Below are 114143 nucleotides of genomic sequence, written 5' to 3'. Positions count from 1 at the left end.
AAAGAGCACCGGGAAAAGATTGAACGCGAAGCAGTAGACATCGTCAGTGCAGTTTTGGCTAAAGCTGAATAATATGATTTAGCCTGACAAGCCAATGAAGAAAGAGCGTGGTAAGCGATTACCGCGCTTTTTTATTATCTGACGATTGGGAATACCTATCCTAAAGCGACCAGCAGAGCACCGACAGATATTAAGCCAATACCAACACCGGTAAGTAATGTCACCTTTTCACCAAACAGGATCACCGCCAGAATAACGGCAAATACCACGCTGAGTTTATCTATCGGGGCCACCTGAGAGACGGTACCATTCTTAATAGCCATAAAATAGAACAGCCAGGATAAGGCACCCGCAACACCGCTAAGAACAATAAAGAATAGCGCTTTACGGTCGGCCATAATCTCGCCAATCATGTCGAGTTTTCCCTGAACGACGACTACGCCAACCAGAAACAGTGCCATAACGATAGAACGAATGGCGGTTGCCGTATTGGCATCCAGATGTTGTAAACCGATTTTGCCAAAAATCGCCACCAGTGAAGCGGTGATAGCCGAGAGCAATGCGTAGATTAGCCAGGTACTCATTGTTAATCCTTCAATGTCAGATGAGATAGACAGAAATAGTTAACTGATATTACGACTAATTCTCAATAACACACAAGCTTCTGAATAATAAAACCAATGCTGATTAGCATTATCTGAATGCATTGCGCAATTTTGTTGGTTGTCGCTGGTGAAGCTGAAATTAGCTGATTATGTTATTTGCACAAGTCATTTACATCAGGAGATTGTTGTGGAAAAGGGACAGGACGTTAGCCATCAAATACGGTTTATTCAGAGTCATTTTTACCAGAATTTGCATAATTCGGCATTGCAGGCAGCTCTGAAAGGGATGGATGACATTAGCGCTTCCAGAGTTGTGCTACAGAAAAAATTAAAAGGGCGGCTTATTAAGCGATAGCCGGGGGAGTCATTATGTCTCAATGGTACCAATTACATTTCACCCACCAGTTTATTGACATGTTGACCGAGGCTGTTAATCAATCAATCGTCAGCGTTCACTGGATACAGAAGTCAGTATTGCCTGATATTGCACGATACCCATGCCAGGGACGGCTATTTCTTAATCGTGTGGCAACTAACAGTGATAATCAGCGGCTGAGGTGGCAGTTAGCCAGGCGTTTTAATTGCAATGAGCTAAGAGAATGGAGTGAAAATGGCTGGTTGATTATCTATTTGAACAAGCTGCCACACGTTTATTTTCTGGCGCTAATTCCATTACCCACGACGGAAAGTAATAAGATGGAAGAAGTCTGGCGGATAGCCAATTAATTGCTTATTAAACTGATCGGACCAGTTGAAAGTGTAGTTATTATGGCGTAATATAAAACACAATTAATCGGTGATTCTTCACCACGGGTAAGTTGCTGTCATTAAATAAGGGGAGGGGCAAGTAATGATGTATCGGAGGTATCCACTCTACCGTATTTTATTACGTCGTACAGGCGTAGTGTTGCTAACCATTATCATACTGCCGTTTATGGCATTTCGCAGTGATAAGAGTCGTTACTACAGCTATTTACATCGGGTGTGGAGTAAAACCAGTACTAAACCGGTCTGGTTATCTTTGGCTGAAAAAGCACCTAAAGACTTTTATTAAGTCAATGTCGTGATTTCTTTATAGCAAAAATAATGCCCTGATATTTTATCAGGGCATTATTTTTTTGTGTCTGTGGTTTAATTATTTACTGCGGTTACTGATTCGATACTTCTCTGGCGAAAGAAATATTTACCGATGTTAATAAAATAAAAAATTATCGGGCATTTGGTTAACAAAAAATCTAAACAAAACACATTCAAATCAGGTGACTCGTTTCATCATTGGATAAAGCGCGGGGACAACCATAAAATTATTCACCATCTTAACACTTTTGATTTTCAGCGTTTGCTATCGTGGAGAATAATGAACATTATCTCCCTATTTCACACTGACCATGCAGATATGATTAATATTGCTCTGATTGATGACCATATTGTGGTGCGCTCCGGATTTGCGCAGTTACTCTCACTGGAAGAGGACATCCGCATCGTCGGGGAATACAATTCCGCCGCACAGGCATGGCCCCATTTGTTGAAAGAGGGGTGTGATATTGCCATTCTGGATATTTCCATGCCGGATGAAAGCGGTTTGAGTTTATTACGACGGATTCGTCAGGTTCGTCCTGGTTTTCGCGCTATTTTTCTCAGTATTTATGATACCAACGCTTTTGTGAAAAATGCGGTAGATGCTGGTGCGTCTGGCTATCTGACCAAACGCTGTGGGCCAGAAGAGCTGGTGAGAGCGATACGTGCTGTGCATGGTGGTGGTTTTTATCTTTGTGCTGATGCACTACAGGCATTACGTCAGACGGCTACCATTCCCAAAGAGCTGCAAATGTTGACGCCGCGGGAAAAAGAGATTTTTGATCTGCTGATTGTTGGCTTAAGTGCAAAAGAGATCGGGGAGAAATTATCCCTGAGCCATAAAACAGTCCACGTACACCGGGCTAACGTGCTGGCAAAGCTGGAGTGCGATAGCATTATTGAGCTGGTTCACTTTGCTCTTGAACATCAGCTACTGGCAGAAAAATAGATGGTATCGCGACTGGAAGCGCTTCACTCCACAGGGCTAAACCTGTTTGTGATGCTCAGCTTTACGCTGGGATGGGTTGCGCTGTGGGGGATCAGCTTCTATTTGAATGCGGATGCTCAACTGGCGGTATTGATGTTTCCTCAGGCATGGACATTAACGCTGCTGATTTTGATCTCCAGACGATATTTTCCGGTGGTCATGCTGTCGGCCTGTCTGATTATTGGCTGGTTACAGTATGAAAAATTGCTGGATACTTATGTTCTGCTGGCTTCTCCCTGTTTGTCGCTTATCGTTGCTCTGGTTGCCCGCCGTTTCTGGCGCTATTTCACCCTTTACTGGCAAAAATTACTTATGTTGCTGGCAGCGGTAATGGGGAGCACTATTCTGAATACCGTGTGTCTGGTTCACTGGCTGGATGTTTCACTGTCTGAAATGTTACTGACCACCTTTACCGGTGGGGTATTACTGACGCCGTTTATCTATTTGTTATATGAATATCTGAAACAGCAGAATTTACAAACTCTGCTGCCCACAGAACATATTACACCGCCGTTGCGTACGTCTTTACTGATTTGGTGTTCGTTATTTTTTGCCATTGGAATCAGTATTCAGCTAATGCTAACGCCAGAAATAGAGCGATTACTGCTGATCTTTATCTTTTTACCTAACGTATTTATGGCCTATCGCTTTGGCTGGCAAGGTGGTGTTCTGGCTACGTTGCTGGGTAGCGTATTGCTAATCGCCACTCGCCACGCCAGCGGTTCTGAATACAACCCAATGGAGCTGAAATTGTTTCTATCTATTCAGGCATTACTCAGCCTGGGGTTAGGTATTGCGGTTAGCCGTCAGCAGCAATTGGTGGAACGTCTGGAGCGTTACCGTAACCAGCTGGAACGAGAGCTGGATACCCGTCGGCAATTGACTGAACGATTGGTGCACACAGAAGAACAAGTTCGTAAAGACATTGCCCGGGAACTCCATGATGAAATAGGGCAGAACATTACGGCGATTCAGATTCAGGCGGCGATTGTTAACAAAACTACCGATTCACCGATTTCCCTACAGTCGGTGCAAAAGATAACTCACCTGTCTCAGCGCATTCATCAGGCTACCCGACAGCTATTGCATCAGCTTCGGCCCCCAGTCCTGGATGAGATGTCTCTGAAAGATGCGTTGATCCATTTGGCTCAGGAATTTTCGTTTGCTGAGCGGGGTATTGAGTTTGAACTGAATTATCAGTTGAACGATCGGCTGCTCAGCGACACCGCGATATTTACTTTCTACCGTCTGGTGCAGGAACTGTTGAATAACATTAATAAACATGCTCAGGCTAAAACTATTCGGGTATCACTCCATCAGGGAGATAATCAAATGATGACCCTGATAGTTAAAGATGATGGTATTGGTATGCCTGAACAAACCGGCGGAGGCTTTGGTTTACGTGGTATAGAAGAGCGAGTAAGGGCTTTGGGCGGTTACTGGGTGCTCTCCCGTCAGGAAGGAACTTGCATAACTGTTAACCTCCCCCACAAATTCGATAAATAAAGACCTCTAATTAGGAATTTTTCCTAGTTGCTTAAACCCTTGTCTCATTCATTTTCTGCTGCGTTTATCTACACTTCAAATTAATCGAGGGGCACCGAGGCTCACTATGTCATTGACGGATGCACAGATAGAACAGCGTTACCGCTACTGGCGGCCCCGACTGATGATGTCGATGATTATCGGTTATGCCGCGTTTTATATGACGCGCAAAAGTGCCAACTTCGCGATGCCTGTGATGCAGCTGGAACTAGGTTTGACCAAAGATGATATTGGCCTGATGGGAACCCTGTTTTATCTGGCCTACGGTATCTCTAAATTTGCCTGCGGAATGTTAAACGATAGTCGCAATATGCGCTGGTTTATGGGAGCAGGACTGGTTATCACCGGGCTGCTAAATATCCTGTTTGCCTTCAGTTATTCATTATCGGCGCTGTTGTTAATCTGGATGCTTAATGGTTTTTTTCAGGCCTGGGGATGGCCACCCTGTGCGAAATTGTTGACCCGCTGGTATTCCCGTAAAGAACGAGGATTCTGGTGGGGGTGCTGGAATATGTCGATCAATTTGGGTGGCGCCGCAGTACCGCTACTTTGTGGTTGGTTAGCGATGGAATATGGCTGGCAGGCTGCACTGCTGGTGCCGGGATGTATTGGTATTGCGTTGGGCCTTTGGCTCTGCCAACAGCTATATGAAAGCCCCGAACAACAAGGATTACCTTCCGTGGGGCAGTGGTTTCATGATCCACTGGAGATTCGGCAGGAGCAGTCCAGCCCACCGGCACCTATTTTAGTGATTTTTCGGCGGGCTATTTTGTTTAACCCGACCATCTGGCTGTTAGGTGTTTCATACATATTGGTTTATCTGGTACGGATCGCGTTAAACGACTGGGGCAATATCTGGCTGGCGGAGAGTCATGGTATTGGCTTACTGAATGCCAATATGACGCTCTCGCTGTTTGAACTGGGGGGGCTTGCCGGAGCGTTGTTTGCCGGATGGGGATCGGACTTACTGTTCAGGGGACAGAGAGCGCCAATGATCTTACTGTTTAGTATTGGTCTGTTTACCACCATGACGTGCCTGTGGCTGTCACCGATTCACCATTACGGACTGCTGGCGATTGGTTTTTTCGGTGTGGGATTCTTTGTTTTTGGACCACAAATGTTAATTGGTCTGGCAGCGACGGAATACACCCATAAAGATGCTGCCGGAACCGTCACCGGTTTTTTAGGCATTTTTGCCTATGTGGGGGCAGCACTGGCTGGGTGGCCGTTGGCTCAGGTATTACATTTTTATAGCTGGTCGGGATTTTTTACCCTGTTGACGCTGGCCACCGCGTTAATAGGTATGTTGCTGATGCCTTTGCTGATGCTGGGTGTGGCGAAGAATGATTTTAATGTTTCGGCATCTCGTACCACCGAAACACCTTAGTAAACCAAAAATGACAAGTTGTATGGCTCATTCGTCATCTGAAAACAACACAAGGATCTGGATAATGAAAAAAAGTACCCTGTCTGTTCTTATTGCAACTGGTCTGGCCGTCGCGACTCTGGCTACCGGCGCTATGGCTAAAGGTCGTCTGGTAATTTATTGCAGCGCTATGAACTCGATGTGTGAAGAAGAGGCCAAGGCGTTTGGTGAAAAATATGATGTGAAAACCTCTTTTATCCGTAACGGTTCTGGCAGTACGCTGGCAAAAATTGAAGCGGAAAAGAAAAACCCGCAGGCAGATGTTTGGTATGGCGGTACGTTGGATCCACATTCACAAGCGGGTGAAATGGATCTGCTGCAGCCGTACAAATCTCCAAATCTGGCCCAACTGATGCCACAGTTCCAGGACCCAGCTACCCGTAAAGGCAACTACTCATCGGCGATTTATATCGGTATTCTTGGTTATGGCGTCAATACCGATCGTCTGAAAGAGAAAAACCTGCCGGAGCCGAAGTGCTGGAGCGATCTGACCAATCCTGCTTATAAAGGCGAAATTCAAATTGCCGATCCACAAAGCTCAGGTACCGCTTATACCGCACTGGCAACCTTCACTCAGCTATGGGGTGAGGACAAAGCGTTTGATTACCTGAAACAGCTGAATACTAATATTTCACAATACACCAAGTCTGGTATCGCTCCGGCGCGTAACGCCGCACGCGGTGAAGCCACTATTGGTATTGGTTTCCTCCATGACTATGCGCTGGAAATTGAGAAGGGTGCGCCAATTAAACTGGTAGCTCCTTGTGAAGGTACCGGCTATGAAATTGGCGGTGTCAGTATTCTCAAAAATGCCCGTAATCTGGAAAACGCCAAACTGTTCGTTGACTGGTCGCTGTCTAAAGAGGCTCAGGAACTGTCATGGAAGAAAGGGCAGTCTTACCAAATCCTGACCAACCTGACGGCGGATCCGGCACCAAATTCACTAAAATTAAGCGAACTGAACCTAATCAAGTACGACATGGATAAGTATGGTGCTTCAGATATGCGTAAAACGCTGATCTCGAAGTGGCTGAATGAAGTGAAAATGGGGCAATAAACCTCATCACGTCTTAATGGCTGTAGCAGTGGCTACAGCCTTTTCACCGCTACTGAGGTCGCGTTATGTCACAATCGCTAACTCTGCACGCTCGTCGTGTATGGGATCCTGTATTCTATTGGTTACTGCTGATAGTTGCTTCTTTCGCACTATTACCGGCTTACACTCTGGATTATGGCCTGTTTGAGTCAACTTCTGATGAGTTATTAACCAGCTATGCCTGGCACAGCGGCGGGATTGGCTGGCTGTGGTTTTTACCACCACTGCTGCTGTTTATTCGTCCTGTTTCACCCCTGTCTCAGGAACATCGCGGTCGTCATCTGTTTGATGCTGGTTATGCGCTGTTTTGTGTTCTGTTAACTATCGCTACGTCCTGGTGGACACAGCAAGGTTTAGGTTGGGCTACGGTGCCGCTGTTTTTTGCACTGGGTGCCATCATTACTTTAGCCTGTGTGCGTATGGAGTGGATGGGCGGCGATCGCTTTGTGATGGGCTCGCTGGTGGCCATCGTCGCGCTGATTACCGTATTTATTCTGTTTCCAAGCATCGCTATTTTTGTACCGATGTTCAAAGACGACAGTGGTGCTTTTGCGCCGCTAAACTTTATTCAATTACTGACCCAGTCCCATACGGTAGAAGTCATTATCAACTCTATCGGGCTAGCTGCCGCCGTTGGTGCGGGTTGTACCTTCTTTGGTCTGGTGTGTGCCATTTACACTACGCGTATCGCTAAACGCTCTGCATTTGTTAGCCGTATCTTCTCTATTCTGCCTATTGTTACCCCTCCATTTGTGGTCGGGCTGGGGGTTACCCTGATGATGGGGCGCTCCGGCTATGTTACCAACTGGATGGTGACTTATATGGGGCTGGAAAACACTAACTGGCTGTATGGTTTTACCGGGATCTGGATTGCTCAGGTGCTGGCGTTTACTCCAATGTCATTTATGATTCTTGATGGTGCCATCAAGACGATTCATCCATCGTTAGAAGAAGCGTCTTATACTCTGCGTGCTAATCGCTATCAAACTTTCTATCGGGTATTTTTACCACTGTTGAAACCGGCGTTGGCAAACTCATTCCTGATTGTCATCGTGCAGTCACTGGCGGATTTTAGTAACCCATTAGTTTTGGGTGGTAACTTCGACGTCCTGGCAACACAGATCTACTTCTATATTACCGGTGCTCAGTTGGATTATCCGGCAGCCAGTACGCTTGGTGCTATCTTGCTGCTGTTCTCCCTGTTTGTTTTCTGCATCCAGTACATGTGGATTGGTAAGCGTTCTTACGTCACCATTTCCGGTAAGTTCTCACGCGGTGATGTACAGCCGCTGCCGCCAACGCTGCAGTGGGGGATCTCTCTGACGCTATACCTGTGGATTGCCTTTAACGTTCTGCTGTACGGCAGCATCTTCTACGGTAGCTTTACGGTTAATTGGGGTGTGGACTATACATTAACGCTGGAAAACTTCGTTAAACTGTTTGGACAAGGCTTTAGTGACGGAGCATGGCCATCATTGATTGATACCCTGATTTTCGCTGGTATTGCCGCGCCAATTACTGCCTTCTTTGGCTTGCTGATTGCCTATATTGTGGTACGCCAGCAGTTTCACGGTAAGAAAACTATCGAGTTTATTACCATGCTGTGCTTTGCCGTACCGGGAACCGTTGCAGGTGTTTCCTATATTCTGGCCTTCAACAGCGCTCCGGTTTATCTGACAGGAACAGCCGTCATTGTGGTTATCTCGATGGTGATGCGTAACGTTCCGGTGGGTATCCGTGCCGGTATTGCAGGATTAGGGCAGTTGGATAAATCACTGGATGAAGCCTCCCTCAGCCTGCGGGCCGGATCGTTGCGTACCATTATCTATATTCTGTTGCCGCTGTTGCGTCCGGCGATTCTGTCAGCACTGATTTATAGCTTTGTGCGTGCCATGACGACCGTCAGCGCCATTATTTTCCTGGTTACGCCGGATACCCGGGTAGCAACCTCCTACATTCTTAACCGTGTAGAGGATGGTGAATATGGGATTGCTATTGCCTACGGTTCTATTTTGATTGTGGTTATGTTGGCTATCATCCTGATATTTGACTATCTGGTTGGTGAAGCCCGTATTGCCCGTTCAAAAGCCAAGAACGCCGATTAATCACGGAATGGATACATTGAATATGACCAATCAACTGTCTAAAACCAACTTTGTAGAACTGAAGAACATCAATAAGAGCTTCGGTAAGAACACCGTGATTGATGAGCTGAATCTGTCAATACCTCAGGGAAATCTGGTGACGCTACTCGGACCTTCTGGCTGTGGTAAAACCACCATTCTTCGTCTGGTGGCCGGATTAGAAAAACCAACCTCAGGGCAGATTTTTATTGATGGTGAAGATGTCACTGACCGAGCCATTCAGCAGCGGGATATCTGTATGGTGTTCCAGTCCTATGCGTTGTTTCCTCACTTATCGCTGGGGGATAATATTGGCTATGGTCTGAAAATGCTGCGTTTGCCTGCGGATGAAATTCGTCAGCGGGTGAAAGAAGCCCTGACGTTGGTCGATCTGGAAGGGTTTGAAGATCGCTTTGTTGACCAGATTTCTGGTGGTCAGCAGCAGCGTGTTGCTTTAGCCCGGGCACTGATTCTGAAACCAAAAGTACTGCTGTTTGATGAACCATTGAGTAACCTTGATGCTAACTTGCGTCGCAGTATGCGGGATAAAATTCGCGAGCTTCAGCAACAGTTCAATATTACCTCTTTGTATGTAACCCACGACCAGAGCGAAGCTTTTGCCGTATCGGATACGGTACTGGTTATGAACAAAGGTAAGATCATGCAGCTTGGTGAGCCAAAGCAACTTTATCGCCAACCGGCTTCACGCTTTATGGCTAACTTTATGGGGGATGCCAACATCTTCCCGGCAACCCTGATGGCAGATAGTGTCGACGTATTCGGTTATGTGGTGCCAAAGCCCAAAGAGTTTGGGCAAGCCACTGGTCATTACACTGTCGGTGTCAGGCCGGAAGCCGTTGCGTTAGTACGTGATGGGCTGGATAGTCAAAAGTGTCAGGTGGTAAGCGTTGCCTATATGGGACCGCAGTATGAGGTGACAGTTAACTGGCACGGGCAAACGTTATTGTTGCAGGTAAATGCGACACAGCTTGAACCCTCTGCCGGAGACCATTACTATCTGCATATTCATCCTCACGGTATGTTTATTTTACCGGAGGAGTGATTTATCAATGCTATCTGTTCAGGCCCTTCGGGGCCTGAGTAATTTTCAGCGCATTAAATTCGTTTAAAAACGGATATACTTTGGAAAATCATGCAGGGCTGCTATTACCTGCATAATTATTTTTGATTTAAAGAGGTCATCATGCTGAACAGAGAATTAGAACGCTTGCTGAACGATGAGCTGAAAATCAGACAGTTTCGCGATTACGCTCCGAATGGATTGCAGGTAGAAGGGCGCACTCAGGTTAAACGCATAGTGACCGGAGTGACCGCCTGTCAGGCATTGTTGGATGCAGCGGTTGAACTTAACGCGGATACCGTATTGGTTCACCATGGTTATTTCTGGAAGAACGATGAGCCAGTTATTACCGGTATGATGCATAAACGTATAAAGACTCTGTTGAAGCATGATATTAACCTGTTTGGTTATCATCTCCCGCTGGACGGGCATCCGACACTGGGTAATAACGCACTGCTGGGTGAAGTATTGGGTTTTCATCACACCAGTTCGTTAGATCCGCTTAGTCCTGATTGTTTAATCTGGCAGTGTCAATTGGATAGCCCAATGACCAGCAGTGAGCTGACTGAACGAATCACTCATCGTTTAGGCCGCACGCCTCTTCACTGTGGCGATAATGCCCCGGCTGAAATTCGTCGCATAGCCTGGTGTACTGGTGGCGCACAGGACTATATTAAACAGGCAACAGATCATGGATATGATGCCTATATTACCGGCGAAGTTTCTGAGCGTACTATTCATATAGCCAGAGAAATGGGTATACATTTCTATTCAGCGGGTCATCATGCAACTGAACGATATGGTATTAAAGCCCTTGGTGAGTGGCTGGCAGAGCATCACCAGTTTGATGTGACCTTTATTGATATTGATAATCCGGTTTAATCAATAACAAATATGACTTAACGATGCTCTGCGCTATTTATGCAGGGCATCTTTGTTTTAAGGAGTTGATATGCCGGAAGGACCTGAAATTCGCCGGGCAGCGGATAAATTAGTGGATGCCGTGGAAGGAAAAGTACTGACTTCCGCCTGGTTTGCCTTCCCCGAACTGAAAGTATTTGAAGCGCTGCTGGTTGGGCAAACCGTGACTTTCATCGAAACCAGAGGCAAAGCGTTATTAACCCATTTTTCCTCTGGCTTGTGTATGTACAGCCATAATCAACTGTATGGCCTCTGGAAAGTCGCAGAAGCGGGTAAACGGCCTGACACTAAACGAGATTTACGAGTAGCGTTGGAAACGGCGGATAAAGCCATTTTGCTTTACAGCGCCTCAGATATTGAACTGGGGCCACTTGAGGCTATTCTTCAACATCCATTTTTACAGCGTATTGGTCCTGATGTATTGGATATGACGCTAACGAAAGCAGATATTCGCGCTCGCCTGTTGGACAAAGGATTCCGTCGCAGACAACTGGGTGGCATGTTACTGGATCAGGCTTTTCTCGCCGGGTTAGGTAACTATTTACGTGCAGAAATCCTGTGGGCGGCGGAGTTGCTTCCTCATCATAAGCCCGAATCACTCACTGAGTTGCAACTGGATAAGTTAGCTCACGCTTTGATTTCTATTCCACGGCTTTCTTATCAGACGCGGGGAGAAGTGAATCCTGACCATCATCACGGCGCGTTGTTTGAGTTTCATGTGTTTGCCAGAGAAGGTCTGGCATGCGAAAGATGTGGGGCAGTGATTCAGAAGACGGCGCTGTCATCGAGGCCGTTTTATTATTGTGGTGGGTGTCAGGAGTGATAGGGTTATACCCGTAGGGAGATTTAGGCTCTCAGGTATAACCAATTTTGTGGAATGGTGAAACCTGATGGGGTATTGAGAAGGTTTCGTCCGCAAATAGTGTTGTGTTTTGCGCGGCTATCGTGCGGCGGCCGAGCAGAGGGCATTAGGGCGAATGCCCTCTGCACTCCCGCGCCTTCGCACACGAATCCAGGTCGCCTGGCGGCGACTTCCCTCCGCCTTCACTCGGGCTTACGCACCGGCGCAGAGCCGCTCCCTACGTCGCTGCGCCTCGCCGAACATCCATGTTCGGCGTGCTACCCTCATTCAGTTGTCGGCTGAATTCCAGTGCTCTTAAAGGTCAAAAGATTAAGGTCAAAAGATTAAGGTCAAAAGATTGTTTAGTATTCAGGGCGTTGCCCTGAGTCTTTTTTGTCTTTGTCTTTGTCTTTGTCTTTGTCTTTAGACCTTTTAATTGAAGCTAATTGGAGGGAGAGGGTGCCGTGGGGGTCGACTTGGCGTAAGCCAACGAAGTGCCCGTAGGCAGCCTAGGCCCGACGCACTCTGTAGCTGAGTACAGATGGTCTTCCGGCCGAGCACAAAGATAATATGGGCACCATAGCTATTACGGCCGGAATATTCTCAGAACCAGATTATGCAAACGTGCCCACTAATCCTGAGCCAGTGGTCTTTCGATCAAAAACAACATAATCCCAAACAAAAACCCCAAGGGATGACCTCGGGGTTTTCAATCCAACTAAAAAGATTTTAAAAAACGTTACGACTTATCCTGACGCTTAGGAATCTGAGAGTGGAACTCTCTCTCAGTGTAACCGTTATACAGCTGACGTGGACGGGCAATACGGATGCCGTCGGTGTACATCTCATTCCAGTGGGCAATCCAACCGATAGTACGAGCGATAGCAAAGATCACCGTAAACATGCTGGTCGGGATACCAATGGCTTTCAGAATAATACCGGAGTAGAAATCGACGTTTGGATAAAGTTTCTTCTCAATAAAGTACGGATCGTTCAGAGCGATATGCTCCAGCTCCATGGCGATATCTAATAGCTCATCGCTAAGGTTCAGCTCTTTCAGTACTTCATGGCAGCTTTCACGCATTACGGTAGCGCGTGGATCGTGGTTTTTATACACGCGGTGTCCAAAGCCCATCAGACGGAAAGGATCGTCTTTATTTTTTGCTTTCTCAATAAACTCAGGGATACGGTCAACGCTGCCGATCTCTTCTAACATCTTCAGACAGGCTTCGTTAGCACCGCCGTGAGCAGGGCCCCACAGGGAAGCAATACCCGCCGCAATACAGGCAAATGGGTTAGCGCCGGATGAACCTGCAGTTCTCACCGTTGAAGTTGATGCGTTTTGCTCATGGTCCGCGTGCAGAATCAGAATACGATCCATAGCACGTTCAATAACCGGGTTAACAACATACTCTTCACACGGAGTCGCAAACATCATATGCAGGAAGTTACCGGCATAAGAAAGATCGTTACGTGGATAAATAAATGGCTGACCGACGGAGTACTTGTAACACATGGCTGCGACGGTTGGCATTTTAGATAGCAGACGGAACGCCGTGATTTCACGGTGACGCTCATTATGTACATCTAATGAGTCATGATAGAACGCTGCTAAAGCACCCGTTACCCCACAAAGTACAGCCATTGGGTGAGAGTCACGGCGGAAACCCTGGAACAGACGGGTGATTTGCTCGTGAATCATGGTATGGCGTGTAACAATCTCCTTAAAGGTGGCAAACTGTTCTGGTGTTGGCGTTTCACCATACATCAGAATGTAGCAAACCTCTAAGTAGGTTGAGTTTTTTGCCAACTGGGCAATAGGATAACCACGGTGTAAAAGCACGCCTTCATTACCATCAATAAAGGTGATTTGTGATTCACAGGACGCGGTGGATAGGTAACCCGGATCATAGGTAAACAGTCCTTTTGAACCCAATGTTCTTACGTCTAAAACGTCTTCGCCCAGGGTACCTGATAATATGGGTAGCTCAATACTTCTGCCATCATCAAAGACTAACGTCGCTTTTTTTTCTACAGCCATGATTGTCTCCATAATTAATTCAGGTTAAGGGATTCTGGCAATTTGTTAGCGGTGAAACCGCCGATTGCCTTTCCTATAAACAACTTGCTAATACAGTTGCATAAATTTAGACCATCGTGAAGAGTAATTTTACTTTTTTTTTACAATTTAATGCTCTGTTAGCATTTATTTAACATATTAGATGATGCCTTTCACATAAACTTATTGTTTTTAATGGTTTTTTTATGATTGTGATCGTTGTCACTATTTGGGTAAATTGTTATCAATCTGTTTTTATTTGAATTGTATTTGTAAAATGAGGCTTCTATACTCATGGACACTTCCTGGGCGGGGTGTGCAACCTTTAGTCAGAAAAAGTGGGTTGTACCTCGTTAGTTGGATATCTGGCAAAGAGTGATTTTTTGAACATAACAATTGATATCACAAAGGGTTATGTTCAGAGAGATAATCTGTTTTAATAGAGGAACGTGATTGTAATGAGGTGCCAAATTTCGTTGCAATGCGTGCCAATTGTAAGCAGCAACAATCGTTTTACCAGTGCTGGATAAAAGCGGATCGAACAACTCTCTTTTAACAGTTCATTAAAATAAGCTTGTCGACTTTTAGTAACAACGTGTTAGAGAAGAGAGTAGCGGGTTCATGTCGCAACACATACTGAAGCATGAAGCTTAAGAGGTCATAATGCAGAACGGCGCAATAAAGACTTGGTTAGACTCATCCTACCTTGCTGGTGCAAACCAGTCTTATATAGAGCAGCTCTACGAGGATTATCTGACGGATCCTGATTCTATCGATGAGAGCTGGAGAAAAATTTTCGATAAACTGCCTACTGATGTATTAAGCCCGGATCAATTCCATTCAACCACCCGTGATTATTTCCGTCGGTTAGCGAAAGATGCCAAACGTTACACCTCTAACGTTAGCGACCCGGAGAACGACGCTAAACAAGTTAAAGTTCTACAGCTTATTAACGCCTTCCGTTTCCGCGGCCATCAAAATGCCAATCTTGACCCTATTAAATTACGTTATAAAGAGCCGGTGCTCGAGCTTGACCCTGCCTACCATAATTTAACCGAAGAAGATATGCAGGAAACCTTTAACGTTGGCTCTTTTGCCATCGGTAAAGAGACCATGAAGCTCAGCGACCTTTATCAGGCTCTGAAACAAACCTATTGTGATTCTATTGGTGCGGAGTACATGCACATTACCAATACAGAAGAAAAACGCTGGATCCAACAGCGTCTTGAATCGGTAGTGGGCCGCGGCACTTATAGTAAAGAAGAAAAGAAATGCTTCCTGCAGGAACTGACGGCAGCAGAAGGGTTAGAACGTTATCTTGGCGCTAAATACCCGGGAGCGAAGCGTTTCTCGCTGGAAGGTGGTGATGCGCTGATTCCAATGCTGAAAGAGATGGTGCGCCACGCCGCCAGAAATGATGCCAAAGAAGTGGTACTGGGCATGGCCCACCGCGGTCGTCTTAACGTGTTGATTAATCTGCTGGGTAAACGCCCGGGGGATCTGTTTGATGAGTTTGCCGGTATCCATAAAGAGCATCTTGGCACCGGTGACGTTAAGTACCATCAGGGTTTCTCATCTGATTTTGAAACTGACGGCAATCGTGTTCACCTGACGCTGGCATTTAACCCATCGCATCTGGAAATCGTAAGCCCGGTAGTTATTGGCTCTGTTCGCGCTCGTCGCGACCGACTGAATGCCACTGGCAGTAGTAATCAGGTTCTACCTATTACTATCCACGGCGATGCAGCCGTTATTGGACAAGGCATCGTTCAGGAAACGCTGAATATGTCTCAGGTTCGCGCCTATGAAGTCGGTGGAACCGTACGTATCGTCATTAACAACCAAATCGGCTTTACTACCTCATTCCCTCAGGATGTCCGTTCAACAGAATACTGTACTGATATCGCTAAAATGATTCAGGCTCCGATTTTCCACGTTAATGCTGACGATCCAGAAGCGGTGGCGTTTGTGACTCGCCTGGCGCTGGATTACCGCAATACCTTTAAGCGTGATGTGATGATCGATTTGCTGTGTTATCGCCGTCATGGTCATAACGAAGCGGATGAGCCAAGTGCAACCCAGCCAATGATGTACACCAAAATCAGAAAGCAGCCTACGCCACGTAAGGTGTATGCCGACCGTCTGATTGAAAATAATGTGGTTACTGCTGAAGAAGTCACTGAAATGGTGAACCTGTATCGTGATGCGCTGGATCGTGGTGAGTGTGTGGTTGAGGAATGGCGCCCACTGAGCACCCATTCAATGACCTGGACACCTTACCTGAATCACGAGTGGGATGAAGAGTATGCCAATACCGTTGAAGTGAAACGTTTGCAGGATCTGGCCCGCCGTATCAGTCAGGTTCCTGAAAGTGTTGAGCTGCATCCCCGGGTTGCCAAAATTTATGAAGATCGCGCCCTGATGGCAGAAGGCGAGAAGCCATTTGACTGGGGTGCTGCAGAAAATCTGGCGTATGCAACATTGGTTGATGAGAGTACACCGGTGCGTATTTCTGGTGAAGACTCTGGTCGTGGCACCTTCTTCCATCGCCATGCGGTGGTGCATAACCAAAAAGATGGCTCCTACTATATTCCGTTAGCTAATATCCATAACGGTCAGAGCGAATTCCAGGTATGGGACTCAGTTCTGAGTGAAGCGGGTGTTCTGGCGTTCGAATATGGTTATGCCAGTGCAGATCCTCGCACCCTGACCATATGGGAAGCGCAGTTTGGTGACTTTGCGAACGGTGCTCAAGTGGTTATCGACCAGTTCATCAGTTCCGGTGAGCAGAAATGGGGCCGCATGTGCGGTCTGGTGATGCTGTTGCCGCACGGTTATGAAGGTCAGGGACCAGAGCACTCCTCTGCTCGTCTGGAACGTTACCTGCAACTCTGTGCTGAACAGAATATTCAGGTTTGTATACCTTCCACACCGGCTCAGGTTTATCACATGTTACGCCGTCAGGCACTGCGCGGTATGCGTCGTCCGCTGGTGGTCATGTCACCGAAGTCATTACTGCGTCATCCACTGGCGATCTCTTCGCTGGATGAGCTGGCAAATGGTTCATTCCAACCGGCTATTGGTGAAATAGATAATCTGAATCCGAAGCAGGTAAAACGCGTGGTAATGTGTTCCGGTAAGGTTTATTTCGACCTGTTGGAGCAGCGCCGGGCGAGTGGAAAAAGCGATGTGGCGATTATCCGTATCGAGCAGCTGTATCCGTTCCCTCATCAGGCCATGCAAAATGCTTTACAGGATTACGCCCACGTCAAAGATTTTATCTGGTGTCAAGAAGAGCCTTTAAATCAGGGAGCTTGGTACTGTAGCCAGCATAATATCCGTGAGGTGATCCCTGAAGGTGCAACGCTGAAGTATGCCGGACGCCCTGCATCCGCTTCTCCGGCAGTAGGTTATATGTCCGTGCACCAGGAACAGCAAAAGAAACTGGTTGAAGACGCGCTTAACGTAAAATGAATAAGGATAAATAATGAGTAACATAGACATTCTCGTTCCAGACCTTCCTGAATCCGTTGCGGATGCCACTGTTGCGACGTGGCACAAAAAACCAGGCGACAGCGTTGAGCGTGATGAAGTACTGGTTGAGATTGAAACAGATAAAGTGGTACTGGAAGTTCCTGCTCTGGAATCCGGTGTGCTTGATGCCATCGTAGAAGAAGAGGGGGCAACCGTCACCTCTCGTCAATTGCTGGGACGTTTACGTCCGGGTGATATTACCGGTCAACAAGTTACCGCTACGCCTCAGGCAACAGAAGCGACGCCAGCTCAACGCCAGACTGCCAGTCTGGAAGAGGGCAGCAACGATGCTCTGAGCCCGGCAGTTCGCCGTTTGATTGCTGAACATGGTCTGGATGCTAACGCTATTAAAGGTTCTGGTGTTGGTGGTCGTATCAGCCGTGAAGATGTCACTCAGCATATTGCTCAACAGAAAGCCGGTGCGGCTAAACCTGCGGCCAGTGCTGAAGCTAAAAAAGCGGACAGCAGTGCTTTATCGCATCGCAGTGAAAAACGCGTACCAATGACCCGTTTACGTAAACGTATCGCGGAACGTCTGCTGGAAGCGAAAAACAATACCGCGATGTTGACTACCTTCAACGAAGTGAACATGAAACCCATCATGGATCTGCGTAAGCAGTACGGTGATGATTTTGAAAAACGCCACGGTGTGCGTTTAGGTTTTATGTCCTTCTATCTGAAAGCGGTGGTTGAAGCACTGAAGCGTTTCCCTGAAGTTAACGCCTCTATTGACGGTGAAGATGTGGTGTATCACAACTACTTCGACGTCAGTATTGCGGTATCAACCCCGCGTGGTTTGGTGACTCCGGTATTACGTGACGTTGATTCGCTCAGCATGGCTGATATTGAGAAAAGTATTAAGGATCTCGCGGTTAAAGGCCGTGATGGTAAGTTGACCGTAGAGGACTTAACCGGAGGTAATTTCACTATTACTAACGGTGGTGTTTTCGGGTCATTAATGTCTACACCAATTATTAACCCACCTCAGAGTGCTATTTTAGGTATGCACGCTATCAAAGATCGCCCAATGGCGGTTAATGGTCAGGTTGTGATTTTACCAATGATGTATTTAGCCCTCTCTTATGACCACCGTCTGATTGATGGTCGTGAGTCGGTGAGTTTCCTGGTGGCAATCAAAGATATGCTGGAAGATCCTACTCGTCTGCTGTTAGACGTTTAGGTCTTATACCGGTTTAAGCGTTAAGTCGACACATATGTAGCCACGGGATTTGTGGCTACATAGCTACACTAATTAAGGACGATAGGTACCTATTCTCTGAAGTGTAATGAGAGTACATATCAGAATGAGTGTGTTTTCGAACTTAGTATTCGCTCAGCAAGCGGTATCTTTAGTGTCGAGAGGCGCAGTTCTTTAATCCCTACAATAATGGATAGAACATCATGAACCTACATGAGTATCAGGCAAAACAGCTTTTTGCTCGGTATCGCTTACCGGTACCAACAGGCTATGCCTGTAGCACGGCACAGGAAACGGTCGAAGCAGCAGAAAAGATCGGTCAGGGTCCTTGGGTAGTTAAGTGTCAGGTACATACCGGCGGTCGCGGCAAGTCCGGTGGTGTAAAGCTGGCTAAGACTAAAGAAGAAGTTCGTGAGTTTGCCGATCGTTGGTTAGGTCAACGTCTGGCAACGTATCAGACTGATGCAGCGGGTTTACCGGTTAACCAAATTCTGGTTGAAACGGCTACTGATATCGATCGCGAGCTTTATTTAGGTGCGGTTATTGATCGCAGCTCTCGTCGCGTAGTTTTCATGGCTTCAACAGAAGGTGGTGTTGAAATCGAGAAAGTTGCGGAAGAGACACCACATCTGATTCACAAAATGGTGCTGGACCCATTAACGGGCCCAATGCCTTATCAGGGCAGAGAACTGGCGTTTAAACTGGGATTAACCGGTAAACAGGTTAATCAATTTACCAATATATTTGTTGGTTTAGGCAATCTGTTCCTGCAGTGCGACCTGTCTCTGGTGGAAATTAACCCACTGGTGGTTACCGGTTCCGGCGAGCTAATCTGTCTGGATGGTAAGCTGGATGTGGATAGCAACGCGCTATACCGCCAGCAAGAACTGCGCGATATGCGCGACCCGAGCCAGGAAGATGAGCGCGAAGCGCATGCAGCGGAGTGGGAGCTAAACTACGTTGCTCTGGACGGTAATATTGGTTGTATGGTCAATGGTGCCGGTCTGGCGATGGGTACCATGGATATCGTTAAGCTTCACGGTGGCGAACCGGCTAACTTCCTTGATGTAGGCGGCGGTGCAACTAAAGAGCGCGTTAGCGAAGCATTTAAAATCATTCTGTCAGACGAAAAGGTAAAAGCGGTCTTCGTTAATATCTTTGGCGGCATTGTTCGCTGCGATCTGATTGCTGACGGTATTATCAGTGCCGTTGAAGACGTTGGCGTTAACGTACCGGTAGTTGTTCGTCTGGAAGGTAATAATGCTGAACTGGGTGTTAAAAAACTCAGCGCCAGTGGTCTGAATATTATTGGTGCAGCCAGTCTGACCGATGCTGCTCAGCGTGTGGTCAGTGTAGCAGCCGGGGAGGTTCGATAATGTCCATTCTGATAGATAAAGATACTAAAGTCATTTGTCAGGGTTTTACCGGCAGTCAGGGTACATTCCATTCTGAACAAGCGTTGGAGTATGGTACTAAACTGGTTGGCGGCGTGACCCCGGGTAAGGGCGGCACCACCCATTTAGGTTTACCGGTATTTAATACAGTTCGTGAAGCAGTTGAAGCCACAGGCGCTACTGCATCGGTTATCTATGTCCCTGCGCCATTCTGTAAAGACTCGATCCTTGAAGCGGCTGAAGCAGGTATTAAACTGATCATCTGTATTACCGAAGGTATTCCGGTTCTGGATATGCTGACGGTAAAAGTAAAAGTCGACCAGTTGGGCGTACGTATGATTGGCCCTAACTGTCCGGGTGTAATTACCCCGGGAGCATGCAAGATTGGTATCATGCCGGGCCATATTCATAAACCAGGTAATGTGGGTATCGTATCCCGCTCTGGTACCTTGACCTATGAAGCAGTGAAACAGACGACCGATGCTGGATTTGGTCAGTCAAGCTGTGTTGGTATTGGTGGCGACCCAATTCCAGGCTCTAACTTTATTGATATTCTGAAGCTGTTTGAGCAAGACCCACAAACTGAAGCCATTGTAATGATTGGTGAGATTGGTGGTTCTGCAGAAGAAGAAGCGGCTCATTATATCAAGCATCATGTTACCAAACCGGTCATCGGCTATATTGCGGGTGTAACGGCGCCTAAAGGTAAACGCATGGGGCATGCTGGCGCCATTATTGCTGGTGGTAAAGGTACCGCTGACGAGAAGTTTGCTGCGTTGGAGGCTGCGGGCGTGCGTACTGTACGTAGTCTGGCAGACATTGGTGAAGCGGTTAAAGCTTCGCTGGGAGCCCATGCAGCAAAAAAGATCTCCGCTGAAGTGAATTGATAATAAAAGTCACTTCATGACAGTTTGTAAAAAGCCGCTTATGCGGCTTTTTTTATTGTCTGTGATTAATTATTTTTTAGGTAATCATGTTGTTTTTATTATAAAAATCAATGAATATTTCTCAAATTATATTATTTATAATAATTATTTTTTGAAGTTATATAATTGTTTATAATAATATTTGTATCTAAATGTCCATGATTTGAGAGGTAAGGCTCATTTTTATAGACAACATAATCGGTTGCAACTTTTATCAGAGTCCATGGTAAGGATTGTTATGAGTAAGTTATTAAAGCAGAAGTTAGCCGCTCTTTTTATTACTGCTTATCGGCTCACTGGCTTTCGGGTTAAAAAATATCAACAACCTTCTGATATCTCTGATTTAAAGAATATCGCTATTTTTTCAACTACCGCATTAGGGGATTTTCTTCTCAATACGCCAGCAATTGCTGCTATTCGAAAAAGATATCCTGATGCCAATATCACAATGGTTGTTCACCAACGAAATGCTTTGCTGGTTGAAGGCAGTGATATGTTCAGAGATGTCCTCTATTGGGATGGTAAGCTGAATGGGTTACTGAAATTAGTTAAAGCATTAAGACGTCGTCATCTTGATGCGGTATTTCTGCGGCACTCCAGAGCGCCTTATGACATTGTGTCAGCAACGATGGCAAATTCAGAAATTATCATTAAAGACGTGTATTACAACGATTATTTGGATAGACCAACCTTTTATCTTAATCCATTTTTATCAGTGCCAGGTCATAAACGGTTTAATGATGTGCATCTGATCCACAAAAAAGCAGAGCTACTGGAGAGTATTGGAATCAGTTTTCCTTCAGTAGAAATGATGATCCCCGTTAAATATACGCCTGAGAAAAAAAATAGAAAAACAGTTGGGATTCATCCGGGAGCCTCTTCTGCAGAACGATGCTGGCCGATTGAGTCATTCGCTATTGTCGCCACACAGATCCTGGATAAGTTTCCTGATGTTGATATCGAACTTCTCGGTGGGCTAGGGGAGATTGAACGTAATAATCAGCTAATACAATTATTACTTCCCTTTAGCGAACGAGTGATAAATTCAGCCGGAAAAACAAATTTGAAGCAACTGGTTGAAAAAATAGCTTCTCTTCAATGCCTGGTTGTTGGTGATACCGGACCTTTACACATAGCGATTGCGGTTAAGACACCAACGGTTGTGATGTTTCGGGGCATGAAGCATGCTGCGGGTACCAGACCATTGCAGGATTTAGCATTACATAAAGTATTGATTGCTGAAGAGGGCTCAGGATTATCATCAATTAAGCCAGATGATATTCTGAAAGGAGTTTATGAAATAATATCAGCTGATTAGTTTTTTATTTCAGTATTACAGGATGTAAAATCACGATATCAATTTTACTGCTGCTATCTTGCTATAACAGTGTTGGATTGCAGCAGTTTCCTCGTACTCTACTATTCTTTTTCTATTGGTATTTTATTTTTTATCCAATAGGGTCGCTTATTAATTTGAACACCAATTTTTAATGAAAAGCACCAAATGTTGCTTTAATGTTTATGATTGTGTGTTTATGTTAATTTATTATAGCATTTTAATCTTTTTATTTAGTATAAATCGCCAAAATAGTAATTAAATGGAATTGAATAATATTAAATCTATGGTGTAATTAGCGAAAATTGTTCTACATCAATTTTTATGCATGTGTGTTACATATCGATTTTGATTTGAGTTCACAATTCTGATTTTATTGTGAAATACCTATTTATTGTAAGGGATTAGAAGCGTAGTATTTAACGTGTGTTATAGGGTTGTTTAAGTTAATAGGTGTTTATGTTCAACAGGACTCAGCGTGGATAGATAGTTAAACGCTGTATGACTATTAGAATAGTTGATGAAACAAATATTGCTTACAGATTGATGTAAATTGATTTTTTAAGGCATTCACCTCTGGTGAGTAATGGGTGTAAGACGACAGGGACAGCATCAGTTTGGGTTGTTACCGTTTGTCTTCCTGAGGAGCAAGGAGTCAAGATGTTTGATATCGTCGAACTATCACGATTACAGTTTGCCCTGACGGCAATGTACCACTTCCTGTTTGTCCCACTAACGTTAGGTATGGCGTTTTTGTTGGCAGTCATGGAATCGGTATATGTGCTGACAGGTAAGCAAATATATAAAGATATGACCAGATTCTGGGGCAAGTTATTCGGTATTAACTTTGCTCTGGGTGTGGCCACGGGTTTAACCATGGAGTTCCAGTTTGGTACAAACTGGTCCTACTATTCTCATTATGTAGGGGATATCTTCGGTGCGCCTCTGGCGATTGAAGGTCTGATGGCGTTCTTCCTGGAATCAACGTTAGTCGGTTTGTTCTTCTTCGGTTGGGATCGTTTAAGTAAGGTTCAACATTTAGCAGTAACCTGGTTTGTTGCTTTAGGTTCTAACCTTTCTGCACTGTGGATTCTTGTGGCAAACGGCTGGATGCAGAATCCAGTTGCATCAGAATTTAACTTTGAAACCATGCGTATGGAAATGCTCAGCTTTTCGGAGCTGGTATTAAACCCTGTTGCGCAGGTTAAATTCGTTCATACAGTCTCTGCTGGTTATGTAACCGGTTCGATGTTTATTCTTGGCATTAGCGCATTCTACTTACTGAAGAAACGCGATCTGCCATTTGCTAAGCGTTCATTTGCTATCGCTGCCTGCTTTGGCCTGGCTTCAACCCTGTCAGTTATCCTGTTAGGTGATGAATCTGGTTATGAGTTAGGCGATGTACAGCGCGTGAAACTGGCTGCTATTGAAGCTGAATGGGAAACACAGCCTGCTCCGGCAGCATTCAACATCATTAGCCTTCCGGATCAAAAAGAGATGAAGAACCATTATGCTCTCGAAATTCCGTATGCTTTAGGGATTATCGCGACGCGTTCTTTAGATCAACAAATCACCGGTCTGAAAGATCTGATGACAGAAAACGAGTTACGTATTCGTAACGGCGTTACTGCTTATCAAATGCTGGAAAAACTGCGTGCAGGGGATAAAGACCCGGCAGTACGCGAGGCCTTTGACCAGACCAAGAAAGATCTGGGATACGGAATCTTGCTGCATACGCAAGCTAAAGATATCAACAACGCAACAGAGGCTGAAATTAAAGCCGCTGCTGCCAGCACCATTCCAGAAGTGGCTCCGCTTTACTTCTCATTCCGTATTATGGTTGCCTGTGGATTCCTGATGCTGCTGATTATCGGCATGGCGGTATACCACGTTGCACGTAACCGTATTGGCGAAAAACCATGGTTGCTTCGTTTAGCACTGTACGGTATTCCATTGCCGTGGATTGCTTGTGAAGCCGGCTGGTTCGTTGCTGAATATGGTCGTCAACCATGGGCGATTGCGGATGTTCTGCCAATTGCGGCTGCGACATCACACCTGACTACGGGTGATCTGTGGTTCTCAATCATTCTGATTTGCGGACTGTACACACTGTTCCTCATTGCGGAAATGTACTTAATGTTTAAATATGCGCGTCTGGGCCCAAGCAGCCTGAAAACAGGACGTTACCATTTTGAACAAAGCAGTGCCGCATTAGCGCAAGAAACACGGTAAACAGGAGTCCAGACATGTTAGATTACGATACATTACGATTTATCTGGTGGCTGTTGGTTGGCGTGTTACTGGTAGGTTTCGCCATTACCGATGGTTTTGATATGGGCGTTGGTATCCTTGTTCCTATTATCGGTAAGACCAATACTGAACGTCGCATTATGATTAACAGTATTGCTCCTCACTGGGATGGTAACCAGGTATGGCTGATCACCGCTGGTGGTGCGCTGTTTGCTGCATGGCCACAGGCTTATGCCGCTGCGTTCTCCGGTTTCTATATTGCGATGATTCTGGTTCTGGCGGCGTTATTCTTCCGTCCGGTTGGTTTCGACTATCGCGGTAAAGTTGAAGATCAGCGCTGGCGCAATCTGTGGGATGGTGGCATCTTCTTTGGTAGCTTCGTCCCGGCACTGGTGTTTGGTGTGGCGTTTGGTAACTTGTTACAGGGCGTACCATTCAACATCGACAGCATGTCCCACTTAACTTACACCGGTAACTTCTTCCAACTGCTTAACCCGTTTGCACTGGTTGCTGGCGTAGTTAGCCTGATGATGTTAGTGACTCAGGGTGCAGCATGGTTACAGATGAAGACGACTGCTGAGCTGCGTTTACGCGCTCGTGCCGCAACGCAAATTGGTGCTTTAGTGGTACTGATTGCTTTTGCAGCAGCAGGTGCCTGGGTGGTTTATGGTATCGATGGTTATGTTGTAACCTCGGCATTAGATTATACCGCTCCGTCTGACCCGCTGAATAAGCAAGTTGCTGTTCAGGCAGGTGCATGGCTGATTAACTATAACAACTATCCGATTCTGTGGGCTGTGCCTGCGTTAGGTGTGGTGTTACCGTTACTGACCATCATCAGCTCTCGTTGTAACAGCGGCGGTATGGCATTCCTGTTCTCATCACTGACCATTGCTTGTGTTATCTTTACGGCGGGGATCACCATGTTCCCATTCATCATGCCGTCAAACATTAACCCAAGCGTTAGTCTGACGATGTGGGATGCGACTTCAAGTCACCTGACTCTGACAGTAATGACCTTTGTTGCGCTGATTTTCGTACCAATCGTACTGATTTATACGATTTGGAGTTACGTGAAAATGTTCGGTCGTCTCGATAAGAAACATATCGAAGACAACCACGCTTCACTGTATTGATATCAACATAAGGAGCAAAACAATGTGGTATTTTGCCTGGAGTCTCGGTACGTTGCTTGCCTGTGCATGTGGTATCATCGGTGCAGTATGGTATGAAACCAACAACGGGAATAAAGACGAATAATAATGGGTACTGTGTTTAATAAACTGTACGCTATTATGGATAAGGGCTCGTTTCGGGCCCTTTCTTTAATCTTAGCGTTTTCACTGGCGTTCTGTGTTTTCTGGGATCCTGCCCGGTTCGCAGCCAAAACCAGTTCCATTGAGATATGGCAAAGTTTTCTGATTATGTGGGCCATATGCACCGGGATTATCCATGGGGTAGGGTTCCGCCCCCGGAGAATTCGTTGGAAAGCGGTTTTCACTCCACTTCCTGCAATTGCGATCTTGATCGCAGGCTTGGCTTACTTTTTGTCATAAGCTCATTTCCATATAGCAAAAATAATGGTCAGTTTTCCTAACTGAGAATTATTTTTGCTCTCATCTGCAGCTTCCCATTCCCAAGAGGTTTGCTCTTGCGTATAGTATCAGTCGGTTAGTTATAGAGTCAGACTGGATATATTTGTGAGTAACTTGCTGTTCAAATGGCCCGTTCGGGTCTATTTTGAAGACACTGACGCCGGCGGTGTAGTTTATCACGCCCGTTATGTGGCCTTTTATGAAAGAGCGCGCACTGAGATGCTGCGCCAATACAATTATAATCAGCAACAATTGCTGAGTGAGCATGTCGCTTTCGCTGTTCGTCGTATGGCCGTTGAGTACATTCTTCCTGCTCGTCTTGATGACATGCTGGAGATTGAAACTGAAGTCGTGGCTATTGGCGGCGCATCCCTTACGTTTGCACAACGCATCTTTGACCAACATGGTAAACTTTTAAGCCAGGCAGATGTGTTAGTAGCATGTGTTGATTCACACTTGATGAAGCCAATGAAGCTTCCCAGGTCTATTGTCGCGGAGTTGAAGAAGTGACTGACATGAATATCATGAGCCTGTTCCTTGAGGCTAGTTTACTCGTAAAATTTGTAATGCTGATCCTGGTTGGGTTCTCAATTGCATCCTGGGCCATTATCATCCAGCGTACCCGTATATTAAGTACGGCAAGACGCGAAGCGGAAGCTTTTGAAGATAAATTCTGGTCGGGTATCGATTTGTCTCGTTTGTATCAGGAAAGCAACACCCGCCGTGATGAGCTGGGTGGTTCTGAACAAATTTTCTATTCTGGTTTTAAAGAATTTGCTCGCCTGCATCGCGCTAACAATCATGCGCCGGAAGCAGCCATTGAAGGGGCAACCAGAGCAATGCGCCTTTCTCTGAATCGTGAGCTTGAAAATCTGGAAAACCATATTCCATTCCTTGGTGTGGTGGGGTCTATCAGCCCATATATCGGTCTGTTTGGTACCGTATGGGGTATCATGCACTCCTTTATCGCACTGGGTGCCGTAAAACAGGCTACCCTGCAGATGGTTGCACCGGGTATTGCCGAAGCACTGATTGCTACCGCGATTGGTTTGTTTGCCGCAATCCCTGCTGTAATGGCACATAACCGCCTTAGCTTGCGTGTATTTAAGCTCGAGCAGAATTATGACAACTTTATGGAAGAGTTCACCACAATTCTCCATCGTCAGGCATTCTCTACAGAGACTAAATAAGTAAGGGGGCTAGCGTGGCGTATAAACGTACATCTCGGCGCAGTAGCACGGGTAAAACGGCGGAAATAAACATTGTTCCGCTGTTGGACGTATTGTTAGTGTTGTTGTTGATTTTTATGGCAACTGCACCAATTATTACCCAAAGTGTAGAGGTCGATTTACCAGATGCATCCGACTCTAAAGCAGTCTCTACGGATAATAAGCCGCCAGTTATTGTCGAAGTATCTGGAGTAGGGCAGTATGCATTAGTTATTGATAAAGAGCGTATTGAGCAAATCCCTGAGCAACAGGTGATCGCGGAAGCTCAGGCACGGTTAAAGGAAGATCCAAAGACAGTATTTTTAATCGGTGGCGCTAAAGAAGTTCCCTATGATGAAGTCATTAAAGCGTTAAATATGCTTCATCGTGCTGGTGTAACCTCTGTTGGGTTGATGACTCAACCGATATAATGGTGAGTCTGGCTTAGTTAAGCTAGCGGTCTTGTCAGTTCATTTGTTTTTTGGAAGCAGCGAGTGGTAAAGGCAACAGAGCACGAAGATAAACTAAACCGTTCAGTAATGGTTTCGATAATTTTGCATATCCTGGTGATTGGCTTATTGGCGATCGGCGCGTTTATGCAAAAAGATATCCTGACCGGCGGGGGTGGTGGTGGCTCAGTTATTGACGCTGTGATGGTCGACCCTAATGCGATGGCGCAACAGTACGAACGCCAGCAGCAACAAAAATCAGATGCTAAGCGGGCAGAGAAGCTCAGACAGCAGGAAGTTGATCGTCAGGCTGAAGAGCAGCGTCAACAACAGGCCGCAGAACAGCAACGCCTGAAGCAATTGGAAAAAGACCGTCTGGCTGCTCAGGAAGCAGCGAAAAAACAGGCGGAACAACAGCAACAGGCTGAGCAGGCGGCGAAGAAAGCGCAGGAAGTGCAAAAGCAAGCTGAGGCCCAGGCTGCTCAGGCAAAGGCTGAAGCCGAAGCTCAACAAAAAGCGACGGCAGCTGCCGCAGAAGCAAGAAAGAAAGCGGAAGCCGATGCTAAAAAAGCGGCTGATGACGCTAAAAAGCAAACCGAAGCATTAGCTAAGCAGAAAGCGGCAGAAGATGCCAAACAAAAGGCTGCTGCTGACGCTAAGCAAAAAGCTGCTGATGATGCTAAGAAAGCTGCTGATGCGAAAAAGGCCGCCGCGGATGCCAAAAAAGCTGCTGCAGAAGTTGATGATATCTTTGGTGGATTGGCTTCCGATAAAAATGCACCATCAGCTAATGGTGCTTCAGGTGGTGGTACTAAAGCAGGAGCTACGGGTCCTGAAGTTGACGCCTATATGTCGCAGATTCAATCTGCAATTATGCGAAATTTTTATGATGCGCAATTGTACAGAGGTAAAACCTGTACGCTGCGAATCAAGTTAGCACCAGATGGAACCTTGTTCAGTGTTCAGGCAGAAGGTGGGGATCCGGCGCTTTGTCAGGTTGCATTAGTTGCAGCAAGGCAGGCGAAGATACCGAAACCACCATCAACTGCCGTGTATGAAAAGTTTAAAAACGCTCCAATCGATTTTAAACCACAGTAACTGGAAGATAGATAAAGAGAAATTACGTTTTAGACTTGATTTCTGATTGGTTATAGCCAATATTTGAACGGTTTAAACGTTGTCACTTTGTTACAAACGAGCAATTTATCAAGGCCATCCGGCCGGGATAAGGGAGAGAACATGAAGCATGCATTTCGACTAGCCATGGGTTTGCTGATTTTGTGGGCATCTGTGCTACACGCTGAAGTCAGAATCGTTATTACTCAGGGCGTGGATTCAGCCAGACCAATTGGCGTTGTTCCATTTAAGTGGACTGGTACTGGCGCCGCGCCAGAAAATATCGCCGATATTATTGCTTCTGATTTAAGAAACAGTGGCAAATTTAATCCACTGGCGGCTGAACGTAACCCACAATCACCCACCACCGTTTCTGAAGTGACTCCGGCAGCATGGTCTGCTTTAGGGATCGATGCGGTAGTAGTTGGACAAATTCAGCCAAGTGCTGATGGTGGTTATCTGGTCTCTTATCAATTAGTTGATACTTCAACGGCCAGCCCAACGGTTTTATCGCAAAACCAATATAAGATCACTAAACAATTGTTACGCTTTGCGGCTCACACCGCCAGCGATGAAACCTTTGAAAAATTAACCGGTATTAAAGGTGCATTCCGTACTCGTATTGCGTACGTAGTACGTAAAGCCGGTGGTCAATTCCCTCATGAACTGCGCGTATCAGACTATGATGGATTTAACCAGTCTGTGGTTCACCGTTCACCAGAGCCGCTGATGTCTCCGGCCTGGTCTCCGGACGGTAGCAAAATTGCTTATGTAACGTTTGAAAGCGGTCGTTCTGAATTAGTGGTTCAGACGTTATCTAACGGTGCCATTAAGCGCGTTGCCGCTTTCCCTCGTCACAACGGTGCTCCGGCGTTCTCTCCGGATGGCTCTAAACTGGCTTTTGCATTATCAAAAGATGGCAGTTTGAACCTGTATGTGATGAACTTAGCTTCAGGTCAAATTACTCAGGTAACTCGCAGTCGTAGCAACGACACCGAGCCATCCTGGTATCCGGATAATCAAACTCTGGCGTACACTTCAGACCAGGGTGGACGTCCACAAATTTATAAAGTGAATATTAACGGCGGTGCGCCGGTTCGCGTTTCCTGGGAAGGTGCTCAAAATCAAGACACGGATGTATCACCAGACGGCAAGTTTATGACTATGGTGAGTTCCGCGAATGGTCAACAGCACATCGCTAAACTGGATCTGGACACAGGAGCGGTGCAAGTATTGACCGAAACCTTCCTGGATGAAACGCCGAGTATCGCACCTAACGGAACCATGATTATCTATAGTGCCACTGAAGGGCCGGGTAGCGTGTTACGTTTAGTTTCGACCGATGGGCGTTTTAAAGCGCGTCTTCCGGCAACTGAAGGTCAGGTTAAATTCCCTGCCTGGTCGCCGTATCTGTGATGCATGATGTTAAAAATGTATGGCAATCTTATTTATTAAAGGATCGAGAAAAATGCAACTGAATAAAGTGCTGAAGGGGCTGATGTTTGCGTTACCTGTTATGGCTCTGGCTGCATGTAGCAGCAGTGGTTCTGACACTGATGGTAGCCAGTCAGGTATGGGTGCTAACGGCGGTTACGGTATGGGTGGCAACAGTTCATCTCTGGATGAGCAAGCGCGTCTGACTCTGCAACAACTGCAAAGCAACAACATCGTTTACTTCGATTATGACAGCTACGATGTGCGTTCTGATTTCGCTCAAATGCTGGATGCTCATGCAGCATTCCTGCGTTCAAACCCGTCTTACAAAGTGACTATCGAAGGTCATGCGGATGAGCGCGGTACTCCGGAATACAACATCGCACTGGGCGAACGTCGTGCTAATGCGGTGAAGATGTATCTCCAGGGTAAAGGCGTATCTGGTGAGCAAATGGCTATCGTCTCTTATGGTAAAGAGAAACCTGCTGTATTAGGTCATGACGAAGCTGCATATGCTAAAAACCGTCGCGCAGTACTTGTTTACTAAGAGAAACTCATGAACCGTAATTTCAGATATCGTTTATTAGGTCTGTCGTTACTGGTTGGCATAGCAGCCCCTGGGGCTGCTATTGCTGCGTCAGATGATGAGCGCCTCACTCAACTGGAGCGTATATCTAACGCACATGGACAGCTGTTGACTCAATTGCAGCAGCAGTTGTCCGATTCGCAGAGAGATATTGATAGTCTGCGTGGTCAGATCCAAACCAATCAGTATCAGTTAGAACAAATTGTCGAACGACAAAAGATTATTTTGCAGCAGATAGATGAACTAGGTAGTAAAGGGGCTTCATCTGCCGCGAGTACTTCCAATACTTCATCTGCCAGTGCGGCTACTACTACGGGCGCAACAGCAAGTACCTCAACCGGTGCTGCCGCAGCAAGCAGTGGTAATGAAAAGCAGGATTACGATAATGCGGTAACCCTGGCTTTGGAAAAGAAACAGTATGATGATGCTATCACTGCCTTCCAAAGTTTTGTAAAACAGTACCCAAACTCCAGCTATCAGCCAAATGCTAATTACTGGCTGGGACAACTGAATTACAACAAAGGCAAAAAAGATGATGCATCATACTATTTTGCTACCGTAGTAAAAAATTATCCTAAATCACCTAAAGCTTCTGAATCAATGCTGAAAGTGGGCATTATCATGCAGGAGAAAGGCGAGAAGGATAAGGCTAAAGCGGTGTATCAGCGTATTATCTCCCTGTATGCGAACAGCGCCAGCGCTAAACAAGCAGAAAAACGTTTAAGCGCTCTGTAAGCTTTTGGCTATTATAATCTGCCTGTATTTTTACCAGATTGGCTATTTTATGAGGTCAGATGGGTAAAGATCAGGCAGTTAGATGTCGAAAGGGAAAATTTTTGTTGCACAAATTCCAGAAGTGATTAATATAAGCCGCCGTTGCAGGGGATAACTGGATACAGCATCCGTATGTAACAGATAGCAAATTAGTAAAGATAGTAAAGCTTAGGGTCGTTAGCTCAGTCGGTAGAGCAGTTGACTTTTAATCAATTGGTCGCAGGTTCGAATCCTGCACGACCCACCATCTAAGCCATTTCATCTTGATTTATTTCGTTGTTATCACTTCAGAATATCAATAATGGGTCGTTAGCTCAGTCGGTAGAGCAGTTGACTTTTAATCAATTGGTCGCAGGTTCGAATCCTGCACGACCCACCATTATTGAATAAGCGCCTAAGGCGCTTTTTTTATGTCTGAAAATCGTGGGGATGAAGAACCCAAGGTTCGAGTCGAACGCAGTGAGACAACGTTGCCAACGGCAACGGCCCGGAGGGCGAGGCCAGAGGCCGAGTAATCCTGCACGACCCACCATTATTGAACGAGCGCCTAAGGCGCTTTTTTTATGACTGAAAATCGTGGGGATGAAGAACCCAAGGTTCGAGTCGAACGCAGTGAGACAACGTTGCCAACGGCAACGGCCCGAAGGGCGAGGCCACAGGCCGAGTAATCCTGCACGACCCACCATTATTGAATGAGCGCCTAAGGCGCTTTTTTTATGACTGAAAATCGTAGGGATGAAGAACCCAAGGTTCGAGTCGAACGTAGTGAGACAACGTTGCCAACGGCAACGGCCCGAAGGGCGAGGCCAGAGGCCGAGTAATCCTGCACGACCCACCATTATTGAACAAGCGCCTAAGGCGCTTTTTTTATGTCTGAAAATCGTGAGAATTCATTGTTCCTGCAATATTTCCATTTACCAGCCACGCCTATATGCAACCGGTATCAGCTTTCTGTGAACTGAATGGCTCTGTCAGCGTTATTTTTCCTAAAGAGATTGTTGTTATCACCTGCATCTTTAAAAACGCTTAGAAACGGAATAGAAGGCCTGTGTCATGAAGGAAATCATTTGATACTAGGGAATAACTTGGATAAGGCGGGAATAAACGGGATTATCATTAGCTTACCCGATTAGGGTTATTTGATACCACTTTTCAAAAAACAACTTGATTCGCAAAATATTTGATACTACACGTTAATGGTTTAAATACTGTTTAAGACTTGTTTAAAAAGAAATTATCTAACGCTATTACTTCCTTTTACTATACTGACAAAAGAACATATAGGTACTTTTGTTGAGGCGGCGCATTCTTCCTGTAACCCATTAATATAAAATCACATTTGCAATGTAGCGACCTCTTTTTGTTTTATTACAAAAGAACGTACATTTTTTACTTTTAGGTTCTATTCAAAAAGACCTCATATCATATGATGCATGAGTGCAACGTCTTTATCCAACCTTTCTTTTTTTCGATGTGAGGCTGCCCTGTATTACCTTCTCACTAACCTTAGGTGCCCCTTTTTTCACTTCCTCAAAGAGCCGCATAACCTGTTCTTTTTCAGCCTCCGACAGTGAAGCAAATTCGGCTGAAACACTTGGCTCATTTAAAGCGCTTAAAATACCGTCAATGCCAAACCTTATAATTGCATTAATTAAAGATTGGCGCTGAGAGCTTGTTAAGTTCTTCATAATGAATGCCAGCCCTTCGTCATATTGCGTAGTACTCATTTCGCTTAATTGTGCGAAATCATCACCTGTTATAAGCCATTCTAACGGAGCACAGCAAGCAATAGATATAGCTTGTATCTTATCGATTGCCGGAAAACTTTTTCCTTTTAAATAGCCACGGATTGCTGATTCAGATACGCCACTTAGACGCGCCAATTCAACATTAGACATGCTCCCCATAGCTAGCTTCAATCGTTCGGCAAATCGGTTTATTCCCGGCATGGGAATAAACCGATTACGGTCTTTATCCTTATATACGTTTTTTTCCATACAACCACCTGATATATATTAACCTTTAATTGAATCGCTAAATGTTGCGAATAAACCGCTTGCAATCGGTTTATTGTGCGATTACCTTTATGTATATCTGATAACCATTTTAGATTATCAGTTTTGATAAACAGAAGAGGATCACACAATGCCGCAGCCAAAACAAGATTTGACGGATCTGTTTGTCGATCTGGGTCAAGATTGGCCCAGCGACGCAATTATTCGAGCACTTAAACGTAAGGGCCTTAAGTTGCGTGATATAGAAAAAGAACTTGGATTAAAAGAGAACAGTATTCGTAATGCGTTTTATCGTTCATGCCCTGGTTATGAAAGTGCCATTGCTGAAAAGATCGGTCTTTCTCCTGATGTAATCTGGCCTAGCCGTTACCCATCCGAACAGCGTCTGACAGCGTAACGGGAGAGATACGATGTCCATTTGGTTAACAGTAAAAGAGTGCGCCACGCTGCCGGGCTTTCCCGCAATGGAACACAATATCCGTAGCCGTCTGGATAAGGCCGCTAAAGGGGTGACTGGATTACGCCGTCGCCGTGAAGGTACCAAAGCCTTTGAATATCATATCGACTGTTTGCCAATTGCTGCTCAGGAACAAGTCCGCGCTCGTTTCGTTCAGCAGATGATGACTAAGCCGAATATCTCCGCCACCGTTCCGACCTTAGTATCGCCAGCCACCAAAGGCCGTGACGAAGGCAAGATAGCCCTCTATCGTCAGTGTCCGGCACTGATGGAACAAAAGCTGGTTGAGTTCAATACAGCGCAGCGCGCCGTCGCTGATGCCCGTATCGTTCTGGTCTCTGAAGTTCTGCGTCTAGGTGCGGTACCAGGTTACAGTTGCGCCAAGGCTATCCGCGAGATTGTCCGCCTGGCTCAGGCTAATGATTTACCATCGCACCTGGCACAGGCCGCAGCTCAGGCCAACGCCAAGAAAGGCAAGACCCGCGCCCTCAGTGAAATCACCCTCAAGCGTTGTGTTGCTGACTTCAACAAGGCGTCTTCACCTGCTGAACGTCTGGTCTTACTGGCTCCGGGTAAGCGCCAACCGGTAAAACTGGAAGCTATACCATGGTTCTCTGATTTCATGGCGCACTTCAGGGATACCAACGGAATATTGATGACCGAGGCTTACGAGGCATTCAAGGCCGAATGGTGCGCCTGTTACGCTGACCAGCCGGACATGATGGCGGCTATTCCTTCCTACGATACCATTTGCTACCAGATGAAAAAACTACCCGCTGTCGTGAAGCAACAAGGCCGGGTTACTGGCAGTGAATCACGCCAGATTGAAGGTTTTGTTCGCCGTGACTGGAACAGTTTACCAGTCAATTATGTCTGGATTGGTGACGGACACGGAATGAAAATGAAGGTTGCACACCCTGACCATGGCAACCCATTTACCCCTGAGGTGACCTTCGTCATGGACGGTTCTTGCCGTTTCATTACCGGCTGGAGTCTGGCGCTATCAGAGAGCGTGATTGCCGTTGCTGATGCGCTTCGTTATGGCATCAAGAAGGAAGGCAAACCGTTTATCTATTACTCAGATAACGGCGGTGGTGAAACAAACAATACCTTTGATGCTGATATCACCGGGATACTGCCGCGCTTAGGCATTGACCACCGCACGGGTATTCCTGAGAACCCACAAGGCCGGGGTATCATCGAACGTCTAAACCGTTCCTTAGCTATGCGTATCTCCCGCCAGTTCGCCACCTATTACGGTACCGGCGCTGACCGTAATACGGTGCGCCGTATGGGTAAGACGCTGACCTCTGCCTTAAACGCACAGCGCAAAGGCCGGGAGTTAACACCCGTACAAAAGCGTGCCCTGCAAGGGTTGCCATCATGGGACGAACTGGTTGCAGCGATTGAGTCCGGTATCGAGTGGTACAACAATCGGCCGCACAGCGAACTACCGAAAACGGACAGCGGTGAACACTTCACCCCCGCGCAGTTTCGCCGCTACAAACTGGAGCAGGACAAGACCGCAATTGAGTGGCTATCAGACGTGGAGCTTCGCGACATGTTCATGCCACAGATTGAACGTACCGTGAACCGCTGTGAAGTCCGCCTGTTCAATAACTTCTATTACTCCTTAGACCTGAACCATGAGCACGGTAATCAGGTACTGGTCAGCTATGACATCCATGATGCAAATCGCGTCATCGTTCGCCGCATGGATGGAACCTACATCTGTGATGCTGTTTGGGATGGCAACAAGAAAGCCGCCTTTGCTGTTACTGCCGAATACCATCAGCGCCAGCAGCGCATCAAAGGTATGCGCAATCGTGCTGAAGAAAAAATCCGTCTGGCCGAGGCTGAAGGTAACCGGACATTGTTATCACCTGTGGAAGAGGAGCGCCTGAACAATAACATCTATCGCACTATTGGTAATGTTGTTGCGGTAGAGCAACCAGTCGAAGAGCCCGTCGATATTGATGTCGATAGCGCATTCAGCGCAGGTATAGACCGCCTGTACCGTAAACAGTTAGACGACCAGATTTAATACCAGGAGAAACACGATGAATACTATTGAAGAAACCCGCGCTGCCGTTATGGCAATCAAGGAAAAAGAAAAGCTAGCCTCCGCCACTATTGCCATTGAAAGCGAAGTCTCCGGGGCTGCCTTGTCTCAGTTCCTGCGTGGTACCTATCCCGGCAACAATGCTGAGGTTGCCCTGAAGCTGGAGAAGTGGCTGGAGAGTCGCGCAGCCCGTCAGTCAGTGGCGGCAGTGGTTACTGCTCCCCGATTCATTGAAACGAAAATCGTCTCAGATATCTGGCGTGCATTAGTTTATGCACAAGGAGCGCAGCGTATCGCCATCATTTACGGTAACCCTGGCGTGGGTAAAACAGTTGCCTTGCGTGAGTTCTCCGAACGTAACCCGAATGTCTGGCTCATTACTATCAAGCCGTCCACATCGTCACTGGTGGAATGTTTGAGCGAGTTTGCCGATGCGCTGGGGCTATCTGATGCACCTCGCCGTGCAGGCCCGTTGTGCCGGACTATCCGCCGTCGCATTACCGGCACGAAAGGTCTGCTCATTGTTGATGAATCTGACCATCTTGATTATGACGTTTACGAAGAACTGCGCCTGCTTCAGGAAGAAACCGGCATTGGTCTGGCTTTGTGCGGTAACCATAAAGTGTATTCCAAACTCACCGGCGGCAATTCCCGCAGTGTGGACTATGCGCGATTGTTCTCCCGTATCTCTAAAAAGATAGTGATTGAAGGTGTGCGCACTGGCGACGTCGACGCCATCGCGGACGCCTGGCAACTCAACGGCCGCAAAGAACGCGAGTTGATCCATAAGCTGGCCGCCAAGAGTGGCGCATTGCGAACCGTATCCACCACGCTCGATCTTGCTGCAATCATCGCCCAGGGCGCAGATGAAGCCTTATCTGAGCGCCATATCCGTGCTGCTGTTAAAGACCTGGAAGGAGTTTAATTGTGAAAGAGAAAGAAATCATGGCGATTATTATCCGGGTTATCCCCAGAAAGGACGGGATCCATCATCAAATCGATGCGGCCGGTCACGAAGCGCTTAAAGATATCGTAAAGCTCTATCTGGATACGCTGGAGAAAGTTATTCCGGCAACGGGTGCAGTGGCGCAAAAGATGCTTATTGAGATAGCTAAAAGTAAGGGGTGTCATTAATTATGAACGCACAGCAATTTAATCAGCAGTACCCGAAACAGTCATTATTTTATCTCCGCACTTTTTCAGGTCAGCAAATTGTTCGTACTACAGGACTGGCACATCATTGTAGTGAAGGTCAGGTCATGGTGGAAATCAACCGTAACCCTTGGTTTGTCTCAATCCATGCGTTGCGTGCGGTTCCTGTTGGGGTTGTTAAGCAGGAATCACCAGGGCCATTTTTTACTATCGGGCCCGTAATCAGAACACCGCTTTATTATTCGGAATTTTGATTTAACACTGATTTAAACGTTATTTAAACACACATTAATTTTTATTTGGCGTAAATCCGCCGGGGCGCGGCTACGCCTAAAACAAGGAAACTGAATATGAAATCTCGAAATACTAACTCACTGGGTAACCAACAAACTGAACCAACAAACTGGTACTTACTACGTGAGGGATATAGCAAGGCACAGTGGTTACCGGTTTTACTTTCTTGTCCGGTTGAAGCTGCTATTGAGAGTGCAGCTACCCTTTACCAGTTAGACCAGAACGAGCTTTGTTATTTGGGTAAGCCCGTATCCGGGCAGAGTTATCGAGCTGTTATTGATGCTGACGATATTATCGAGCATATACGTGAGGGCCTGTCTCATTATTTGGTTGTTGGTGATGCTCAAACTGAATGTGACCTTCGCCTCAATCAGCAAGTAGAACTTGAGGGCTTGCTGGCAGATTGGCTAGATGAACAGTGCCCGTTACGAGGATTATCTTTTGAGGAGATGGTTAGCTTCAGGATACTCACACCTGATACCTGTAATGCTATGAGCGTGGAGATTATACCGCTATGAATACCAATCTCTTACCTTGTCCTTTCTGTGGGCGTAACAAAATTGTGTTATGGACTTCAGCTTTCGGAGATGGATCTTATGCGACTTGTGGTTTTTGTAACACCACGAGATCAGGAAGAACCAAACAGCAAGCTACTGAGAACTGGAATCACCGTGCGGTCAATCATTCGGTACCAACTAACTCACCTCTATCACATCTTTTACTATTACTTCAGGCTGAGCTTGAGCGCGCTGTCACTGTTCATTCTCAGTGGCCAACCGATGCCATTCATGCATCAGCCATCCTTAATGAAGAGGTCGGCGAGTTAACTCAGGCCGCTATCGACTTTCATTTTTATTTTGATGGTCATCAGCGCCTACGCGAAGAAGCCATCCAGGTCGGCGCGATGGCGCTGCGCTTTTTGCTGAACATCGACAGCTATAAACCAGAGGGAAAATCATAATGGAAATCATTTCAAAGGTTGAAACCCTGCGTCAGGCTCTACAGGTTTATGGCGAATTAACAGCGTATGAACTGTATCAGCACACCGGTATTCCGACTGACCAGATTGGTATGTTGTTAAGACATAACATCAATAATGATGTTGTCGGGCGTGGTTGGAAAGGCAAGAACCGCAGTTACCGTTTACTACCTGAAGGTGAGCGAAAAGCCAAAAAGCCACGCACCGAAAAGGACTATCAGAACGCTGTCTCTGTTCTGTCCAAAACCGTCGAGCGTCTGTTTCCTGATATAGCGGCACAGGCTGTCGAACGAGAGAAAGCCGCAGACTATGACAACGCTGTTCCCCTCTGGCTACAGGCTAAAGGATTAGCGGCGCTGGATATCAATATCGAGTATTGCCACCACCGGGCGCAGTTCTGCATGGCCGCGCTTGATCGCGGCTGGAGTCGTCAGGAAGGTGGCGTATGAATCGTTATCTTTTAAAAGCCTGGCAATGGTTCTGGTTACAGGTTTGGGAATTATCAGAGTGGACGGGTATTGGTCTGGGTCGTTTTGCTCCCTGGGTATTTAGTCAGATGACTGGAGTCAGAGGGGTAAAAATCAAATGAAAAAATCCGTACTCAAACGCTATACGCCGGATTGCAGCATCCACATGAGTGCCGAAATTGCTTTCATGCGCGAAAACCCGACCGGCTCTTATGTTGAGTTTAACGACTATTTCGTGCTGGAAACCTTGCTACTGGCTCGGGATGCTGACGAGGCTCGCGATAAGGTGAAGCGTCAGGAACTGGCACGCCGCAATCAGGAGCTGTCTTACGCGTTATGTAACCGTATGCCGTTATCGTTCTGGTGGCGCTTCCTGTTCGCACCTTCATTTTAGGGGGCCGTGATGACTAAATCATACCAACTCAATGACAGTGACATTATCAAGGCAATAAAAATAAGTGCTCGTGACCATCGCGAACGCTATCAGGCAGCAACGTGGCAAATCTCCTTACGGATGGCGGATATGGTGCCTCAGTGCAGCATTCCCACTCGTGTTATCAGAAAATACATGCGGGATATGGAACGCAGAGGGCTACTGATATCAGTTTATCAGGGTAGGAACACCATTGTCTGGACGCTGATTGAAGGGGATAAATGATGACTAAACCACAATTGATCCGCCTTATCCACATCGCCAAAAGCAAGTTAAGCCTGGATGATGAAACCTACCGCGCCAAGCTACAGGCCGCCGTTGGTAAAACATCCTGTACGGCCATGACTCACGGTGAACTGCAAACCGTTTACCAGTCCTTTCAGGATGCGGGATTTAAACGCCAGTTCAGCAAGAAGAAAGGCGCTCACGTTAGCCCGAACAGCCAGGGAAAAAACAAAGCGCCGGAAATCGCCAAAATCCGCGCCATCTGGTTAACCATGCACGAGCAATGGTTTGTCACCCGACCTGACGAGTCCTCGCTGAATGCGTACGTCATGCGCCAGACCAAACGGTTGAATGGTGTCGGCGTGGCGGAGGTGGGCTGGTTGAATTCTTATCTGGCTTATAAGGTACTGGAAGCGCTGAAAGCCTGGCACCTGCGCCTGATTAAAGGGATATTAAAAACCCGCCGCATTGTGTTACCGACCAACAGGAACGGTGACGAAGTCCGTTCGTATGATGCGATTACCGGTGTATATGAACGTATCCGCCAGCTTGATGAATATCTAAATAATTGTCGTGCTCGCGGTGACTTTATGCTGGCGTCGTCTTTCCCCTGCTGCGGCTTTCGTTTTGAAACCCCCGCGCCAACTGACCGGGCGGAGACATGGGACTCACTAGTCGGTTGCCCGGTGTGCCGTAAGCAATTTATGCGCATTGTAACCTGTCACTCCGTCATTATGAGGGCTGTGCGATGAGTAATAAAAAGTTCCCTGCTCATTACCAACCTTATCGTTATTACTGGGCTAAAGAAACTCAGGATTCAGAATGGGAAATCGTCAAGGTTGACTATCAGGGGTGGTTTACCTTTTGCGGAGGGATGACGCAATTCGGCGTAAATTATTTTCATGAAATTGGCCCTGAAGCAATACCACCGGAGGCGTATCATGAAAGAAGATAACCTCGACTTGTTCGCGCCTGACCACCAAGAACTGGGCGAACTGCTCGACCGGCTTGATAACATCCCTCCGGCTGAAGTCAGCAAATACTGGGGGCAGATGCTGGCGGGATTGATTGACCTGTTTTGCTGTGAGCTGAAACGCCAGGGCGAACCGGAAGACAAAGCCCTGTCTAAGGCCGGTAAACTGGTGGCAACGCTGGCGCATTATTACGGTGGCCGTTCCTGCTACCTTCCCGTAGGTGACCGGTTAAAAACCGCCATTCGTGATAATATGCTTTACCACGACTATACCCGTGGCAACGGGGATATATCCGCACTGGCAAAGCGCTATAGCCTGACTGACAGCCGTATTTACCAGATAGTCAAAGACCAGATGGTACTGCACCGTAACCGTCATCAGTTGACGCTGTTCGGTAAAGAGTCATAGCCAGATTATTCAAACTGATTTATAGTGCTCCGGGCCCTCTTTCTGAGGGCTTTTTTGTGTGAAGGGTTACAAACCCAAACCACCTACCTCGCACGTCATGATGAGCTACCCCTTATTAACCGGTTGCCATTATGAAACCTTACAGCGTTACGTTTATCCATGCCCTTGATTACCTGCTCAGAGCTGAAGGCGGTTATGTTAATGACCCCGCAGACCGTGGCGGCGAGACTAAATACGGTATCTCAAAGCGAGCTTATCCTCACCTGAACATTGCCGCCCTGACCGAAGAGCAGGCAACAGACATCTATTACCGTGACTACTGGCTAAAAGCCAAGTGTGACCAGTTACCGCCGGGTATTTCCCTGATGGTCTTTGACGGTATCGTCCAGCACGGCTCAACAACGGCCATTCAGCAGTTACAGCGTGCACCGGGTGTCACTGATGACGGCATTATTGGACAGCGAACCCTGATTTCCGCTAACACCACCATGGTAAGCGTACGATTCATCTGTCAGCGTATTCTGACTCAGCGTTCCCGTACTTACGCCCGTATCGTTGCCAACAATCCCTCTCAGGCTAAGTTTATCAGCGGCTGGTTTAATCGCCTGGACAGCCTGATGTTGGCCGTTGAAGAGGTGGTCGGATGATACCCCGCGCCATTCCTGAGCGGCTGTTACTCAAAAGCCAGCCGGCACTGCGTCACCCGCGTTACCGTCAGGTATACGAAGCCGGGCGGGAGGCTCGACTGAGTCGGGAACTGTCCGGACTGGATGCCTCAACGGTCCCTTTATTCAGCCATCACGGCACCTACCAGGCCGTATTTAAACAGGGTTGGCACAGTATCAATGCACAGGACATTCGTCTGTGCCGTGATACCGCCATAACTCACCGGGGGCCGCATGTTTCACACGCTTAAGCAATTAATCGCGACCCCTTCAGGCAGATTGTCATTGTCCGATACCACACTGGCCGGGGCGTTTATCGCTTCGACATCGGTACTGTTGTGGTGTGCCTGGCATGGCACGATGGATGAATGGCTGTTTATCGGCTACCTCACCGCCTGGGTCGCTCAAAATCAGGCATCAAAACAGGCATCCATTAAGCGTGCCCGGGAAGAACGGGAGGTACCTGGTCATGATTAACTTCCTTCGCGCCTATGGGCGTCAGTTATTTATCGTGTTGGGTCTACTGGGCTTTGGGTTTTCCATGGGTGTGGTAATAACAGAAGCCAGACTTAAACCTCAAATAGCCACTGCCGAAAAGGCACTTGTTGCAGCTTCTCTGAACTTCAGTGAAGCGCAGCGCACCAACACCGAACAACATAATGATGCTCTGAAGGCGGCGGTCAGTCGCCAGCAGGCATACCATAATCTCAGTGAACAGCTCCAGGCTAAAAACCAGCAACAGGCGCGTGAACTGGAACAACTAAAACAACAACGTGAACGGAGTATTTCCCATGCGGTTTCTCGCGATGGTCAGGCTTATACCGGTCTTGGCCCTGACGGGTTGCGGCTCTACACCGCCGCCCTCGGTTATTCCACCGCCACCGGTAACGGTCATTTGTCCCCGTATTCCGGCAACGCTGACGATGTTACCCACCCGACCAGCCGCACCGGTATCGGGCGACCATCAAACGTTACTGAGACACGCGAATGCTTATGGTCAGTGGGCGATGACGCTGGAAAACCAGCTCATTCTGATACGCCAGTGGGACGAAGAACGGAGCCAGGACAATGAGTGATATTGCCGACAAAGGGAGCCTGGTGGAAGAACAGCAACGAACGCAGGCACTTTTGCGCCACCAGGGCAGAGTGCGTCACCTGAGTACCGGAATTTGTCAGGAGTGCGGCGAGGCGATCGCCCCCTCACGTTTACAGGTCAATGCCTATGCTCAACGTTGTTTTGAGTGTCAGTCTGACCACGAAAAAAAGGAACGACACTACCGTGTTTGAATTACTTGCCGCGCACTGGTCGATGATTTGGTCGATTGGTACCGCCGTACTGCTTTCCATTCTGGGGCTACTGTCCTGAACCTATGCCAAACGTGAGGATGTCGAGACGTTAAAGGCGCGCATGGCTGCGCTGGAGAAGTCCCTGTCTTCACTACCCAATCAAAAGGAGCTGCACGCCCTGCAACTGGATATGGCAAATCTGCGGGGAGACCTCAAGGCTGCGTTGCCGGAACTGCGCAACCTGCGCGCCCTGAGTGACCTGTTATTACAAAATGAGCTGAAGGAAAAGAAATAATGTCTATCCGTGATTTATTAGATGCTGACCGCCGTCTGGTGCTGTTGCGCTCGATTACCGACTGTGGCGGCAAGGCGAATGAATCCATTCTCCAGACCTGTCTGGATTCGTACGGCCACCCGGTGAGCCGGGACGAGGTCAGAACGCACCTGAGCTGGCTGGATGAAAACCGCCTGGTGAGCCTGACAAGTATTGCCGGTTGCCTGGTCGCCAGTCTGACCGGCCGCGGTCAGGATGTATGTGAAGGCCGTGTCACCGTTCCCGGTGTGAAACGCCCGAGACCTGCATGATGAGCGAGAAACCAACGCGGGGCCGCCCGTCTAAAATTGACCTGCTCCCTCAGGATATCCGCGATCAGTTGCATCATTTGCTGCGTGACAAGCGTCATACGCAGGAAGATATCCGCGAGGCGGTGAATGAGTTGATTGACCAGAACGGCCTGGGCGAGGACATGAAACTCAGCCGTACCGGGCTTAATCGCTATGCCACCCGTATGGAAGAAGTCGGCGCACGCATCCGCCAGGCACGGGAAATATCCGAAGTCTGGGTCAGTAAACTGGGAGAAGCGCCAACATCAGATGTTGGCAAGATGGTGCAGGAACTGGTCAGGACACTGGCTTATGACACCACCCTGAAGCTGACCGAATCCCCTAATACTGTCAGCCCGAAAGAGCTTAACCAGTTAGCTCTCTTTTCTCAACGTATCGAGCAGGCCGCCATGGTGAGCCATAAGCGCGAAAAAGACATCCGTGCAGCGTTTGCGGCTGAAGCGGCTGATGTTGCCGGCAAAGCCGCAAGGTCGGCCGGGTTATCAAAAGAGACCGTGAACACTATTAAACGGCAAATACTGGGTATTGCACAATGATGTCAGATGTCCAGCTATCAACAACCTCAGCGTCTATTAATGCTGTTTTAAGTGGTGTTTTTGATGAAAATGAACTGCTGCTCGACTATCAAAAACGCTGGATAGCGGATGACTCTGTCTTCAAGATTGCGGAGAAATCGCGCCGGACAGGATTAACCTGGGCGGAGGCAGCCGATGCGGCATTAAACGGCTCGGCATCTCGTGAGGCTGGCGGATGTAATACCTTTTATATCGGTTCAAACAAGGACATGGCGCGCGAGTTTATCGATGCGGCGGCTATGTGGGCCCGTGCGTATGACCTGGCCGCGAGTGAAATTGTCGAAGAAACTCTCGAAGACGTTATCGAAGATGAGAAGAAAGACATTCTGACGTTTGTCATCTACTTTGCATCCGGTTTCAAAATCGTTGCGCTCTCTTCTAACCCTAAAAACATCCGGGGAATGCAGGGTAATATCATTATTGATGAAGGCGGTCACTAGGACGCATTAGCTGAACTCATCAAAGCCGCCATGGCTCTCACCATGTGGGGCGCTAAAGTTCGTGTTATCAGTACGCATAACAGCGATGAACACCCGTTTAACAGTATTATTAAAGATATTCGAGCTGGTCGCCGCAAAGGCAATATACATACCATTACCCTTGATGATGCCTGCGCCGAGGGATTGTATAAACGCATTTGTCAGGTTCTGGGCCGCGTCTGGTCACAGGAAGTGGAAGACGAATGGAAGGCGGACTTACTGGCAAGCTGCATGTCAGAAGAGGATGCCCTGGAGGAATATTACTGCGTACCGAAACACGGTAGCGGAGCATATATCCCCCGCGTTCTGATTGACCGGGCCGCAAATAATACGCTACCTGTCGTCCGGTTCACCATGCCTGCCGGTAATATGACCTGGACGGAAGAAGAACGCACCAAAACCGCACTGGCATTCTGTACCGAGCAGTTACTCCCGATACTCAAGAAACTCAATCCGGATACACGACATAGTGTTGGGCAGGACTTTGCCCGTTCGGGTGATCTGTCAGATATCGGTGTCGGCAGTATTGAAGACGATACGCGCCGGATTATGCGCCTGACCGTTGAGCTGCGTGATGTTCCCTATAATCAGCAGCGACAAATCCTCTTTTTCATTATTGATAATACCCCCCCGCATCGTGGGTATTGCCGTGGATAAGACCGGTAACGGTGGTTATCTGAGTGAAGCATTATTGTTGCGCTATGGCGAAGGCCTGGTCGATGCCATCCACATTACTGATAACTTTTATCGCGAATGGTCACCGAAGTATAAGGCGCTGTATGAGTCCGGTTATATCGAAATTCCCCTGGATGAAGACATCATCACCGACCAGCGGCATATCCAAAATATTCGCGGTATTCCCAAAATTGATAAATCCCGTAATAAGGGCGCAGATGGCAAGCAGCGCTACGGTGACAGTGCAGTCGCTTACATCATGGTGGTACGAGCCAGTTATATGGACGGGTTCGAGAGCGGCGGCTTTATCCCTATTCCAAACAAAGGCGCGCCGATGTCCTCCATCGGTGATGATGACGCAGACGATGACGAATTCGAGCGAGGTTGCTGGTAATGAAATTCCTGAAAAATATCGTTGACGCCTTCGGGCGTCGTTTTACCTTCTCCGATGACCAGCAGACTGACGGGGCTAAGGTGGCTTTCCTGCATCAACAGCAGAGTTCCCACCCCTCTATTGGTCTGACTCCGGCAAAAGCGGCGGCACTGCTAAAGGATGCCGAGAACGGCGAACTGATAGCGCAGTGTGAACTGGCCGAAGACATGGAAGAGAAAGACACGCACCTACAGTCTGAACTGGGTAAGCGTCGCCGGGCGGTGCAGTCGCTACCGTGGAAAATCGTTCCTCCCGTCAATCCGACGGATGATGAACAGTACGACGTGGACATGCTGACGGAAATCCTGACGGATGCCACCTGGTTTAATGACTGCCTGTTTGATGCGACTGACGCCATCTTCAAGGGGTTCTCCTGTCAGGAAATCGAATGGGAAGACGTCGAGGGGCTGATTCTTCCCCGCGCGATTGAGTTTCGGGAGGCAGCCTGGTTCCAGACCCACCCACAAAACCGTAACGAACTGCGCCTGCGCGACGGCAGTCATGAGGGACAGGCGCTACAGCCGTTTGGCTGGGTGCGTCATGTAGCAAAATCCCGCTCGGGCTATCTGGCCCGTACCGGTTTAGTGCGAAATATCGTCTGGTGTTACATCTTCAAACACTATTCCATTCGTGACCTGGCGGAGTTTCTGGAGATTTACGGCATGCCAGTGCGCATCGGTAAATATCCGTCAGGCAGTACCGAGAAGGAAAAGAACCAGCTCCTGCGCGCCATTATGTCTATCGGCCATAATGCCGGCGGTATCTTCCCCCGGGGTATGGATTTAGAGCTGAAATCCGTCATTGATGGTTCATCAGACCCGTTTATGGCGTTCGTCAATTACTGGGACCTGAATATGTCCAAGGTAATCTTAGGCGGAACGCTGACCAGTCAGGCGGACGGTGCCACCAGTACTAATGCTCTGGGCAATGTGCATGAACGAATGGCCGGTAATATCTGCGAAAGCGATGCGCTCCAACTCGCCCCGACCATCACCCGTGACCTGGTGCAGCCTATCATGGCCTTTAATGGCCGGTCGTTTAACAGCCTGCGCCGGATGCCGCGTTTTGTGTTTGACCTGAGCACGCCGGAAGACCTGACGGCTTACTCAACCGCCCTGCCACTGCTCGCCGGTATCGGGATGAAAATCCCCGTGCAGTGGGCCCATGACAAGCTGCAAATCCCGGTCGCGGATGAAAACGACACTGTGCTGACACCACCGGCACAGCCTGCCGCGCCGGCGTTTCTGTCGGCACAGGTGCCAGCCGGATTTGCGGCACTGGCGGCCGGCGCATCCAGTCCACAAAATGCCGTCAAAGCGATGCCCGGGGCGATATCGGGCGTGGAGTGGCAACAGGCTATTGACCCGATACTCAAGCCGATACTGGAGGCGCTGGAGACCGGCGGCATGATGGCGGCTAAGGAAAAAGCCGCCGCACTCTACAGTGACCTGGACGATGAACAGCTTACTGATATGTTGCACCGGGCGATGTTTGTCGCCGAGACCTGGGGGCGGCTGAATGCGTCAGGCGGTTGATTTAGGCTATGCCATGAAGCTGGAGCCTAAGCTCGCCGTCGACTATTTCCGCTCCAGAGGGTATGACGTCTCATGGAACTGGCAGGAAACCAGTCTCCAGACGCACTCACAAGCGTTCACCGTGGCGAAAGGCGTGCGCATGGACGTACTGACCACCATCGGGGCGCAGGTTGACCGGGGGCTGTCTCAGGGTATTACGGAACAGGAGTTTAAAAAGACCCTGACGCCTCAGCTTCAGGAGTTGGGTTGGTGGGGTAAACAGGTGGTGGTCGACAGTGCCGGCGGTGCTGAAGTGGTGCAACTGGGTAGCCCGGCGCGTCTGGGTACCATCTTTCGTACCAATCTGGCAACGGCCTATCAGGCCGGACGCTATCAGCAACAGCTCGCCAGCACGGAAACGCATCCTTACTGGCAATATATCGCTATTCTGGACGATAACACCCGAACCTCGCATCGCGCCCTGCACGGTAAGGTCTTTCACTATACGGACCCTATCTGGGAAACGATGTATCCACCCAATGACTGGGGGTGTCGTTGTCGCGTTCGTGCGTTGACCGCGTCTGAAGTGAAACAGAAAGGTCTGAAGGTCGAGTCCAGTGTCGGCCGGATTGCCACCGATGCGGTCGAGGCCGGCGTGGATAAGCGCACCGGGGAGATTTACGAGAAAGACGTCACCACCTATACCGACGGCAAGCAGACCATGCGAACCGGCCCGGGATGGTCGGGCAACGTCGGCAGTGCGGCGATGGGTTCAGATGCGAATATTGCCCGTAAACTCGTGGAGATGCAGGACAGGCAGCTTCGCCAGCAGGTCATTCAGTCGCTGAATAATGCACCGGCTCGTCAGGCGGCGTTCTCCCGTTGGGTGGGTGATGCACTCACGACTACCCGCCAGGGGCGCAGTGTGCAACCACTGGGATTTATGGCGGATGATGTCGCCCAGGCCGTTCAGGCCCGAACCGGCGCGCCAGTTGCCCGACTATTGGGGGTGAGCGAGCAGCAAATTCGCCAGGCTAACGCCCTGAAGGGCGTTAAACAGTTGACCCTGACAGAGTACCAGCTCTTACCGCAGATACTGAACCGGTCGCAGGCCGTGCTGTGGGATGCACAAAAGCAGCAGTTGTTATATATCGGCCAGGGTAATGGTCAGGTCAGTACCGTGATTCGCACAGCGGGTCAGACACCTCAGTCCGGCGCACTGGATGCGATGGTCGAGGCCTATAAAATGTCCGTGTCTGATTTGCGCCAGGCATTAGCAACCGGACGCTATCAACTGATTAAAGGGGGACTGTAAGTGAGGATCGACTATCAGTTTGACAATGACGAGATTAACTGCAGTATCCAGGGGCTCACCAGTCTGGGGCAGGATTTACGTCCCATTACCCGCGCGATATCAATGGTACTGGCCGGCGAGTCAGAGGACGCCTTCGAGAAAGAAGCGGACCCGACAACCGGCCAGCCGTGGCCGGTCTTATCAGAAGCCTACCGGGAACGTCTGGAGAAGAAAGGCAAGAACGGCAAAATGCTACAGCGTAGCCAGGGCGGCCTTGCCATGTCACTGACACCTGACTTTGATGCGGTCAGCGCGGCCATTGGTACCAATAAAGTCTATGGTGCCCTGATGCACCTGGGCGGCACGCCTGCCATGCCGGCGGCACCGGCAGCGGTCAAAGCGCGGCCTTATATGGGGCTGCCACCGGAAGGTATTATCCGGATTGTGGATATCATCAACCAGATGCACCAGAACGCGCTTAACGGTCAGGGGTGAGTCATTTATCATCTAAAAATCTTTAAACGCTTACAGAGAGTTTTAAACGGGGTTTGAACGGGGTATCATCGTACCCGTTAACCCCATCATTCTTTTTTCACGCAAAATGTGCGTGAAACGCTACAAACCCAATCGTCACACCCCGGCCGCTACTCTGGCGGCATGAAAACACGAATTTCAACACCTTTACCCCCGGTCGCCATTCTGACCGCTGCGCTCCAGTCATCCGGTGATGGCTGGTATCAGCTTCTGCCGGCCGGCGAATTTAAAGCCCGTGATGGACGTCCGAATGATGTCGCGAGCGGCTGCTGGTATATCGACTCCAATATTGCCGGGCAATTTATCGACGCCACTGTGGCTATCGGTCAGCCCGTACTGTGTGACTATAACCACGCCACTTTGCGAGACCAGGACCCGCAACACCAGGTCAGCGCAGAGCAGACCTCGGAGCTGGCAAAGGCTGCCGGCTGGCTGGATAACCCTGAACTTGAGATGCAGTGGCGCGAATCCGGGCTTTATGTTCATCCTCGCTGGACGCCGGCCGCACAGGCGGCCATTGATGCCGGTGAATGGCGCTATCTGTCCGCCGTCTTTCCCTACGATACCGACAGTGGTCACCCCCTTTATTTACGCATGTTTGCCTTAACCAACGACCCCGGTCTGGTTGGTATGGCTCCGCTTGTCGCGCTTGCGGCAGCCTCGCTGAATGACTCTTTAAACCCACCAACACAACAGGACGAACCCGTCATGAATGAAATGTTAAAGCTGTTGCTTATCGCGCTGGGCCTAATCCCTGCCGATGACACAACGGAGTACACCGAGGAGCAGCTCAAGGAGCTGGTCGCGAAAGCGGCCGAGTCCATTGGTGCACTGAAAACCGCCGCCGATGCTGCCGTCCAGGTTCAGGACGTGGTTGATACCGGTACTGACCCCGAGCTGATTGTGGATGAAGCCACCACCATCGTGGACGCCGCCGCCGCCGACCTGAAGGAAGCCGAGGCCATCATCGCGGAAGCCGAGCTGCACGGTATTGATCTGGCGGTTGCTGTACCGCGTTCTGAGTACAACAAACTCGCCCGAAAACTGGCGGCGGCTTCCCTGGGTAATGCGGCACTGACGGCCGAGCAGATTATCCGCAAAGCTCGCGCACAGGGAAAAGTAATGCGAGCTGAAGTGCCCGGTCTGCTGGCGCTGGCGAAAAAAAGCGGCGTGGCGGCATTGTCCTCGAACCTATTGCATCGTACCCCGATTGTGGCCCTGGGCGCCCGTCAGACCAGTACGCTGCCGACCCCATCGAAAACCAACACCGTCGCCCTGTCTGCTGAAGACCGTGCGGTTATCAAAGCCACCGGCGTGAGTGAGGCGGACTTCCTCGCCAATAAAATCGCCCTGATGAAAGGTTAATCCCGATTATGGAAATTTCACCTGCTGCCGCACAGGCACTCTATACCGCCGTTAACACGGCATTTAACGCCGGACGCGGTACCTATACCCCGTTGTATGAGCGTATTGCAACCGTCGTTAACTCGACTTCAGGGTCCGAGAACTATTCCTGGTTGGGTGAGTTTACCCGCCTGAAGGAGTGGATTGGTGAACGTGACGTAAAAGCCATGTCCGTCAGTGACTACACCGTCAAGAACGTCAAGTATGAAGCCACTGAAGGGATTAAGGCGGAATACATCGAAGACGACACCTATGGCGTGTTAATGCCGAAGTTTGAAGACATGGGTTATGCCTCCGCCACCCATCCGGATGAGCTGACTTTTAAGCTATTGGCCGATGGTTTTACTCAACTGTGTTACGACAAACAGAACTTTTTTGATACTGACCACCCGGTCGGTGAAGCGACGGTCTCCAATATGCAGGACGGCACCGCCCCGGCGTGGTACCTGCTGGACACTTCACGACCGCTTAAGCCGTTACTGTTCCAGAAGCGCCGCGATTACCGCCTGCAATCCAAAACCGATCCGGGTACATCCGACCGCGTCTTTATGGTGGACGAATTCCTGTACGGCGTGGATGCACGCGTCGCCGCCGGGTATGGCTTCTGGCAGCAGGCGTTCGCCTCCAAAGCCGAACTGAACGAGGACAATCTGAACAGTGCCATTCAATCCATGATGCTGTTTGAGTCCTCACAGGGTCGCCCACTGGGGATTATGCCGAATCTGCTCGTTGTGGGACCACAAAACCGTGCGGCGGCAAAACGTGTCGTCGAAGCCGAGAACAAGGCCGGCGGCGAAAGCAACATTAACTACAAGGCCGTCGAGATCGTCGTCTGCCCGTGGTTACGTTAACCCTTCTTTAAACCTGATTTAAACGGGGTTTACGCCCCGTTTACTGACACATAAAGGAAACACAATGCCATGCAAGAGAATCAAGAAACTTATGACCCGTCTGATGTGGTTGAAATGTCAGGCGTCATGGTGGTTAACACGGCTCATGACGGTTATCGGCGTGCGGGGTTCAGCTTCAAAAGCGGTGAGAACATTCTGCCGCCGGTTACGGCCGAACAGTGGCACTTACTGGATGGCGACCCGCGCCTGGTGGTCTCCGTTATTGCCATTGAATCAGCGCCGGGTCATCAGACGCCGGGGGCCGTGGACGCTCACCCTGTATTTGATGGCGTAAACATTGACGGTACTGATGGCACGGTGAAAACACCCATGCCGCCCGAACTGGCAGCAACTGAAGGCAGCCAGGTCAATCCGCAGGATAATTTTATCTCGGCCATTATGGCGTCAAAAATTGAGCCTCATGACAAATGGTTTACCCAGAAAGGCGAACCGCGCCTGACACAATGGCGCAACGTCATTGGTGTGGATGTCAGCGCAGAGGATATCAAGGCGGCTATTGCGGCGCATGATACCCTGTCGCCGACAACTGAGGGGTAATTATGGCTTACGCGTCCGTCAGTGACATGGTGACCCGTTATGGTCGCACGGTTCTTGAGGACCTTGCTCAGAAGAAAATCGAGCGGGATGACGAGGGCCAACCATTACAAACCGTTGACCAGATTGTTGAGGCGGCACTGGTTGATGCCTCTTCCGCGATTGACGGTTATATCGACGGGCGCGCCAAACTCCCGTTACAGACTATCCCGTCCGCGCTCATTCGTCATGCCTGCGTACTGGCTCGCTATGCCCTGGAAGAAGGCGCAGCGACCGAGAAAGCAGAAAAAGAGTATGAGACCACACTGCGGTATCTGGAGAAAGTCAGTACCGGTGATATCAGTCTGGCATTAGGGCTGGAAGAAGAGCGACCAGAGTCTGGCGACGTGGTGGTGATGGAGAACGCCGGCTCGGTCTGGGCGCGTAATCGCTCTAAGGGGTACATCTGATGATAGTTATGCCTCGTACCGCCGCTATTGAGCAGGAACTGATAGACGGCATCCGCACGTCATTCGGTGGCACCCTGCGCAAGGTTGAGCGTCTGGATGGAGCTTGGACGGAAGAGACTATCCGGATTGTTATCTCGGTGTGTCCGGCGGTGTACGTTGCCTGGATTGGTGGCCGCCGTGACCCACGCCGTGGCGTCATTATGGGTACCTGGGGGCTGTTCTCCAGCGCCTCCGCGCTGTCAGGTCAGCGCAAGGACAGTGTCGGTGCCTATGACATCAATGACCGTCTGGTTGCCTGGCTGGAAGGTCGCCAGTTAGCCGCCGCCTGTGGTGCGGCGAGTTTTACCCAGATAGCCAACCTTTACAGTAAAGGGGCCGCCAAGACCGGTACGGTGGTGTGTGGTCTTTACTTCGATATTCCTCAACAAATGCCATCGCGTATTGATGAAGGTGACATCGGGGAGTTTGAGACCTATTACCACCAGTGGCCGCAGGCAGATGGTGCCCCCATTCAGGATTCGTTTAACACCCACCTTTACACAGGTACAGAACATGAGTGAGTTACACATCCGGCCTGTGGCCGGGCGGGTTGTTCGTGACCCGGAAACTAACGCGCCGCTGGCATCCCAGGGCGAAAAGAAACCCAAGACCAGCTACTGGCAGCGCCGCCTGATGGATGGTGACGTTGAGCTGGTTAAAACCAAAGCCAAAGAGGTTAAAGCATGACTTCTTATAACACCATTACGGAGACTATCCGGGCTCCCTTGGCGTATATCGAGATTGATAATAGCGGTGCGATCACCGGCACGCCGGCATTGCTCTATCGCACCCTGATGCTGGGGTTGCGCTTTACTTCAGGTCGTGTGCCGGCCGGTGAGGTGGTGCGCATCACCCGAAAAGATGAAGCCGGCGAAGCGTTCGGTTTTGGTTCGCAACTGGCGACCATGGCTATCGCTTTTTTAAATGCCAACCCGTTTACCGATTTGTGGTGTCTGGCGGTGGATGATGACCCGGAAGGCCCAAGGGCTGGAGGGACTATCAAGTTAACCGGAACCTGTTCACAGGCTGGTCAGTTGGCGCTGATGATTGCCGGCGTCAAAGCGTACGTTAATGTGAAAGTGGACGACGCCGCGTCGGTGCTGGCACAAAAAACGGCAGCCGCCATCAACCTGTTAACCGAACTGCCCGTGACTGCTCAAGCCTCCGGCGATACGGTCACCTTAACAGCCAGATGGTCAGGTCTGACGGGTAATGATATTGATGTCCGGGTGAATTACTACACCGGTGAAATGCTGCCGACCGGCATCGGTTGTGACATTACCCCCATGTCAGGGGCGACCGGCAACCCGGATTTAGCGCCAACCATCGCCGCGTTTGGTGAAGCCTGGTGGCAATTTGTGGTCAACCCGTTCACCGATACAGCCAACCTGGACTTACTGGCGGCCGAGTTTGTCAGTCGTTGGGGCGGTATGCGCCAGATTGACAGCACCTGTTTTCAGGCGTTCCGTGGCACCCATGCGCAGACGTCCACCTTTGGTACCGCTCGCAATGACTATCTGCTGTCCACCGTGGGGACTAATATCGCCCCTGAGCCACCGTATATCTGGGCGGCCGTTCTGGCGGCGGTGGCGGTTGGTTCGCTCAGTATTGATCCGGCGCGCCCACTTCAGACACTGACCTTGCCGGGACTGAAGCCGCCGGTCACCTCAGCGCGCTGGACGCTCAATGAACGTAACCTGCATCTGTATGACGGCATCAGCACCTACACCGTGGATGCCGGCGGCTATGTGCAGATTGAACGCTGTATCACCATGTACCGCCTGAATAAGTACGGCTCGCCGGACCCGTCCTATCTGGACGTGGAAACCATCGCGACCCTGTCTTATATCCGCTACGCCATCCGTACGCGCATTACGCAAAAATTTCCGCGCCATAAGCTCGCGGAGAACGGGACGCGGTTTGGCCCCGGTCAGGCCATGGTGACGCCGGCCATCATTACCGATGAGTTACTGGCGTTATTTACCGAGCTTGAAGAGCGCGGTCTGGTTGAGAACTTTGAGGCGTATAAATCAACGCTGATTGTGGAGCGCTCCACCACTGACCGTAACCGAATCAATGTGCGCAGTAATGAAGACCTGGTGAACCAGTTCCGCATCTATGCCCATGCTATCCAGTATGTTTTATAAGGGGGTTAAATGACCACGTTACGTTATCAGGGAACTGCCTTCCTTCGGGTGAATGGCCGTGAGTACCCCACTCTCCCGGGGGCTAACCTGACCCTGGGCGGCCTGACCCGCGCACCGGTTACCGGTCACCGGGTTTATGGCTGGAAAGGCACGCCGTCACCCTCCATTGTGACCGCGACCATTCCTAACCATGAAGACATTTCCATGGCAGAACTGAACGGGATGGAAGAAGTCACCCTTATTTTTGAAGCCGATATCGGTAAAAAATGGTTAATTGCCCGCGCCTGGAATACCGGCGAATCCGCCCTGACGGGTGAAGGCGATATCTCCACCACCTTTAACGGCATTGAAGCACAGGAACTCTGATGAATATTACGTTAATTGATGGCCTGGTTGTTGGTAAGGAAGATAACCAGGTAACCCATAAGGATGTCGTCATCCGCGAACTGACGGCCGGCGACATGATGAGCGCACAGACCGCCAGTGAGCGCGTGGTCGAAACCCGCCAGGGTGCGAAGCTGGTCAGTAGCCCCTCTCAAATGACCTATGAAATGATGCGTCGCGCGGTGGTCAGTATCGGGCCCTTACAGGGGCCGGTCTCACTGGCGGAACTTGGTAAGCTGTCTCAACGTGATTTTGGTCTGCTTAACGACAGCATTATGGAACTTCAGGACTTACGTTTAAGTGAGGAGGTTGAGAGTCAGGGGCGAGAGCCTGCAACGCGTTCGGGGGATTGAACGCGTTGCCCTGACCGTGGGATGTCGGTTGAGTGCAGGCCCGGTCTGGGCCTTTAGCCTGCCGCTGTCCCAGCTCATCCGGTACTACAATCTGCTGGGATTATCACGATGACAACCAACAACCGAGCCCGATTTATTGTTGACCTGACCGGTAATGTGGTTAACCAGGCCCGTCGGTTTGGTTCTTCCATTCGCGCCATGGGTGCGGATGGTTCACGCTCAATGCGTCTGTTCCAGGGCGCGACCGGTCAGGTGAATAATCTGCTGGATAAGTTCGATAATAAACTGATGGGCTTTGTGGCCGGCGGTGGCCTGGTCATGATGAGTAAACGGGTCGGCGACCAACAGCAGCAACTGGTCAATCTGGGTAACCGGTACAACATGACCGCCGACCAGATGAAGGAAGTCGACGACCTGATGTGGCAGACGTCCAGCAACCGTAAACTGCCTTACGCGGATGTGATGGCGGCCGTTGACCAGTTTCTGGAGAAAACCAATGACCCGGTCGCGCTGATTGAGAACATGGATAACCTTGCGCTCGCGATTAAAGGTATCGGACTGGAAGCCGCCACGGCCGGTAAGTATACCGGTACGCTGTGGAATAAAGGCATTAAAGACGCGAGCGCCATGCTCAAGGTGTATGACGGTTTCGCGTCACTGTCCGCTATTGGTACCGGCAACCTTAATGAACAACTGGACGGCCTGATTAACCTGACCCACGGCACCAGTTGGCAAAAGCCGGAGCAGCTTTACCAGTTACTGGCCATGCAGCGTCTGGGTGATGCGGAGTTCGGCAGCAGCGGCCAGACGTCCGCCGCCCTCCAGCAAATGCACGACGCACTCAAGGACAAAGAGAAACGCCGGATACTGGAGCGGAACGGGGTCAAGGTCTGGAAGGATAAATCAAAAGGCGAGTTTGTTTCGCCTGGTGACCTGATGCTCGATATCGGTGACCGGTCTAAATACAAAGAGCGCAACCTGAGTCAGGTGTTTAGCGGTGACATGCTGGAGCTTGCTATGTCGTTTAACGACAAGGACAAGCAGCAACAACTGCGTGCCCCGGATATCACAACCGACGGACTGGTGAATGAGAAGGCATCACGTAGCGTACAGACCTTTAATGGTGCGCTAACGTCGCTGACCAATGCTGGCGAACGCTGGGCGAATCTGAATCTGGCAAAACCTATTCAGGACTTTGCCGATGCCATCAACGGCCTGTCACCTGAAGAACTGCAACGCTACGCGGATATTCTGAAAAATATTGCCATTGGTGTCGGTGGTGCGCTGGCTATCCGTAAGCTTTACCGTGGCGGTAAAGCCGCCCGTAACTGGTGGAAAGGCCGTCAGGGCGGAAACGGCACCGACCCCGCCGGTGGTGCTGGCGGTGCCGGTGATGGCGGGCTCGGTGCTCAGCCTGTTTTTGTCACTAACTGGCCTGTGGGCGGACTGGGTGGCGGTGGTGGGAAAAATAGCGGTGGTGGTTTCGTGGCTGGCGGTGGCGGCGGCATGGTCATGAAAGCCGGCCTTGCCGGGATAATTGCCTCCGAAGTGACCCCTATCGTTGATGATGCCCTGGTCGCTGTTTTTGGTGAGTCGGACCGGTTTAACCGCATTCGCGAGGCCCCGACCTGGGGCGAGTTCTGGGACGCGATAGTCGGTAATGAATCGCAGCCCAAAGAGCCGCCACCAGTGACCACCTACCAGCAGCAACAACAGGACAATATCCCGACGGTGCTCGGTATGCCTTACGGCCAGCAGCCGGTACCCCCTAAGCCGCCTGAAGGTGAAATCAAACTCAAAGTTGAGTTACCACCCGGTGCGACTGTTGCCTCAACACAGGTCAAATCCAGCGGCGTGGGTATCTCGGTGAATACCGGCAATACCTATACGGGGGCCTATTAATGAGTATCTGGAGCACCTTATGGGACAAAATCACAGCTCAGCCACCGACCGGTAAAGGGTCGTTTCGTGGCGTGCCGTTTTACGTTATCGATGACAGCAACCAGTCAGGCGGTCACCGTATCGTTAAGCATATGTTCCCCGGCCGTCAGACCGGCAAGGTGGAAAATATGGGGGCCACGGCTGACGAGTTTTCTGTTTTCTGTGTGCTGATTGGTGATAATTACCTGGAACAAAAGGAAACGTTGATTGCCGCCCTGCGTGAGCCTGAACCGGCTGACCTGGAGCATCCTTACCACGGTTCGCTATATGTGCAGGTGGAAACCTGGAACTGTCGCCTGTCGACGCAGGAACAGCGCATCGCCATGTTTCAACTTACCTTCAGTATCGCCGAGAAGGACGAGTCGCCAGAGGCGGAGATTGATGGCGAAGCAGAACTGCTTGACCAGAACGCCAGCCTGCTCGATGCCATCGCGAATGATGTTGCCGACGCCTGGGATACCATCAACGCCGTTGCCGCCGATATTGAAGCGGTGGTCACGTTTGCGACCAATGTGGTCAATAACATCACCAACGTTATCACCGGGCTCAGTAGCCTGGGCGGTTTTGGTTCGTTGCTGGGTACTGTTCAGGGGTTGCAGGGCGCTATCGGTAACCTGATAAAGTCGCCGAAAAAGCTTATCAGCAACCTGACGAACCTGTTTCAGGGCTTTACCTCGTCAGGGTCGAAAGGCTCCAAACCGAGCACACAGCGCGCATTGCGTTCAATCATCGTCAGTGTCGAAAACATGCCGTTAAGCGAGCGGCCGGCAGCGGCCAGAATGCAGGAATCTATCCGGTCAGCGGTGATTATCTCCGCACTAAGCGAACTAGCCCAGAGTGCGGTCAGTGATGCCGGCGACATTATCAGGGGCCGTAAGGATGATGTGGTATCGGTGGTTATCGATGACAACGTGGTCATCCTGGATACCGGGCGTGAAGAACTGCTCACGAATGACCACCCACTGGTCGAGACGCTGGAGGACTGCGAGCGCATTGCTGACGAACTGGGCGACGAGCTGGCTGTCGAGTACGTACGCGTTGCGGATGCATTCTGGTTTAACACCATCTTACGTTTGCAGCGTTTACGTCTGACGTTCCTGGAACAAATGAAAAAGGCCGCCGCCGCGTTACCGGATGCGCGCCTGGTTACGCCTAACATTACCGAGCCGGCGCTGGTTATTCTGTACCGTGCGACCGGTGACAGTACCTCAATATCCCGCTTTGTACAGCGTAACGCACTAAGGCACCCGACGTTCGTGCGTGGTGGTGAACCGGTAGAGGTGATAGATGATAAGTAACACGATAGAACTTTATGTCGGTAACAAGATATATACCGGCTGGACGGAGATAAGCGTCACCCGCAGTATTGAAGAGCTGAGCGGTCAGTTTCGTCTCGGCCTGACACGTACCCGCACTGATAAGGATGTCCCGCTGAAAGAGGGGCAACCCTGCCGGGTCGAGATTAACAGCCAGGTGGTTATCAGCGGCTACATTGACACCATGGACAGAACCATCGACGCTGAGACCCGCACCATTGTCGCTGAAGGTCGTGACAAGACCGGTGACCTGGTGGATTGCGCCGCCCGGTATAAGTCCGGTCAGTGGCGCAATGCTCCCCTTGAAACCATTGCCCGTGACCTGTGTCAGCCCTTTGGTGTGAGTGTTGTCTGGTCAGTGACGACACAGACGGCCGCGAAGCCGTTTCGGGTATGGAAAGTCGAGCCCGGGGAAACCGTCTTTGAGAACCTGGCGAAAGCGGCCCGACACCGTGGCGTGATGGTCAACAGTAATGCTGCCGGTGACCTGGTGTTTACCACGGCCGGCACCGAACGCCTGGAAGTCCTGCGCTTTGGTGAGAATATCAAGTACATCAATATGCGCGCCTCCTGGTCTGAGCGCTTCAGCGACTATATTGTGCTGGGGTCATCAACGGCCGGCGGCCTCTGGGGGATGAACAAACCGCCCACCAGTCGACCGGCGTGCGTGTTGACATGACCGATACAGAAATCACCCGTTATCGCCCGACTGTTATTGTGGCCGACAGTAATCAAAACTCAGATGAAAGTCGTTCCCGTGCTGACTGGGAACGCCGCCGGGCAATGGCGCACGGTCAGCCGGTAGTGGTTGAGGTGGTCGACTGGTTTACCCGTGATAAGGCGCTATGGATGCCTAACCGTCTGGTGGTGCTGGATGTGCCTGACGAAGGTTATACCGAGCGTGAACTCCTTATCGTGCAGATGGAGCTGTCGCTCACCAATGACGGCGGCACCACCACAAAATTGACCCTGATGCCGGCGGCCGGATTTGATGAACCGGCACAAAAGGAAAGTACCGGCGCAGGCGGTTCGGGTGGTTCAGGGGGGCTTTGGTACTGATGAAAGCCTTCAATAGCTTAAAGCGCCGTATGCAATTACTGGTCTCCCGGGCCGTGGTGAATGTCATCAATGACAGCCTGAAGACGCAAAACCTTCAGGTCAGCATCCTGAACGACGACGACGCAGATGATGTCGAGCGCTTCCAGAACTACGGGCATACCAGCGTCCCGCCGGCAGGCAGTGAGGCAATTGTCCTTTCCGTCGGTGGGATGCGTGAGAACCTGGTCGCGATAGCCGTTGATAATAAAGCCACCCGCCTCGGCTCACTCAAGCCCGGTGACAGTGCGCTTTACCATATGGACGGCCATAACTTTACCCTGACTGAAGACGGTGTCGCCCGTCTGACCTGCAAGCGGTTTGAAATCATTGCCGATGAGGTCATAAGTGATGCATCTGAAACGCAGGCGACAGGGAATTTCTCTACACTCGGAAACAGTACCACCACCGGCACCAGTGAGGCGGCCGACCATATCAGTAATGGTATCAGCGGTAAGGACCACCGGCACCGGGAGCATGACGGCGCACTAACGGAGAAAGCACAATGATATCTCTGGTCTGGCAGACGAACGATGCCGATATCGTGCTCGACAGTCTGACGGGTGACAACATCACCACCAACGTTATCGCCTCCCTGTTTACCGACAGACGGGCCCAGCCTTCGGATGAATTACCGGACGGTGGGACTGACCGGCGCGGGTGGTGGTGCGACTCCTGGCGCGGTGAGCCTCTGGGCTCCCGGCTCTGGTTATTGTCGCGTGAAAAACAGTTACAGACCGTCATCACCAAGGCCCGGACTTACGCCGATGAAGCGCTGGTCTGGATGCCAAAGGCCGGACTTATTCGCGATTATCGCGTAACGGCCACCAATCCGGAAAACGGCGTTCTGCTGCTCACTATTCTCATTTTATTAAACGACGGTGAAACCCTGCCAATGTCGTTTAAAGCCAGTTTAAACGGGATTTAAATGCCATATATATCACCGACATTAAGCGAGTTACTGACCCGAACCCGCACGGATATCGAGACGCGCACCGGTACGTCAAACCTTGCCACTGAAGGGGTTGCCGGCGCATCTGCGGCCAACGCTTACGGCCTGTATGGTCGTCTGTCCTGGATTGCCCGGAACATCATTCCCCATCTTGCCGATGACGATATCCTGCTGCGTCATTGTGAGTTCTGGGGAGTGTGGCGTAAGCAACCCACCGCCGCCAGTGGCATTATCCATGTTGACACCGTTGGCGAGGCGGTTATTGATGCCGGTACGCGCTGGCAGCGTCAGGATGGTGTGATTTTTGCGTCCGCCTCGGCCGTGATGGTCTCCGATGCCGGCAACGTTCAGGTACCCGTTGAAGCGGTAGATGCCGGAACGTCGGGGAATACCGCTGCGGACGTTAAAGTCGAGTTGCTTTCTCCGGTAGTGAACGTAAAAAGTGCGGCCATTGTGGCATCAAGTACCATCAGTGGCGGTGCTGCGATTGAGAGTTTTGATTCGCTGCGTTCTCGTCTGCTGCTTCGCGTTCAGTATCCACCCAGCGGCGGTAATACCTATGATTATATTCGCTGGGCGCTGGAATGTGCCGGTGTTACCCGGGCATGGTGCTTTTCAACCTTTGGCCGTAACGTCATTACTGTTTTGTTTGTGCTCGATGGTCAGCCGGATATCTTCCCGACAGGGGCGGATATTGAACGCGTTAATGATTACATTACCGCGCACATTAACCCCTTAACCAACCAGTGGGAGGGCAAGCCACCCTGTGTTGAACTGATTGTCTCAGGCCCGAAAAAGCTCCCCCTAAACCCGGTTATTCGTCTTTCACCTAAAAACCCTGCAACACAGGCCGCCGTTACCGCTGCGTTAACGGATTTACTGATTGATGCCGAGCCGGGTGGCATGGCGTACCAGTCGAAAATGAATGCCGCTGTTGCCACGGCTGACGGTGTGACGGACGGGATAATTGTCTCGCTCTCCGGGGATGTTTACGCCCGGGAGCATGAGCTGATCGTGTTAGGTGATATTACATGGCAATGACCCCGGAACAGTATCAACAGGCCGGACTGGCATTGTTGCCGATTGGGCGAGCCTGGACACGTTCGCCGGACAGTCAACTGGGTAAGCTCATGTTGGGTTTGGGGGATGAGCTGGCACGCATTGACGGGCTCGGCGATCGGTTGCTGGATGAGTCCTTTGCAGAAAGCGCGTTTATGTTATTGCCAGACTGGGAAGCCTTCGCCGGACTGCCGGATTGCCCGACAAGCAACGATACCACTATCGAAAATCGTCGCCTGGCGCTGGCGGCCAAGCTCAAAATGACCGGCTCGCTCTGTACGGCGTTTTTTGAACAACTGGCCGCAGAGCGTGGTTACAACATCAAAATTCGTGAGTATTACCCGCATCACTGCCTGCGCACCTGTACGTATCCACTTTATCCGGAGTCAAACTGGTGGACGGCTTATGTTTATGTGGGTGCGCCATTCCTGCATGACATGACCGTACTTGATGGCGTCACGACCCGGCTTAAAGTTTACGACTATGGTGATTTGGAGTGCCTGCTTGAACGTTACCGGCCGGCTCATATTCATTTTGTTTATATATCAGAGGATTAAAAATGTATTTTCTTGATAATGATTCTGGTGTTGGTACGATGCCCCCTGTCGGGGAGGTCATCAGCTCAACACCACGTTGGTTTACTGAAAGCCCACCAAGCTACCCAGGAGCGGCGTGGTTTAATATTGTTCAGGCTGAGTTAATAAATGCGGTGAAGGATTCCGGTGTTGAGCTGGATAAATCGCAACTAAACCAGCTTTCACAGATTTTAATCGCCAAACTCAATAAAAATCAGAACCTGTCAGATATTCCAGACCGTGCTGAAGCGGTTAAAAATCTGGGGCTGGACGAGGTTGCTTTTATTGGTGAGATTTTGCACAGACAGGGAAATCTCTATGAGATTTTTATCGCAGGTGCCGGGGCTCAAGCCGACTCCCGTAAAAATTTGGGGTTAAAAACAGCGGCGACGTATGATGTAGGGACGGGCTCGGGACAAATACCGGATATGTCGAGCCAGCAAAAAGGAATTGGTGCAGGGGTTGGCTGGCAAAAATTACCCAGCGGCTTGATTCTTCAGTGGGGCGGTACTTCTCCAATTGCCGGTAGCGGTTCATCCGTTAACGTTACTTTTCCGATTGAATTTCCTAATGCGGTTGTTGGTGTCGTTTTTCAGTCTATTACTGAGGTTTCGCCATCATGTGCGTTTTTTATGCATTCGGATTTAACAACGTCAAGTATGAAAGCCTGGGGTGTTGCGAAAGTGATTGCAGCCGGAGCAACGACAGCGCCGCTGTCTGCGGGTATTTCAGCTAGCTGGTTGGTTTGGGGGTATTAATGATGGAAACGATTTTTTATAGCGCAAAAACTAACAGCGCATATCCTGAATCACTGAAAGGTGAATACATGCAAGCGGGTTCATGGCCGGATGATGCGATGGAAATTTCCGGTGCTATTTATACGGAGTTTTTTATGTCTCACCCACCAGACGGGAAAGTACGTATGGCGGATGAATCAGGATTGCCTTTATGGGGTGATATTCCTCTACCTACACCGGAAGAGCTAAAGGTCATTGCTAACGCTAAAAAACAAAGCTTAATGGATGCAGCCAATAGTCACATTAACGCTTATCAATGGCCGTCTAAGTTGGCACTGGGTCGTCTTAATGATGCTGATAAAGGAAAATTTAATCGGTGGTTAGATTATCTTGATGCACTTAATGCTATTGATACGTCACTGGTACCTGATATCGAGTGGCCTACAACACCAGAGTAATGCTTAATATTTAATCAAATTAAAACGAGAGACTTTTCTCTCGTTTTCTTATTTTGAGTGCCATTTTAGTATCAAATGTTTTAAAAACGCCATTAGCGGCGCGGTATCAAAAGAAATTCAAACCGGTATCAAAAGATTTCGCGCGCTACACCTGTTCGCTGATATGGATCTAATAAACAGCGCTCTGATTGATTATTTGAAAGGGGACGGTGTCGTTTTACCCACACCGTCACCGGCTTAAGCACCAATATTAGCCTATTGGTTATCTAACTGAGGGCGAACTGCCCGTAACCCAGCCATAGTGATACGATAAGGTTGACTGTTAACTGATTTGATCAGTTTTTTACGTTTCAACTTACCGAAAGTGTCGAGGGTGCAATCGCTGAGTAAATATCCCTCTCGGGAATAACATTCAACGGAAGTAACGCGACCAGAGATATCGCGGATATAAGTGATACGTCCACCTTTAGCGAGAATGTGAAGTGTACGTTGTTCTTGACGGGAAATATTCATACTGGAAAAACCTGTTAATCATCATGAGCAAACCTGCAAACACAAGGTGTTCGCATCCTGTTTTAGCGCATTGATAATCAGCCCGACGTAAGGTCGCGGGTGTCTGATTATCTGATGATTACATTCTCCAGCATCAAGCCTCTGACTAAATTAATATAGGTATTTACGGCGGGCATAATAACACACATTTTTGGTGTGGGGAATTTTGGGAGGCATAAGAAATTGTGAGTGATGTTGGTTATTTATAAATCAAAAAAGTGTATTCAAATTGTAGGTAAATCATTCCAACATGAATATTTAACTTAGATTATCGGATGGGATTTAACGCTATGGGTTCATGCCAGGATAATTAGCTTTTCAGTTAAAATTTAATCTAATCATATGAAAATAAAGTTGTATTTTCATTCTTGAAGTTTGTTTCTGATATTTTACTTCTTGTGAACATTATCACTAATTCATATTAATCATTTAGTTATCTTACATCACCCATGGCGTATTTAATTAATAGATATGAATGAGAATTTAAATGCAATCAGATAACTATCCTACCTACTTGTGCTATTGGGGGAAAACACGAAAATCAGATAATGATGAAGGAGATGCTTATCATCTTTTGCCGTATCACTGTTTGGATGTGGCGGCTTGTGGCTATGAGTTGGTTATAAATAATCGTTTTCACGCCGCTGAGATACTTGAATCTCTGGGTTTTTCTCGTGACGAAGGAGCTAAGTGGTTTGCTTATTTTCTTAGCTGGCATGATATTGGAAAATTTGCTCGTGGATTTCAACAGCTCTGGTCACATAACAATTTGGCTTTAGTTCCCCCAGTTAACGGCAGAAATTATGCACATCGGCATGATTCATTGGGATATTGGATATGGAAAAACCATTTGTGCCGGGAATGGCGAGAAGGTCAGGCGAATTTTCTACCTGATGAAAATATAAAAAAAGATTGGATACCGGCGCTGGATGTATGGCTAAAAATAAGCTGCGGTCATCATGGAAGACCTCCCGAAAAGGCGAGTAATAGCGCGTTAGCATTTACACCTGATGATTTTCGCGAAGTGGAATCGTGGTTACTTTCACTACGTCAACTGTTTGCTGTTGAACGATTTCCGAGTTTTTTTGCTGATAAATCTTGGGTAGTCCGCCTTAAACAACAAAGCTGGCTTCTGGCAGGATTAACGGTGCTGGCTGATTGGTTAGGTTCGAATACTGTTCATTTTCCTTTGGTTAGTCAGCCAATGTCGCTAGACATTTATTGGCAGAGGACAAAAAAACAGGCAGAGATTTCTATCAGTCAATTACCGGCTACTTCATTAATTAATCCGTTTCACCACCACCATCAACTTTTCCCATTTATCCAGCAATTGACGCCGTTACAGCAGCGGTCTGTTGAATTAAATATAACTTCGCATGGCCCTCAATTAATCGTTATGGAAGATGTTACTGGCGCGGGGAAAACCGAAGCTGCGTTGATTTTAGCTCATCGTATGATGGCTCAGGGAAAGGCGGATGGTTTATATGTAGGATTGCCGACGATGGCAACGGCTAATGCGATGTATCAACGGCTGGCGGCAGCATATCGTCAGCTATTTCATTCTGGCAGCTCCCCATCATTAATATTGGCTCACGGCGCTCGGCAGATGTCATCGTTATTTAATCAATCTGTTTGGCAACAGAGTGATTTAAACACTCAGCGGCATTATGCGCCGGATGAGGTTAGCGGTAGCGCAGCTTGTGATTACTGGTTTGCAGATTCACGTAAAAAGTCTTTATTAGCTGAAGTAGGCGTAGGAACTATAGATCAGCTTTTGATGGCTATTATGCCAATGAACCATCAGTCATTACGGATATTGGGTTTATATAACAAAATATTAATACTGGATGAGATCCATGCTTATGATGCTTATATGGTGTGCTTACTAGAAAGAGTCTTGTACTTTCACGCTGCACAAGGTGGCAGCGCTATTCTTTTGAGTGCCACGTTACCTTTTTCTTTACGAAAAAAACTATTAAATGCTTTCAACTCTGGTGCGGGTTATTTACCCATTACACCACACCCTCAGGCCGATTATCCGTGGCTGTCCCATTTAAATTCTCAACAGCTTGATGAATGTCATGTAGCAACGCGAAATGAAGTTAAACGTCAAGTGGCGGTTAACTGGTTAACAGATGAAGAAGAAGCAATTGCGTTAATCAAAAAAAACGTAGCGAATGGTCAATGTATTTGCTGGATTCGAAATACGGTAGATGACGCAATTTTGGCTTACCAACGAGTATTACAGGATATTAACCCTAATGATGCTCTGCTGTTTCACAGTCGTTTTGCCTTTATTGATCGTATGAATATCGAGCAAAAGGTATTGACTTGGTTTGGCAAAGAGAGCGGTTCTTCATTACGGTGTGGAAAAGTACTGATTGCAACACAGGTTATAGAACAAAGTCTGGATATTGATCTGGACCTGATGATTAGTGATTTAGCACCAATAGATTTATTGATCCAACGAGCAGGACGGTTACAGCGGCATACTCGACAGCTAGACGGTGAGCGTAAACATATATTACCGGATGAGCGGCCTTTACCGTTATTGCACATTCTTGCGCCAGAATGGCAGCCTGATGCCGTGAAGGATTGGCTGGGTTCAACTCTTAAAGGAACAGGGTTTGTGTATACCGATCATGCCTGTTTGTGGCGTACTCAGTCAGTATTACGAGATTTGGGGGCGATTTGTATGCCTGAGCAGGCACGTATGCTGATAGATGGTGTCTATGAGTCTTTGGCTTCCGTACCTGAAGCATTACAAAGAGTAGAAGATAATGTCTTGGGGAAAGTGTATGGCGAGCAGGCCGCAGCAAAACAAATATTATTAGTTCGTGATAAGGGATACGACCGTAACTCCAGCGACTTACTTTGGAGTAAGGAAATTGAAATATCTACCCGTTTAAGTGAAGACACCATTGAGCTCTATTTAGCCTTGTTAGATGACGATCAAATCTTGCAGCCTTATGCTGATAATGTTGATTTTCCATGGGAACAAAGTCGTGTACAGATTCGTGATTCTTTGTGGAAAAAGATATTAACAAACGTCTCTTATTTACAACGTGATGAGCTAGAGCGATTTCGCCAGCAGATTCATCGACCAGATGCTCAGGTTTTGTTACTTAATCAAGATAAAACCTCCGACTACTATAGTCAGACATGGGGGCTAAAATATAAAAGTTAAATTAAGGAAATTCATAATGCAGGAGTGGCTATGTTTTCACTAATCTCTGAACCTTGGTTACCCGTGCTAAATAATGCCGGGCAACGTAAAAAAATATCACCATTACAACTGGCTGATGATGCCATTATTGAACTAGATTGGCCGCGGGCAGATTTCCAAGGAGCGGCTTATCAGCTTCTTATTGGTATGCTGCAAATTGCCTGTGCTCCGCAAGATGAAGAGGAGTGGCAAACGATATGGGAAGAGGGGCTTGATCCTGAAAAATTACGACAGGGGCTGAATGCTATTGCGCCAGCTATGCAGTTTGGTAAACAGAAACCTTCGTTTTTGCAGGATTACTCATCGCTTGAGGTAGATAACTCATCGATCAGCGGACTATTGATTGATGCACCGGGTGGTAATGCATTAAAACTAAATAAAGATCATTTTGTGAAGCGCAGCAGCTATATTCGCTTTTGCCCTCACTGTACCGCAATGGCCTTATATACCGTACAGACAAATTCACCAGCTGCAGGAGCAGGATTTCGTACCAGCATGCGAGGCGGTGGACCTATAACGACATTAGTTATGCCGCAAGAACAGAATCAGCCGTTGTGGAAAAAGTTATGGCTAAATATTATTCCTCAACGTGTATCGCTCGAGAGTAGTCAATACCCATTAGTATTTCCCTGGTTAATACCCACATTAAGTAGTGAAAGTGCAGCGAATAAAGTTACACCAGATAATGCTCACCCTCTTCAGGCCTACTGGGGGATGCCTCGTCGGCTTGAGATTGACTTTTCCACCACGGAGTCCGGCGAGTGCGATCTGTGTGGTGAGCCGCATTCTGACTTGCTGACTCAGATACGGAGTAAAAATTATGGTGTGCAATATGAGGGCTGGCTACATCCACTTTCACCTTACAGAAAGCCATTAAAAGATGTAACGTCTCCTTGGCTGGCGGTAAAAGGGCAATCTGGAGGATTAGCTTATAAAGACTGGCTTGGTTTGATGGTAGAAAGTGAAGATCGTTTTAACTATCTCAAAATGGCAGAAGTCGTACGAATTCATGGTGACCGTGATGATGTTGATATCAAAACTGGATTATGGTGTTTTGGATATGACATGGATAATGCCAAGGCTCGTTGCTGGTACGAGCATCGTTTACCTCTCTCGCTTATCCCCTTATCAATGTTACGTCTTATGGAGTCTGTATTACGGCAATCTATTGAACTGGCTACCAGTAGTTTACCTTTACTACGCCAAGCGTTGAAAGAGGCATGGTTTGAGAATCCGAAAGAAGCAAAAGGTGATTTTAGCTTGGTTGATATCGCTTTCTGGCAACAAACAGAACGTGATTTTAGGCATCTTTGGCTCGCCTTAATGAAACACCCGGATCCGATAGCTCCAGAATCACGTTCTGCCTTACGACGTTGGATAAGTGATATTGAACACTATCTGTTTAGCACATTTGACCGTCAGGCGTTTACCAATCCGGAAGAATCCAATGATTTACATCGTATATTAACCGCTCGTAAAAAACTGGCTAAAGAGTTTAATAAGCAGAAAATACTTAATTTATTGCGAGAGTTATCTATTGAGCGTAAGGAGAAAGTCGATGTCCAGAAATGACACTTCGCAGGCATTAATTTTTCGTGATAAAGCCGCTTGTCAGGTACTGAATGACTGGTTTGATAGTTTGCAGGAGCGTGGGCGTTATGATAGTGCGTCGCGTATTAATGGCCGGGTATGGCGGGCTCAACTGCGGCGAGCTGAGTTCCCTCACAGCATCATGGTTACTGATGGATACCACCATCTGGCTCATCAATTGAATAGAACCATGCAACCAAAGGATTTACATCCTCTTGCTTTAGCATTGTTTACTGCGGTGGTGGTTCATGCCAGTAAAAATAATCAAGATGGCAGCTTTGCTCAGCAGTTAGGGGTGAAAATTAACGATCGTGAATGTTTATCTCGTTTACGTTTTGATCGCCTGTTAGCAGCAAGAACACCAGATGAACTTTGTAGCAGACTTATTCGCGCCATTAAGCTACGTGGTGAGTTGGGTGTAAATGTGGTTTCTCTGGCGGATGGAATATTCCTCTGGATGCAAGAATGGTTTGCACGCCAGGAAAATCGAGAGTTGGAGGCTAACCCGTTTCATCGTAATAGTGTGCGTTGGGCCAGTGAATATCTGCTTAGCACACCACAAAAATAATTTTTATCTAACTTTTTCTTCTATTTTAGGGACAAAATTTATGACAACGTTTATTCAACTTCATATGCTCACCGCTTATGCTCCAGCTAATTTGAATCGTGATGATACTGGTCGCCCTAAAACGGCCATTATGGGGGGCGTAGAACGATTACGAGTTTCTTCTCAAAGTTTGAAGCGTGCCTGGCGTACCTCAGAGATGTTTGAGAATGCTCTGAGTGGTCACATTGGTGTTCGTACCCGTCAGATGGGGCGAAAAGTTTACCAACAGCTGATTATTGGTGGTTTTGATGAAAAACTGGCAATGGCAATATCCGCTAAGATTGCGGAACAGTTTGGCAGTTTAAAGAAAGAAAAAGCACCTAAAGACAAACTGGATAATCTTGATATTGAGCAGTTAGTTCATCTTAGTCCTGAAGAGAATCAGGCAGTTGAACAGCTGATTGCTACTTTAATTTCTGAAAATCGGGAACCAACGGATAGTGAGTTAAAACTACTACGTGGGCAAGCTCATGGTGTTGATATAGCCTTATTTGGTCGTATGTTGGCTTCCAGTCCAGAGTTTAATGTGGAAGCTGCTTGCCAGGTTGCCCATGCGCTAGGCGTGAGTGCCGTTACAATTGAAGAAGATTTTTTCACTGCTGTGGATGATCTGAATCTCAGAGAAAATGATATGGGCTCCGCGTTTATGGGAGAACGAGGTTTTGCTTCAGCACTGTTTTACAGCTACATCTGCATTAGCCGTGATTTGCTGTTGGAAAATCTGGGTGGTGATGAAGCGTTAGTCAAGCGTACGCTTAAAGCATTAACAGAAACTGTAATGAAGGTTTCTCCAACAGGGAACCAAAATAGTTTTGCCTCTCGCGCTTATGCAAGTTATGCCCTGGCAGAGATTGGGTCACAGCAACCACGTTCGTTGGCCGCGGCTTTCTTTAATCCTATCCGTGGTGAAGATCAAATCTTTAAAGCGGTAGAACAGTTGCAACAGCAGCGCCAACGTTTTGACGATGCTTACGGCGCATGTGCCGATAAGCATTATGAGATGAATTTGGAGATAGGTAATGGCACATTGCCAGAATTACTGGAATTTATTGCTCAGTAAGGAGGGAATATGTCTCAATATCTGCTATTTCAAATCTATTCACCGCTTGTTTCTTGGGGGGAGGTGGCGGTAGGTGAAGTTCGACATACGTCCTCGGTACCCAGCCGTTCAGCTTTATTGGGAATACTTGCTGCGGCATTAGGGATTCGGCGTGATGAAGAACAGCGTTTGAACATGTTTAATCAGCATTATGAATTTGCTGTTCGCCCATATTTGTCTCGTGAACAGTGGTTAAGGGATTATCAAACCGTTGAAGTACCGAAAGAAAATAAGAGACGGCACTACTATACTCGACGGGATGAACTAATTCAGGCTCCTGATGAGTTAAACACGATGTTGACTTTTCGGGAGTACCATTCCGATGTCTTTTACTTTGTGGCTGTGCGTGAAACAGTTGGTGCACCAGTGGGATTAGATAAGTTAGCTGATGCGTTGCGCAATCCTGTTTTTCCACTTTATTTTGGACGAAAGGTTTGTCCTCCAGCGTTACCTTTGGGACCTCAAATATTACAAGGCACTTTGTCTGATGTTTTTTGTATGGTTTCAGAACAAATTCTGCTGAATAAGAACAATCCAATCTTTAGCTTATTATCCGAGAAAAACGATCTCTGTTATTGGGAGGGAGAACATGACGGAATGATGTCTGTTGAAACTCGTCAGCGTAGCGATCAGCCACTTAGTCGCCAACGCTGGCAATTTAGCTCTCGTCTCCAGCATTCAGGGAATATTAGGGGGGAAGAGTAATGTTTTTTTCACGGGTTAAACTGGATTTATCATTATTAGACCAACCAATGTGGCAGAAATGGCTGACGGCCCAGCCTTACGCCAGCCACCAGTGGTTATGGCAATTATTTCCGCAAAACGACAAACGTCAATTTTTATTTCGCCATCAAGCAAGTTTATCGGGCGCATTTTTTTATGTGTTATCTGAACAGTCTCCAGAGACTCACCACAATATTTTTCAGATTGAAACTAAACTATTTAACCCACAATTGGCTGTTGGCATGAAACTCTTTTTTTCATTACGGGCAAATCCGGTGGTAACCCGGGGAGGGAAGCGGAGCGATATATTGATGGATGCCAAATATCACGCTAAGAAGCAGGGGATTGATAGGGAAGAATGGAAACCTATTCAGGAGGCAGCCGCATTGCAGTGGCTAAAAATGCAAGGAGAACGGAAAGGGTTTCAACTCAATAGTGATAATTGTCATGTAATTAACTATCAACAGCAAAAGTTTGTTAAACCACAATGTCATAAATCTATTGCTTTTGGCAGCGTTGATTTTGAGGGTGAACTAACAGTGATGGAACCAGCACTGTTTCAACAAATGCTAATAGAAGGCCTCGGGAAGTCGCGATCTTTAGGTTGTGGGTTGATGTTGATTCGTCGGGGTTAGTAGATGAGTTATATTCCTTTAAGTCCTATCCCCATAAAAGATCGTACTTCAATGATTTTTCTCCAGTACGGTCAAATTGATGTCATTGATGGTGCTTTTGTCTTAGTTGATAAAACGGGTATCCGAACTCATATCCCACTGGGTTCGGTAGCTTGTATCATGCTGGAGCCGGGAACTCGTATTTCTCATGCTGCAGTGAGGCTGGCGGCGACAACAGGTACACTGCTAGTTTGGGTAGGAGAGGCTGGTGTAAGAATGTATGCCAGTGGACAGCCTGGAGGTGCACGTTCGGATCGTTTACTTTATCAGGCTAAACTGGCATTGGATGAAGAGCTTCGTTTAAAAGTCGTACGTAAAATGTTTGAACTTCGCTTTGGGGAACCCGCGCCAAGTCGACGTTCAGTAGAGCAATTACGCGGTATTGAAGGTTCAAGAGTTCGGCAAACCTATAGTCTATTAGCAAAACGTTATGGTGTGAAATGGAATGGTCGACGCTATGACCCTAAAGATTGGGAAAAAGGAGATGTTGTAAATCAGTGTATCAGTGCGGCAACGTCTTGTTTATATGGTATTACTGAAGCTGCTGTTTTGGCTGCGGGTTATGCTCCTGCTATTGGATTTGTTCATTCAGGAAAGCCTTTATCATTTGTTTATGATATTGCAGATATTATTAAATTTGAAGGTGTTGTACCTACCGCATTTGAGATAGCGGCTCGTCAACCACGATCTCCTGATAAAGAAGTACGTCTTGCATGTCGGGATATTTTTCGTAGCCAAAAGACGCTTGCCCGGTTGATACCATTGATTGAAGAAGTTTTGTCTGCTGGTGAAATTCCATTGCCTGAGCCTTTTGTTGATGCCCAACCTCCCGCAATACCTGAACCAGAATCATTAAGTGATGTGGGATATAGGAGTAAGGGGTAATGTCAATGTTAGTGGTAGTGACTGAAGCGATACCTCAACGTTTAAGAGGGCGGCTTGCTGTTTGGTTACTTGAGGTTAGAGCCGGTGTTTATATTGGAGACACTTCACGCAAAGTAAGGGAAATGATTTGGCAACAAATAATACACCTTGCTGATGAAGGTAATGTAGTTATGGGGTGGGCGACAAATACAGAGTCAGGATTTGATTTTCAAACATGGGGTGAGAATCGTCGTATTCCGGTAGATCTGGATGGGTTAAGGTTGGTCTCATTTTTACCTATTGAAAATCAATGAGTTATTGTTCTTTAAAAATATGAAAAAGTTGGTGGATATTTTAGAGTGATAAATGTCATTATAAAACAGTTAGATAAATTTAGTATGTTCTCCGCGCTAGCGGAGATAAACCAATCATCCCGGTTTCCTGCGACAACACAAATCCATGTTCTCCGCGCTAGCGGAGATAAACCGCATCTGGCGGCGCGTAATGCCGAGATTGAGGCATGTTCTCCGCGCTAGCGGAGATAAACCGGGTTGATTACATGATCACCAGTCAGGACGGTGATGTTCTCCGCGCTAGCGGAGATAAACCGCGTTCCTTGTTGAAGCTGCGTGAATTGCCTTCATGTTCTCCGCGCTAGCGGAGATAAACCGCACGCTAATTTCATCACTATTGAGTTCAATAAATGTTCTCCGCGCTAGCGGAGATAAACCGGGGATTGGTGATGGGGAATGGGGAATGGGGAAATGTTCTCCGCGCTAGCGGAGATAAACCGCCATGAATGCGCTCGAAAATGTGAATCAGAACATGTTCTCCGCGCTAGCGGAGATAAACCGGTAGGTATCCTCTTGCAGGCTGTTCATCTTTTATGTTCTCCGCGCTAGCGGAGATAAACCGTGATACGGGGTTGATCATGCTTACCATAAAGCCATGTTCTCCGCGCTAGCGGAGATAAACCGCCAGTGCTTCAGCTTAGATAAAACAGCACTGTCATGTTCTCCGCGCTAGCGGAGATAAACCGGTGAGCAGTCCGTCTGAGTCATTTCGGAATCGATGTTCTCCGCGCTAGCGGAGATAAACCGAAACATTCTCGAATGTGATTGATTTCATTACTATGTTCTCCGCGCTAGCGGAGATAAACCGCTACTAAAATGGCTCGAATGTCACGACAAACAATGTTCTCCGCGCTAGCGGAGATAAACCGCTTATTGAGATTGCAAAATGCCTTTATGTCCGATGTTCTCCGCGCTAGCGGAGATAAACCGGCATTACTGGGTTGGGAGCCTGAAAAATGTTAATGTTCTCCGCGCTAGCGGAGATAAACCGATCTACTACATCATATAGGCTGAAGTCTATTCATGTTCTCCGCGCTAGCGGAGATAAACCGTTTATCGGGTAATGCTTTTTGAGACATCTTCCATGTTCTCCGCGCTAGCGGAGATAAACCGCGGATGATAGCGGCGTTTCCGGGTGGCAAGTCATGTTCTCCGCGCTAGCGGAGATAAACCGGAGCGCAATCTGATTGCGATTTGTGAGGGTGAATGTTCTCCGCGCTAGCGGAGATAAACCGCGCATGGTCAGGCAGGGGATATGTACTTCACAATGTTCTCCGCGCTAGCGGAGATAAACCGGCGTTAATAGCATTCTCACTTTTTACGCCCCTATGTTCTCCGCGCTAGCGGAGATAAACCGATTAACTATCTTGGGAATACCGGACCGGCCAGATGTTCTCCGCGCTAGCGGAGATAAACCGCTGAATCGCTGTCTGACCCTGGGTTAATGCAAATGTTCTCCGCGCTAGCGGAGATAAACCGGTGAAACAGCAACACTCCGTAATCAATACAACATGTTCTCCGCGCTAGCGGAGATAAACCGTTTATGAACGACAGGCAGATGGCTCACGAAAAATGTTCTCCGCGCTAGCGGAGATAAACCGTGAGAGGAATATTGAATGAGGCAATAGATAAAATGTTCTCCGCGCTAGCGGAGATAAACCGTTTATCGGGTAATGCTTTTTGGGACGCCTTCCAATGTTCTCCGCGCTAGCGGAGATAAACCGGATCATCATCCGGTTCAACGGATGTTGACTGGAATGTTCTCCGCGCTAGCGGAGATAAACCGGGGTATAAAAAAGAAATAAGTACATATGGTAAATGTTCTCCGCGCTAGCGGAGATAAACCGATATGTGATGCGTTCAGACACATCATCAACTGATGTTCTCCGCGCTAGCGGAGATAAACCGGGGGTTATCTGATGGGTAATTTTTGGTTTCCGATGTTCTCCGCGCTAGCGGAGATAAACCGCCCAGATTTAGGAATATAAAAATCCTTCCTGACATGTTCTCCGCGCTAGCGGAGATAAACCGTGGAAAGGAGTGGTGATAAATGACCATTGATGATGTTCTCCGCGCTAGCGGAGATAAACCGAACTCACTCAGGGCGAGCAGGTTGGTGAATCTATGTTCTCCGCGCTAGCGGAGATAAACCGGTGATGTTGAGCATGAGGGTGACAGCAAACAAATGTTCTCCGCGCTAGCGGAGATAAACCGATGGATGTATGTTCCTGATTATGGGATTTACTATGTTCTCCGCGCTAGCGGAGATAAACCGCATCTCGCGGACTCCTTTGACCGACAAATCAGATGTTCTCCGCGCTAGCGGAGATAAACCGGAATAATTCATGACTCAATTAGACGCATCAGCATGTTCTCCGCGCTAGCGGAGATAAACCGCTTTCAGGGTTACCATAACCATAACCTGATATATGTTCTCCGCGCTAGCGGAGATAAACCGGCTTTAAATGTTCGCCCGGAATGGTTGTCTAGCATGTTCTCCGCGCCAGCGGAGATAAACTGTCACCATACCGATATTAACTCCGATTTATTTAATGTTCTTAACACGACTAGAGATTAATATAGCTATTGGCTCATTACCGATTACATCAACTCACATAAGATAATATTTGTTATATGCTTGTTTGCGCGTATCTGATTGTTGTAGGCTGTAATATTGTTGTTTGATTAGACACCGGATGGGTAAAAATGAACTACCAAAATGATGATATAAGAATAAAAGAGATTAATGAGCTATTACCTCCGGTTGCGTTACTGGAGAAGTTCCCTGCTACGGAAAAGGCTGCTTTAACTGTCGCTGCTTCCCGTGAGGCGATTCATAATATTCTGGCTGGTGAAGACGATCGTCTGCTGGTGGTAATTGGACCTTGCTCTATTCATGATATTGACGCTGCGCTTGAGTATTCTCGTCGTCTGGCAGAAGTACGTAAACGTCTTGATAAAGATCTAGAAATCGTTATGCGGGTTTATTTTGAAAAACCGCGTACAACGGTGGGCTGGAAAGGGTTGATTAACGATCCTAATCTGGATAACAGTTATCAGATTAATGATGGTCTGCGTATTGCTCGTAAACTATTGCTGGATATCAATGATGGTGGCCTGCCAACCGCAGGCGAATTTCTGGATATGATTACTCCACAGTATCTGGCGGATTTGATGAGTTGGGGGGCTATTGGTGCTCGTACTACTGAGTCACAGGTTCACCGTGAACTGGCATCTGGTTTATCCTGTCCGGTTGGTTTTAAAAATGGAACCGACGGAACAATTAAAGTTGCGATTGACGCCATCAATGCTGCCGGTGCACCGCACTGTTTTCTGTCAGTGACTAAATATGGTCATTCCGCTATTGTGAATACCCGTGGTAATCATGATTGCCATATCATTCTGCGTGGTGGTAAAGCGCCAAATTACAGTCCTGAAGACGTCAAAAGCGTTAAAGAGAGTCTGAATAAGGCTAAGCTACCGCTGAACGTCATGATCGATTTCAGCCATGCTAACAGTAGCAAACAGTATAAAAAGCAGATGGAAGTGTGCGAGAGCGTGTGCCAGCAAGTTGCCGGTGGTGATAGTGCGATTACTGGCGTAATGGTTGAAAGCCATCTGGTTGAAGGGGCTCAAAGCCTGGAAAGCGGCGAACCGTTAATCTATGGTCAGAGCGTTACCGATGCCTGTATTGGCTGGGATGACACCGAACTGTTGCTGCAAAATTTAGCCTATGCGGTTCAGGCTCGTCGCGGTAAGTAATACGTAAGTATTGAATATAATAAAACGGGAGAGCCAAAGCTCTCCCGTTTTATATTCAACTTAATGTAAGCACTATTTAGCCTTACCCTGATTAGCTACCGCCGCCGCCTTCGCTGCGATCTCATCGGCATCACCAAGATAGTAGTGCTTGATTGGATTCATATTCTCATCAAACTCATATACCAACGGTACACCGGTTGGGATATTGAGTTCCAGGATTTCATCCTCGGTCATATTATCCAGATACTTCACCAGAGCGCGAATAGAGTTACCGTGAGCCGCAATAATTACACGCTCTCCGCTGGCAATGCGCGGTTTAATAACATCACTCCAGTAAGGAATTACACGCTCAATGGTGGTTGCCAGACTTTCGGTTACCGGCAATTCAGCTGGTTTTAGTTTGGCATAGCGTGGGTCGTGACCAGGATAACGCTCATCATCTTTGGTCAGTTCCGGAGGAGTAATGGCAAAGCCACGACGCCAAAGTTTAACCTGTTCATCACCATATTTTTGTGCGGTTTCAGCCTTATTCAACCCCTGTAGTGCGCCATAGTGACGTTCATTTAGCTTCCAGGATTTCTCAACAGGCAGCCATTGAGCATCCATCTTATCTAAAATGCTCCACAGCGTATGGATTGCTCTTTTCAGCACAGAGGTATAAGCAAAATCAAAGGCAAAACCTTCCGCTTTTAACAGCTCACCGGCCTGAGCTGCTTCGGCCCGGCCCTTATCGGAAAGTTCTACGTCAGTCCAACCGGTAAAACGGTTCTCTTTATTCCACTCACTTTCACCGTGTCTGACGAGAACTAGTTTTGTTACAGCCATCGTTATCTCCTTTCCATATATTTACTAAATGATAATGATAATGATAATGATAATGATTATCACCATACTCTTATTAAAATAAATTCAAATAGAAGGGTATGACTTAATGATAGATGAAGTTATCCATAACGAGGCAAATCGGAACGCTAAAAAGCCCGATATCACTGATGATTTCGGGCTTTTTATTTAGCGGCTAACCATGATGATAGTTAAGCCAAATCAAATTGATAGACGGTTGAAGAGCGATAAGTTTGCTTTGGTGTTATCCAACAGTCAGGTTGTGGCCACTCGGGATGATTAGGGCTATCGGGTAAAAACTCACTTTCCAGAGCGATACCAGCAAAGCTGTCATAGGTTTTACCATCGCGAGATGGAGTACCCTGTAAAAAGTTACCGCTATACAGTTGAAGTGCCGGTTTAGTGGTAAATACGCTCATCTTCACTCTATTATCCGCAGACCAGAGCAGGGCAGCAGGATGTTCTCCACTGTGGCACTCCGGAGATAACAGGTAAGCATGGTCATAACCGCTGACTTTTCGCTGGTATTCATCAGCAAGGAAATCTTGCGTCAAAGTTTTAGGCTGACGGAAATCCATACTTAAGCCATTAACCTGGGTCAAATCTGCATCAGGAATACCTTCGCTATTTACCGGTAAGAACTCATTGGCATTAATTTGTAGTCGATGATGGCGAGCGTCCTGATTTTTACCATCCAGATTGAAATAAGCATGATTGGTCAGATTGACCGGGCAATCGCGATCGACAGTCGCCAGATAGCTAATTTCTATACGATTCGTTTCCGTCAGGGTATAAGTGACTTCTGCGGAAAAGTTTCCCGGATAGCCATTATCGCCGTCAGCAGAATAGATCTTAAACGTCACCGATTGATCGCTCTGGCTTTCAATTATCCAGCGGCGCTGATCAAAACTGTTGGCCCCACCGTGTAATTGATGAGCACCCTGATTAGGGCTCAGTTCTGTCATTATACCGTGACGGATTAAGCGTGAGTTGGCAATTCGATTGGCATAACGGCCTACGGTAGCTCCCAGATAGGCACTCTGATGCAGGTAATCTTCCGGTTTGCTGCAACCCAGCAGTAATTCACGTACTGAACCATCATCCATTGGCAGGCGAAAAGAGAGCCAGGTGGCTCCCCAGTCCATCATTTGGGCCTGACTACCTGATTGGTTCGTTAGAGTGACAATATGAAATGGTTGCCCATCCGGAGCCATCCCGGTAGTAGTTTCTAACATGTTCCCGCTCCTTCTGACGCCCGGCAAATATAGAACACTTCTTTCATACCGGTTTGCTGATGATATTGTTGATGCACTGCCTGACGGATTTCATCAACTAAAGCCTGTGGAGCCAGTGCCACAATACAGCCACCGAAGCCACCGCCGGTCATACGTACACCACCGCGGTTGCCAATAACAGGTTTGATAATTTCAACCAGAGTATCAATAGCCGGAACAGTAATTTCGAAATCATCACGCATCGAAATATGCGACTCAGCCATCAGGCGACCCAATTCTGGCAAGTCGCCAGCGGCCAGTGCATCAGCCGCAGCCAGAGTGCGACTATTCTCAGTGATAACATGACGGGCACGTTTGAATACCAGTGGATCCAGATTTGCTTTAGCTGCGTTTAACTGCTCAATGGTCACATCACGCAGTGCCGTCACATTAAAGAAATCAGCCGCCGCTTCGCACTGTTTGCGGCGGGTGTTGTATTCACTATCAACCAGTCCACGTTTTACGTTAGAGTTGATAATAATCACCGCCATATCTTCAGGCATAGAAACCGCTTTGGTTGTCAGACTGCGGCAGTCAATCAGCAGGGCATGATCTTTCTTGCCCAGAGAGGAGATAAGCTGATCCATGATCCCACAGTTACAACCAACAAACTGATTTTCAGCCTGTTGTCCGTTCAGGGCCAGCGCTACACCATCCAGTGGCAATTGATACAGTACCTGAAAAGCTTTGCCTACCGCCACTTCTAATGAAGCCGAAGAACTTAAACCCGCACCCTGAGGAACATTACCGCTAATTACCAGATCGGCACCGCCAAATCCTGGCGCACGCTGTTGTAAAAACAGAATCACCCCACGAATATAGTTGGCCCACATATATTCAGGATGGGAGGCGATATCTTCACCGAGAGTGAAGCTATCCTGCTGATTGTGATAGTCAGCAGCAATCACCCGGACTACATTATCATTGCGTTTAGCACAGCTAATTACCGTTTGATAATCAATGGCGCAAGGCAGAACAAAGCCGTCGTTGTAATCGGTATGCTCGCCGATCAGATTGACTCTTCCCGGCGCCTGAATAGTTGTGTCAGGGAGATAGTCAAACTGCTGTTGAAAAATAGCCTGGGTTTTTTGCTTTAAATCACTCATTTTGGCTCTCCTGACTCATTGTAATGCACATCGCTAACTGCTCTCAGGCGTTCTGCTGCCTGCTCTGCGGTGAGATCTCGCTGTGATTCCGCCATCATTTCATAACCCACCATAAATTTACGCACCGTAGCAGAACGCAGCAACGGTGGATAGAAGTGAGCATGCAACTGCCAGTGTGGATTATCTTGTGCATTAAACGGTGCACCATGCCAGCCCATTGAGTAAGGAAAAGAGCACTGAAACAGGTTATCGTAACGACTAGTGAGTTTTTTCAATGCCAAGGCCAAATCCTGACTCTGTTCAGCGCTCAGTTCACTCATATGACGAATATGAGCCTTAGGTAATAGCAAGGTTTCAAAAGGCCAGGCGGCCCAGTAAGGAACCACCGCCAGCCAGTGTTCAGTCTCTACTACCGTGCGGCTACCGTCGGCCATTTCCCGCTTCGCATAGTCCACCAACATGGGGGAATGTTGCTGTTCGAAATATTCTTGCTGCAGTCGGTCTTCCCGTTCGGCCTCATTGGGTAGAAAACTGTTAGCCCATATTTGCCCATGGGGATGCGGGTTCGAGCACCCCATAGCCGCGCCTTTGTTTTCGAAAATTTGCACCCAGGGATAGCTTTTTCCCAGCTCGTCTAACTGCTGTTGCCAGGTACGAATGATCTCTTCTAAAGCGGGAAGTGATAATTCAGGCAGGCTTTTGCTGTGGTCGGGAGAAAAACAGATCACCCGACTGGTTCCCCGCGCACTTTGACAACGCATTAGCGGATCGACAGATTGCTCCGCGTCAGGGGTATCCGGCATCAGTGCGGCAAAGTCATTAGTGAACACATAGGTTCCACGGTAATCGGGATTGACGTCTCCGGTTACTCGCGTGTTGCCGGCACATAAAAAACAGTCCGGATCGTGGGCTGGCTGGCGAGTATGATCCACTGATTCTTGTTGTCCCTGCCACGGGCGTTTAGCTCGATGAGGGGAGACCAAAATCCACTGTCCGGTTAGCGGATTGAACCGACGGTGTGGATGGTCAACAGGATTAAAACCAGCAGATTTAATGTTACTCATCGGGGTACCCTTGAGGATTCATTGATTGCCAACGCCAGGTATCTGCACACATATCGTCCAGGTTCAGTTTTACCTGCCAGCCTAGTTCATTTGCTGCTTTGGTTGAGTCTGCCCAGTAGCTGGCCAGATCGCCATCACGGCGAGCTGCGAACTGGTAAGGAACTGGTTTACCACAGGCTTTACTAAACGCATTGACTACGTCCAGTACGCTGTAACCAAAGCCAGCTCCCAGATTGTAGATATAAGTACCAGGATGATGAGTGACTTTATTCAGTGCGGCAACATGACCATCTGCCACATCGACCACGTGGATATAGTCACGTACACAGGTGCCATCCGGCGTCGGGTAATCGTTTCCAAAGATAGAGAGATATTCGCGGCGACCTACGGCGACCTGAGCAATAAATGGCATCAAATTATTCGGGATACCCTGTGGATCTTCTCCCATCAAACCGGAAGAGTGGGCTCCAACCGGATTAAAGTAACGTAACAGCGCTACGCTCATGTCCGGCTGTGCTTTTTGTATATCTTCCAGACACTGCTCGATAATCAGTTTACTGTTGCCATAAGGGCTGGAAGGGCGGCGGGTTTGCATGGTTTCCACATAAGGAGTAACCGACTGATCGCCATAAACGGTTGCGGATGAGCTAAAAATAAAGTTCTTAACACCGGCCCGGCGCATAGCATCTACCAGCGTTAAGGAACCGTGAATGTTATTGTCATAGTATTCCAGCGGCTTGTTAACCGACTCACCAACCGCTTTTAATGCAGCAAAATGGATAACTGAGTCAATGCAATGTTCTGCAAAAATCGTATCCAGTAAAGCGGCATCGCGAACATCACCGTTGTAGAACGCAGGCTTATGGCCCGTGAGTTGTTCAATACGTTTAAGTACGCTGGCCTTACTGTTACATAAGTTATCGATGATAACCGGAGTGTGTCCGGCTTTAATCAGTTGAACGCAAGTATGACTGCCTATGTAACCGATACCACCTGTAATCAAAACATTCACAAGACTCTCTCCACATATAAAGTAATTGGGGCAATGATAGCACAACAAAAATAGGGAAAAAGGTGATCGAGATAAAAAAATGAAAGCGTTTACATTTTGATGGTAAATAATGCAGATAAGTATGATAAAAAGAGGCTCCGCGTCATTAGCGCGGAGCAATCAAAACGATAAAACGAAGTTAACCTGATTATGACGGGCTATGTTCCTGCCACTGCATGCTGGTAGTGATTTCAGCTAATGGCGTCAGAGATTGCATACTTTGTTGATGAAGTTCCGGAGAGGCGGCAGCGCATAAATCTTCCAGAACCGTAACTTTAAATCCCAAATCGTGAGCCTGACGGGCGGTACTTTGAATAGCCATCAGAGAACTTACTCCTGCTAACAGGATATGGTCATATCCTCGGCCCGTTAGCCAGTCATATAGGCTATTGCCGGCGAAAGCAGAAACCGCTTTCTTTATTACCACTTCATCTTCTGGCTGTACGTCCAAATCCTTTATCCACTGGCAGCCAGGATCGCTCAGGCGCAAAGCGCCATTTTTTTTCGCCAGGTTGAATAATGGAGAGTAGGGAGGGATATCGTGATAGTCATCAGCAAAACCAACTTTCACCCAGATAACGGGTATATGGTGTCGACGGGCAAAAGCCACAGCCTGATTGGTTAATGGTATCAATCGGCGTTCTTTCACTTGTTGATGGCTACTGTTAGAACGCCCGTGTTCGCCGACAATTTCTTCAATAAGATCAATGATAATTAAAGCACTGGACATAAGGTTTCCCTGTATTCATTGGCGGACATAATGTTTTTTCAGTCACTATTTTTAAGCATAGTCGAGGAAACACTACCTGGCAGATGTTCTATTGCATAAGCATAGCTATTGCCGGTAGGAATAAAGCTCAGACGATGAGTAATGCACTCAGGCGCATCTTCTGCATGATGGGAAACAAACAGCAATTGACTGTTGCCTTCACTCATCAACACATCTATCCAGCGCCTGACTAACTGACGATTGAGTGGATCGAGACCTTGCAGCGGTTCATCAAGGATCAACAAGGTCGGATGTTTTACCAGCGCCCGGGCAATCAGGGTTAATCGCTGTTGTCCCCACGACAGAGCGTGAAAAGGGCTATCAGCCTGCTGGCTGAGTCCTAGCCTATCCAGCCATTGCTGAGTGAGTTTTTCCTGAGTATCGGAAGTGGCCTGATAAATACCAATAGAGTCCAGATAGCCGGAAAGAATCACATTACGTACGCTGGCGCTAACCCGATAGTCCTGATGCAGGCTGCTGCTGACATAGCCAATATGCTTTTTGATATCCCATATGGTTTCACCACTGCCACGACGGCGACCAAACAGCGTTAGATCGTTGCTGTATCCTTGTGGATGATCGCCGGTAATTAAACTGAGTAAGGTCGATTTCCCTGCACCGTTAGGGCCAACAATTTGCCAGTGCTCATTGGGTTTAACCTGCCAGTTAAGACCATTAATAATAGGCCGGTCGTTATAGGTTATCAGGCAATTATTTAAGGTTATCAGTGGTGTATCGGTAGAAAAGGCTCGTTCGGTAATGGTTTCAGGCGGAGGCAGAGAAACGCCGGCTATCCGTTCGCTTTGTGCCAGTTGGGCAACCAGAGCTTCGGATAAGATTTCCTGGCGGGAACCAATGCGGGTCAGATGGCAATCCGCCAGAACGCCAACGTGGGTAATAAAGTCGGGAATTTGGTCAAACCGATTCAGAACCAGTACCAGTGTCAGCCCATTGGCCGATAGCTCCGCCAGTAAATTGGCTAATTGCTGGCGCGAAGCTACGTCTAATCCATCGAATGGTTCATCTAAAATCAACAGGTCAGGGGAGGAAATAAGCGCCTGACACAGTAATGTTTTGCGCGTCTCTCCGGTAGAAAGATATTTAAACCGGCGGCTAAGCAGATGGCTGATACCAAACATTTCTGCCAGCTGTTGGCATTTATCCTGATCATGATGTTCTAACTGAATGAGTTCAGCGGTGGTTCGACCGGTGTCATCTTCCCCTTCGCTTAATAGATCAGTGTTATTGCGCTGCCATTCTTCTTCAATAATTTTTTGTAGTTGTTCAAATGACAAGCGAACAATATGTTGAAAATTGTTATGGCGGGAACCGTTAAGCAGGATTAGTTCATCAGATAAGGCTCTGGCCAGTGCCGATTTCCCACTGCCGTTAGAACCAACAAAACCCCAGCTTTCTCCTTCATTTAACGTAAGTGCTGATAGGCTCAGGGTTTTGGTATCGCTTAATCGGAAGCATCCATCAGTAATAGTTAACTGTTTCATATCACGACCTTTGTACTTAGATATCAGTAAGTTCTTATTATTTTCTATGAGGTGACTATAGCTGTTTATTAGCATCTCAAAATAAAAGCCAAATGACACCACATAAAGTGCTGCTTTTTAGCTAAACAGCAATTTTTTATTAGAAGGGATAGGGGAATATGCGATGTGAATAGAAGATTATAAATTTTGAGGGGTAATCTTTGGCGAATGAGCCTGTGAATTCCAGCTCTCACAGGCTTTTTATTAACTAAAATCCGATTAGAAATTATATTTAACCGAATAGATAATACCGTCTTGCAGGAAGCTTTCCCCCAGTTTGTTATCCGCATAACGGTACTGGACTCCGGTAGTGATGGATGGGTTCGGTTTCCACCAGAGCGCAACAGCACCGTTAGTGCCTTCTTTACCTCCGTTACCAGCGGCATAACGCGCCGCACGGTCGAACTCATATTCTGTCCAGTTAGTCAGTGCGAACTTTTCGTTCCACAGGTTAAAGTCGTATCCGGCTACCCAACCAAAGACATAACCGTTATTGCCGCTGTAATAGGTTTGGTCGGTGTAGCGCTTGGCAATAAAAGGCTTAAACCAGAACTGGTCCAGTTTCACGTTATAGCCTAAGCCATAAAGCGCCATAACATCATGAAAGTTTCTACCGTTTGGCGAACCGTAGGTACCATAGACATGGCCGTAGAGGTTCAGACCGGTATCCCCAAGATAAATGCGATTGGTGTTTTTGAAGGTGTAACGCTGCTCGCTACCCGGTTTGTCGTGTCGACCATTGAAAGGGTTTTCCCAGTCGAAAAAGCCATAGGTTTCACCCCAGGTAAAACCAGCGCCGCCTTCCAGTTCCAGATAGGCAAAGTCATCTTTATGGGATTTGTTCGAGGTTCGATGAGTCGTGTGAGATGTCCAGTCAAGATAGTGAATACCGATATCAGCAAAACCCCACAGGTAATCTGCCTGAGTTACGGGGCTGACAGCAACAGCGGTAAGAGCAACCATGCCGGAGAGATATTTTTTCATTAATGTTATTCCCTTTGTCCAATAAGCGTATTTGGGAAGTTATCCCGAATAGAATTTGATTGTTGTTATGCCGGAATAAAATGATGGCGCTGTATTATTAAAGGGGGGAAAGAATTAAAACCAATATTCAATTTTTGGTTATCAATATAATTTTAATATGAATGGTAATTAGCCTATTTAAAACAGGCCATTGTGATTATAAATTGAATCAGGATGATTTGATGTGAAATAATGATAATTCATTTTCTGTGACGGAAGTCAAAATATATAATGACAAACAATAATTAAATTACCGGGTGACTAATTCAAAATGAAACGATTATTGTTTTGATGTTGTAACAGGTAATTAATTTGTTAATTAAATGAAGAGCGATTTTATAAATAATCTTTACAGATTTAAAATAAATTAAGTATTAAATAACAGCGGGACGTTCAATATAAACGTCCCAATTATTGAGCTTAATTTATGGGTTGATTAGAAATAATTTTTTAAAACAGATGGTTATCGGGGGAGGGCCTTACTCAGAAAAATGGTGCCTTCACTAAATAGCGGCAGTTCAAACCAGGTGGCCAGACTTTGGCCGATATCAACAAAGGATTCTCTGACTCCCAGACTGCCGTTTTGTACTTGCTTACCATAAACCAGAACCGGAATGTGTTCACGGGTATGGTCGGTGCCCGGCCAGGTTGGGTCACAACCGTGGTCAGCGGTGATAATCACCACATCGTCATCACGTAACAATGGATAAAGTTCCGGCAGGCGACGGTCAAACTGTTCCAGTGCTGCCGCATAACCAGAAATATCACGACGATGACCATAGTTTTGGTCAAAATCAACAAAGTTGGTCATTACAATGCTGAAATCATTGTCCTGAGCGGTGGCTTCTAACGTGGCGTCCCACAAGGCATCCAGACCGTTGGCTTTAATCTTTTGGCTAATGCCAACGCCTGCATAGATATCGGAAATCTTACCGATAGCCATTACTGAACCACCTGCATCAACCAGATTTTTCAATACGGTATCTGCCGGGGGCTCTACCGCCAGATCGTGACGGTTACCGGTGCGGGTAAAACCACTGTTGGCATCGCCGACAAACGGACGGGCAATCACCCGACAAATATTATAAGGATCAACCTCTTCACGGGCGATTTCACACAGTTGATAAAGACGTTCCAGACCAAAGGTTTCTTCATGACAGGCGATCTGAAAAACTGAATCTGCCGAGGTATAGAAAATGGGTTTACCGGTTGCCATATGTTCTTGCGCATACTGGTCAAGAATTACGGTACCGGATGAATGACAGTTCCCCAGATAGCCTGGCAGATTGGCTCTGCGTACCAGATTGTCCAGTAAAGTTTGAGGAAAAGTATTGGTTGGTTCACTAAAGTAACCCCAATCAAAACGTACCGGAACGCCTGCCAGCTCCCAGTGGCCTGAAGGGGTATCTTTACCGGAAGAAGCCTCTTTGGCTGCGCCATAGGCAGCGCAAATAACCGGATTCTGATTAAATCCAGCGGGTAATTTACCGGTAGCCAGTTGACCCGCCAGCCCCAATCCCAGCTGTTCCAGATGAGGTAATTTTAATGGGCCATGGCGTCCCAGCTCTGCCCGGCCTGTCGCACAATATTCAGCAATGTGCCCCAGTGTGTCTGAACCGGTATCACCAAACGTATCCGCGTCGGGAGTTGCTCCCACGCCAAAGGAGTCCATGATTAAAATAATCGCACGCATATTATCTCCGAATAATAATTCAGTCAGTTAAATTATATAAATTTATATATAACAGGAATTGATTAACGTGGGTGAATTTAATCAATATTAAATCCGTATTGATCTTGTGGGAAAACAATATTGGATAAAGTGATTTAGCAGTCGGTATAAATAACAGAATTAAAAAGAAAAGCTTTATTGCGATTAAAAACTAAAAAAACTCAATCAATGAGGAAAACTGTTATGTCACAAATAGAATTATCTCAAAATCCATTTTATGCTGCAGACATTATTCGTAAATATAAACCAGACTTTACACCCCGAGTGGCTTTTATTTTAGGTTCTGGTTTGGGGGCGTTGGCGGAACAAATTGAAGATGCGGTTGCTATCTCTTATGAAAAATTGCCAGGGTTTCCGGTTAGTACCGTTCATGGCCATGCTGGTGAGCTGGTATTGGGAACACTTTCCGGCGTCCCGGTAGCCTGTATGAAAGGTCGCGGACACTTTTATGAAGGTCGTGGTATGACCATTATGACCGATGCTATTCGCACCTTTAAGCTGTTGGGTTGCGAGTTGCTGTTTTCAACCAATGCCGCAGGTTCTTTACGGCCTGAAGTTGAGCCGGGCAGTCTGGTTTCGCTGAACGACCATATTAACACCATGCCGGGTACGCCAATGGTTGGTTTGAATGATGAACGTTTTGGTGAGCGCTTCTTCACGCTGGCCAATGCCTATGATGCTGATTATCGCGCAGTACTTCAGCAGGTAGCGAAAGAGTCTGGTTTTCCACTCTCCGAAGGGGTTTTTGTCTCTTATCCGGGGCCTAACTTTGAGACCGCCGCAGAGATACGCATGATGCAGATTATCGGTGGTGATGTGGTTGGTATGTCGGTGGTGCCTGAAGTGATCTCCGCTCGTCATTGTGGGTTGAAAGTGGTTGCGGTATCGGCGATCACCAATCTGGCGGAAGGGTTAGGCAAGGTGACGTTGTCCCATGCTCAAACGCTGGCAGCGGCCGAGCTTTCTCGCCAGAACTTTATCACCCTGATTTGCGGTTTTTTACGCAAGCTGGCTTAAAACAGAGAACATCCATAAGGAGACAGGAATGTCTGTACTAATGAAGTTATCTGTGATGTTACATAACGCGGTGTTATCCGCGGTAAGCCAGCCATACGGCGGGAAGGAAAAACAACATGGGAATTAAAAATCGTTTAAAAATCATGTCGTTTTTACAGTATTTCATTTGGGGAAGCTGGCTGGTAACGCTGGGTTCCTACATGATTAATACGCTTCATTTTAACGGTGCATCAGTTGGCGTGGTGTATAGCACTAAGGGTTTGGCAGCGGTACTGATGCCAAGCCTGATTGGTATTATTGCTGACAAGTGGATGAGGGCTAACCGGGTTTATACCTTATGTCATCTGGCGTGTGCGGTCGCGTTATTCTATGCCGCCAGTATCAACGAACCTGGCCTGATGTTTTGGGTGATGTTGATTAATGCCATGACATTTATGCCAACGATTGCGTTATCCAATACCATCTCTTATTACTGTCTGGAAAAGGCCGGATTGGATACGGTGAGTAATTTCCCTCCAATTCGGGTGTTTGGCACCATTGGTTTTATTGTCGCCATGTGGACCATTAGCCTGTTGGGCCTTGAGTTGAGTAATATGCAGCTGTATATCGCTTCAGGGGCATCACTACTGCTGGCGGCCTATTCATTAACTTTACCTTCCATTCCAACGGCGAATAAAAAGCAAAATCAGACCTGGGTTAGTATGCTGGGACTGGATGCCTTTGTACTGTTCAAAAAGCCAAGAATGGCGGTGTTCTTTCTGTTTGCCATGCTGTTAGGGGCGGTATTGCAGATTACCAATACTTTCGGTAGTCCATTCCTGCACGATTTTGCACTGAATCCAGAGTTTAAAGACAGTTTTGTGGTGAAGTATCCTTCCATTTTGCTGTCGGTTTCGCAAATGTCAGAAGTGCTGTTTATTCTGGCTATTCCGTTCTTTCTTAAACGTTTTGGTATTAAAACCGTCATGTTGCTAAGCATGGTGGCCTGGTGTCTGCGCTTTGGATTGTTTGCCTATGGCGATCCCTCCCCAGTGGGCTTTGTTCTGCTGATGATGTCAATGATCGTTTATGGCTGCGCCTTTGATTTCTTCAATATTTCCGGTTCGGTGTTTGTTGAACAGGAAGTCAGCTCAGATATTCGGGCCAGTGCTCAGGGGCTGTTTATGACCATGATCAACGGCGTAGGTGCCTATGTCGGGGCTATCCTGAGTGGTAAAGCCGTGGATTACTTCTCTGTTGATGGTGTTAAAGACTGGCACACCATCTGGTTAGTATTTGCAGCCTATGCGGTTTTGCTGGCAGTCGTTTTCTTCTTTACCTTCCAGTACAAGCATCAACCAGAAAAACTGGCTCAAACCAGTATCGCTCACTAAATACTGAAAACAGGGCCCGTTTCGACGGGCCAATATTCTCAGTTGTTCAATTTTTCAGGCCTGAGCATGACGGTCGGGCAATAGCAGTGTGTAAATGGAGTAGTCAATGAAAGAGATTCTATTATCTTCCGGAGTGGGTTTTGCCGTAGGTGCCCTGTGTACATTTCTTCGGGTTCCTATTCCGGCACCTAACGTCCTGCCGGGAGTGTTGACCATTGTCTTCATGTATATTGGTTATCTGGCTATCAAATGGCTAATGCAATAAGAAATAAAGGAACAAGCAACATGCAAAATTTAAAAACTATTGCCCGACAGGCACTGAATCTGATGGACCTCACCTCATTGAACGATAATGACACCACTGAGGTTATCAATAAACTTTGTCAAAATGCCAAAACGGCTCATGGCCATCCGGCAGCCGTTTGTGTTTATCCGGCTTTTATTGCCGATGCGCGTCGTGCTTTAAGCGAGCAGGGGATATCTAAAGTACAGATAGCTACCGTCACTAATTTTCCGACCGGAGCGGCGGATGTGGCATTAGCCGAGGGAGAAACTAAGGCTGCTATTGCAGCCGGTGCTGATGAAGTTGACGTGGTATTTCCGTGGCGTGCGTTACAGACTGGTGATACTCAAATCGGTTACGATCTGGTTGCTGCCTGTAAAGCAGCCTGCGGTGATAAATTACTGAAAGTGATCATTGAGAGTGGCGAGTTAAAAACGCCAGAATTGATTCGTCAGGCATCCCTCATTGCTATTGATGCCGGAGCTGATTTTATTAAAACCTCAACCGGTAAAGTATCGATTAATGCCACGCCAGAGGCGGCAGAAATCATGCTTGGCGTGATTGCTGAAAAAGGCGGTCGCTGTGGGTTTAAAGCCGCCGGAGGCGTTCGTTCAGCAGAAGAAGCACAAGTTTATCTGGCTATTGCTGCCCGTTTATTGGGAGAGGCATGGATAACGCCCGCGCATTTTCGCTTTGGCGCTTCCAGTCTGTTGGCGAGTTTATTGGCTACGCTGGATGATAAACAATCTGCTATCTCTCAAAATGGCTATTGATGTTTAATTTGTCATGATGAGGTTCTGACTGGCGGTAACATAAACTAACTATAATAAATACCCAGGACAGGAGTCGGTGTGGATTCAATTGAACGCGTTTATCGTACTGACCTGAAGCTATTGCGCTATTTTTTAGCGGTAGCGGAAGAACTTCATTTTGGCAAAGCGGCGGTGCGCCTGAATATGTCGCAGCCGCCGCTCAGTATTCATATAAAGGAGCTGGAAGCCCAGTTGGGAACCATGCTGTTTATTCGTCATTCCCGCAGCGTTGCCTTGACCCATGCGGGAAAGGTATTGATGGAAGAGACGCGTAATCTGCTGGCGGCAACCAATCAGGCATTGGCCAGAGTGGAGCAAATAGGTAGGGGAGAAAGAGGGCGAATAGAATTAGGTATTGTTGGTACTGCGCTGTGGGGACGATTAAGACCGATTTTGCATAATTTTATTAAAGCCAATCCTACCGTTGATATTATCTTTCGTGAAAAATCCCCCGGTATACAGATGGCCATGCTGGAGCGCCACGAAATCGATGCCGGTATCTGGCGTATGGTTTCTATACCCCCTCAAGGGTTAACCAGCCTGCGATTACAAGAAGCGTCTTTTTTGGTGGCCTTACCGAGTGAACATCGTCTGGCCAGATACAACTCTATTCCTTTGCATGAGTTAAGAAATGAAGCGTTTGTAACGCTACCTGCGGTGCATTCGGATTGGTCCTTTTTACAAAAAATATGTAATAACGCAGGTTTCTCTCCCTATATTGTCCGTGAGGCGGTCGAACCACAAACGGTGCTGGCATTAATTAGTATGGGATTAGGCGTTACAATGATCGCGGACAGTTATGCCCAGATGAACTGGCCGGGGGTGATTTTTCGGCCACTGGAAGAGCGAATTCCTGCCGATTTGTATGTGGTTTATGATGAGTCACAAATTACGCCGACAACCCTAAGGCTGATCGATGAGCTAAAGGTCGTTTCAGCGTAAAATGCCTTATTATCGGGTGCCAATTTAAACGCTCTGAATTGGCACCTGAATTGACGGGCTAAAGCGTATGATGACGGTTTAGCACAGCGTAGCAATAATGACGCTTTCTGCGCTAAAAGTTGCCCATAGCACTTGTCCTGTCGCAACAGACAGCGCCTTTGCCTGCTGATTGGAAATGGTAGAGCAGAGGGTCTCTCCTCCATCTAACTGTAGTAATACTTCGCAGCGGCGATCGCTGGTGTTCACTGATGTGACTGTACTACGCAGGCAGTTATCACTGACGGCAGGGGGTTGCTGGTGTAAATCGATCAGTGGCGCTTTGATCAGCGCTAATACTTCTTTTCCCTGACTAAGCTGCAGACGTTTTATGCTTTGTTGAGTCAGGGAGGCATGAATCTCGGTTTTGCCATCGTTCATTAACAGAGTAATGCAGTCCGGCTGATTGGTTGGTTGCTGGTCGAGAATGGTGCCGAAAAACTGATTACGGGCGCTGGTTTGTAACGAAAAGCGGGCGATGGCGGCTAGCAGACTGTCCAGCGGCATGGAGTCATCCTGTAATACATCGAACGCTTTTTGCTGTATTTTTTCCAGCAGGTCATACAGTTGAAGCAGACGTTTACCGTAAGGGGTCAAATGGGCTCCGCCACCACCTTTACCGCCGGTAGCACGCTCTACTAACAGATTATCAGTCAACTTATTCATCTCATTGACTGCATCCCAGGCGCTTTTATAACTGATTTCAGCCAGCTTGGCACCCTGACTGATTGAACCGGTATGTTCAATTTGTTTGAGCAAAGCGATACGGCGAGGGTCAGCGAACAGATGGCCTTGTAATTTCAGGGTAAGTAAGATTTCAGCATTCATCGCGTATAGGGTCCGTTTAGTAAAGGCATAAGGTATTGTCCTTCATTTTTCTCATTCTGCCAAATTACCAGGCAGCACAGATAGATGAAAATTATCAGCAGATAGCTGATAAACTCTGTGTTATATTGATTAATACCGCTGGTAATAAAACCATTGCGAACATGCGTCAGCATGGATAGTTAAATGAGGAACTTATGTTTGAATTATTAAAAAGCCTGGTATTTGCCGCCTGTATGGTTCCCGTGGTGATGGCAATTATTTTGGGATTAATTTACGGTCTGGGTGAAGTGTTTAACTTTATCTCAAAACTGGGCCCAAGCAAAACCCGCAATAGCTGATCCCTGTTGGGATTAGTGCAAATCTGAATATTATATGACACCGGCCTGCGATAAATGCAGGCCGGTGTTTTTTGTATCCGCGATACCTCTTTTCGGTAGTTCTTTCATAAATCAAACATCAGTCGATGACAAGCAAATAAGAAAACGTTATATTTTCCATTATATATCGAAGGGCAATATTGCCTGATAATATTGACAATAAAATAACGAGGCTGAAATGAAGAACAAACTGAAACTTACTCTGGTTGGATTGTTAGCTGCTACTTTGCTACAAACCGCATCAGCGGCAGAAAAAATTACCGTATTTGCTGCTGCATCGTTGACTAACGCACTGGAAGAAATCGCAACAGATTATAAGAAAAAGAGCGGTGTAGAGGTGACTTCCTCGTTTGCTTCTTCTTCAACGCTGGCTCGTCAAATCGAACAGGGTGCTCCGGCAGATATGTTCATCTCTGCTGACCAGCAGTGGATGGATTACGTGGTTGAAAAGAAATTGATGGAGGATAAAACTCGCGTAACGTTGCTGGGTAACGATCTGGTTCTGGTTGCTCCACTTGATAGCCAGTTGAAACACGTTAATGTCAACAAAGTCACCGACTGGTCATCTTTACTGAAAGATGGACGTCTGGCGGTAGGCGATCCTGACCACGTTCCGGCCGGTATCTATACCAAACAAGCATTAACCTTCCTTGGCGTTTGGGATCAACTGTCACCAAAGATGGCTCGTGCAAACAACGTGCGTGCAGCATTAGCGCTGGTTGAGCGCGCAGAAGCACCGTTGGGTATTGTTTATGGTTCTGATGCCGTTGCCAGTAAAAAAGTAAAAATGGTTGGTATTTTCCCTGACGACAGTCACTTACCGGTAGAGTATCCTATGGCTGCGGTAAAAGACCATTCAACTCCAGCGGTGCAAGAGTTTGCTAAATACCTGACGACACCGGAAGCTTCAGCAGTATTTGAAAAATATGGGTTCAGTCCACGTACTAAATGATGTTATCTCAATATGAGTTAGAAGCCCTGCTACTTAGCCTTAAAGTGGCTGGAGTGGCAGTGGCCTTCAGTTTACCTGTCGGTATTTTTGTTGCCTGGATTCTGGCTCGTTGCCAGTTTCCGGGCAAAGCATTACTGGACAGCATTATTCATCTCCCACTGGTGTTACCACCCGTTGTTATTGGCTATTTACTGCTAATTGGCTTTGGTCGCAGAGGCATTATTGGTGAATGGCTATATCAGTGGTTTGGTTTTAGCTTTACCTTTAGCTGGCGTGGAGCGGCTTTTGCTTCTGCCGTTATTGCCTTTCCCCTTATGGTCAGGGCAATCCGCCTGGCGCTTGAAGCGGTTGATACCAAACTGGAGCAGGCTGCCAGAACGTTGGGCGCCGGTTTCTGGCGAGTATTGTTTACCGTAACCTTACCTCTGGCTTTTCCCGGTCTGTTGGCTGGGGTGGTGCTAGCCTTTGCCCGTTCGCTGGGGGAGTTTGGCGCTACTATTACTTTCGTCTCTAATATCCCTGGTGAAACCCGAACCATCCCTCTGGCGATGTATACCTTGATTGAAACGCCTGGCGCTGAAGGGGATGCTGCTCGCTTGTGTATTATTGCGATTTTGCTGTCGTTAATATCGTTGCTGATGTCTGAATGGCTGGCGCGCTGGAGTCAACGGAGACTGAAAGGCTGATGTTAAAGCTCAATTTCAAACAGCGTCTGGGTGCTCTGGAGATGGATATCTCGGTTGAGGTTCCCGGAGATGGCATTACGGCAATTTTTGGTCTGTCTGGCGCAGGGAAAACCTCACTAATTAATGCTGTCAGTGGATTAACGCGTCCGGACAGCGGTGCAATTATTTTAAACGATAGAGTGTTGGTGGATTGTTCCCGCGGAATTTATCTGCCGCCAGCAAAGCGCCGTATTGGTTATGTGTTTCAGGATGCACGTCTGTTTCCTCATTACAGCACCAAAGGCAATCTACAGTACGGTATGCAACCACAAATGCAACACCAGTTTGATGATATTGTTGAACTATTAGGTATTGGTCATTTGCTTAAACGTTTTCCTGTCACCTTATCCGGCGGTGAAAAACAGCGGGTAGCCATCGGTCGCGCTCTATTAACCGCGCCTGAGTTGCTGTTGATGGATGAGCCTTTAGCCTCGCTGGATGTCCCTCGTAAACGCGAACTGATCCCTTATCTGGAACGTCTGGCTAAAGATGTGAATATTCCTATTCTGTATGTGACTCACAGTATGGAGGAGATTCTACGTCTGGCGGAACAGGTCATCGTGCTGGACAGCGGCAAAGTGCGGGCCTCCGGGGAACTGGAGAGCGTATGGGCCAGTGATGCAATGACGCCATGGCTACAGCAGGATGAGCAGAGCAGCGTGCTGAATGTGACTTTGTTGGAACAACATGATAAGTATTCGATGAGTGCATTGGCGTTAGGCGAACAGTGCCTGTGGGTTAATCGGGTGGATGTACCACAGGGGCAAAGATTGCGTATTCGCATTAATGCTGCAGATGTCTCTTTAGCATTAACTAAACCGCAGGATAGCAGTATTCGTAACGTACTGGCTGCTGAGGTGACAGAAATTTATGCTTCGGACGATCGTATTGATGTGAAACTGTCGGTAGGTCAACACGCCATTTGGGCGAGGATTACGCCCTGGGCTCGGGATGAGTTACAGATCGAAGTGGGGCAGTCGCTGTTTGCGTTGGTTAAGGCGGTGTCGATTAGTCGTGAGGCGTGGTGATGAGGCAATTTTTAATAGGTCTAATCTAATAAATCATCGCCTGTGCACATTCCGACCGTAAAAATAAGGTGCTTAAATGGGCTGAGAGTACGGTCGGCAGACAATTTGTACTTAGCTACAGAGTGCTCCGGGCCTGGTCTGCCTACGGGCCGTTACAAAACACCTTAGGTGTTTTGCCCTTCGGGCCAGCGCTAGCGCTGTTCAAACAGGCTTTGCCTGTTTGTCGTTGGCTTACGCCAAGTCGACCCCCACGGCAGCCCCTCCCGGCGATTGACTATTTTTAAGCATACATGTTAAGCCGCCAGATATTGTCATCGATTAATAATGCCTCCAATTGGGAGGCATTTTCATGATGCATTCTTCTATTTACTGCTGCAAAACACGCTCGCGGATGATATTCGCGATGGTAGGGGTGTCATTTTCTCCGGCTACCAGATTGGCGTGCATTTTTACTTCGTCGCTGCTGTTGCCCATTGCGACGCCTAATCCTGCCTGAGATAGCATGCTGACGTCGTTCAGGTTATCGCCGAATGCAATGACGTTGTTCATGCTGATTCCCTGAGATTCAACCCACTCACGTAATCTGTTGCCTTTGCTGTTTCCTTGTTGAGCCAAATCTATCTGGTTATGCCATGAACGTTCACAGGCCAGTCCCAGCTCTTTTTCTACCAGCTTACTGAAGTGATTAAGCGCATCTTCGTCATCGCTGGAGGTAGCAAACTTCCATACGTTATTGGCCTGATCGATAGCGGTTTCGAATTTATCCACATGGAGCATATTAGGGCGCTGGTTCTCCGGCAGGCGGGCGGCCCAGGCATACCAGCGGTCGATGCTGTCATCTTTCTGCTCAAAGGTCATGGCGTTATCAATATACATCAGGCTTTGAATTGGATGATTACGTAATAGTTGAGCGACGCGGGTTGCCTGTGATTTGGTTAGCGGCGTTCCGGAGAGTACCTGCTGCTTTTGGTAGTGATAGGTATAAGTACCGTTACAGCAAATTGCGGGAGTATCCAGTTGCAGAGCCTGATAGAAAGGATGGATAGCGACATGATGGCGTCCGGTAACGATAACCACTTTAACGCCTTGTTGACGCGCAAGGGCCAGAGTATCGAGAGATTCCTGCAAAATCTGCTTTTGTGAGTTGAGTAAAGTACCGTCGAGGTCGAGAGCAATAATCTGATATTTCATGGTGGCTATATTGTCTGCTGTTAACGTGATAGGAGGGAGCGGAAAGCTCAATTCGAGCATAAAACCAGCATATTATCAAAGTTTATTGCCGACTCTTTTTGTTGATGCGGTGTAACATTTCCGTAACCATACCTGGGTACTATAACCGGTGGCGAATTTACTTAGTGGCTCAGAACATAGCTCGATCGTAACTTTTAGAGGAATAAGACGAAAGTTTAGGGTAAATAACAGAGATCTTTATTCTGAGAAGAAAGAAGGATGTAGCAAGTGAAATCTGCACTCAAAAGTGCGGCTGTAAAATTTTTTTTCAATTATTTTTAAGAATAAATCGCTGGTAAACAGGATAAAAAAATTTTCAGAAGGAATGTTTTTAACTGAGTTTCTAAAAAAGACACCGGACGCAATGCAGCAGTATTAGTAGGAAAATTTTACTTATCCACCATTCCTGTGGATAACCTTGTGTATTACCGTTAGAAAAATCATCTCATCCCAGCCCTGATGCGGCTTTTCCAGTTTTTGTTTGCATTCTCGATGCCAGTTAAAAAATGTTTTTTATCATTAAGTTAGCTAAAATCAAGAGGCCAATATTGGACATCAAATGCTTCAGTGGATATGACTGAAAAAATGCGTTGATTTGAGAAATGTCAACACGTTCTTGGGGATAAATTACATTTCTATAACTTGACTATTAGCCCTTATCGATATACCCGGTCTATTGGAGCAATAGTTGTTTTAAAATTAAACAGTTATTCAAATGAGGTTTTTTACTGGTTTAATATACAGTATAATGGAAGTGGTAAAAAACTGTCCAGCTCCACATAATAGAAATTGCGATCTTTATCGAACTTTATTTTCAGATAGCTAATCTTTTAATTCAGGTAGCGTGAATCATGAGTAAAACATTCAAATTAAATTCTGCTTTTCAACCCGCAGGCGATCAACCCGAGGCTATCAGGCGGTTGGCTGAAGGGTTAGAAGATGGATTAGCTCACCAAACGCTACTTGGGGTAACCGGCTCCGGTAAAACCTTTACCATTGCTAACGTGATTGCTCAGTTGGAAAGGCCCACCATGATTCTGGCGCCGAATAAGACGCTGGCGGCTCAGCTATATGGCGAGATGAAAGCCTTCTTTCCTGAGAATGCAGTGGAGTATTTCGTCTCTTACTATGACTATTACCAGCCGGAAGCTTACGTTCCCAGCTCAGATACTTTCATTGAGAAAGACGCATCGATTAACGAACATATTGAACAGATGCGGCTGTCGGCGACTAAAGCTTTGTTGGAAAGACGTGACGTGGTGCTGGTGGCTTCGGTTTCCGCTATCTATGGTTTGGGCGATCCGGATGCCTATCTGAAAATGATGTTGCATCTGACGCGCGGCATGATTATCGATCAACGTTCGATTCTGCAACGTCTGGCCGAATTACAATACACCCGTAACGATCAGGTATTTCAGCGCAGTACTTTCAGGGTGCGTGGTGAAGTGATTGATATCTTCCCGGCGGAATCAGACGAATATGCCCTGCGTATTGAACTGTTTGATGATGAAGTGGAGCGCCTGTCGGTTTTTGACCCGCTAACCGGACAGGTTCAGCAAGTGGTTCCCCGTTTCACTATCTATCCTAAAACTCACTATGTCACCCCGCGGGAACGCATACTGGAAGCTATTGAGGGCATCAAAGTTGAACTGGCGGATCGCCGTCGGGTATTGCTGGCAAATGACAAACTGGTTGAAGAACAGCGACTCAGTCAACGAACTCAATTTGATATAGAGATGATGAATGAACTGGGTTATTGCTCTGGCATTGAAAACTATTCGCGTTATTTATCAGGGAGAGGAGAAGGGGCTCCGCCTCCAACGCTGTTTGATTATTTACCGGCGGATGGTTTGCTGGTCATTGACGAATCACACGTAACGGTGCCTCAGCTAGGCGGTATGTATCGCGGTGACCGGGCGCGTAAAGAGACGCTGGTGGAATACGGTTTCCGTTTACCTTCAGCGTTGGACAACCGTCCATTGCGATTTGAAGAATTTGAACAATTGGCTCCGCAGACTATCTATGTGTCCGCTACCCCAGGAAATTACGAACTGGAGAAATCCGGCGGTGAAGTTATCGATCAGGTCGTGCGTCCTACGGGGTTGTTGGATCCGCTGATTGAAGTTCGTCCTGTGGCTACTCAGGTGGATGACTTATTGTCTGAGATTCGTATTCGGGTGGAGAAGAACGAACGGGTACTGGTCACTACCTTAACCAAACGGATGGCCGAGGATTTAACCGAATATCTGGAAGAGCATGGAGAGCGTGTACGTTATTTGCACTCGGATATTGATACTGTTGAGCGAGTCGAGATCATCCGCGATCTGCGTTTAGGTGAGTTTGATGTACTGGTAGGGATCAACTTGCTGCGGGAAGGGCTGGATATGCCTGAGGTTTCATTAGTGGCGATTCTGGATGCGGATAAAGAAGGGTTTCTGCGTTCTGAACGTTCACTAATACAGACCATTGGTCGTGCGGCACGTAATCTAAACGGCAAAGCGATTCTCTACGGCGATAGAGTCACTAACTCGATGGCTAAGGCTATTGATGAAACAGAACGTCGCAGAGCGCGGCAAATAGCTTATAACGAGGCTAACGGAATTGTTCCGCAAGGATTGAATAAATCGATTGAGGATATTCTGGAACTGGGTCAGGGACTGGGTACGCTGAAACATGCCAAGGGCCGTGGTAAGAAGAAAGCGGCAGAGCCAGAGGCAGATTACACTGCACTGACACCACAGGCATTGGATAAAAAGATCCGCGAGTTGGAAGGCAAAATGTATCAGCATGCGCAGAATCTTGAATTTGAAGATGCCGCTCAGTTACGGGATCAGTTACAAAAATTGCGAGAGCAGTTTATCGCCATATCGTAATTGTTGAGTATTATTGAAAATCGGCTTAGAGGCTGTTTCGATGGTATGATTACGCCGTTGAACAATAAAGCTTATATAACCGATTCAGGAGAAAAAATGTCGTTTCCAATTTTTAAATATCATCCTGATCCGCTTGAGACCGGCAGTGTTATTCAATCTGAGGCTGAATGTATTTGCTGTGGTCAGGCTCGGGGCTATATTTATACGGGCCCTGCTTATGCCGTTGAAGACTATGAAGAATGCCTGTGTCCCTGGTGCATCAGTGATGGTTCCGCACACGAGAAATTAGAGGTGAGCTTCACCGATGAGAGTGGAATTGGTGGCTATGGTGATTGGGATGATGTACCTGATGAGGTTGTAGAAGAGGTGGCATTTCGTACTCCTGGTTTCTCCGGCTGGCAACAGGAACAGTGGTGGACTCACTGTGGCGATGCGGCTCAGTTTATTGGGCGGGTTGGTCAAAAAGAGTTAACAGCGTTTGGCCCTCAAGCGATTGTTGCAATTCAAGACTCAACCGGATTGTCAGATGGCCCTGAATGGGATCGTTTTTTTTCAGCGTTAGACAAAGATGGTTCGCCCACGGCATATCTATTTCGATGTACTAAATGTGGTGAGTTAGGCGGTTATCAAGACTGTGACTGATGTTTTCGACGTGAATAAGCGGTAGTTGTATTCGAATATATCAGAAGCGCAATAAATACGATTCCCGACTTAGTTTGATTATCTATAAAGGCGGCCTGTTGGCCGCCTTTATCTATTGCGCTATCTAAAATGCCGGAATCCGCCAACCCGGCCCTGGAATCCATGAGACAGATTTCCGCGATCGAACTGGTGCATATTCTCCATGCGATTTCCTCCACCCTGAAATTGTCCGCCACCTAGACGACTGCCATCAAAGTTTTGATTACGATTCTGAAGGCGATCTTGTCGGTTTTGTTGGATGCTATCCCGGTTAATATCAGTAGAAGAGGAGAAGCTGCGATCTTCTGTGCGTTGATTCGCGCGGGTACGGGCCAGTTGGTCGCGATCTACACCGGCATTAGACGGTGGTGTGACCTGTTTAAGCTGACCGTTTGACTGAACCTGCTGCCAACCTTGCCCCTTATCATAGCGATAAACATGACCGTCTTTGCCGGCGTAGAAGCCATTATCGGTATTGACATGTCCACCGTGGGTAATTTGACCGGTGCTGGCATCATAATGCACATAGCCTGAACCATGAGCATTACCGGCTATGCCCTGGCTATTAAATGCACGGGCGGAAGTTGCACCCTGATCGGTGCGGGTGGCAACGTGAGCGCTGTCAGTTACGCGACCTGTACGTGCATTGACACTGGTTCTGTTGTTAGCAGCAATGGCGTTTCCGGTATCTGGATTGGCAATAGCTGCGCCATGAGAAGCCACGGCTCTGCCAGTTTGTGGGTTATAGCGAACGTTACCTGCCACCCCTGATTTTATTCCGGTGTAGTCATTGGTATTACGCGCAGCATAACCGTAGCCATGAGTGCCGGTGGCCTGATTGTAGAAGCTGCCTCTGGCTCCCGTGCCGTAGTTTCCTGTCCATGGATTAGACCAGTCGGTACGAACACCCTGAGCAACCGTATTTCCCCAGCGACCATATACATTACTGATGGCGACAGAAGGGCCATTATACCATGGTGTTGGCCCATCCCAGTCGTACCATGGGCCCCATGATGGGCCATACCAGGCGGAAGCCCATGCCCACCCGGCAATAAAGCCAACGGACCAGCCAACGTAAGGATCATAACCAAAAGCAGCGTTGTAACCATAAGTGGCAGGGCAACCATACCAAACGTTACCAACCCAGGCATTGCAAGGATAACCGGTACCATAGACCACTACATTATTACTGACCACTGTTCCGTAATAACCCGGGGTATAACCGACATACACTACGCTGGTGGTATGTCCATATACATGAACATAAGTAACATAGTGAACCGGTGATGAAGCCGGGATGGTATAGATTATTGCCGGAACCGACAGTGCCACTGCCCAAGGCCCGCTTGATGAAGCTGCGGTAAACCAAATACCATTCTGTACGGCGTAGAACTGATTAGAACTCACCTCAATAACTGGCAGAGCGCTATTAACGGCATAGTGAAGAGTCGTGCCATCAATTGACTTAAACTGTGCTTTACCTCCGTCATAGCTGACGTTGAGTTTTGCCTGCTGAATATTGATGCTGGCGGTTTGTGGGATTGAGTTAGCAATCAGCGATTCTTTCGCTTCAGGGGTTCCCGGAATTGAAGCCAGCACCGCACTTTTTGCACTCAATGATGGTATTTTGGCGAAATCTACCGGTAACTTTTCACCGGGAACATAGCTCCAGGGGCCTTTAGTGGAGTCCGATGTAAACCAACGACCGGACAGTAAAATATACCAGGCATTATTGGTTGCTGAATCAACAAACACATCACCGCTGGTATTGGTTACATACATCAATGCGGTATTTTCAATCGGAGCGAATTGTGGATCGCCATCAACCGTAATTAACTCTGTTGGTGTGGTTGCGGTATAGATAGCAGGGTATTTCCCTTCGGCTAATGATTTTTTCATCACATCGCAGGGTTTATCCATCACGTCCACTGCTTTAGCTTTAACCGCTTCCTGCATTACTTGTATAAAACCATCGGGAATAGTGGTCAGCGGCTGCCAGTTGCCATCCAGTTTAGCGGCTGACATCCAGTGACTGGCAAAATAGAGATACCAGCGGCTGTCCTTTTCCAGCAGTAATGAACGCGTATTTATCACCCGGTTGATACTTTCAATGGAGGTAGGTTTAGTCACCGGTTCACCGTCAATCAGCACTAACAGTGCAGGCGTGAGAGAGAAAATAATTTGAGGTGGTTTATTATCTACTGCGATGCCAACCTGCTGGTTTTCAGCCTGATTGATTGCCAGTGAGGCTTCTATCTGATCCAGATTAACCATCAGGTTTTTCTGCGGTAGTGCTTTTTTTACTAATGCCAGATAGTCGTTTTGTTTATCCGATGCAGTTGGGAAGCTGACTTTATCAATGCTGATATCATGCAGCTGTGCGGTTCGGGCTGCAGTATTGGTATCAATCAGCGCTGAAAACCAGACCACGCCATAATCCAGCTGTGCTCTTTTCTTACCACTTTTATCAGTGACAGAACCCTTACTCACTGAGATTGCCAGACGCCCTTTCAGAGTATTTCCTTCCAGGCTATCTAATTGCGGTTGATAGAAAGTGACAGGTATTTTGTCGATGGTATAGCTATGTGGCCAGGGGGCTGTTTGTGCACTGGTGTTTTGATCCAATGCAGGCGTTGTTTTTGCTGCCTGAACCGGTATGGCGGCAAAAAGGGACAGGCCAAGCAGTAAAGCAGTTAAGCGGTAAGAACGTGAGAGAAACATAATTGTGCCTCATAGAAAAGCTAACAAGCGTTGTAGTTAACTGCGTGATTCGTAAGCGTATTCAGCATATAGCGTCACAGGATACTTTACTAGTTCCATAACGTTATATTTACTCTGTTAATTATTTAAGCTTTAGGCATAAAGTGACCTTGGGACATCAGCTTGTTATACTCAGGCTCCATCGTCAGCACAGGTCGTTAATTTTATTATGCAACATCAATCGAAAGATCCTCTCCACGGTATAACCCTCGAACGCCTGCTGACGACGCTGGTGGATAAATTCGGTTGGGAAGCATTGGCTCGAGAAGTCAATATCAACTGTTTTAAAAACGATCCCAGTATTAAATCTAGTCTGAAATTCTTACGCCGTACCCCATGGGCACGTAAACAGGTGGAAGATCTGTATGTTCATCACCAGTTGAGTCATCAGGTGAGTAAAGGGGATGAGGCGGAAAGTCCTTGGGGGAAGTGGGAGAAGTGGGAGAAGTAACGGTTTTTACCTATGCCCATAAAATCAGCAACTCTTCCCGATACACAATTAACCAATCCGGTGATTACACAAATCCCTCAATAAGTTAAACGTATGATTCACCGGTGGTTTAACCTGCTAATTTATATCGTTTCCGGGGTGATGTGGCGATCTACTGTTATACTTATTTAATTCACCTGACAGGAATGTCAACGTCGGTGTATCAGGATTGATAGCAGACAATTAAGTCTAAAGGGAGAATCAAGATGAAATCAGCATTTATCAAAACACTGGGTGTCGCTTGCATTGTATTAAGCATGGCAGGCTGCGCATCGAATATCTCTTCAAGTACATACAATGATAAGCAAGTTGGACAGGCTAGCCGCACTTATGCAGGGGTAATTGTCAGCTCAAGAGTGGTTGATGTGGAAGGTAACAGCAGCATTGGCGGGCTGGTTGGTTCGGCTGCTGGTGGTGTGGCAGGTTCTGCTATTGGCGGTGGTTTCCGGGCTAATGCTCTGGGGGCAATCGGCGGTGCTTTACTGGGCGGAATGTTGGGCTCATCCGTTGAAAGCAGCGCTTCTAAGCAACAGGCGATCGAGTATGTGATTCAAACCGAAAGCAACGGCATGATTACCGTCGCTCAGGGTATGGATCAACCGCTGTCCAACGGCCAAAAAGTACTGGTAATTGAAGGTAAACCAACCCGCGTCGTGGCGGATACCCGTACTCAGAAATAGTTGAATCATTGGAATAAAAAAGCGCGAGAGTTGAAACATCCTCGCGCTTTTTTATATTGTTCTATCGGCCGAATTTTTGCAGTGCCGCTTCCAGCGCTTTATGCAACATTTCACGATCGTGACGATAAGGGATATCTTCCGCTTCCAGAGGCTGTTGAACGATCACTTTATCTGTAATGCCTTCCGGACTGGTATGCGGGCCAATAATAATACCATCAATTTTTCGGCCACCGATGGCTTGTTCGATGATATCCATTTTATCTTTCAGACGAAGTGCCGCTGCGGCTGGGCTTAGCTCTTTAGCCAGATTACCAATATAGATGATCTTAGCTTTACTGCGGTGCAGCGCCTGAGCGATTTCAGTGAGTAGCAATGGTGGCAGCAGGCTGGTCATAAAACTTCCGGGACCAATCAGGATGAGTTCTGCTTCATCAATGGCTTCGATGGCTTCACGGGTTGCCGGCACATGAGGTTCTAACAACAGTTGTTCCGGCATCTGTTTCAGGCTGTCGACATTTACCTCGCCGTAGACCACATTACCTTCCACATCTACTGCCGCCAGATCTACAGGATGCTCCGACATAGGGATCAGATAAGCGCGTACTTTTAACAAATTACGAATCAGGTTTATCGCTTCTAAAGGACGGACACTGAGGTTATCCAGCGCTTTAAGCATCAGGTTACCCAGATTATGTCCTGCCAGTTCACCGTTGCCACTAAAGCGATACTCAAACATGGTGGAGGCTACGCTGGGTTCAGTAATGAGCTGATTCAGGCAGTTACGGGTATCGCCCCAGGCAATTCCGCCTTCTGATTTGCGGATGCGCCCTGTTGAACCACCATTATCCGTAGTGGTCACAATGCCAGTAAGACGAGAACCTAAAGGGGAGAGTGCTGACATTACCCGGCCTAAACCGTGTCCTCCGCCAAGCGCCACCACATGTTCCAGATCGCTTAAAGTGCGATTACGCATAACATTCCTTTTTGTGAAGCTTATTTTTGCGGCATAAGTTAACCGATTTTGAAACAAAAGGCGAAATCTGCGTGATTTTGCATGACATGGGTCAACATTGACTTATATCAAGCTACGTTATTGGGTTTTTCAGTAAGGTGCTTGCAAATGAAATGAAGAATAAACGCTATATAATTAATTACATAACGATTTATAATTCTGGCAGTAAGCGAAATTACGCATTAGTATCTATATATTGCTCTGTTAATCACTCAGTTGTTAGTCATCAACCGATTTAGAGCATACAATGAAATGAAACTCTGAGCTGCTTCGACCTAAGTCAGTCAATGATATGGTGCTGCAGCCGTGGCTTAACGTCACCAGGGTGTATGGTAGAAATGCCTGCGCCTCCCGATATTGGAAAGGTGTTTTATGGTATCGCAATTGACCGATGCTTTTGATCGCAAATTTTATTATTTGCGTTTATCTATTACCGATGTTTGCAACTTCCGTTGTAACTACTGTTTGCCTGATGGTTATAAACCAAATTCAAACAAGCGGTTCCTTACTCTTGACGAAATTAAACGCGTTGGGCGTGGCTTTGCCGAGCTCGGAACGGAGAAAGTCCGTCTGACCGGTGGTGAGCCCACTCTGCGTCGTGATTTCGTTGATATCGTCGCAGCGATTCGTGAAAACTCAGCCATTAAAACATTGGCGGTAACCACTAACGGTTATCGGATGGCGCGAGACATTCAGAGCTGGAAAGATGCCGGATTAACGTCGGTGAACGTCAGCGTAGATAGTCTGGATGCCCGACAGTTTCACGCCATTACCGGCCAGGATAAGTTCCGTCAGGTGATGGAAGGCATCGATGCCGGTTTTGCCGCCGGATTCAAAAAAATCAAAGTCAATACTGTGCTGATGCGTGATGTTAACGATCGCAGTCTGGCGACTTTTCTTGACTGGATTAAACACCGCCCAATTCAACTGCGTTTTATTGAATTGATGGAAACCGGAGAGGGAACCGATCTGTTCCGTAAACACCATGTTTCCGGTGAAGTGATCCGCCAGCAACTGCTGGAAAGAGGTTGGCAACAGGCGGTTCGTAGCCGTAGCGATGGCCCGGCACAAGTATTTAGTCATCCCGATTATCAGGGCGAAATTGGCCTGATCATGCCTTATGAAAAAGATTTCTGTCTGAGCTGTAACCGCCTGCGGGTTTCTGCGGTAGGTAATTTACATCTCTGCCTGTTTGGTGAGCACGGTATTTCACTGCGTGACCTGCTGGAAGAGGATAGTCAGCTCGAAGCGTTAAAAGATCGCATTCAGGAAAAACTTCAAACTAAAAAGCAGACGCACTTCCTGCATCAGGGTAATAGCGGCATTACGCAAAACCTGTCATTTATTGGCGGTTGATAATCCGCAGCGACGGGTTATCAACAGACATTATGATTTAAGGAGCCTACATGGGACATGCAGCCAGCGAATTTATTCCGGTATCCATTGCGGTATTAACCGTTTCTGATTCCCGTGGGGAAGCAGAGGATACATCTGGCCATTATCTGGTGGAAGCGGCCAAACAGGTCGGCCATCAGGTGGTTGATAAACGTATTATTAAAGATAACATCTATCAAATTCGTGCGGTAATCTCTGGCTGGATAGCGGATGAAACCGTGCAGGTAGTAGTGATTACCGGCGGTACCGGCTTTACTGCCAGAGACAATACCCCAGAAGCCATTTCACCGCTGTTTGATCGCGAAGTTGAAGGCTTTGGTGAACTGTTTCGCATGATGTCTTATGAAGACATCGGTACTTCCACCATTCAGTCGCGCGCGTTGGCCGGTATTGCTAATCAAACTATTATTTTTGCGGTTCCCGGTTCAACCAATGCCTGCAAAATGGCGTGGGAGCGCATCATTGTTGAACAGTTGGATGCCCGCCATCGACCGTGTAATTTTTTACCTCACTTGAGCAAAAAACAGAGATAAATCACGACATGTCACAGTTAACCCATATTAACGCTTCTGGTGAAGCACACATGGTGGATGTTTCCGCAAAAAGTGAAACGGTCAGAGAGGCAAGGGCCGAAGCATTTGTCGAGATGAAGGCTGAAACGCTGGCGATGATTATGCAGGGTAGCCATCACAAAGGTGATGTATTTGCCACCGCACGTATCGCCGGTATTCAGGCAGCAAAACGTACCTGGGAGCTGATCCCGCTTTGCCACCCGTTGTTACTCAGTAAGGTCGAAGTTTCGCTAGAGGCATTGCCGGAAAGCAATCGGGTACGCATTGAGTCATGCTGTCGTCTTACGGGAAAAACCGGAGTTGAAATGGAGGCACTGACCGCCGCCTCAGTCGCAGCCCTGACGATTTATGACATGTGTAAAGCGGTCCAGAAAGACATGGTTATTGGTCCGGTAAGACTGTTGGCGAAAAGCGGCGGCAAGTCCGGTGACTTTTTGGCCGAAGGCGGGGCAGTAACAAAGGAAGATAAAGCATCATGATTAAGGTGATATTTTTTGCTCAGGTCAGAGAGCTGGTGGGAACCGAGCAGTTAGAGCTGGCGGCGGAATACCCAACGGTAGAGGCCTTGCGTCAGGCACTGTGTACCCGCGGCAACAAATGGCCGCTGGCGCTGGAGCCGGGAAAACTGCTGATGGCGGTTAATCAGACTTTAGTGACAGTCGATCATCCCATTGTTGATGGCGATGAGGTAGCATTTTTCCCACCGGTTACCGGAGGGTGATGAAATGCCTGATATGAATAATACTCGCATTACTGTCAGCCCGGCTACCTTTCAGGTTGGCGATGAGTACCAGTGGTTGTCCCAGTGCAATGATGATGGGGCAGTGGTGACTTTTACCGGTAAAGTACGCAATCATAATTTAGGCGATAGCGTCAGCGCACTCACTCTGGAGCACTATCCGGGCATGACGGAAAAGTCTCTGGCTGAGATTATTGAACAAGCCCGCCAGCGATGGCCTTTACAGCGGGTTAGTCTGATTCATCGTATTGGCGAACTGTTTCCCGGTGATGAAATTGTTTTCGTTGGTGTAACCAGCGCCCACCGCAGTTCTGCGTTTGAAGCAGCGGAATTCATCATGGATTATTTGAAAACTAAAGCACCATTCTGGAAGCGGGAAGCGACTCAGGAAGGGGATCGTTGGGTTGAGTCCCGCGACAGTGATAAGCAAGCCGCTGAACGCTGGTAATTAATCCACGATATTTATCACGCCCAAAAAAGATTAGGGGAGTGGCTTGAGACGCAAATGGCGTTTGATACCAAACTATCCCCTAATTCTCATCACATTTCCTGCTAAAAATGATATAATTTTCCGGTTGTATAAGCCTGTCTGAAGTTCAGGGCAGGCTTTGTTTTTTCAGTTCTGAAGAGGTTTTGATGGCACGTATAGCAATGGTGTATCACAGTGGATATGGACATACGGCAAAAGTTGCCGAAGCAGTAGCAAAAGGATTAACGGAAATCAGTGGCACACAGGTTGATATATTGCCCATCGATGCAGAAGGAAATTTGCCAGAACAGGCATGGGTTATTCTTTCAATTGCCGATGGCATCATCTTTGGTAGCCCAACCTATATGAGCGGGCCTTCCTGGCAGTTTAAGAAGTTTGCTGATGCGTCTTCTAAGCCCTGGTCTGCATTGTTATGGAAAGACAAGCTGTTTGCCGGGTTTACCAACTCCGCCAGCATGAACGGTGACAAGCTTAGTACCCTGGACTATATGTTTCATCTTTCTCAACAGCACGGTGGTATTTGGGTCGGCATGGGTATGCTGCCATCCAATACCAAAGCGGCAACCCGTCAGGATGTTAACTATATTGCCGGTGTTTCCGGACTGATGACGGTTTCTCCGGCGGATGCTTCAGTAGAAGAAGCGCCGTTGTCTGGTGAACTGGAAACCGCTCGTCTGTTTGGTCAGCGTATCGCTCAGTTAGCGCAGCGCTGGTCGAGAGTGTAAATCAGGTTCAGATGTCTGGTGAAAGAAGGCATTTCCATCTATCTTTACCAGACATTACGAAATTATTTTTGCCATCAGGTGTCATAATATGTGATAACCTTGGGTATATTTAGTTGTTTTCACCCCTGTATTTTTGACTTAGAGATAAGAAGGACAAAATTAATGGATCCACGTCACAACGGTACTATCGTAGAACATGCCAATACCGGTATTCAGGCGTTTATGGCTCAGGTCTACGGATGGATGACCTGCGGTCTGTTATTGACTGCATTTACTGCCTGGTTTGTTACCGGAACTGCGCTTCAGTCGTTCATTTTCTCCAGTAATATCACCTTTTTTGGTTTGATTATTGTACAACTGGGCGTGGTGTTTTTCCTGTCCGGTATGCTTAATCGCATTAGCGGCTCTTTAGCCACAACACTGTTTATGCTCTATTCGGTTCTGACCGGATTAACCTTATCCAGTATCTTTATTGCTTATACCAGCAGCTCAATTGCCAGTACTTTCTTTGTTACTGCCGGTACCTTTGGTGCCATGAGCGTATACGGATATACCACTAAGCGTGACTTAAGCAAGTTAGGCAGCATGATGATCATGGGCCTGATTGGTATTCTTCTGGCTTCAGTGGTAAATATTTTCCTTAAGAGCCCGGCGTTGACTTGGGCAATCACCTATATTGGTGTGATTGTGTTCGTTGGCTTAACTGCCTATGACACACAAAAACTGAAAGCAATTGGTGAGCAAGTGTCTATTGATGACAGAGAAGGCTACCGTAAGTCTTCTATTATGGGTGCTTTGACGCTCTATTTAGACTTCATCAACCTGTTCTTAATGCTGCTGCGTATTTTAGGCGACCGTCGCTAATATTATCAGCAAGGCTATATTGAATAAGGGCGCGATTTCGCGCCCTTATTGTTTTTAAAACGTCGATAATAAATCGTTAATTAGCCAAATCCTGAATAGTTACACTAACTGATGGAAGTTCTGTTATACTGACCGTATCCGGCGTACTTCGGTCTACGCCATATACCTCGCGGTAATGCCTCAACGTCATACCTCGTAATAATAATCTCGTCAGGACCGTAGCAAACGACTATTCCTCTAAGGAATGTTTGCCGGGCGAGTCTGGAGCTTTTCCTTATATGTCTTTTAATTCACTCGGCTTAAGTGCCGATATTTTGCGCGCGGTTGAAGAACAGGGTTATCGCGATCCTACACCTATTCAACAGCAGGCGATTCCTGTTGTTTTATCGGGCCGTGACTTAATGGCCTGTGCGCAAACGGGTACCGGTAAAACCGCTGGTTTTACTCTCCCGTTATTACAGCGCTTAACGGCAAGCGGTGAAGCAGCCCGCGGCCGTCGCCCGGTTCGGGCACTGATTCTGACGCCAACCCGTGAGCTGGCTGCTCAGGTTGGTGAAAATGTGCGTGACTATAGCCGCCATTTAAATATTCGTTCGCTGGTGGTTTTCGGTGGAGTTAGCATTAATCCACAGATGATGAAGCTGCGCGGCGGTGTCGATGTGCTGGTGGCAACACCGGGGCGTTTGCTGGATCTGGAACATCAGAATGCCGTTGATTTATCTAAAGTAGAAATTCTGGTGCTGGATGAAGCTGACCGCATGCTGGATATGGGCTTTATTCACGATATTCGTCGTGTTTTAGCTAAGCTGCCAGCCAAGCGTCAAAACTTACTGTTTTCCGCCACGTTCTCTGATGAGATTAAAGGTTTGGCGTCTAAATTGCTGCACAATCCAGCTTCTGTCGAAGTGGCAAAACGCAATACGCCATCTGAACTGGTGGATCAGAAAGTCCATTTTGTTGATAAAAAACGTAAACGTGAACTGCTGTCACAAATGATTGGTGAAGGTCAGTGGCAACAGGTGCTGGTGTTTACCCGTACTAAACACGGCGCTAACCATCTGGCAGAACAACTGAATAAAGATGGCATTACCGCTTCAGCGATTCATGGTAATAAGAGTCAGGGTGCCCGTACTCGTGCGCTGGATGAGTTTAAAAACGGTAAAATCCGCGTTCTGGTTGCTACCGATATCGCTGCCCGCGGTCTGGATATCGATCATCTTCCTCATGTGGTTAACTATGAACTGCCAAACGTACCGGAAGATTATGTTCACCGCATTGGCCGTACCGGTCGTGCAGAATGTACCGGAGAAGCGGTCTCTTTGGTTTGCGTTGATGAACATAAACTTCTGCGTGATATTGAGCGCTTATTGAAGTTTGAAATCGCACGTATTGCTTTACCGGGATATGAGCCGGACCCAACCATTAAAGCCGAACCGATTATCAATGGCCGTCAGGGCAGAGGTCCGGGACAAGGGCAGGGTGGACGTCCAAATTCAGGGCGTGCTCGTCCGGCTGCTGGTCAAAATGCGGGTCGTAGTGATAATAGTCCGTGGGGCAATAAGTCTGAGGGACGGGGTGACAATAAACCGCGTAGCCAGAAGCCTCGTTCGGATAAACCCGCTCAGCAAAGACGCGCTTCATTCGCTGGCGCGCGTCGTTCGGAATCAGCGGGTAGTTAAATAGCGTTGTGAATGCGTTTTATGTAGTAAAGGCCGTCTATTTATAGACGGCCTTTTAGCTAGCGAGCAAATCGGAAATTATCATCAAACTAAAAGGCCACCTCTATAAGGTGGCCTTTGTTATTTTGTACTGCCTAATCAGTTATTAATACCCTGACTACGCAGGTAATCATCATAATTACCGCTAAAGTCGGTGACTTTCTCAGGGGTGATTTCGATGATACGTGTTGCCAGTGAGCTAACAAATTCACGGTCATGGGAGACGAAAATTAGTGTTCCCTGATACAGCTCCAGCGCCATATTCAGTGATTCAATCGATTCCATATCCAGGTGGTTAGTTGGCTCGTCCATAATCAAAATGTTAGGGCGAGTCATCATCAGTTTGCCAAATAGCATGCGGCCTTTTTCACCACCGGACAGAACTTTGATTGATTTCTTGATATCGTCCTGAGAGAACAACAGACGACCTAATACGCTACGCACTGACTGCTCATCATCATTAGGCTGCATCCACAGGCTCATCCAGTCAAACACTGTCATATCGATTTCAAAATCTGACGCGTGATCCTGCGCATAATAACCAATGCTGGCGTTTTCAGACCATTTCAGGCGACCTGAATCTGGCGTTAATTCACCGATTAAGGTTTTCAGCAGGGTAGTTTTACCTACGCCGTTGGTACCTAATACGGCAACTTTTTCACCCACTTCCAGCATCAAATTGATGTTCTTAAACAGAGGGGCGTTACCGTCATAACCTTTTGACAGGTTTTCCACTTCCAGCGCATTACGGAACAGTTTCTTGTCCTGTTCAAAGCGGATAAATGGATTCTGACGGCTGGAAGCCTTCACTTCTTCTAACTGAATTTTATCAATCTGCCGTGCGCGGGATGTTGCCTGACGGGATTTAGAAGCGTTTGCACTAAAGCGGCTAACGAAAGATTGCAGTTCGTTAATCTGAGCCTTTTTCTTGGCGTTATCTGCCAGCAGGCGTTCGCGGGCCTGAGTTGAGGCAGTCATATACTCATCATAGTTACCCGGATAGACACGCAGTTCACCGTAGTCCAAATCGGCCATGTGGGTACAGACCATATTCAGAAAGTGACGGTCATGGGAAATGATGATCATGGTACTGTTACGGTCGTTCAGCGTTTGTTCCAACCAGCGAATGGTATCAATATCTAGGTTGTTGGTTGGTTCGTCGAGCAGCAGGATGTCCGGATCGGCAAATAGTGCCTGAGCCAGCAATACCCGAAGTTTCCAGCCGGGAGCGACTTCGCTCATCGGACCGTAGTGCTGTTCTACCGGAATACCAACACCTAACAGCAGTTCACCGGCGCGGGACTCCGCGGTATATCCATCCATCTCACCATATTGAACTTCCAGATCGGCAACTTTTAGCCCATCTTCTTCACTCATTTCCGGCAGATTATAGATACGATCGCGCTCTTCTTTGACTTCCCAAAGTTCAGCGTGGCCCATAATCACGGTATCCAGAACGCTGTATTCTTCATAGGCAAATTGATCCTGTTTCAGTTTACCCAGACGTTCATTTGGATCGAGGAATACGTTGCCGCCGGAAGGGGCCAGGTCTCCACCCAGGATCTTCATAAAGGTGGATTTACCACTACCGTTAGCACCAATTAAACCGTAGCGATTACCACCGCCAAATTTGACCGAAATGTTTTCAAACAGCGGCTTGGAGCCAAACTGCATAGTAATATTATTGCTGATTAACAAGACGAATACTCATAGTTGAAAGTGTGATATTAGACACATTATGCCACAGAATGAGACCGTTTAGGCATCCCTGTGAGCAGACTATTTTTTCTGCATGTTTTTTGGGTATTCACGATAAAGAATAATTAAATACTATAAATAGAAAGGGGGGCGTCAATTAATTTCATATTTTATTATTTTATTGTATTTATCTACTGAAACCATTGTCAGACTGCGGTCTCAGCAATATCATGCACTCATTATAGCTATTATTCTATTTTTGGCAGGGAGTGCTGAAATGCCGGTCATTCTGGTTGTTATTATTCAAATCATGTGTGGCGTTCATGTGGTGAAAACCGGGCAGGAACGTTATTGGTTATATCTTATTATTGGTTTACCGGGTATTGGTTGTGCGGTATATGCGCTGGCCATTTTGTTACCGGACTTGTTGGGCAGTCGCGATGGGAAACGCTTGCTTGGTAAAGCTCAGGATAAAATGGATCCGGAGCGCCATGTGCGTATGTTGCGCGATGAGCTAGTGATTACTGA

General features: G+C 47.7%; 123 protein-coding genes, 2 tRNA genes, 3 other RNA genes, 1 pseudogene, 1 CRISPR repeat array and 1 riboswitch (2 of these 131 only partly in view). Of the genes and pseudogenes, 111 read left to right on the top strand and 18 right to left on the bottom strand.

What is annotated here, in order from left to right; genetic code table 11:
* Positions 1-72 carry the final stretch of a phosphoglucomutase (alpha-D-glucose-1,6-bisphosphate-dependent) gene (gene pgm / locus EKN56_RS10755; protein ID WP_130591785.1) on the top strand. Its footprint begins 1572 nt before the window's first position, so 72 of the gene's 1644 nt are visible here — the last part of the coding sequence; its start codon lies beyond the left edge, outside the window; its stop codon occupies positions 70-72.
* A gap of 83 nt (positions 73-155) precedes the next feature.
* Here pgm and EKN56_RS10750 read toward each other — a convergent pair whose 3' ends face one another.
* Complete coding sequence (locus tag EKN56_RS10750; protein WP_130591784.1) at positions 156-584, bottom strand: EamA family transporter; 429 nt, start codon at positions 582-584, stop codon at positions 156-158.
* Between the two features lie 390 nt (positions 585-974).
* On the opposite strand from EKN56_RS10750, the gene EKN56_RS10745 reads away from it, so the two are divergent.
* The 10 genes from EKN56_RS10745 (at position 975) to nei (ending at position 11685) form a co-directional block, all read left to right on the top strand.
* Positions 975-1331: a hypothetical protein gene (locus tag EKN56_RS10745; RefSeq protein WP_130591783.1), complete on the top strand. Its 357-nt coding sequence runs from the start codon at positions 975-977 to the stop codon at positions 1329-1331.
* A gap of 127 nt (positions 1332-1458) precedes the next feature.
* Positions 1459-1659, top strand: coding sequence for a DUF2517 family protein (locus tag EKN56_RS10740; RefSeq protein ID WP_130593671.1), 201 nt, complete (start codon positions 1459-1461; stop codon positions 1657-1659).
* Positions 1660-2001: 342 nt separating this feature from the next.
* Entirely contained in the window at positions 2002-2631 is a 630-nt protein-coding gene (locus EKN56_RS10735) for a response regulator transcription factor (RefSeq protein ID WP_130593670.1), read from the top strand.
* Complete coding sequence (locus tag EKN56_RS10730; protein WP_456085562.1) at positions 2632-4176, top strand: MASE1 domain-containing sensor histidine kinase; 1545 nt, start codon at positions 2632-2634, stop codon at positions 4174-4176.
* Positions 4177-4282: 106 nt separating this feature from the next.
* On the top strand, positions 4283-5602 hold the full coding sequence (gene uhpC, locus EKN56_RS10725) for an MFS transporter family glucose-6-phosphate receptor UhpC (protein ID WP_130591782.1): 1320 nt from the start codon (positions 4283-4285) through the stop codon (positions 5600-5602).
* 64 nt (positions 5603-5666) lie between these two features.
* Positions 5667-6698 (top strand): ABC transporter substrate-binding protein, encoded by a 1032-nt coding sequence (locus EKN56_RS10720; protein WP_130591781.1) that lies wholly within the window; start codon positions 5667-5669, stop codon positions 6696-6698.
* 65 nt (positions 6699-6763) lie between these two features.
* On the top strand, positions 6764-8842 hold the full coding sequence (locus EKN56_RS10715; protein ID WP_130591780.1) for an ABC transporter permease: 2079 nt from the start codon (positions 6764-6766) through the stop codon (positions 8840-8842).
* 22 nt (positions 8843-8864) lie between these two features.
* On the top strand, positions 8865-9923 hold the full coding sequence (gene fbpC, locus EKN56_RS10710; protein WP_407656479.1) for a ferric ABC transporter ATP-binding protein: 1059 nt from the start codon (positions 8865-8867) through the stop codon (positions 9921-9923).
* 141 nt (positions 9924-10064) lie between these two features.
* Entirely contained in the window at positions 10065-10823 is a 759-nt protein-coding gene (locus EKN56_RS10705; protein ID WP_130591778.1) for a Nif3-like dinuclear metal center hexameric protein, read from the top strand.
* 70 nt (positions 10824-10893) lie between these two features.
* Positions 10894-11685 (top strand): endonuclease VIII, encoded by a 792-nt coding sequence (gene nei / locus EKN56_RS10700; protein ID WP_130591777.1) that lies wholly within the window; start codon positions 10894-10896, stop codon positions 11683-11685.
* 757 nt (positions 11686-12442) lie between these two features.
* Here the strand turns inward: nei and EKN56_RS10695 are convergent.
* On the bottom strand, positions 12443-13744 hold the full coding sequence (locus EKN56_RS10695; RefSeq protein WP_130591776.1) for a citrate synthase: 1302 nt from the start codon (positions 13742-13744) through the stop codon (positions 12443-12445).
* Positions 13745-14425: 681 nt separating this feature from the next.
* On the opposite strand from EKN56_RS10695, the gene sucA reads away from it, so the two are divergent.
* The 21 genes from sucA to EKN56_RS10590 all read left to right on the top strand — a co-directional run bounded on the left by sucA (position 14426) and on the right by EKN56_RS10590 (position 32400).
* Positions 14426-17236: a 2-oxoglutarate dehydrogenase E1 component gene (sucA, locus tag EKN56_RS10690; RefSeq protein ID WP_130591775.1), complete on the top strand. Its 2811-nt coding sequence runs from the start codon at positions 14426-14428 to the stop codon at positions 17234-17236.
* Between the two features lie 13 nt (positions 17237-17249).
* On the top strand, positions 17250-18476 hold the full coding sequence (odhB, locus tag EKN56_RS10685; protein ID WP_130591774.1) for a 2-oxoglutarate dehydrogenase complex dihydrolipoyllysine-residue succinyltransferase: 1227 nt from the start codon (positions 17250-17252) through the stop codon (positions 18474-18476).
* 221 nt (positions 18477-18697) lie between these two features.
* A complete protein-coding gene (gene sucC / locus EKN56_RS10680; protein WP_130591773.1) occupies positions 18698-19870 on the top strand; it encodes an ADP-forming succinate--CoA ligase subunit beta in 1173 nt (390 codons plus the stop codon).
* Positions 19870-20775: a succinate--CoA ligase subunit alpha gene (gene sucD, locus EKN56_RS10675; RefSeq protein WP_130591772.1), complete on the top strand. Its 906-nt coding sequence runs from the start codon at positions 19870-19872 to the stop codon at positions 20773-20775. Before sucC ends, sucD begins: the two co-directional genes overlap by 1 nt.
* A 277-nt stretch (positions 20776-21052) precedes the next feature.
* Complete coding sequence (locus tag EKN56_RS10670) at positions 21053-22132, top strand: glycosyltransferase family 9 protein (RefSeq protein WP_130591771.1); 1080 nt, start codon at positions 21053-21055, stop codon at positions 22130-22132.
* 678 nt (positions 22133-22810) lie between these two features.
* Positions 22811-24382 carry a cytochrome ubiquinol oxidase subunit I gene (gene cydA, locus EKN56_RS10665; protein WP_130591770.1) on the top strand — a complete coding sequence of 524 codons (1572 nt, stop codon included), beginning with the start codon at positions 22811-22813 and terminating at the stop codon, positions 24380-24382.
* A 14-nt stretch (positions 24383-24396) separates the two neighbouring features.
* Complete coding sequence (gene cydB, locus EKN56_RS10660) at positions 24397-25536, top strand: cytochrome d ubiquinol oxidase subunit II (RefSeq protein WP_130591769.1); 1140 nt, start codon at positions 24397-24399, stop codon at positions 25534-25536.
* Between the two features lie 22 nt (positions 25537-25558).
* The gene (gene cydX / locus EKN56_RS10655) at positions 25559-25660 is read left to right on the top strand and encodes a cytochrome bd-I oxidase subunit CydX (protein ID WP_130591768.1); all 102 of its coding nucleotides are present in this window, start codon (positions 25559-25561) and stop codon (positions 25658-25660) included.
* Between the two features lie 2 nt (positions 25661-25662).
* Positions 25663-25956: a cyd operon protein YbgE gene (gene ybgE / locus EKN56_RS10650; protein WP_130591767.1), complete on the top strand. Its 294-nt coding sequence runs from the start codon at positions 25663-25665 to the stop codon at positions 25954-25956.
* Positions 25957-26100: 144 nt separating this feature from the next.
* Positions 26101-26505, top strand: a complete 405-nt coding sequence (gene ybgC / locus EKN56_RS10645; protein ID WP_130591766.1) for a tol-pal system-associated acyl-CoA thioesterase — start codon at positions 26101-26103, stop codon at positions 26503-26505.
* Positions 26502-27185, top strand: coding sequence for a Tol-Pal system protein TolQ (gene tolQ, locus EKN56_RS10640; RefSeq protein ID WP_130591765.1), 684 nt, complete (start codon positions 26502-26504; stop codon positions 27183-27185). The genes ybgC and tolQ overlap by 4 nt, the downstream gene beginning before the upstream one ends.
* Positions 27186-27199: 14 nt before the next feature.
* Positions 27200-27634 (top strand): colicin uptake protein TolR, encoded by a 435-nt coding sequence (tolR, locus tag EKN56_RS10635; protein ID WP_130591764.1) that lies wholly within the window; start codon positions 27200-27202, stop codon positions 27632-27634.
* 63 nt (positions 27635-27697) lie between these two features.
* Positions 27698-28750, top strand: a complete 1053-nt coding sequence (gene tolA / locus EKN56_RS10630) for a cell envelope integrity protein TolA (RefSeq protein ID WP_130591763.1) — start codon at positions 27698-27700, stop codon at positions 28748-28750.
* A gap of 141 nt (positions 28751-28891) precedes the next feature.
* Complete coding sequence (tolB, locus tag EKN56_RS10625; protein WP_130591762.1) at positions 28892-30184, top strand: Tol-Pal system beta propeller repeat protein TolB; 1293 nt, start codon at positions 28892-28894, stop codon at positions 30182-30184.
* A 52-nt stretch (positions 30185-30236) separates the two neighbouring features.
* Positions 30237-30749, top strand: coding sequence for a peptidoglycan-associated lipoprotein Pal (gene pal, locus EKN56_RS10620; RefSeq protein ID WP_130591761.1), 513 nt, complete (start codon positions 30237-30239; stop codon positions 30747-30749).
* 9 nt (positions 30750-30758) lie between these two features.
* Entirely contained in the window at positions 30759-31523 is a 765-nt protein-coding gene (cpoB, locus tag EKN56_RS10615; protein WP_130591760.1) for a cell division protein CpoB, read from the top strand.
* A 210-nt stretch (positions 31524-31733) separates the two neighbouring features.
* A tRNA-Lys gene (locus EKN56_RS10610) sits at positions 31734-31809 on the top strand.
* Positions 31810-31865: 56 nt separating this feature from the next.
* A tRNA-Lys gene (locus EKN56_RS10605) sits at positions 31866-31941 on the top strand.
* 30 nt (positions 31942-31971) lie between these two features.
* Positions 31972-32094: non-coding RNA, RtT sRNA (locus EKN56_RS10600), on the top strand.
* A gap of 30 nt (positions 32095-32124) precedes the next feature.
* A non-coding RNA gene (locus tag EKN56_RS10595) (RtT sRNA) lies at positions 32125-32247 on the top strand.
* Positions 32248-32275: 28 nt separating this feature from the next.
* A non-coding RNA gene (locus tag EKN56_RS10590) (RtT sRNA) lies at positions 32276-32400 on the top strand.
* 610 nt (positions 32401-33010) lie between these two features.
* Here the strand turns inward: EKN56_RS10590 and EKN56_RS10585 are convergent.
* On the bottom strand, positions 33011-33559 hold the full coding sequence (locus tag EKN56_RS10585; RefSeq protein WP_130591759.1) for a helix-turn-helix domain-containing protein: 549 nt from the start codon (positions 33557-33559) through the stop codon (positions 33011-33013).
* Positions 33560-33707: 148 nt separating this feature from the next.
* Here EKN56_RS10585 and EKN56_RS10580 point away from each other — a divergent pair, with 148 nt between their 5' ends.
* From EKN56_RS10580 to EKN56_RS10370, 48 genes and pseudogenes are all read left to right on the top strand, one after another.
* Positions 33708-33974 (top strand): helix-turn-helix domain-containing protein, encoded by a 267-nt coding sequence (locus EKN56_RS10580; RefSeq protein ID WP_130591758.1) that lies wholly within the window; start codon positions 33708-33710, stop codon positions 33972-33974.
* 19 nt (positions 33975-33993) lie between these two features.
* Entirely contained in the window at positions 33994-36078 is a 2085-nt protein-coding gene (locus EKN56_RS10575) for a Mu transposase C-terminal domain-containing protein (RefSeq protein ID WP_407656552.1), read from the top strand.
* Between the two features lie 16 nt (positions 36079-36094).
* The gene (locus tag EKN56_RS10570; protein WP_130591756.1) at positions 36095-37021 is read left to right on the top strand and encodes an AAA family ATPase; all 927 of its coding nucleotides are present in this window, start codon (positions 36095-36097) and stop codon (positions 37019-37021) included.
* Positions 37022-37023: 2 nt separating this feature from the next.
* Positions 37024-37230, top strand: coding sequence for a hypothetical protein (locus EKN56_RS10565; RefSeq protein WP_130591755.1), 207 nt, complete (start codon positions 37024-37026; stop codon positions 37228-37230).
* A 2-nt stretch (positions 37231-37232) separates the two neighbouring features.
* Entirely contained in the window at positions 37233-37502 is a 270-nt protein-coding gene (locus tag EKN56_RS10560; RefSeq protein ID WP_130591754.1) for a hypothetical protein, read from the top strand.
* A 96-nt stretch (positions 37503-37598) separates the two neighbouring features.
* The gene (locus EKN56_RS10555) at positions 37599-38060 is read left to right on the top strand and encodes a hypothetical protein (RefSeq protein ID WP_130591753.1); all 462 of its coding nucleotides are present in this window, start codon (positions 37599-37601) and stop codon (positions 38058-38060) included.
* Positions 38057-38503: a Lar family restriction alleviation protein gene (locus tag EKN56_RS10550; protein ID WP_130591752.1), complete on the top strand. Its 447-nt coding sequence runs from the start codon at positions 38057-38059 to the stop codon at positions 38501-38503. Before EKN56_RS10555 ends, EKN56_RS10550 begins: the two co-directional genes overlap by 4 nt.
* The gene (locus EKN56_RS10545; RefSeq protein WP_130591751.1) at positions 38503-38970 is read left to right on the top strand and encodes an ANR family transcriptional regulator; all 468 of its coding nucleotides are present in this window, start codon (positions 38503-38505) and stop codon (positions 38968-38970) included. The genes EKN56_RS10550 and EKN56_RS10545 overlap by 1 nt, the downstream gene beginning before the upstream one ends.
* Positions 38967-39110, top strand: coding sequence for a hypothetical protein (locus tag EKN56_RS20920; RefSeq protein ID WP_168189643.1), 144 nt, complete (start codon positions 38967-38969; stop codon positions 39108-39110). Before EKN56_RS10545 ends, EKN56_RS20920 begins: the two co-directional genes overlap by 4 nt.
* Positions 39107-39382: a hypothetical protein gene (locus EKN56_RS10540; RefSeq protein ID WP_130591750.1), complete on the top strand. Its 276-nt coding sequence runs from the start codon at positions 39107-39109 to the stop codon at positions 39380-39382. Before EKN56_RS20920 ends, EKN56_RS10540 begins: the two co-directional genes overlap by 4 nt.
* Positions 39383-39391: 9 nt before the next feature.
* Positions 39392-39646 carry a hypothetical protein gene (locus EKN56_RS10535; RefSeq protein ID WP_130591749.1) on the top strand — a complete coding sequence of 85 codons (255 nt, stop codon included), beginning with the start codon at positions 39392-39394 and terminating at the stop codon, positions 39644-39646.
* Positions 39643-40398, top strand: a complete 756-nt coding sequence (locus tag EKN56_RS10530) for a gp16 family protein (RefSeq protein ID WP_130591748.1) — start codon at positions 39643-39645, stop codon at positions 40396-40398. The genes EKN56_RS10535 and EKN56_RS10530 overlap by 4 nt, the downstream gene beginning before the upstream one ends.
* Entirely contained in the window at positions 40395-40601 is a 207-nt protein-coding gene (locus EKN56_RS10525) for a hypothetical protein (protein WP_130591747.1), read from the top strand. Before EKN56_RS10530 ends, EKN56_RS10525 begins: the two co-directional genes overlap by 4 nt.
* Positions 40588-41028 (top strand): Mor transcription activator family protein, encoded by a 441-nt coding sequence (locus EKN56_RS10520; RefSeq protein ID WP_130591746.1) that lies wholly within the window; start codon positions 40588-40590, stop codon positions 41026-41028. Before EKN56_RS10525 ends, EKN56_RS10520 begins: the two co-directional genes overlap by 14 nt.
* A gap of 131 nt (positions 41029-41159) precedes the next feature.
* Positions 41160-41675 carry a glycoside hydrolase family 108 protein gene (locus tag EKN56_RS10515; protein ID WP_130591745.1) on the top strand — a complete coding sequence of 172 codons (516 nt, stop codon included), beginning with the start codon at positions 41160-41162 and terminating at the stop codon, positions 41673-41675.
* The gene (locus EKN56_RS10510; protein ID WP_130591744.1) at positions 41672-41944 is read left to right on the top strand and encodes a hypothetical protein; all 273 of its coding nucleotides are present in this window, start codon (positions 41672-41674) and stop codon (positions 41942-41944) included. Before EKN56_RS10515 ends, EKN56_RS10510 begins: the two co-directional genes overlap by 4 nt.
* On the top strand, positions 41928-42170 hold the full coding sequence (locus tag EKN56_RS10505) for a hypothetical protein (RefSeq protein ID WP_130591743.1): 243 nt from the start codon (positions 41928-41930) through the stop codon (positions 42168-42170). Before EKN56_RS10510 ends, EKN56_RS10505 begins: the two co-directional genes overlap by 17 nt.
* On the top strand, positions 42163-42765 hold the full coding sequence (locus EKN56_RS10500; RefSeq protein ID WP_130591742.1) for a hypothetical protein: 603 nt from the start codon (positions 42163-42165) through the stop codon (positions 42763-42765). Before EKN56_RS10505 ends, EKN56_RS10500 begins: the two co-directional genes overlap by 8 nt.
* Positions 42762-42980, top strand: a complete 219-nt coding sequence (locus EKN56_RS21630) for a TraR/DksA family transcriptional regulator (protein ID WP_130591741.1) — start codon at positions 42762-42764, stop codon at positions 42978-42980. The genes EKN56_RS10500 and EKN56_RS21630 overlap by 4 nt, the downstream gene beginning before the upstream one ends.
* Complete coding sequence (locus tag EKN56_RS21255; protein ID WP_246019806.1) at positions 42916-43059, top strand: hypothetical protein; 144 nt, start codon at positions 42916-42918, stop codon at positions 43057-43059. Before EKN56_RS21630 ends, EKN56_RS21255 begins: the two co-directional genes overlap by 65 nt.
* A 12-nt stretch (positions 43060-43071) precedes the next feature.
* Positions 43072-43275: pseudogene (locus tag EKN56_RS21250) on the top strand (DUF2730 family protein); the annotation flags it as partial.
* A 5-nt stretch (positions 43276-43280) separates the two neighbouring features.
* Positions 43281-43565 (top strand): VpaChn25_0724 family phage protein, encoded by a 285-nt coding sequence (locus tag EKN56_RS10485; protein WP_130593668.1) that lies wholly within the window; start codon positions 43281-43283, stop codon positions 43563-43565.
* A complete protein-coding gene (locus EKN56_RS10480; RefSeq protein ID WP_130591740.1) occupies positions 43562-44140 on the top strand; it encodes a DUF3486 family protein in 579 nt (192 codons plus the stop codon). Before EKN56_RS10485 ends, EKN56_RS10480 begins: the two co-directional genes overlap by 4 nt.
* A complete protein-coding gene (locus tag EKN56_RS21245; protein ID WP_246019804.1) occupies positions 44137-44619 on the top strand; it encodes a hypothetical protein in 483 nt (160 codons plus the stop codon). Before EKN56_RS10480 ends, EKN56_RS21245 begins: the two co-directional genes overlap by 4 nt.
* 42 nt (positions 44620-44661) lie before the next feature.
* Positions 44662-45315: a hypothetical protein gene (locus tag EKN56_RS21240; protein WP_246019803.1), complete on the top strand. Its 654-nt coding sequence runs from the start codon at positions 44662-44664 to the stop codon at positions 45313-45315.
* A complete protein-coding gene (locus tag EKN56_RS21235) occupies positions 45308-45727 on the top strand; it encodes a hypothetical protein (RefSeq protein WP_246019802.1) in 420 nt (139 codons plus the stop codon). Before EKN56_RS21240 ends, EKN56_RS21235 begins: the two co-directional genes overlap by 8 nt.
* Positions 45727-47301 carry a DUF935 domain-containing protein gene (locus tag EKN56_RS10470; protein ID WP_130591739.1) on the top strand — a complete coding sequence of 525 codons (1575 nt, stop codon included), beginning with the start codon at positions 45727-45729 and terminating at the stop codon, positions 47299-47301. The genes EKN56_RS21235 and EKN56_RS10470 overlap by 1 nt, the downstream gene beginning before the upstream one ends.
* Positions 47285-48595, top strand: coding sequence for a phage head morphogenesis protein (locus EKN56_RS10465; RefSeq protein ID WP_130591738.1), 1311 nt, complete (start codon positions 47285-47287; stop codon positions 48593-48595). Before EKN56_RS10470 ends, EKN56_RS10465 begins: the two co-directional genes overlap by 17 nt.
* Entirely contained in the window at positions 48596-49069 is a 474-nt protein-coding gene (locus tag EKN56_RS10460) for a phage virion morphogenesis protein (protein WP_130591737.1), read from the top strand.
* 162 nt (positions 49070-49231) lie between these two features.
* Positions 49232-50473, top strand: coding sequence for a phage protease (locus tag EKN56_RS10455; RefSeq protein ID WP_130591736.1), 1242 nt, complete (start codon positions 49232-49234; stop codon positions 50471-50473).
* A gap of 8 nt (positions 50474-50481) precedes the next feature.
* The gene (locus EKN56_RS10450) at positions 50482-51363 is read left to right on the top strand and encodes a Mu-like prophage major head subunit gpT family protein (RefSeq protein ID WP_130591735.1); all 882 of its coding nucleotides are present in this window, start codon (positions 50482-50484) and stop codon (positions 51361-51363) included.
* Between the two features lie 69 nt (positions 51364-51432).
* Positions 51433-51960 (top strand): HI1506-related protein, encoded by a 528-nt coding sequence (locus EKN56_RS10445; protein WP_130591734.1) that lies wholly within the window; start codon positions 51433-51435, stop codon positions 51958-51960.
* A 2-nt stretch (positions 51961-51962) separates the two neighbouring features.
* The gene (locus tag EKN56_RS10440) at positions 51963-52406 is read left to right on the top strand and encodes a gp436 family protein (RefSeq protein WP_130591733.1); all 444 of its coding nucleotides are present in this window, start codon (positions 51963-51965) and stop codon (positions 52404-52406) included.
* A complete protein-coding gene (locus EKN56_RS10435; RefSeq protein ID WP_130591732.1) occupies positions 52406-52966 on the top strand; it encodes a phage protein Gp37 in 561 nt (186 codons plus the stop codon). The genes EKN56_RS10440 and EKN56_RS10435 overlap by 1 nt, the downstream gene beginning before the upstream one ends.
* Positions 52959-53132 (top strand): DUF2635 domain-containing protein, encoded by a 174-nt coding sequence (locus EKN56_RS10430; RefSeq protein ID WP_130591731.1) that lies wholly within the window; start codon positions 52959-52961, stop codon positions 53130-53132. The genes EKN56_RS10435 and EKN56_RS10430 overlap by 8 nt, the downstream gene beginning before the upstream one ends.
* The gene (locus EKN56_RS10425) at positions 53129-54592 is read left to right on the top strand and encodes a phage tail sheath subtilisin-like domain-containing protein (protein WP_130591730.1); all 1464 of its coding nucleotides are present in this window, start codon (positions 53129-53131) and stop codon (positions 54590-54592) included. The genes EKN56_RS10430 and EKN56_RS10425 overlap by 4 nt, the downstream gene beginning before the upstream one ends.
* A gap of 9 nt (positions 54593-54601) precedes the next feature.
* Complete coding sequence (locus EKN56_RS10420; protein ID WP_130591729.1) at positions 54602-54958, top strand: phage tail tube protein; 357 nt, start codon at positions 54602-54604, stop codon at positions 54956-54958.
* Positions 54958-55329 (top strand): phage tail assembly protein, encoded by a 372-nt coding sequence (locus EKN56_RS10415; RefSeq protein ID WP_130591728.1) that lies wholly within the window; start codon positions 54958-54960, stop codon positions 55327-55329. Before EKN56_RS10420 ends, EKN56_RS10415 begins: the two co-directional genes overlap by 1 nt.
* Before the next feature lie 108 nt (positions 55330-55437).
* Complete coding sequence (locus EKN56_RS21490) at positions 55438-57231, top strand: hypothetical protein (protein WP_130591727.1); 1794 nt, start codon at positions 55438-55440, stop codon at positions 57229-57231.
* Entirely contained in the window at positions 57231-58568 is a 1338-nt protein-coding gene (locus tag EKN56_RS10405) for a DNA circularization protein (RefSeq protein ID WP_130591726.1), read from the top strand. The genes EKN56_RS21490 and EKN56_RS10405 overlap by 1 nt, the downstream gene beginning before the upstream one ends.
* On the top strand, positions 58558-59265 hold the full coding sequence (locus EKN56_RS21220; RefSeq protein ID WP_246019800.1) for a phage baseplate assembly protein: 708 nt from the start codon (positions 58558-58560) through the stop codon (positions 59263-59265). The genes EKN56_RS10405 and EKN56_RS21220 overlap by 11 nt, the downstream gene beginning before the upstream one ends.
* Entirely contained in the window at positions 59262-59645 is a 384-nt protein-coding gene (locus EKN56_RS21215) for a phage baseplate assembly protein (protein ID WP_246019799.1), read from the top strand. Before EKN56_RS21220 ends, EKN56_RS21215 begins: the two co-directional genes overlap by 4 nt.
* Positions 59645-60190 (top strand): phage baseplate assembly protein V, encoded by a 546-nt coding sequence (locus EKN56_RS10395; protein WP_130591725.1) that lies wholly within the window; start codon positions 59645-59647, stop codon positions 60188-60190. Before EKN56_RS21215 ends, EKN56_RS10395 begins: the two co-directional genes overlap by 1 nt.
* Positions 60187-60609 carry a phage GP46 family protein gene (locus EKN56_RS10390; protein ID WP_130591724.1) on the top strand — a complete coding sequence of 141 codons (423 nt, stop codon included), beginning with the start codon at positions 60187-60189 and terminating at the stop codon, positions 60607-60609. The genes EKN56_RS10395 and EKN56_RS10390 overlap by 4 nt, the downstream gene beginning before the upstream one ends.
* Positions 60610-61674 carry a baseplate J/gp47 family protein gene (locus EKN56_RS10385; protein WP_130591723.1) on the top strand — a complete coding sequence of 355 codons (1065 nt, stop codon included), beginning with the start codon at positions 60610-60612 and terminating at the stop codon, positions 61672-61674. It begins immediately after the preceding gene.
* On the top strand, positions 61665-62249 hold the full coding sequence (locus tag EKN56_RS10380; protein ID WP_130591722.1) for a YmfQ family protein: 585 nt from the start codon (positions 61665-61667) through the stop codon (positions 62247-62249). Before EKN56_RS10385 ends, EKN56_RS10380 begins: the two co-directional genes overlap by 10 nt.
* A 2-nt stretch (positions 62250-62251) precedes the next feature.
* Positions 62252-63025 (top strand): gp53-like domain-containing protein, encoded by a 774-nt coding sequence (locus EKN56_RS10375; RefSeq protein ID WP_130591721.1) that lies wholly within the window; start codon positions 62252-62254, stop codon positions 63023-63025.
* A complete protein-coding gene (locus EKN56_RS10370; RefSeq protein ID WP_246019798.1) occupies positions 63025-63462 on the top strand; it encodes a tail fiber assembly protein in 438 nt (145 codons plus the stop codon). The genes EKN56_RS10375 and EKN56_RS10370 overlap by 1 nt, the downstream gene beginning before the upstream one ends.
* Positions 63463-63717: 255 nt before the next feature.
* Here EKN56_RS10370 and EKN56_RS10365 read toward each other — a convergent pair whose 3' ends face one another.
* Complete coding sequence (locus tag EKN56_RS10365) at positions 63718-63975, bottom strand: YjhX family toxin (protein ID WP_130591720.1); 258 nt, start codon at positions 63973-63975, stop codon at positions 63718-63720.
* A gap of 526 nt (positions 63976-64501) precedes the next feature.
* On the opposite strand from EKN56_RS10365, the gene cas3 reads away from it, so the two are divergent.
* From cas3 to aroG, 9 genes are all read left to right on the top strand, one after another.
* Positions 64502-67201, top strand: coding sequence for a CRISPR-associated helicase Cas3' (cas3, locus tag EKN56_RS10360; protein WP_130591719.1), 2700 nt, complete (start codon positions 64502-64504; stop codon positions 67199-67201).
* A gap of 30 nt (positions 67202-67231) precedes the next feature.
* The gene (gene casA / locus EKN56_RS10355; protein ID WP_130591718.1) at positions 67232-68812 is read left to right on the top strand and encodes a type I-E CRISPR-associated protein Cse1/CasA; all 1581 of its coding nucleotides are present in this window, start codon (positions 67232-67234) and stop codon (positions 68810-68812) included.
* Positions 68799-69398 carry a type I-E CRISPR-associated protein Cse2/CasB gene (gene casB, locus EKN56_RS10350; RefSeq protein WP_130591717.1) on the top strand — a complete coding sequence of 200 codons (600 nt, stop codon included), beginning with the start codon at positions 68799-68801 and terminating at the stop codon, positions 69396-69398. Before casA ends, casB begins: the two co-directional genes overlap by 14 nt.
* Before the next feature lie 40 nt (positions 69399-69438).
* A complete protein-coding gene (gene cas7e, locus EKN56_RS10345; RefSeq protein ID WP_130591716.1) occupies positions 69439-70497 on the top strand; it encodes a type I-E CRISPR-associated protein Cas7/Cse4/CasC in 1059 nt (352 codons plus the stop codon).
* A 9-nt stretch (positions 70498-70506) separates the two neighbouring features.
* Positions 70507-71241 carry a type I-E CRISPR-associated protein Cas5/CasD gene (cas5e, locus tag EKN56_RS10340; RefSeq protein ID WP_130591715.1) on the top strand — a complete coding sequence of 245 codons (735 nt, stop codon included), beginning with the start codon at positions 70507-70509 and terminating at the stop codon, positions 71239-71241.
* Entirely contained in the window at positions 71241-71894 is a 654-nt protein-coding gene (cas6e, locus tag EKN56_RS10335) for a type I-E CRISPR-associated protein Cas6/Cse3/CasE (RefSeq protein ID WP_130591714.1), read from the top strand. The genes cas5e and cas6e overlap by 1 nt, the downstream gene beginning before the upstream one ends.
* 3 nt (positions 71895-71897) lie before the next feature.
* Positions 71898-72818 (top strand): type I-E CRISPR-associated endonuclease Cas1e, encoded by a 921-nt coding sequence (cas1e, locus tag EKN56_RS10330; RefSeq protein ID WP_130591713.1) that lies wholly within the window; start codon positions 71898-71900, stop codon positions 72816-72818.
* Positions 72818-73111 (top strand): type I-E CRISPR-associated endoribonuclease Cas2e, encoded by a 294-nt coding sequence (cas2e, locus tag EKN56_RS10325; protein WP_130591712.1) that lies wholly within the window; start codon positions 72818-72820, stop codon positions 73109-73111. Before cas1e ends, cas2e begins: the two co-directional genes overlap by 1 nt.
* An 84-nt stretch (positions 73112-73195) precedes the next feature.
* A CRISPR array of direct repeats spans positions 73196-75670; the repeat unit is 29 nt; unit sequence ATGTTCTCCGCGCTAGCGGAGATAAACCG.
* A gap of 186 nt (positions 75671-75856) precedes the next feature.
* Positions 75857-76912, top strand: a complete 1056-nt coding sequence (gene aroG, locus EKN56_RS10320) for a 3-deoxy-7-phosphoheptulonate synthase AroG (RefSeq protein WP_130591711.1) — start codon at positions 75857-75859, stop codon at positions 76910-76912.
* 72 nt (positions 76913-76984) lie between these two features.
* Here aroG and gpmA read toward each other — a convergent pair whose 3' ends face one another.
* The 9 genes from gpmA to EKN56_RS10275 all read right to left on the bottom strand — a co-directional run bounded on the left by gpmA (position 76985) and on the right by EKN56_RS10275 (position 87276).
* Positions 76985-77737, bottom strand: coding sequence for a 2,3-diphosphoglycerate-dependent phosphoglycerate mutase (gene gpmA, locus EKN56_RS10315; protein ID WP_130591710.1), 753 nt, complete (start codon positions 77735-77737; stop codon positions 76985-76987).
* Between the two features lie 209 nt (positions 77738-77946).
* Positions 77947-78990, bottom strand: a complete 1044-nt coding sequence (gene galM / locus EKN56_RS10310; RefSeq protein ID WP_130591709.1) for a galactose-1-epimerase — start codon at positions 78988-78990, stop codon at positions 77947-77949.
* A complete protein-coding gene (galK, locus tag EKN56_RS10305) occupies positions 78984-80135 on the bottom strand; it encodes a galactokinase (RefSeq protein ID WP_130591708.1) in 1152 nt (383 codons plus the stop codon). The genes galM and galK overlap by 7 nt, the downstream gene beginning before the upstream one ends.
* Complete coding sequence (galT, locus tag EKN56_RS10300) at positions 80132-81199, bottom strand: galactose-1-phosphate uridylyltransferase (RefSeq protein WP_130591707.1); 1068 nt, start codon at positions 81197-81199, stop codon at positions 80132-80134. The genes galK and galT overlap by 4 nt, the downstream gene beginning before the upstream one ends.
* Positions 81192-82211, bottom strand: coding sequence for a UDP-glucose 4-epimerase GalE (gene galE, locus EKN56_RS10295; RefSeq protein ID WP_130591706.1), 1020 nt, complete (start codon positions 82209-82211; stop codon positions 81192-81194). Before galE ends, galT begins: the two co-directional genes overlap by 8 nt.
* Positions 82212-82398: 187 nt before the next feature.
* Positions 82399-82980, bottom strand: coding sequence for a cysteine hydrolase family protein (locus tag EKN56_RS10290; RefSeq protein WP_130591705.1), 582 nt, complete (start codon positions 82978-82980; stop codon positions 82399-82401).
* Positions 82981-83018: 38 nt separating this feature from the next.
* On the bottom strand, positions 83019-84521 hold the full coding sequence (modF, locus tag EKN56_RS10285) for a molybdate ABC transporter ATP-binding protein ModF (RefSeq protein WP_130591704.1): 1503 nt from the start codon (positions 84519-84521) through the stop codon (positions 83019-83021).
* Between the two features lie 258 nt (positions 84522-84779).
* Positions 84780-85544 carry a nucleoside-specific channel-forming Tsx family protein gene (locus EKN56_RS10280; protein ID WP_130591702.1) on the bottom strand — a complete coding sequence of 255 codons (765 nt, stop codon included), beginning with the start codon at positions 85542-85544 and terminating at the stop codon, positions 84780-84782.
* Positions 85545-86046: 502 nt separating this feature from the next.
* Positions 86047-87276, bottom strand: a complete 1230-nt coding sequence (locus EKN56_RS10275; RefSeq protein WP_130591700.1) for a phosphopentomutase — start codon at positions 87274-87276, stop codon at positions 86047-86049.
* 222 nt (positions 87277-87498) lie between these two features.
* On the opposite strand from EKN56_RS10275, the gene xapA reads away from it, so the two are divergent.
* The 5 genes from xapA (at position 87499) to EKN56_RS10250 (ending at position 91742) form a co-directional block, all read left to right on the top strand.
* Positions 87499-88332, top strand: a complete 834-nt coding sequence (xapA, locus tag EKN56_RS10270; RefSeq protein ID WP_130591698.1) for a xanthosine phosphorylase — start codon at positions 87499-87501, stop codon at positions 88330-88332.
* A 116-nt stretch (positions 88333-88448) separates the two neighbouring features.
* Complete coding sequence (locus EKN56_RS10265; RefSeq protein WP_130591697.1) at positions 88449-89705, top strand: nucleoside permease; 1257 nt, start codon at positions 88449-88451, stop codon at positions 89703-89705.
* 106 nt (positions 89706-89811) lie between these two features.
* On the top strand, positions 89812-89970 hold the full coding sequence (locus EKN56_RS10260) for a XapX domain-containing protein (protein ID WP_130591696.1): 159 nt from the start codon (positions 89812-89814) through the stop codon (positions 89968-89970).
* A 20-nt stretch (positions 89971-89990) separates the two neighbouring features.
* Positions 89991-90761 carry a deoxyribose-phosphate aldolase gene (deoC, locus tag EKN56_RS10255; RefSeq protein ID WP_130591695.1) on the top strand — a complete coding sequence of 257 codons (771 nt, stop codon included), beginning with the start codon at positions 89991-89993 and terminating at the stop codon, positions 90759-90761.
* An 87-nt stretch (positions 90762-90848) separates the two neighbouring features.
* Complete coding sequence (locus tag EKN56_RS10250; RefSeq protein WP_130593666.1) at positions 90849-91742, top strand: LysR family transcriptional regulator; 894 nt, start codon at positions 90849-90851, stop codon at positions 91740-91742.
* A gap of 78 nt (positions 91743-91820) precedes the next feature.
* Here EKN56_RS10250 and modE read toward each other — a convergent pair whose 3' ends face one another.
* Positions 91821-92606 (bottom strand): molybdenum-dependent transcriptional regulator, encoded by a 786-nt coding sequence (gene modE, locus EKN56_RS10245; protein WP_130591693.1) that lies wholly within the window; start codon positions 92604-92606, stop codon positions 91821-91823.
* 194 nt (positions 92607-92800) lie between these two features.
* Between modE and EKN56_RS10240 the strand changes: the two genes are divergently transcribed.
* From EKN56_RS10240 to modC, 4 genes are all read left to right on the top strand, one after another.
* Positions 92801-92944 carry an AcrZ family multidrug efflux pump-associated protein gene (locus tag EKN56_RS10240; protein ID WP_130591691.1) on the top strand — a complete coding sequence of 48 codons (144 nt, stop codon included), beginning with the start codon at positions 92801-92803 and terminating at the stop codon, positions 92942-92944.
* A 217-nt stretch (positions 92945-93161) separates the two neighbouring features.
* A complete protein-coding gene (modA, locus tag EKN56_RS10235; RefSeq protein WP_130591689.1) occupies positions 93162-93935 on the top strand; it encodes a molybdate ABC transporter substrate-binding protein in 774 nt (257 codons plus the stop codon).
* A complete protein-coding gene (gene modB / locus EKN56_RS10230; protein ID WP_130591688.1) occupies positions 93932-94621 on the top strand; it encodes a molybdate ABC transporter permease subunit in 690 nt (229 codons plus the stop codon). The genes modA and modB overlap by 4 nt, the downstream gene beginning before the upstream one ends.
* The gene (modC, locus tag EKN56_RS10225) at positions 94621-95688 is read left to right on the top strand and encodes a molybdenum ABC transporter ATP-binding protein ModC (protein WP_130591687.1); all 1068 of its coding nucleotides are present in this window, start codon (positions 94621-94623) and stop codon (positions 95686-95688) included. Before modB ends, modC begins: the two co-directional genes overlap by 1 nt.
* 366 nt (positions 95689-96054) lie before the next feature.
* On the opposite strand, the gene EKN56_RS10220 is transcribed toward modC, so the two are convergent.
* Complete coding sequence (locus EKN56_RS10220) at positions 96055-96879, bottom strand: pyridoxal phosphatase (protein WP_130591686.1); 825 nt, start codon at positions 96877-96879, stop codon at positions 96055-96057.
* A gap of 890 nt (positions 96880-97769) precedes the next feature.
* Between EKN56_RS10220 and uvrB the strand changes: the two genes are divergently transcribed.
* Positions 97770-99791 carry an excinuclease ABC subunit UvrB gene (gene uvrB / locus EKN56_RS10215; RefSeq protein WP_130591685.1) on the top strand — a complete coding sequence of 674 codons (2022 nt, stop codon included), beginning with the start codon at positions 97770-97772 and terminating at the stop codon, positions 99789-99791.
* Positions 99792-99887: 96 nt separating this feature from the next.
* Positions 99888-100433 (top strand): CbrC family protein, encoded by a 546-nt coding sequence (locus EKN56_RS10210; RefSeq protein WP_130591683.1) that lies wholly within the window; start codon positions 99888-99890, stop codon positions 100431-100433.
* 120 nt (positions 100434-100553) lie between these two features.
* Here EKN56_RS10210 and EKN56_RS10205 read toward each other — a convergent pair whose 3' ends face one another.
* Positions 100554-103193 carry a hypothetical protein gene (locus tag EKN56_RS10205; RefSeq protein WP_130591682.1) on the bottom strand — a complete coding sequence of 880 codons (2640 nt, stop codon included), beginning with the start codon at positions 103191-103193 and terminating at the stop codon, positions 100554-100556.
* Between the two features lie 208 nt (positions 103194-103401).
* Here EKN56_RS10205 and EKN56_RS10200 point away from each other — a divergent pair, with 208 nt between their 5' ends.
* The gene (locus tag EKN56_RS10200) at positions 103402-103683 is read left to right on the top strand and encodes a VF530 family protein (protein ID WP_130591681.1); all 282 of its coding nucleotides are present in this window, start codon (positions 103402-103404) and stop codon (positions 103681-103683) included.
* A 245-nt stretch (positions 103684-103928) separates the two neighbouring features.
* Positions 103929-104402, top strand: a complete 474-nt coding sequence (locus EKN56_RS10195) for an outer membrane lipoprotein (protein ID WP_130591680.1) — start codon at positions 103929-103931, stop codon at positions 104400-104402.
* A 61-nt stretch (positions 104403-104463) separates the two neighbouring features.
* On the opposite strand, the gene yvcK is transcribed toward EKN56_RS10195, so the two are convergent.
* Complete coding sequence (gene yvcK / locus EKN56_RS10190) at positions 104464-105375, bottom strand: uridine diphosphate-N-acetylglucosamine-binding protein YvcK (protein WP_130591679.1); 912 nt, start codon at positions 105373-105375, stop codon at positions 104464-104466.
* A gap of 285 nt (positions 105376-105660) precedes the next feature.
* A riboswitch (molybdenum cofactor riboswitch) is annotated at positions 105661-105798 on the top strand.
* On the opposite strand from yvcK, the gene moaA reads away from it, so the two are divergent.
* The 8 genes from moaA to rhlE all read left to right on the top strand — a co-directional run bounded on the left by moaA (position 105787) and on the right by rhlE (position 111878).
* Complete coding sequence (gene moaA / locus EKN56_RS10185; protein WP_130591678.1) at positions 105787-106770, top strand: GTP 3',8-cyclase MoaA; 984 nt, start codon at positions 105787-105789, stop codon at positions 106768-106770. Its footprint overlaps the riboswitch before it by 12 nt.
* A 50-nt stretch (positions 106771-106820) precedes the next feature.
* Positions 106821-107342, top strand: a complete 522-nt coding sequence (gene moaB / locus EKN56_RS10180; protein WP_130591677.1) for a molybdenum cofactor biosynthesis protein B — start codon at positions 106821-106823, stop codon at positions 107340-107342.
* Between the two features lie 8 nt (positions 107343-107350).
* On the top strand, positions 107351-107860 hold the full coding sequence (moaC, locus tag EKN56_RS10175; RefSeq protein ID WP_130591676.1) for a cyclic pyranopterin monophosphate synthase MoaC: 510 nt from the start codon (positions 107351-107353) through the stop codon (positions 107858-107860).
* Complete coding sequence (moaD, locus tag EKN56_RS10170) at positions 107857-108102, top strand: molybdopterin synthase sulfur carrier subunit (RefSeq protein WP_130591675.1); 246 nt, start codon at positions 107857-107859, stop codon at positions 108100-108102. The genes moaC and moaD overlap by 4 nt, the downstream gene beginning before the upstream one ends.
* Before the next feature lie 13 nt (positions 108103-108115).
* Entirely contained in the window at positions 108116-108568 is a 453-nt protein-coding gene (moaE, locus tag EKN56_RS10165; protein ID WP_130593665.1) for a molybdopterin synthase catalytic subunit MoaE, read from the top strand.
* A 188-nt stretch (positions 108569-108756) separates the two neighbouring features.
* On the top strand, positions 108757-109335 hold the full coding sequence (locus EKN56_RS10160; protein WP_130591674.1) for a flavodoxin family protein: 579 nt from the start codon (positions 108757-108759) through the stop codon (positions 109333-109335).
* 162 nt (positions 109336-109497) lie between these two features.
* Positions 109498-110199 carry a Bax inhibitor-1/YccA family protein gene (locus EKN56_RS10155; protein ID WP_130591673.1) on the top strand — a complete coding sequence of 234 codons (702 nt, stop codon included), beginning with the start codon at positions 109498-109500 and terminating at the stop codon, positions 110197-110199.
* Between the two features lie 278 nt (positions 110200-110477).
* Positions 110478-111878 (top strand): ATP-dependent RNA helicase RhlE, encoded by a 1401-nt coding sequence (gene rhlE, locus EKN56_RS10150; RefSeq protein ID WP_130591672.1) that lies wholly within the window; start codon positions 110478-110480, stop codon positions 111876-111878.
* A gap of 138 nt (positions 111879-112016) precedes the next feature.
* On the opposite strand, the gene EKN56_RS10145 is transcribed toward rhlE, so the two are convergent.
* Entirely contained in the window at positions 112017-113615 is a 1599-nt protein-coding gene (locus tag EKN56_RS10145) for an ABC-F family ATPase (RefSeq protein WP_130591671.1), read from the bottom strand.
* Between the two features lie 277 nt (positions 113616-113892).
* On the opposite strand from EKN56_RS10145, the gene EKN56_RS10140 reads away from it, so the two are divergent.
* Positions 113893-114143: the 5' portion of a hypothetical protein gene (locus tag EKN56_RS10140; protein ID WP_130591670.1), read on the top strand. It continues 490 nt past the right edge of the window; only the first 251 of its 741 coding nucleotides appear in the window; the start codon lies at positions 113893-113895; the stop codon falls past the right edge of the window.

Origin of the sequence: Limnobaculum zhutongyuii, from assembly GCF_004295645.1 — a bacterium.
Taxonomy (GTDB): Bacteria; Pseudomonadota; Gammaproteobacteria; order Enterobacterales; family Enterobacteriaceae; genus Limnobaculum; species Limnobaculum zhutongyuii.
Note: the sequence above shows the minus strand (reverse complement) of the source record. Positions and strands in the feature narration are given on the sequence as shown.

Excerpts from the sequence above, each read along its gene's own strand:
- cpoB (WP_130591760.1), top strand. The coding sequence starts at position 30,759 with ATGAACCGTAATTTCAGATATCGTTTATTAGGTCTGTCGTTACTGGTT.
- ybgE (WP_130591767.1), top strand. The coding sequence starts at position 25,663 with ATGGGTACTGTGTTTAATAAACTGTACGCTATTATGGATAAGGGCTCG.
- moaA (WP_130591678.1), top strand. The coding sequence starts at position 105,787 with ATGGTATCGCAATTGACCGATGCTTTTGATCGCAAATTTTATTATTTG.
- EKN56_RS10450 (WP_130591735.1), top strand. The coding sequence starts at position 50,482 with ATGGAAATTTCACCTGCTGCCGCACAGGCACTCTATACCGCCGTTAAC.
- moaD (WP_130591675.1), top strand. The coding sequence starts at position 107,857 with ATGATTAAGGTGATATTTTTTGCTCAGGTCAGAGAGCTGGTGGGAACC.
- EKN56_RS10220 (WP_130591686.1), bottom strand. The coding sequence starts at position 96,879 with ATGAAATATCAGATTATTGCTCTCGACCTCGACGGTACTTTACTCAAC.
- EKN56_RS10205 (WP_130591682.1), bottom strand. The coding sequence starts at position 103,193 with ATGTTTCTCTCACGTTCTTACCGCTTAACTGCTTTACTGCTTGGCCTG.
- EKN56_RS10455 (WP_130591736.1), top strand. The coding sequence starts at position 49,232 with ATGAAAACACGAATTTCAACACCTTTACCCCCGGTCGCCATTCTGACC.
- EKN56_RS10440 (WP_130591733.1), top strand. The coding sequence starts at position 51,963 with ATGGCTTACGCGTCCGTCAGTGACATGGTGACCCGTTATGGTCGCACG.
- EKN56_RS10570 (WP_130591756.1), top strand. The coding sequence starts at position 36,095 with ATGAATACTATTGAAGAAACCCGCGCTGCCGTTATGGCAATCAAGGAA.
- EKN56_RS21630 (WP_130591741.1), top strand. The coding sequence starts at position 42,762 with ATGAGTGATATTGCCGACAAAGGGAGCCTGGTGGAAGAACAGCAACGA.
- EKN56_RS10545 (WP_130591751.1), top strand. The coding sequence starts at position 38,503 with ATGGAAATCATTTCAAAGGTTGAAACCCTGCGTCAGGCTCTACAGGTT.
- EKN56_RS21220 (WP_246019800.1), top strand. The coding sequence starts at position 58,558 with ATGATAAGTAACACGATAGAACTTTATGTCGGTAACAAGATATATACC.
- moaB (WP_130591677.1), top strand. The coding sequence starts at position 106,821 with ATGGGACATGCAGCCAGCGAATTTATTCCGGTATCCATTGCGGTATTA.
- modF (WP_130591704.1), bottom strand. The coding sequence starts at position 84,521 with ATGAAACAGTTAACTATTACTGATGGATGCTTCCGATTAAGCGATACC.
- EKN56_RS10670 (WP_130591771.1), top strand. The coding sequence starts at position 21,053 with ATGAGTAAGTTATTAAAGCAGAAGTTAGCCGCTCTTTTTATTACTGCT.
- EKN56_RS10705 (WP_130591778.1), top strand. The coding sequence starts at position 10,065 with ATGCTGAACAGAGAATTAGAACGCTTGCTGAACGATGAGCTGAAAATC.
- rhlE (WP_130591672.1), top strand. The coding sequence starts at position 110,478 with ATGTCTTTTAATTCACTCGGCTTAAGTGCCGATATTTTGCGCGCGGTT.
- cas3 (WP_130591719.1), top strand. The coding sequence starts at position 64,502 with ATGCAATCAGATAACTATCCTACCTACTTGTGCTATTGGGGGAAAACA.
- EKN56_RS10480 (WP_130591740.1), top strand. The coding sequence starts at position 43,562 with ATGATGAGCGAGAAACCAACGCGGGGCCGCCCGTCTAAAATTGACCTG.
- modA (WP_130591689.1), top strand. The coding sequence starts at position 93,162 with ATGAAGAACAAACTGAAACTTACTCTGGTTGGATTGTTAGCTGCTACT.
- fbpC (WP_407656479.1), top strand. The coding sequence starts at position 8,865 with ATGACCAATCAACTGTCTAAAACCAACTTTGTAGAACTGAAGAACATC.
- cas6e (WP_130591714.1), top strand. The coding sequence starts at position 71,241 with ATGTTTTTTTCACGGGTTAAACTGGATTTATCATTATTAGACCAACCA.
- EKN56_RS10720 (WP_130591781.1), top strand. The coding sequence starts at position 5,667 with ATGAAAAAAAGTACCCTGTCTGTTCTTATTGCAACTGGTCTGGCCGTC.
- EKN56_RS10200 (WP_130591681.1), top strand. The coding sequence starts at position 103,402 with ATGCAACATCAATCGAAAGATCCTCTCCACGGTATAACCCTCGAACGC.
- cas2e (WP_130591712.1), top strand. The coding sequence starts at position 72,818 with ATGTCAATGTTAGTGGTAGTGACTGAAGCGATACCTCAACGTTTAAGA.
- EKN56_RS10195 (WP_130591680.1), top strand. The coding sequence starts at position 103,929 with ATGAAATCAGCATTTATCAAAACACTGGGTGTCGCTTGCATTGTATTA.
- odhB (WP_130591774.1), top strand. The coding sequence starts at position 17,250 with ATGAGTAACATAGACATTCTCGTTCCAGACCTTCCTGAATCCGTTGCG.
- EKN56_RS10260 (WP_130591696.1), top strand. The coding sequence starts at position 89,812 with ATGAAAGAGATTCTATTATCTTCCGGAGTGGGTTTTGCCGTAGGTGCC.
- nei (WP_130591777.1), top strand. The coding sequence starts at position 10,894 with ATGCCGGAAGGACCTGAAATTCGCCGGGCAGCGGATAAATTAGTGGAT.
- EKN56_RS10535 (WP_130591749.1), top strand. The coding sequence starts at position 39,392 with ATGACTAAATCATACCAACTCAATGACAGTGACATTATCAAGGCAATA.
- EKN56_RS10275 (WP_130591700.1), bottom strand. The coding sequence starts at position 87,276 with ATGCGTGCGATTATTTTAATCATGGACTCCTTTGGCGTGGGAGCAACT.
- EKN56_RS10510 (WP_130591744.1), top strand. The coding sequence starts at position 41,672 with ATGATACCCCGCGCCATTCCTGAGCGGCTGTTACTCAAAAGCCAGCCG.
- modC (WP_130591687.1), top strand. The coding sequence starts at position 94,621 with ATGTTAAAGCTCAATTTCAAACAGCGTCTGGGTGCTCTGGAGATGGAT.
- pal (WP_130591761.1), top strand. The coding sequence starts at position 30,237 with ATGCAACTGAATAAAGTGCTGAAGGGGCTGATGTTTGCGTTACCTGTT.
- cydA (WP_130591770.1), top strand. The coding sequence starts at position 22,811 with ATGTTTGATATCGTCGAACTATCACGATTACAGTTTGCCCTGACGGCA.
- EKN56_RS10160 (WP_130591674.1), top strand. The coding sequence starts at position 108,757 with ATGGCACGTATAGCAATGGTGTATCACAGTGGATATGGACATACGGCA.
- EKN56_RS21490 (WP_130591727.1), top strand. The coding sequence starts at position 55,438 with ATGACAACCAACAACCGAGCCCGATTTATTGTTGACCTGACCGGTAAT.
- EKN56_RS10445 (WP_130591734.1), top strand. The coding sequence starts at position 51,433 with ATGCAAGAGAATCAAGAAACTTATGACCCGTCTGATGTGGTTGAAATG.
- xapA (WP_130591698.1), top strand. The coding sequence starts at position 87,499 with ATGTCACAAATAGAATTATCTCAAAATCCATTTTATGCTGCAGACATT.
- EKN56_RS10585 (WP_130591759.1), bottom strand. The coding sequence starts at position 33,559 with ATGGAAAAAAACGTATATAAGGATAAAGACCGTAATCGGTTTATTCCC.
- EKN56_RS10530 (WP_130591748.1), top strand. The coding sequence starts at position 39,643 with ATGATGACTAAACCACAATTGATCCGCCTTATCCACATCGCCAAAAGC.
- EKN56_RS10695 (WP_130591776.1), bottom strand. The coding sequence starts at position 13,744 with ATGGCTGTAGAAAAAAAAGCGACGTTAGTCTTTGATGATGGCAGAAGT.
- EKN56_RS10580 (WP_130591758.1), top strand. The coding sequence starts at position 33,708 with ATGCCGCAGCCAAAACAAGATTTGACGGATCTGTTTGTCGATCTGGGT.
- EKN56_RS21255 (WP_246019806.1), top strand. The coding sequence starts at position 42,916 with ATGCTCAACGTTGTTTTGAGTGTCAGTCTGACCACGAAAAAAAGGAAC.
- EKN56_RS21245 (WP_246019804.1), top strand. The coding sequence starts at position 44,137 with ATGATGTCAGATGTCCAGCTATCAACAACCTCAGCGTCTATTAATGCT.
- EKN56_RS10425 (WP_130591730.1), top strand. The coding sequence starts at position 53,129 with ATGACTTCTTATAACACCATTACGGAGACTATCCGGGCTCCCTTGGCG.
- EKN56_RS10420 (WP_130591729.1), top strand. The coding sequence starts at position 54,602 with ATGACCACGTTACGTTATCAGGGAACTGCCTTCCTTCGGGTGAATGGC.
- EKN56_RS21240 (WP_246019803.1), top strand. The coding sequence starts at position 44,662 with ATGTGGGGCGCTAAAGTTCGTGTTATCAGTACGCATAACAGCGATGAA.
- EKN56_RS10750 (WP_130591784.1), bottom strand. The coding sequence starts at position 584 with ATGAGTACCTGGCTAATCTACGCATTGCTCTCGGCTATCACCGCTTCA.
- sucD (WP_130591772.1), top strand. The coding sequence starts at position 19,870 with ATGTCCATTCTGATAGATAAAGATACTAAAGTCATTTGTCAGGGTTTT.
- EKN56_RS10520 (WP_130591746.1), top strand. The coding sequence starts at position 40,588 with ATGAAAGAAGATAACCTCGACTTGTTCGCGCCTGACCACCAAGAACTG.
- EKN56_RS20920 (WP_168189643.1), top strand. The coding sequence starts at position 38,967 with ATGAATCGTTATCTTTTAAAAGCCTGGCAATGGTTCTGGTTACAGGTT.
- uvrB (WP_130591685.1), top strand. The coding sequence starts at position 97,770 with ATGAGTAAAACATTCAAATTAAATTCTGCTTTTCAACCCGCAGGCGAT.
- EKN56_RS10265 (WP_130591697.1), top strand. The coding sequence starts at position 88,449 with ATGGGAATTAAAAATCGTTTAAAAATCATGTCGTTTTTACAGTATTTC.
- casB (WP_130591717.1), top strand. The coding sequence starts at position 68,799 with ATGTCCAGAAATGACACTTCGCAGGCATTAATTTTTCGTGATAAAGCC.
- cas7e (WP_130591716.1), top strand. The coding sequence starts at position 69,439 with ATGACAACGTTTATTCAACTTCATATGCTCACCGCTTATGCTCCAGCT.
- deoC (WP_130591695.1), top strand. The coding sequence starts at position 89,991 with ATGCAAAATTTAAAAACTATTGCCCGACAGGCACTGAATCTGATGGAC.
- EKN56_RS10715 (WP_130591780.1), top strand. The coding sequence starts at position 6,764 with ATGTCACAATCGCTAACTCTGCACGCTCGTCGTGTATGGGATCCTGTA.
- EKN56_RS10560 (WP_130591754.1), top strand. The coding sequence starts at position 37,233 with ATGAACGCACAGCAATTTAATCAGCAGTACCCGAAACAGTCATTATTT.
- galK (WP_130591708.1), bottom strand. The coding sequence starts at position 80,135 with ATGAGTGATTTAAAGCAAAAAACCCAGGCTATTTTTCAACAGCAGTTT.
- sucC (WP_130591773.1), top strand. The coding sequence starts at position 18,698 with ATGAACCTACATGAGTATCAGGCAAAACAGCTTTTTGCTCGGTATCGC.
- EKN56_RS21215 (WP_246019799.1), top strand. The coding sequence starts at position 59,262 with ATGACCGATACAGAAATCACCCGTTATCGCCCGACTGTTATTGTGGCC.
- EKN56_RS10470 (WP_130591739.1), top strand. The coding sequence starts at position 45,727 with ATGAAATTCCTGAAAAATATCGTTGACGCCTTCGGGCGTCGTTTTACC.
- EKN56_RS10210 (WP_130591683.1), top strand. The coding sequence starts at position 99,888 with ATGTCGTTTCCAATTTTTAAATATCATCCTGATCCGCTTGAGACCGGC.
- cas1e (WP_130591713.1), top strand. The coding sequence starts at position 71,898 with ATGAGTTATATTCCTTTAAGTCCTATCCCCATAAAAGATCGTACTTCA.
- EKN56_RS10280 (WP_130591702.1), bottom strand. The coding sequence starts at position 85,544 with ATGAAAAAATATCTCTCCGGCATGGTTGCTCTTACCGCTGTTGCTGTC.
- EKN56_RS10515 (WP_130591745.1), top strand. The coding sequence starts at position 41,160 with ATGAAACCTTACAGCGTTACGTTTATCCATGCCCTTGATTACCTGCTC.
- EKN56_RS10370 (WP_246019798.1), top strand. The coding sequence starts at position 63,025 with ATGATGGAAACGATTTTTTATAGCGCAAAAACTAACAGCGCATATCCT.
- moaE (WP_130593665.1), top strand. The coding sequence starts at position 108,116 with ATGAATAATACTCGCATTACTGTCAGCCCGGCTACCTTTCAGGTTGGC.
- EKN56_RS10430 (WP_130591731.1), top strand. The coding sequence starts at position 52,959 with ATGAGTGAGTTACACATCCGGCCTGTGGCCGGGCGGGTTGTTCGTGAC.
- EKN56_RS10155 (WP_130591673.1), top strand. The coding sequence starts at position 109,498 with ATGGATCCACGTCACAACGGTACTATCGTAGAACATGCCAATACCGGT.
- EKN56_RS10365 (WP_130591720.1), bottom strand. The coding sequence starts at position 63,975 with ATGAATATTTCCCGTCAAGAACAACGTACACTTCACATTCTCGCTAAA.
- EKN56_RS10505 (WP_130591743.1), top strand. The coding sequence starts at position 41,928 with ATGTTTCACACGCTTAAGCAATTAATCGCGACCCCTTCAGGCAGATTG.
- modE (WP_130591693.1), bottom strand. The coding sequence starts at position 92,606 with ATGAATGCTGAAATCTTACTTACCCTGAAATTACAAGGCCATCTGTTC.
- EKN56_RS10730 (WP_456085562.1), top strand. The coding sequence starts at position 2,632 with ATGGTATCGCGACTGGAAGCGCTTCACTCCACAGGGCTAAACCTGTTT.
- modB (WP_130591688.1), top strand. The coding sequence starts at position 93,932 with ATGATGTTATCTCAATATGAGTTAGAAGCCCTGCTACTTAGCCTTAAA.
- sucA (WP_130591775.1), top strand. The coding sequence starts at position 14,426 with ATGCAGAACGGCGCAATAAAGACTTGGTTAGACTCATCCTACCTTGCT.
- moaC (WP_130591676.1), top strand. The coding sequence starts at position 107,351 with ATGTCACAGTTAACCCATATTAACGCTTCTGGTGAAGCACACATGGTG.
- EKN56_RS10385 (WP_130591723.1), top strand. The coding sequence starts at position 60,610 with ATGCCATATATATCACCGACATTAAGCGAGTTACTGACCCGAACCCGC.
- EKN56_RS10745 (WP_130591783.1), top strand. The coding sequence starts at position 975 with ATGTCTCAATGGTACCAATTACATTTCACCCACCAGTTTATTGACATG.
- aroG (WP_130591711.1), top strand. The coding sequence starts at position 75,857 with ATGAACTACCAAAATGATGATATAAGAATAAAAGAGATTAATGAGCTA.
- EKN56_RS10380 (WP_130591722.1), top strand. The coding sequence starts at position 61,665 with ATGGCAATGACCCCGGAACAGTATCAACAGGCCGGACTGGCATTGTTG.
- EKN56_RS10500 (WP_130591742.1), top strand. The coding sequence starts at position 42,163 with ATGATTAACTTCCTTCGCGCCTATGGGCGTCAGTTATTTATCGTGTTG.
- EKN56_RS10405 (WP_130591726.1), top strand. The coding sequence starts at position 57,231 with ATGAGTATCTGGAGCACCTTATGGGACAAAATCACAGCTCAGCCACCG.
- cydX (WP_130591768.1), top strand. The coding sequence starts at position 25,559 with ATGTGGTATTTTGCCTGGAGTCTCGGTACGTTGCTTGCCTGTGCATGT.
- EKN56_RS10540 (WP_130591750.1), top strand. The coding sequence starts at position 39,107 with ATGAAAAAATCCGTACTCAAACGCTATACGCCGGATTGCAGCATCCAC.
- EKN56_RS10555 (WP_130591753.1), top strand. The coding sequence starts at position 37,599 with ATGAAATCTCGAAATACTAACTCACTGGGTAACCAACAAACTGAACCA.
- EKN56_RS10435 (WP_130591732.1), top strand. The coding sequence starts at position 52,406 with ATGATAGTTATGCCTCGTACCGCCGCTATTGAGCAGGAACTGATAGAC.
- EKN56_RS10550 (WP_130591752.1), top strand. The coding sequence starts at position 38,057 with ATGAATACCAATCTCTTACCTTGTCCTTTCTGTGGGCGTAACAAAATT.
- EKN56_RS10240 (WP_130591691.1), top strand. The coding sequence starts at position 92,801 with ATGTTTGAATTATTAAAAAGCCTGGTATTTGCCGCCTGTATGGTTCCC.
- EKN56_RS10525 (WP_130591747.1), top strand. The coding sequence starts at position 40,395 with ATGAGTAATAAAAAGTTCCCTGCTCATTACCAACCTTATCGTTATTAC.
- galT (WP_130591707.1), bottom strand. The coding sequence starts at position 81,199 with ATGAGTAACATTAAATCTGCTGGTTTTAATCCTGTTGACCATCCACAC.
- EKN56_RS10740 (WP_130593671.1), top strand. The coding sequence starts at position 1,459 with ATGTATCGGAGGTATCCACTCTACCGTATTTTATTACGTCGTACAGGC.
- EKN56_RS10415 (WP_130591728.1), top strand. The coding sequence starts at position 54,958 with ATGAATATTACGTTAATTGATGGCCTGGTTGTTGGTAAGGAAGATAAC.
- galM (WP_130591709.1), bottom strand. The coding sequence starts at position 78,990 with ATGTTAGAAACTACTACCGGGATGGCTCCGGATGGGCAACCATTTCAT.
- EKN56_RS10290 (WP_130591705.1), bottom strand. The coding sequence starts at position 82,980 with ATGTCCAGTGCTTTAATTATCATTGATCTTATTGAAGAAATTGTCGGC.
- EKN56_RS10735 (WP_130593670.1), top strand. The coding sequence starts at position 2,002 with ATGATTAATATTGCTCTGATTGATGACCATATTGTGGTGCGCTCCGGA.
- uhpC (WP_130591782.1), top strand. The coding sequence starts at position 4,283 with ATGTCATTGACGGATGCACAGATAGAACAGCGTTACCGCTACTGGCGG.
- EKN56_RS10395 (WP_130591725.1), top strand. The coding sequence starts at position 59,645 with ATGAAAGCCTTCAATAGCTTAAAGCGCCGTATGCAATTACTGGTCTCC.
- gpmA (WP_130591710.1), bottom strand. The coding sequence starts at position 77,737 with ATGGCTGTAACAAAACTAGTTCTCGTCAGACACGGTGAAAGTGAGTGG.
- cas5e (WP_130591715.1), top strand. The coding sequence starts at position 70,507 with ATGTCTCAATATCTGCTATTTCAAATCTATTCACCGCTTGTTTCTTGG.
- casA (WP_130591718.1), top strand. The coding sequence starts at position 67,232 with ATGTTTTCACTAATCTCTGAACCTTGGTTACCCGTGCTAAATAATGCC.
- yvcK (WP_130591679.1), bottom strand. The coding sequence starts at position 105,375 with ATGCGTAATCGCACTTTAAGCGATCTGGAACATGTGGTGGCGCTTGGC.
- EKN56_RS10465 (WP_130591738.1), top strand. The coding sequence starts at position 47,285 with ATGCGTCAGGCGGTTGATTTAGGCTATGCCATGAAGCTGGAGCCTAAG.
- cydB (WP_130591769.1), top strand. The coding sequence starts at position 24,397 with ATGTTAGATTACGATACATTACGATTTATCTGGTGGCTGTTGGTTGGC.
- EKN56_RS10390 (WP_130591724.1), top strand. The coding sequence starts at position 60,187 with ATGATATCTCTGGTCTGGCAGACGAACGATGCCGATATCGTGCTCGAC.
- EKN56_RS10375 (WP_130591721.1), top strand. The coding sequence starts at position 62,252 with ATGTATTTTCTTGATAATGATTCTGGTGTTGGTACGATGCCCCCTGTC.
- tolB (WP_130591762.1), top strand. The coding sequence starts at position 28,892 with ATGAAGCATGCATTTCGACTAGCCATGGGTTTGCTGATTTTGTGGGCA.